Origin of the sequence: Bacillus sp. AG4(2022) (genome assembly GCF_031844465.1) — a bacterium.
Lineage (GTDB): Bacteria > Bacillota > Bacilli > Bacillales > Cytobacillaceae > Bacillus_AB > Bacillus_AB infantis.
The window spans coordinates 1-111,406 of record NZ_JAUZVH010000010.1 but is presented as its reverse complement, the minus strand read 5'-3'; the positions used below and the strand labels follow the sequence as shown (position 1 = coordinate 111,406).

General features: G+C 45.7%; 123 protein-coding genes and 6 riboswitches (1 of these 129 cut by a window edge). Of the genes, 79 read left to right on the top strand and 44 right to left on the bottom strand.

Annotation, left to right across the window (positions count from 1 at the left end; translation table 11 throughout):
* Window positions 1-328 carry the beginning of a DUF1646 family protein gene (locus Q9R36_RS22835; RefSeq protein WP_311225964.1) on the bottom strand. It extends 698 nt beyond the left edge of the window, so only the first 328 of its 1,026 coding nucleotides appear in the window; it begins with the start codon at window positions 326-328; its stop codon lies off the left edge, out of view.
* A 125-nt stretch (window positions 329-453) separates the two neighbouring features.
* The gene (locus tag Q9R36_RS22830; RefSeq protein ID WP_257991182.1) at window positions 454-1,044 is read right to left on the bottom strand and encodes a TetR/AcrR family transcriptional regulator; all 591 of its coding nucleotides are present in this window, start codon (window positions 1,042-1,044) and stop codon (window positions 454-456) included.
* A 164-nt stretch (window positions 1,045-1,208) separates the two neighbouring features.
* On the opposite strand from Q9R36_RS22830, the gene Q9R36_RS22825 reads away from it, so the two are divergent.
* Both Q9R36_RS22825 and Q9R36_RS22820 read left to right on the top strand, forming a co-directional pair.
* Entirely contained in the window at window positions 1,209-2,108 is a 900-nt protein-coding gene (locus Q9R36_RS22825; RefSeq protein ID WP_311225922.1) for an ABC transporter ATP-binding protein, read from the top strand.
* Window positions 2,109-3,710 (top strand): ABC transporter permease, encoded by a 1,602-nt coding sequence (locus Q9R36_RS22820; protein WP_311225921.1) that lies wholly within the window; start codon window positions 2,109-2,111, stop codon window positions 3,708-3,710.
* 325 nt (window positions 3,711-4,035) lie between these two features.
* Here Q9R36_RS22820 and Q9R36_RS22815 read toward each other — a convergent pair whose 3' ends face one another.
* The 4 genes from Q9R36_RS22815 to Q9R36_RS22800 form a co-directional block, all read right to left on the bottom strand.
* On the bottom strand, window positions 4,036-4,218 hold the full coding sequence (locus Q9R36_RS22815) for a hypothetical protein (RefSeq protein WP_094767556.1): 183 nt from the start codon (window positions 4,216-4,218) through the stop codon (window positions 4,036-4,038).
* Window positions 4,219-4,310: 92 nt separating this feature from the next.
* A complete protein-coding gene (locus tag Q9R36_RS22810) occupies window positions 4,311-4,823 on the bottom strand; it encodes a CBO0543 family protein (RefSeq protein WP_311225920.1) in 513 nt (170 codons plus the stop codon).
* 211 nt (window positions 4,824-5,034) lie between these two features.
* Window positions 5,035-5,358, bottom strand: coding sequence for a hypothetical protein (locus Q9R36_RS22805; protein ID WP_311225919.1), 324 nt, complete (start codon window positions 5,356-5,358; stop codon window positions 5,035-5,037).
* Window positions 5,359-5,439: 81 nt separating this feature from the next.
* The gene (locus Q9R36_RS22800) at window positions 5,440-6,663 is read right to left on the bottom strand and encodes an ATP-binding protein (RefSeq protein ID WP_483861651.1); all 1,224 of its coding nucleotides are present in this window, start codon (window positions 6,661-6,663) and stop codon (window positions 5,440-5,442) included.
* A gap of 203 nt (window positions 6,664-6,866) precedes the next feature.
* Here Q9R36_RS22800 and Q9R36_RS22795 point away from each other — a divergent pair, with 203 nt between their 5' ends.
* Both Q9R36_RS22795 and Q9R36_RS22790 read left to right on the top strand, forming a co-directional pair.
* A complete protein-coding gene (locus tag Q9R36_RS22795; protein WP_311225917.1) occupies window positions 6,867-7,439 on the top strand; it encodes a phosphotransferase in 573 nt (190 codons plus the stop codon).
* Window positions 7,408-7,773: a phosphotransferase gene (locus Q9R36_RS22790; protein ID WP_311225916.1), complete on the top strand. Its 366-nt coding sequence runs from the start codon at window positions 7,408-7,410 to the stop codon at window positions 7,771-7,773. Before Q9R36_RS22795 ends, Q9R36_RS22790 begins: the two co-directional genes overlap by 32 nt.
* A 162-nt stretch (window positions 7,774-7,935) precedes the next feature.
* On the opposite strand, the gene Q9R36_RS22785 is transcribed toward Q9R36_RS22790, so the two are convergent.
* Window positions 7,936-8,061, bottom strand: a complete 126-nt coding sequence (locus tag Q9R36_RS22785) for a DUF6254 family protein (protein WP_311225915.1) — start codon at window positions 8,059-8,061, stop codon at window positions 7,936-7,938.
* A gap of 220 nt (window positions 8,062-8,281) precedes the next feature.
* On the bottom strand, window positions 8,282-9,295 hold the full coding sequence (locus Q9R36_RS22780; protein ID WP_311225914.1) for a DUF3231 family protein: 1,014 nt from the start codon (window positions 9,293-9,295) through the stop codon (window positions 8,282-8,284).
* 200 nt (window positions 9,296-9,495) lie between these two features.
* Window positions 9,496-9,599: riboswitch (SAM riboswitch) on the top strand.
* Window positions 9,600-9,676: 77 nt separating this feature from the next.
* A riboswitch (SAM riboswitch) is annotated at window positions 9,677-9,775 on the top strand.
* A 171-nt stretch (window positions 9,776-9,946) separates the two neighbouring features.
* Here Q9R36_RS22780 and Q9R36_RS22775 point away from each other — a divergent pair.
* Window positions 9,947-11,566 (top strand): peptide ABC transporter substrate-binding protein, encoded by a 1,620-nt coding sequence (locus Q9R36_RS22775; protein ID WP_311225913.1) that lies wholly within the window; start codon window positions 9,947-9,949, stop codon window positions 11,564-11,566.
* Between the two features lie 87 nt (window positions 11,567-11,653).
* Here the strand turns inward: Q9R36_RS22775 and Q9R36_RS22770 are convergent, their stop codons facing one another.
* Together Q9R36_RS22770 and Q9R36_RS22765 are read right to left on the bottom strand one after the other, a co-directional pair.
* Window positions 11,654-11,809 carry a hypothetical protein gene (locus Q9R36_RS22770; RefSeq protein ID WP_009793575.1) on the bottom strand — a complete coding sequence of 52 codons (156 nt, stop codon included), beginning with the start codon at window positions 11,807-11,809 and terminating at the stop codon, window positions 11,654-11,656.
* 168 nt (window positions 11,810-11,977) lie between these two features.
* Window positions 11,978-12,154: a YkvS family protein gene (locus Q9R36_RS22765; RefSeq protein WP_257991173.1), complete on the bottom strand. Its 177-nt coding sequence runs from the start codon at window positions 12,152-12,154 to the stop codon at window positions 11,978-11,980.
* Between the two features lie 201 nt (window positions 12,155-12,355).
* Between Q9R36_RS22765 and Q9R36_RS22760 the strand changes: the two genes are divergently transcribed.
* Window positions 12,356-13,015 carry a TetR/AcrR family transcriptional regulator gene (locus Q9R36_RS22760; RefSeq protein WP_311225912.1) on the top strand — a complete coding sequence of 220 codons (660 nt, stop codon included), beginning with the start codon at window positions 12,356-12,358 and terminating at the stop codon, window positions 13,013-13,015.
* 124 nt (window positions 13,016-13,139) lie between these two features.
* Here Q9R36_RS22760 and Q9R36_RS22755 read toward each other — a convergent pair whose 3' ends face one another.
* Window positions 13,140-13,340: a hypothetical protein gene (locus tag Q9R36_RS22755; protein WP_311225911.1), complete on the bottom strand. Its 201-nt coding sequence runs from the start codon at window positions 13,338-13,340 to the stop codon at window positions 13,140-13,142.
* A 188-nt stretch (window positions 13,341-13,528) separates the two neighbouring features.
* On the opposite strand from Q9R36_RS22755, the gene Q9R36_RS22750 reads away from it, so the two are divergent.
* The 14 genes from Q9R36_RS22750 to Q9R36_RS22685 all read left to right on the top strand — a co-directional run bounded on the left by Q9R36_RS22750 (window position 13,529) and on the right by Q9R36_RS22685 (window position 28,482).
* Entirely contained in the window at window positions 13,529-14,383 is an 855-nt protein-coding gene (locus Q9R36_RS22750; RefSeq protein ID WP_311225910.1) for a GRP family sugar transporter, read from the top strand.
* Between the two features lie 16 nt (window positions 14,384-14,399).
* Window positions 14,400-15,185, top strand: a complete 786-nt coding sequence (locus Q9R36_RS22745) for a glucose-1-dehydrogenase (protein WP_224897476.1) — start codon at window positions 14,400-14,402, stop codon at window positions 15,183-15,185.
* A 409-nt stretch (window positions 15,186-15,594) separates the two neighbouring features.
* The gene (gene desA, locus Q9R36_RS22740; protein WP_224897474.1) at window positions 15,595-16,629 is read left to right on the top strand and encodes a Delta(5) desaturase DesA; all 1,035 of its coding nucleotides are present in this window, start codon (window positions 15,595-15,597) and stop codon (window positions 16,627-16,629) included.
* A gap of 290 nt (window positions 16,630-16,919) precedes the next feature.
* Complete coding sequence (locus Q9R36_RS22735; RefSeq protein ID WP_224897471.1) at window positions 16,920-18,056, top strand: sensor histidine kinase; 1,137 nt, start codon at window positions 16,920-16,922, stop codon at window positions 18,054-18,056.
* Window positions 18,053-18,649 carry a response regulator transcription factor gene (locus tag Q9R36_RS22730; RefSeq protein ID WP_224897469.1) on the top strand — a complete coding sequence of 199 codons (597 nt, stop codon included), beginning with the start codon at window positions 18,053-18,055 and terminating at the stop codon, window positions 18,647-18,649. The genes Q9R36_RS22735 and Q9R36_RS22730 overlap by 4 nt, the downstream gene beginning before the upstream one ends.
* A gap of 358 nt (window positions 18,650-19,007) precedes the next feature.
* Entirely contained in the window at window positions 19,008-19,562 is a 555-nt protein-coding gene (locus Q9R36_RS22725) for a sigma-70 family RNA polymerase sigma factor (protein WP_101547856.1), read from the top strand.
* Window positions 19,546-20,649, top strand: coding sequence for a hypothetical protein (locus Q9R36_RS22720; RefSeq protein ID WP_224897467.1), 1,104 nt, complete (start codon window positions 19,546-19,548; stop codon window positions 20,647-20,649). The genes Q9R36_RS22725 and Q9R36_RS22720 overlap by 17 nt, the downstream gene beginning before the upstream one ends.
* A 16-nt stretch (window positions 20,650-20,665) precedes the next feature.
* Window positions 20,666-22,750: a peptidoglycan D,D-transpeptidase FtsI family protein gene (locus Q9R36_RS22715; protein ID WP_311225909.1), complete on the top strand. Its 2,085-nt coding sequence runs from the start codon at window positions 20,666-20,668 to the stop codon at window positions 22,748-22,750.
* 99 nt (window positions 22,751-22,849) lie between these two features.
* Window positions 22,850-23,350, top strand: coding sequence for a GNAT family N-acetyltransferase (locus Q9R36_RS22710; RefSeq protein ID WP_311225908.1), 501 nt, complete (start codon window positions 22,850-22,852; stop codon window positions 23,348-23,350).
* A 166-nt stretch (window positions 23,351-23,516) separates the two neighbouring features.
* The gene (locus Q9R36_RS22705) at window positions 23,517-24,443 is read left to right on the top strand and encodes a hypothetical protein (protein WP_224897461.1); all 927 of its coding nucleotides are present in this window, start codon (window positions 23,517-23,519) and stop codon (window positions 24,441-24,443) included.
* A 36-nt stretch (window positions 24,444-24,479) separates the two neighbouring features.
* A complete protein-coding gene (locus tag Q9R36_RS22700; RefSeq protein ID WP_311225907.1) occupies window positions 24,480-25,139 on the top strand; it encodes a DUF4129 domain-containing protein in 660 nt (219 codons plus the stop codon).
* A complete protein-coding gene (locus Q9R36_RS22695) occupies window positions 25,120-26,247 on the top strand; it encodes a DUF4350 domain-containing protein (RefSeq protein WP_311225906.1) in 1,128 nt (375 codons plus the stop codon). Before Q9R36_RS22700 ends, Q9R36_RS22695 begins: the two co-directional genes overlap by 20 nt.
* Complete coding sequence (locus Q9R36_RS22690; protein ID WP_311225905.1) at window positions 26,244-27,173, top strand: AAA family ATPase; 930 nt, start codon at window positions 26,244-26,246, stop codon at window positions 27,171-27,173. The genes Q9R36_RS22695 and Q9R36_RS22690 overlap by 4 nt, the downstream gene beginning before the upstream one ends.
* A gap of 34 nt (window positions 27,174-27,207) precedes the next feature.
* Window positions 27,208-28,482, top strand: a complete 1,275-nt coding sequence (locus tag Q9R36_RS22685) for a DUF58 domain-containing protein (RefSeq protein WP_396137135.1) — start codon at window positions 27,208-27,210, stop codon at window positions 28,480-28,482.
* Between the two features lie 22 nt (window positions 28,483-28,504).
* Here Q9R36_RS22685 and Q9R36_RS22680 read toward each other — a convergent pair whose 3' ends face one another.
* On the bottom strand, window positions 28,505-29,485 hold the full coding sequence (locus Q9R36_RS22680; protein WP_311225903.1) for a stage II sporulation protein M: 981 nt from the start codon (window positions 29,483-29,485) through the stop codon (window positions 28,505-28,507).
* 96 nt (window positions 29,486-29,581) lie between these two features.
* Here Q9R36_RS22680 and Q9R36_RS22675 point away from each other — a divergent pair, with 96 nt between their 5' ends.
* The 11 genes from Q9R36_RS22675 (at window position 29,582) to Q9R36_RS22625 (ending at window position 38,561) form a co-directional block, all read left to right on the top strand.
* A complete protein-coding gene (locus tag Q9R36_RS22675; RefSeq protein WP_311225902.1) occupies window positions 29,582-30,394 on the top strand; it encodes an RDD family protein in 813 nt (270 codons plus the stop codon).
* 120 nt (window positions 30,395-30,514) lie between these two features.
* A riboswitch (SAM riboswitch) is annotated at window positions 30,515-30,618 on the top strand.
* 119 nt (window positions 30,619-30,737) lie between these two features.
* Window positions 30,738-30,869, top strand: coding sequence for a YezD family protein (locus Q9R36_RS22670; RefSeq protein WP_009793599.1), 132 nt, complete (start codon window positions 30,738-30,740; stop codon window positions 30,867-30,869).
* 107 nt (window positions 30,870-30,976) lie between these two features.
* Window positions 30,977-31,687, top strand: a complete 711-nt coding sequence (locus Q9R36_RS22665; RefSeq protein ID WP_224897447.1) for a phosphoadenylyl-sulfate reductase — start codon at window positions 30,977-30,979, stop codon at window positions 31,685-31,687.
* Between the two features lie 15 nt (window positions 31,688-31,702).
* Window positions 31,703-32,782 carry a sulfate permease gene (locus Q9R36_RS22660; protein ID WP_311225901.1) on the top strand — a complete coding sequence of 360 codons (1,080 nt, stop codon included), beginning with the start codon at window positions 31,703-31,705 and terminating at the stop codon, window positions 32,780-32,782.
* 5 nt (window positions 32,783-32,787) lie between these two features.
* Window positions 32,788-33,933 (top strand): sulfate adenylyltransferase, encoded by a 1,146-nt coding sequence (gene sat / locus Q9R36_RS22655; RefSeq protein ID WP_224897443.1) that lies wholly within the window; start codon window positions 32,788-32,790, stop codon window positions 33,931-33,933.
* A 13-nt stretch (window positions 33,934-33,946) separates the two neighbouring features.
* A complete protein-coding gene (gene cysC / locus Q9R36_RS22650; RefSeq protein ID WP_311225900.1) occupies window positions 33,947-34,549 on the top strand; it encodes an adenylyl-sulfate kinase in 603 nt (200 codons plus the stop codon).
* A gap of 12 nt (window positions 34,550-34,561) precedes the next feature.
* Complete coding sequence (locus tag Q9R36_RS22645; RefSeq protein ID WP_311225899.1) at window positions 34,562-36,193, top strand: nitrite/sulfite reductase; 1,632 nt, start codon at window positions 34,562-34,564, stop codon at window positions 36,191-36,193.
* On the top strand, window positions 36,177-36,395 hold the full coding sequence (locus Q9R36_RS22640) for a DUF3906 family protein (RefSeq protein ID WP_101547842.1): 219 nt from the start codon (window positions 36,177-36,179) through the stop codon (window positions 36,393-36,395). Before Q9R36_RS22645 ends, Q9R36_RS22640 begins: the two co-directional genes overlap by 17 nt.
* Window positions 36,396-36,397: 2 nt before the next feature.
* Complete coding sequence (cobA, locus tag Q9R36_RS22635) at window positions 36,398-37,177, top strand: uroporphyrinogen-III C-methyltransferase (protein ID WP_257991154.1); 780 nt, start codon at window positions 36,398-36,400, stop codon at window positions 37,175-37,177.
* Between the two features lie 12 nt (window positions 37,178-37,189).
* Window positions 37,190-37,939, top strand: a complete 750-nt coding sequence (locus Q9R36_RS22630) for a sirohydrochlorin chelatase (RefSeq protein ID WP_311225898.1) — start codon at window positions 37,190-37,192, stop codon at window positions 37,937-37,939.
* Window positions 37,920-38,561 carry a precorrin-2 dehydrogenase/sirohydrochlorin ferrochelatase family protein gene (locus Q9R36_RS22625; RefSeq protein WP_311225897.1) on the top strand — a complete coding sequence of 214 codons (642 nt, stop codon included), beginning with the start codon at window positions 37,920-37,922 and terminating at the stop codon, window positions 38,559-38,561. Before Q9R36_RS22630 ends, Q9R36_RS22625 begins: the two co-directional genes overlap by 20 nt.
* A 442-nt stretch (window positions 38,562-39,003) precedes the next feature.
* On the opposite strand, the gene hmpA is transcribed toward Q9R36_RS22625, so the two are convergent.
* The gene (gene hmpA, locus Q9R36_RS22620) at window positions 39,004-40,218 is read right to left on the bottom strand and encodes an NO-inducible flavohemoprotein (RefSeq protein WP_311225896.1); all 1,215 of its coding nucleotides are present in this window, start codon (window positions 40,216-40,218) and stop codon (window positions 39,004-39,006) included.
* 171 nt (window positions 40,219-40,389) lie between these two features.
* On the opposite strand from hmpA, the gene Q9R36_RS22615 reads away from it, so the two are divergent.
* A complete protein-coding gene (locus tag Q9R36_RS22615) occupies window positions 40,390-40,866 on the top strand; it encodes an RrF2 family transcriptional regulator (protein ID WP_224897427.1) in 477 nt (158 codons plus the stop codon).
* A gap of 13 nt (window positions 40,867-40,879) precedes the next feature.
* Here Q9R36_RS22615 and Q9R36_RS22610 read toward each other — a convergent pair whose 3' ends face one another.
* Genes Q9R36_RS22610 through Q9R36_RS22600 form a run of 3 tightly spaced genes read right to left on the bottom strand, consistent with a single transcriptional unit; the run spans window position 40,880 to window position 43,491 of the window.
* Window positions 40,880-41,449, bottom strand: a complete 570-nt coding sequence (locus Q9R36_RS22610; RefSeq protein ID WP_311225895.1) for a hypothetical protein — start codon at window positions 41,447-41,449, stop codon at window positions 40,880-40,882.
* A gap of 39 nt (window positions 41,450-41,488) precedes the next feature.
* Window positions 41,489-42,040, bottom strand: a complete 552-nt coding sequence (locus tag Q9R36_RS22605) for a hypothetical protein (RefSeq protein ID WP_311225894.1) — start codon at window positions 42,038-42,040, stop codon at window positions 41,489-41,491.
* A gap of 14 nt (window positions 42,041-42,054) precedes the next feature.
* Window positions 42,055-43,491 (bottom strand): PQQ-dependent sugar dehydrogenase, encoded by a 1,437-nt coding sequence (locus Q9R36_RS22600; protein WP_311225893.1) that lies wholly within the window; start codon window positions 43,489-43,491, stop codon window positions 42,055-42,057.
* Between the two features lie 157 nt (window positions 43,492-43,648).
* Here Q9R36_RS22600 and Q9R36_RS22595 point away from each other — a divergent pair, with 157 nt between their 5' ends.
* Window positions 43,649-44,431, top strand: a complete 783-nt coding sequence (locus Q9R36_RS22595; protein ID WP_311225892.1) for a YqcI/YcgG family protein — start codon at window positions 43,649-43,651, stop codon at window positions 44,429-44,431.
* Between the two features lie 21 nt (window positions 44,432-44,452).
* Here the strand turns inward: Q9R36_RS22595 and Q9R36_RS22590 are convergent, their stop codons facing one another.
* The 6 genes from Q9R36_RS22590 to trhA form a co-directional block, all read right to left on the bottom strand.
* Window positions 44,453-45,424, bottom strand: coding sequence for a DMT family transporter (locus tag Q9R36_RS22590; RefSeq protein ID WP_311225891.1), 972 nt, complete (start codon window positions 45,422-45,424; stop codon window positions 44,453-44,455).
* Between the two features lie 126 nt (window positions 45,425-45,550).
* Window positions 45,551-45,793, bottom strand: coding sequence for a spore germination protein (locus tag Q9R36_RS22585; RefSeq protein WP_224897415.1), 243 nt, complete (start codon window positions 45,791-45,793; stop codon window positions 45,551-45,553).
* Between the two features lie 17 nt (window positions 45,794-45,810).
* Entirely contained in the window at window positions 45,811-46,059 is a 249-nt protein-coding gene (locus tag Q9R36_RS22580; protein WP_224897413.1) for a spore germination protein, read from the bottom strand.
* A gap of 194 nt (window positions 46,060-46,253) precedes the next feature.
* On the bottom strand, window positions 46,254-46,709 hold the full coding sequence (locus Q9R36_RS22575; protein ID WP_311225890.1) for an Hsp20/alpha crystallin family protein: 456 nt from the start codon (window positions 46,707-46,709) through the stop codon (window positions 46,254-46,256).
* A 42-nt stretch (window positions 46,710-46,751) separates the two neighbouring features.
* Window positions 46,752-47,021 (bottom strand): spore germination protein, encoded by a 270-nt coding sequence (locus Q9R36_RS22570; protein ID WP_224897409.1) that lies wholly within the window; start codon window positions 47,019-47,021, stop codon window positions 46,752-46,754.
* Window positions 47,022-47,141: 120 nt separating this feature from the next.
* Window positions 47,142-47,789 carry a PAQR family membrane homeostasis protein TrhA gene (gene trhA / locus Q9R36_RS22565; RefSeq protein WP_224897408.1) on the bottom strand — a complete coding sequence of 216 codons (648 nt, stop codon included), beginning with the start codon at window positions 47,787-47,789 and terminating at the stop codon, window positions 47,142-47,144.
* A 144-nt stretch (window positions 47,790-47,933) separates the two neighbouring features.
* Here trhA and Q9R36_RS22560 point away from each other — a divergent pair, with 144 nt between their 5' ends.
* Genes Q9R36_RS22560 through Q9R36_RS22545 form a run of 4 tightly spaced genes read left to right on the top strand, consistent with a single transcriptional unit; the run spans window position 47,934 to window position 50,524 of the window.
* Window positions 47,934-48,524, top strand: a complete 591-nt coding sequence (locus Q9R36_RS22560) for a DUF1836 domain-containing protein (RefSeq protein WP_224897406.1) — start codon at window positions 47,934-47,936, stop codon at window positions 48,522-48,524.
* Window positions 48,525-48,570: 46 nt separating this feature from the next.
* On the top strand, window positions 48,571-49,539 hold the full coding sequence (locus Q9R36_RS22555; protein ID WP_311225889.1) for a bile acid:sodium symporter family protein: 969 nt from the start codon (window positions 48,571-48,573) through the stop codon (window positions 49,537-49,539).
* A gap of 20 nt (window positions 49,540-49,559) precedes the next feature.
* A complete protein-coding gene (locus Q9R36_RS22550) occupies window positions 49,560-49,754 on the top strand; it encodes a hypothetical protein (RefSeq protein ID WP_101547829.1) in 195 nt (64 codons plus the stop codon).
* Window positions 49,755-49,771: 17 nt separating this feature from the next.
* A complete protein-coding gene (locus tag Q9R36_RS22545) occupies window positions 49,772-50,524 on the top strand; it encodes a DUF2161 domain-containing phosphodiesterase (protein WP_311225888.1) in 753 nt (250 codons plus the stop codon).
* 466 nt (window positions 50,525-50,990) lie between these two features.
* Here Q9R36_RS22545 and Q9R36_RS22540 read toward each other — a convergent pair whose 3' ends face one another.
* Window positions 50,991-51,140 carry a hypothetical protein gene (locus Q9R36_RS22540; protein ID WP_224897400.1) on the bottom strand — a complete coding sequence of 50 codons (150 nt, stop codon included), beginning with the start codon at window positions 51,138-51,140 and terminating at the stop codon, window positions 50,991-50,993.
* 127 nt (window positions 51,141-51,267) lie between these two features.
* On the opposite strand from Q9R36_RS22540, the gene Q9R36_RS22535 reads away from it, so the two are divergent.
* From Q9R36_RS22535 to Q9R36_RS22485, 11 genes are all read left to right on the top strand, one after another.
* Window positions 51,268-52,647 (top strand): amino acid permease, encoded by a 1,380-nt coding sequence (locus Q9R36_RS22535; RefSeq protein WP_224897398.1) that lies wholly within the window; start codon window positions 51,268-51,270, stop codon window positions 52,645-52,647.
* 74 nt (window positions 52,648-52,721) lie between these two features.
* Window positions 52,722-53,159, top strand: a complete 438-nt coding sequence (locus tag Q9R36_RS22530; RefSeq protein ID WP_311225887.1) for a GNAT family N-acetyltransferase — start codon at window positions 52,722-52,724, stop codon at window positions 53,157-53,159.
* A gap of 352 nt (window positions 53,160-53,511) precedes the next feature.
* A complete protein-coding gene (locus Q9R36_RS22525) occupies window positions 53,512-54,327 on the top strand; it encodes a lipid II flippase Amj family protein (protein ID WP_311225886.1) in 816 nt (271 codons plus the stop codon).
* 42 nt (window positions 54,328-54,369) lie between these two features.
* A complete protein-coding gene (locus Q9R36_RS22520) occupies window positions 54,370-54,843 on the top strand; it encodes an NUDIX hydrolase (RefSeq protein ID WP_311225885.1) in 474 nt (157 codons plus the stop codon).
* A gap of 101 nt (window positions 54,844-54,944) precedes the next feature.
* A complete protein-coding gene (locus Q9R36_RS22515) occupies window positions 54,945-56,519 on the top strand; it encodes a DEAD/DEAH box helicase (RefSeq protein ID WP_311225963.1) in 1,575 nt (524 codons plus the stop codon).
* Window positions 56,520-56,806: 287 nt separating this feature from the next.
* Window positions 56,807-57,331: a sigma-70 family RNA polymerase sigma factor gene (locus Q9R36_RS22510; RefSeq protein ID WP_022543903.1), complete on the top strand. Its 525-nt coding sequence runs from the start codon at window positions 56,807-56,809 to the stop codon at window positions 57,329-57,331.
* Window positions 57,324-57,644 (top strand): hypothetical protein, encoded by a 321-nt coding sequence (locus Q9R36_RS22505; protein ID WP_311225884.1) that lies wholly within the window; start codon window positions 57,324-57,326, stop codon window positions 57,642-57,644. Before Q9R36_RS22510 ends, Q9R36_RS22505 begins: the two co-directional genes overlap by 8 nt.
* Window positions 57,645-57,679: 35 nt before the next feature.
* Window positions 57,680-57,940, top strand: a complete 261-nt coding sequence (locus Q9R36_RS22500) for a hypothetical protein (protein WP_094769524.1) — start codon at window positions 57,680-57,682, stop codon at window positions 57,938-57,940.
* Between the two features lie 39 nt (window positions 57,941-57,979).
* A complete protein-coding gene (locus tag Q9R36_RS22495; RefSeq protein WP_009793635.1) occupies window positions 57,980-58,147 on the top strand; it encodes a hypothetical protein in 168 nt (55 codons plus the stop codon).
* A gap of 66 nt (window positions 58,148-58,213) precedes the next feature.
* Window positions 58,214-58,774, top strand: a complete 561-nt coding sequence (locus Q9R36_RS22490) for a nucleotidyltransferase domain-containing protein (RefSeq protein ID WP_311225883.1) — start codon at window positions 58,214-58,216, stop codon at window positions 58,772-58,774.
* A gap of 61 nt (window positions 58,775-58,835) precedes the next feature.
* Window positions 58,836-59,378, top strand: a complete 543-nt coding sequence (locus Q9R36_RS22485; protein ID WP_148949414.1) for an isochorismatase family protein — start codon at window positions 58,836-58,838, stop codon at window positions 59,376-59,378.
* A 39-nt stretch (window positions 59,379-59,417) separates the two neighbouring features.
* Here the strand turns inward: Q9R36_RS22485 and Q9R36_RS22480 are convergent, their stop codons facing one another.
* Both Q9R36_RS22480 and Q9R36_RS22475 read right to left on the bottom strand, forming a co-directional pair.
* Window positions 59,418-60,626, bottom strand: a complete 1,209-nt coding sequence (locus Q9R36_RS22480) for a cytochrome P450 family protein (protein WP_129612768.1) — start codon at window positions 60,624-60,626, stop codon at window positions 59,418-59,420.
* A gap of 132 nt (window positions 60,627-60,758) precedes the next feature.
* The gene (locus Q9R36_RS22475; RefSeq protein ID WP_022543902.1) at window positions 60,759-61,682 is read right to left on the bottom strand and encodes a MerR family transcriptional regulator; all 924 of its coding nucleotides are present in this window, start codon (window positions 61,680-61,682) and stop codon (window positions 60,759-60,761) included.
* Window positions 61,683-62,043: 361 nt separating this feature from the next.
* On the opposite strand from Q9R36_RS22475, the gene Q9R36_RS22470 reads away from it, so the two are divergent.
* Window positions 62,044-62,790: a C39 family peptidase gene (locus tag Q9R36_RS22470; RefSeq protein WP_311225882.1), complete on the top strand. Its 747-nt coding sequence runs from the start codon at window positions 62,044-62,046 to the stop codon at window positions 62,788-62,790.
* 695 nt (window positions 62,791-63,485) lie between these two features.
* Here Q9R36_RS22470 and Q9R36_RS22465 read toward each other — a convergent pair.
* Window positions 63,486-64,574 carry an AbrB family transcriptional regulator gene (locus Q9R36_RS22465; protein ID WP_009793641.1) on the bottom strand — a complete coding sequence of 363 codons (1,089 nt, stop codon included), beginning with the start codon at window positions 64,572-64,574 and terminating at the stop codon, window positions 63,486-63,488.
* Window positions 64,575-65,044: 470 nt separating this feature from the next.
* Between Q9R36_RS22465 and Q9R36_RS22460 the strand changes: the two genes are divergently transcribed.
* The gene (locus tag Q9R36_RS22460; protein WP_009793643.1) at window positions 65,045-65,749 is read left to right on the top strand and encodes a response regulator transcription factor; all 705 of its coding nucleotides are present in this window, start codon (window positions 65,045-65,047) and stop codon (window positions 65,747-65,749) included.
* On the opposite strand, the gene Q9R36_RS22455 is transcribed toward Q9R36_RS22460, so the two are convergent.
* A complete protein-coding gene (locus Q9R36_RS22455) occupies window positions 65,736-65,879 on the bottom strand; it encodes an anti-repressor SinI family protein (RefSeq protein WP_009793644.1) in 144 nt (47 codons plus the stop codon). The two genes, Q9R36_RS22460 and Q9R36_RS22455, sit on opposite strands and share 14 nt — an antisense overlap.
* Before the next feature lie 105 nt (window positions 65,880-65,984).
* On the opposite strand from Q9R36_RS22455, the gene Q9R36_RS22450 reads away from it, so the two are divergent.
* From Q9R36_RS22450 to thiE, 4 genes are all read left to right on the top strand, one after another.
* Window positions 65,985-71,153: an ATP-binding sensor histidine kinase gene (locus tag Q9R36_RS22450; protein WP_148949417.1), complete on the top strand. Its 5,169-nt coding sequence runs from the start codon at window positions 65,985-65,987 to the stop codon at window positions 71,151-71,153.
* A 61-nt stretch (window positions 71,154-71,214) separates the two neighbouring features.
* Window positions 71,215-71,328: riboswitch (TPP riboswitch) on the top strand.
* Between the two features lie 77 nt (window positions 71,329-71,405).
* A complete protein-coding gene (gene thiM / locus Q9R36_RS22445) occupies window positions 71,406-72,221 on the top strand; it encodes a hydroxyethylthiazole kinase (RefSeq protein ID WP_050767298.1) in 816 nt (271 codons plus the stop codon).
* Window positions 72,222-73,055, top strand: a complete 834-nt coding sequence (thiD, locus tag Q9R36_RS22440) for a bifunctional hydroxymethylpyrimidine kinase/phosphomethylpyrimidine kinase (protein WP_311225881.1) — start codon at window positions 72,222-72,224, stop codon at window positions 73,053-73,055. It begins immediately after the preceding gene.
* Window positions 73,042-73,695, top strand: coding sequence for a thiamine phosphate synthase (gene thiE, locus Q9R36_RS22435; protein WP_094769516.1), 654 nt, complete (start codon window positions 73,042-73,044; stop codon window positions 73,693-73,695). The genes thiD and thiE overlap by 14 nt, the downstream gene beginning before the upstream one ends.
* 39 nt (window positions 73,696-73,734) lie before the next feature.
* On the opposite strand, the gene Q9R36_RS22430 is transcribed toward thiE, so the two are convergent.
* A complete protein-coding gene (locus Q9R36_RS22430) occupies window positions 73,735-74,712 on the bottom strand; it encodes a quinone oxidoreductase family protein (protein ID WP_129612772.1) in 978 nt (325 codons plus the stop codon).
* A 531-nt stretch (window positions 74,713-75,243) separates the two neighbouring features.
* Here Q9R36_RS22430 and Q9R36_RS22425 point away from each other — a divergent pair.
* The 5 genes from Q9R36_RS22425 to Q9R36_RS22405 all read left to right on the top strand — a co-directional run bounded on the left by Q9R36_RS22425 (window position 75,244) and on the right by Q9R36_RS22405 (window position 78,539).
* The gene (locus tag Q9R36_RS22425; RefSeq protein WP_148949419.1) at window positions 75,244-75,927 is read left to right on the top strand and encodes a M50 family metallopeptidase; all 684 of its coding nucleotides are present in this window, start codon (window positions 75,244-75,246) and stop codon (window positions 75,925-75,927) included.
* A gap of 109 nt (window positions 75,928-76,036) precedes the next feature.
* Window positions 76,037-76,312 (top strand): hypothetical protein, encoded by a 276-nt coding sequence (locus Q9R36_RS22420; RefSeq protein ID WP_094769513.1) that lies wholly within the window; start codon window positions 76,037-76,039, stop codon window positions 76,310-76,312.
* A gap of 25 nt (window positions 76,313-76,337) precedes the next feature.
* Entirely contained in the window at window positions 76,338-76,670 is a 333-nt protein-coding gene (locus Q9R36_RS22415; protein ID WP_022543897.1) for an aminoacyl-tRNA hydrolase, read from the top strand.
* Between the two features lie 22 nt (window positions 76,671-76,692).
* Window positions 76,693-77,283 (top strand): hypothetical protein, encoded by a 591-nt coding sequence (locus Q9R36_RS22410; protein WP_129612773.1) that lies wholly within the window; start codon window positions 76,693-76,695, stop codon window positions 77,281-77,283.
* 248 nt (window positions 77,284-77,531) lie between these two features.
* The gene (locus Q9R36_RS22405; RefSeq protein ID WP_009793655.1) at window positions 77,532-78,539 is read left to right on the top strand and encodes a DUF3231 family protein; all 1,008 of its coding nucleotides are present in this window, start codon (window positions 77,532-77,534) and stop codon (window positions 78,537-78,539) included.
* Between the two features lie 819 nt (window positions 78,540-79,358).
* Here the strand turns inward: Q9R36_RS22405 and katA are convergent.
* Window positions 79,359-80,810, bottom strand: coding sequence for a catalase KatA (gene katA, locus Q9R36_RS22400; RefSeq protein ID WP_009793657.1), 1,452 nt, complete (start codon window positions 80,808-80,810; stop codon window positions 79,359-79,361).
* 394 nt (window positions 80,811-81,204) lie between these two features.
* Here katA and Q9R36_RS22395 point away from each other — a divergent pair, with 394 nt between their 5' ends.
* Both Q9R36_RS22395 and Q9R36_RS22390 read left to right on the top strand, forming a co-directional pair.
* Window positions 81,205-82,023, top strand: coding sequence for a squalene/phytoene synthase family protein (locus tag Q9R36_RS22395; RefSeq protein WP_035402531.1), 819 nt, complete (start codon window positions 81,205-81,207; stop codon window positions 82,021-82,023).
* A gap of 83 nt (window positions 82,024-82,106) precedes the next feature.
* On the top strand, window positions 82,107-82,958 hold the full coding sequence (locus tag Q9R36_RS22390) for an SDR family oxidoreductase (protein ID WP_009793659.1): 852 nt from the start codon (window positions 82,107-82,109) through the stop codon (window positions 82,956-82,958).
* Between the two features lie 50 nt (window positions 82,959-83,008).
* On the opposite strand, the gene Q9R36_RS22385 is transcribed toward Q9R36_RS22390, so the two are convergent.
* Together Q9R36_RS22385 and Q9R36_RS22380 are read right to left on the bottom strand one after the other, a co-directional pair.
* Entirely contained in the window at window positions 83,009-83,425 is a 417-nt protein-coding gene (locus Q9R36_RS22385; protein ID WP_009793660.1) for a VOC family protein, read from the bottom strand.
* Between the two features lie 84 nt (window positions 83,426-83,509).
* The gene (locus tag Q9R36_RS22380) at window positions 83,510-84,361 is read right to left on the bottom strand and encodes a VOC family protein (RefSeq protein ID WP_101547816.1); all 852 of its coding nucleotides are present in this window, start codon (window positions 84,359-84,361) and stop codon (window positions 83,510-83,512) included.
* A 146-nt stretch (window positions 84,362-84,507) separates the two neighbouring features.
* Here Q9R36_RS22380 and Q9R36_RS22375 point away from each other — a divergent pair, with 146 nt between their 5' ends.
* Window positions 84,508-84,831, top strand: a complete 324-nt coding sequence (locus Q9R36_RS22375) for a winged helix-turn-helix transcriptional regulator (protein ID WP_009793662.1) — start codon at window positions 84,508-84,510, stop codon at window positions 84,829-84,831.
* 144 nt (window positions 84,832-84,975) lie between these two features.
* On the opposite strand, the gene Q9R36_RS22370 is transcribed toward Q9R36_RS22375, so the two are convergent.
* On the bottom strand, window positions 84,976-85,191 hold the full coding sequence (locus Q9R36_RS22370; RefSeq protein WP_311225880.1) for a methionine aminopeptidase: 216 nt from the start codon (window positions 85,189-85,191) through the stop codon (window positions 84,976-84,978).
* A 469-nt stretch (window positions 85,192-85,660) separates the two neighbouring features.
* On the opposite strand from Q9R36_RS22370, the gene map reads away from it, so the two are divergent.
* Window positions 85,661-86,407 (top strand): type I methionyl aminopeptidase, encoded by a 747-nt coding sequence (map, locus tag Q9R36_RS22365; RefSeq protein WP_009793665.1) that lies wholly within the window; start codon window positions 85,661-85,663, stop codon window positions 86,405-86,407.
* A gap of 44 nt (window positions 86,408-86,451) precedes the next feature.
* On the opposite strand, the gene Q9R36_RS22360 is transcribed toward map, so the two are convergent.
* Both Q9R36_RS22360 and Q9R36_RS22355 read right to left on the bottom strand, forming a co-directional pair.
* On the bottom strand, window positions 86,452-86,874 hold the full coding sequence (locus tag Q9R36_RS22360; protein ID WP_009793666.1) for an organic hydroperoxide resistance protein: 423 nt from the start codon (window positions 86,872-86,874) through the stop codon (window positions 86,452-86,454).
* A gap of 79 nt (window positions 86,875-86,953) precedes the next feature.
* Window positions 86,954-87,403, bottom strand: coding sequence for a GNAT family N-acetyltransferase (locus Q9R36_RS22355; protein WP_129612775.1), 450 nt, complete (start codon window positions 87,401-87,403; stop codon window positions 86,954-86,956).
* A gap of 100 nt (window positions 87,404-87,503) precedes the next feature.
* On the opposite strand from Q9R36_RS22355, the gene Q9R36_RS22350 reads away from it, so the two are divergent.
* Window positions 87,504-87,758 (top strand): hypothetical protein, encoded by a 255-nt coding sequence (locus tag Q9R36_RS22350; RefSeq protein WP_311225879.1) that lies wholly within the window; start codon window positions 87,504-87,506, stop codon window positions 87,756-87,758.
* 57 nt (window positions 87,759-87,815) lie between these two features.
* Here Q9R36_RS22350 and Q9R36_RS22345 read toward each other — a convergent pair whose 3' ends face one another.
* A complete protein-coding gene (locus Q9R36_RS22345) occupies window positions 87,816-88,583 on the bottom strand; it encodes a CPBP family intramembrane glutamic endopeptidase (protein WP_311225878.1) in 768 nt (255 codons plus the stop codon).
* A 110-nt stretch (window positions 88,584-88,693) separates the two neighbouring features.
* Window positions 88,694-89,539, bottom strand: coding sequence for a YitT family protein (locus Q9R36_RS22340; RefSeq protein WP_396137134.1), 846 nt, complete (start codon window positions 89,537-89,539; stop codon window positions 88,694-88,696).
* 601 nt (window positions 89,540-90,140) lie between these two features.
* Between Q9R36_RS22340 and Q9R36_RS22335 the strand changes: the two genes are divergently transcribed.
* The 6 genes from Q9R36_RS22335 to Q9R36_RS22310 all read left to right on the top strand — a co-directional run bounded on the left by Q9R36_RS22335 (window position 90,141) and on the right by Q9R36_RS22310 (window position 95,582).
* A complete protein-coding gene (locus tag Q9R36_RS22335) occupies window positions 90,141-90,701 on the top strand; it encodes an RNA polymerase sigma factor (protein ID WP_009793671.1) in 561 nt (186 codons plus the stop codon).
* Window positions 90,698-91,429, top strand: a complete 732-nt coding sequence (locus tag Q9R36_RS22330; RefSeq protein ID WP_009793672.1) for an anti-sigma factor — start codon at window positions 90,698-90,700, stop codon at window positions 91,427-91,429. The genes Q9R36_RS22335 and Q9R36_RS22330 overlap by 4 nt, the downstream gene beginning before the upstream one ends.
* A 237-nt stretch (window positions 91,430-91,666) precedes the next feature.
* Window positions 91,667-93,010: a copper amine oxidase gene (locus Q9R36_RS22325; protein WP_205651820.1), complete on the top strand. Its 1,344-nt coding sequence runs from the start codon at window positions 91,667-91,669 to the stop codon at window positions 93,008-93,010.
* A gap of 72 nt (window positions 93,011-93,082) precedes the next feature.
* Window positions 93,083-94,006 (top strand): class F sortase, encoded by a 924-nt coding sequence (locus tag Q9R36_RS22320; RefSeq protein WP_022543895.1) that lies wholly within the window; start codon window positions 93,083-93,085, stop codon window positions 94,004-94,006.
* Window positions 94,007-94,132: 126 nt separating this feature from the next.
* Window positions 94,133-94,855: a CBS domain-containing protein gene (locus Q9R36_RS22315; RefSeq protein WP_022543894.1), complete on the top strand. Its 723-nt coding sequence runs from the start codon at window positions 94,133-94,135 to the stop codon at window positions 94,853-94,855.
* A 115-nt stretch (window positions 94,856-94,970) separates the two neighbouring features.
* Window positions 94,971-95,582 (top strand): lysophospholipid acyltransferase family protein, encoded by a 612-nt coding sequence (locus Q9R36_RS22310; protein ID WP_035402537.1) that lies wholly within the window; start codon window positions 94,971-94,973, stop codon window positions 95,580-95,582.
* Window positions 95,583-95,596: 14 nt separating this feature from the next.
* On the opposite strand, the gene Q9R36_RS22305 is transcribed toward Q9R36_RS22310, so the two are convergent.
* Window positions 95,597-96,382 carry an HAD family hydrolase gene (locus Q9R36_RS22305; protein ID WP_101547811.1) on the bottom strand — a complete coding sequence of 262 codons (786 nt, stop codon included), beginning with the start codon at window positions 96,380-96,382 and terminating at the stop codon, window positions 95,597-95,599.
* Between the two features lie 686 nt (window positions 96,383-97,068).
* Window positions 97,069-97,111: riboswitch (PreQ1 riboswitch) on the top strand.
* Between the two features lie 50 nt (window positions 97,112-97,161).
* On the opposite strand from Q9R36_RS22305, the gene queC reads away from it, so the two are divergent.
* From queC to queE, 3 genes are read left to right on the top strand one after another with little or no spacing between them, the layout of a single operon-like run.
* Window positions 97,162-97,818: a 7-cyano-7-deazaguanine synthase QueC gene (gene queC, locus Q9R36_RS22300; RefSeq protein ID WP_094769500.1), complete on the top strand. Its 657-nt coding sequence runs from the start codon at window positions 97,162-97,164 to the stop codon at window positions 97,816-97,818.
* 1 nt (window position 97,819) lies between these two features.
* Window positions 97,820-98,293: a 6-carboxytetrahydropterin synthase QueD gene (queD, locus tag Q9R36_RS22295; RefSeq protein ID WP_009793681.1), complete on the top strand. Its 474-nt coding sequence runs from the start codon at window positions 97,820-97,822 to the stop codon at window positions 98,291-98,293.
* Window positions 98,286-99,011: a 7-carboxy-7-deazaguanine synthase QueE gene (gene queE, locus Q9R36_RS22290; RefSeq protein ID WP_009793682.1), complete on the top strand. Its 726-nt coding sequence runs from the start codon at window positions 98,286-98,288 to the stop codon at window positions 99,009-99,011. The genes queD and queE overlap by 8 nt, the downstream gene beginning before the upstream one ends.
* 377 nt (window positions 99,012-99,388) lie before the next feature.
* Here queE and Q9R36_RS22285 read toward each other — a convergent pair whose 3' ends face one another.
* Window positions 99,389-100,033, bottom strand: a complete 645-nt coding sequence (locus Q9R36_RS22285) for an SDR family oxidoreductase (RefSeq protein ID WP_009793683.1) — start codon at window positions 100,031-100,033, stop codon at window positions 99,389-99,391.
* Window positions 100,034-100,318: 285 nt separating this feature from the next.
* Here Q9R36_RS22285 and Q9R36_RS22280 point away from each other — a divergent pair, with 285 nt between their 5' ends.
* Window positions 100,319-100,729 (top strand): hypothetical protein, encoded by a 411-nt coding sequence (locus Q9R36_RS22280; protein ID WP_022543891.1) that lies wholly within the window; start codon window positions 100,319-100,321, stop codon window positions 100,727-100,729.
* A gap of 36 nt (window positions 100,730-100,765) precedes the next feature.
* Here the strand turns inward: Q9R36_RS22280 and Q9R36_RS22275 are convergent, their stop codons facing one another.
* On the bottom strand, window positions 100,766-102,037 hold the full coding sequence (locus tag Q9R36_RS22275) for an ATP-binding protein (protein ID WP_311225876.1): 1,272 nt from the start codon (window positions 102,035-102,037) through the stop codon (window positions 100,766-100,768).
* 122 nt (window positions 102,038-102,159) lie between these two features.
* On the opposite strand from Q9R36_RS22275, the gene def reads away from it, so the two are divergent.
* The gene (gene def, locus Q9R36_RS22270; protein ID WP_009793686.1) at window positions 102,160-102,738 is read left to right on the top strand and encodes a peptide deformylase; all 579 of its coding nucleotides are present in this window, start codon (window positions 102,160-102,162) and stop codon (window positions 102,736-102,738) included.
* 44 nt (window positions 102,739-102,782) lie between these two features.
* Here the strand turns inward: def and Q9R36_RS22265 are convergent, their stop codons facing one another.
* From Q9R36_RS22265 to Q9R36_RS22255, 3 genes are all read right to left on the bottom strand, one after another.
* Entirely contained in the window at window positions 102,783-103,073 is a 291-nt protein-coding gene (locus Q9R36_RS22265) for a hypothetical protein (RefSeq protein WP_311225875.1), read from the bottom strand.
* Between the two features lie 235 nt (window positions 103,074-103,308).
* Entirely contained in the window at window positions 103,309-105,048 is a 1,740-nt protein-coding gene (locus Q9R36_RS22260; RefSeq protein WP_009793688.1) for an AAA family ATPase, read from the bottom strand.
* A gap of 108 nt (window positions 105,049-105,156) precedes the next feature.
* Window positions 105,157-106,083 (bottom strand): DMT family transporter, encoded by a 927-nt coding sequence (locus Q9R36_RS22255; protein WP_094769495.1) that lies wholly within the window; start codon window positions 106,081-106,083, stop codon window positions 105,157-105,159.
* Window positions 106,084-106,450: 367 nt separating this feature from the next.
* Window positions 106,451-106,555, top strand: a riboswitch (SAM riboswitch).
* Between the two features lie 67 nt (window positions 106,556-106,622).
* Between Q9R36_RS22255 and Q9R36_RS22250 the strand changes: the two genes are divergently transcribed.
* Both Q9R36_RS22250 and Q9R36_RS22245 read left to right on the top strand, forming a co-directional pair.
* A complete protein-coding gene (locus Q9R36_RS22250) occupies window positions 106,623-106,790 on the top strand; it encodes a Fur-regulated basic protein FbpA (protein WP_084520832.1) in 168 nt (55 codons plus the stop codon).
* A gap of 16 nt (window positions 106,791-106,806) precedes the next feature.
* Window positions 106,807-107,613, top strand: a complete 807-nt coding sequence (locus Q9R36_RS22245; protein WP_257964156.1) for an alpha/beta hydrolase — start codon at window positions 106,807-106,809, stop codon at window positions 107,611-107,613.
* A 52-nt stretch (window positions 107,614-107,665) separates the two neighbouring features.
* On the opposite strand, the gene Q9R36_RS22240 is transcribed toward Q9R36_RS22245, so the two are convergent.
* Window positions 107,666-108,247, bottom strand: a complete 582-nt coding sequence (locus Q9R36_RS22240; RefSeq protein WP_009793694.1) for a TetR/AcrR family transcriptional regulator — start codon at window positions 108,245-108,247, stop codon at window positions 107,666-107,668.
* 114 nt (window positions 108,248-108,361) lie between these two features.
* Between Q9R36_RS22240 and Q9R36_RS22235 the strand changes: the two genes are divergently transcribed.
* The gene (locus tag Q9R36_RS22235; RefSeq protein WP_009793695.1) at window positions 108,362-108,919 is read left to right on the top strand and encodes a hypothetical protein; all 558 of its coding nucleotides are present in this window, start codon (window positions 108,362-108,364) and stop codon (window positions 108,917-108,919) included.
* A gap of 40 nt (window positions 108,920-108,959) precedes the next feature.
* Here Q9R36_RS22235 and Q9R36_RS22230 read toward each other — a convergent pair whose 3' ends face one another.
* Window positions 108,960-109,499 (bottom strand): STM3941 family protein, encoded by a 540-nt coding sequence (locus Q9R36_RS22230; protein ID WP_311225874.1) that lies wholly within the window; start codon window positions 109,497-109,499, stop codon window positions 108,960-108,962.
* Between the two features lie 176 nt (window positions 109,500-109,675).
* Here Q9R36_RS22230 and Q9R36_RS22225 point away from each other — a divergent pair, with 176 nt between their 5' ends.
* The gene (locus tag Q9R36_RS22225; protein ID WP_311225873.1) at window positions 109,676-111,016 is read left to right on the top strand and encodes an MATE family efflux transporter; all 1,341 of its coding nucleotides are present in this window, start codon (window positions 109,676-109,678) and stop codon (window positions 111,014-111,016) included.
* Window positions 111,017-111,406: the final 390 nt, after the last annotated feature.

Sequence of the window (111,406 nt, the reverse complement as noted above, 5' to 3'; positions counted from 1 at the left end):
CAGTGATAATGCTGGAAACGAGTCCCAGCACGACAACCGTCATAGCGGAAAAAAGCCTGAATGGCATTCTTCTGCTTATCCCCATGATGATCCTTTCTAGCGGCCGCTTCAGCCATTTGAACAGCAGACCAGCCGCCAGCACAGCCGCAGTGATTTTAACCGGGTCGCCGGCAGCCTTCAAAAATAACTCCCCATTGAATATCCCGCTTATAAAAGCCGCAAGAATTCCCATCGCAAAGAGGAAAATCTCCAGATTGTGCTCCACAGCTTTCAGCGTAAATGGCAGCAGCAGAACAAGAAAAAAGATTAAAATTAAACCGGTCATGATCATCTGCCCATTCTTGTTTAGATTGTCCCTTAAAAGAAGGAACAGCCTATATATATGCAGCCGGAAGGACAAACTTTCATGATAAAGGCAAATCAGCCGGAACCAATTGAAAAAGGAAGACAGCTTTAGCGGCCTTCCTTTTTCCCTATGATCCCATAGAAAAAAATATTTGTAATATCCTCAGTCAGCGGCAAAGCCTTGCTGTATACATCCTCACGCTGAAAATAGTCCTTCATCATCTGTACATAGAACAGCATGCTTTCAAACGAAAGATCAGGATTGATATATCCTTGTTCACGCCCTTGCTTGAACAGCTCATTGAAAAGGGGGATGGCTTTTTCCTCGTAGATTTTTTCTATATAATTGCCTTCCTCGGAATACTCCTTCATTAAGTAATGATAAAACTCTTCATGGATACCATTGGCATTTTCCTTTTTATTGAAAATGATTTTTTTCACTTTCTCAGGGAATGCTGCTGCACTGCCGATTAGCTGCTCAAATTCACTGGTAGCTTTGTCAACATAATAGAGGAATACCTCATGGATAAGCTGATGCTTGCTTTCAAAATAATTATAAATGGTCACTTGTGATACATGCGCTTCCTTCGCAATTTCTGATATGGAGACCTTATGAATTCCTGAGGCCATAAACAGTTTAAGGGCTGCCTCAAGTATGTGGCGCTGTTTTTGTTCTTTTCTGCGCTGAAAACCGTCCAATTTCTTCACCTCATTATTATTGTAATGAAATTTATGTAATATAACAAATAAAATAGTTCATAAACTCTTGTAAGAAGTAAAAATTATATGTATTATGAACTCAATCGATAAAAATAATTCATATCTTCATGTGGCAATAAGAACAGAAGCAGGGGGGAATGGAAATGGCAATTATAGAAACAAACAGCCTTGTAAAAAGGTTTGGGAAGTTTACAGCCTTGAATGAGATCAATATTGATGTGAATGAGGGGGAAGTTTACGGCTTCATTGGACCGAACGGAGCCGGGAAGTCCACCACGATTAAAATATTGCTTGGTATCCTGAAGGCAACCTCTGGGGAAGCAAGACTGTTTGGAAGGGATGCCTGGAAAGATGCTGTCGATATTCATAAAAAGATTGCCTATGTACCTGGAGATGTCAATTTATGGCCAAATCTTACAGGGGGAGAGGTAATAGACTTATTTGCCAGGCTAAGGGGAGCTCGCGATAAAAAGCGGACAAAGGAATTGCTGGAAAAATTCAACCTGGATCCTTCCAAAAAAAGCAGGACCTATTCAAAAGGCAATCGCCAAAAAGTCGCTCTTGTGTCAGCCTTTTCTTCAGACGCAGAGCTGTTTATCCTGGATGAACCGACTTCAGGACTTGACCCATTGATGGAAATCGTCTTTCAGGAATGCGTTATTGAAGCAAAAAATCAGGGGAAAAGCATCCTTTTATCAAGCCATATTCTTTCTGAGGTGGAAAAGCTGTGCGACCGGGTCGGCATCATAAGACAGGGAGAAATCATTGAAACGGGTTCACTTGCCAAGCTCCGCCACCTGACCCGCACACATTTGATTTTTCAAACCAGCAATGTCGTACCCGGTCTTGACAGCCTGAAAGGGGTTCATGAACTTAAGGCCGATGGAGGAAGTATTTCACTGAAGGCAGATGCTGAAGAACTCGGTGCAATTCTTCAATATATCAGCCAGTTTGGCATTTCTAAGCTTGAAAGCATGCCGCCGACATTAGAGGAATTGTTCATGCGCCATTATAAAGCTGCACCGAAGCAGGAGGGGAACTGAATGGTAAAGGGACTATTCAGCAGGACCGGGCTTTTAATCAAATTCCTGCTCAGGAGGGACAGGGTTAGGGCAGCCGTCTGGGTTTTAGCGCTTGCAGGGCTGACCGTAGCGACTGCTTCAGCTTTTACTGATTTATACAAGACAGATGCAGAACGCAAGGCCATTGCAGAAACGATGAAGAATCCGGCTATGACTGCGATGGTAGGACCGGGCTTTGGGCTGGAGAACTATACTGCCGGCCCGATGATGGCCCATCAGATGCTCCTGTTCACAAGCATCGCTGCAGCCATTATGAGCATCCTCCTGATGGCGAGGCATACACGCAATGATGAAGAAGAGGGAAGGATTGAGCTGATCCGTTCATTGCCTGTCGGCAGAATGGCCAATCTTACAGCAGCAGTCCTTGTTTTATTTGCTGTGAATATTGTTTTGGCCATTGTCACCGGTTTAGGACTTTACAGCCTGCAAATCGAGGGGATGGGGCTTGAAGGTTCAATGCTATATGGAGCTGCAATCGGTGCAGCAGGCATCTTTTTTGCAGGAGTCACTGCTTTGTTCGCCCAGCTTTCAGATAATACAAGGGGAACAGCCGGCTTGTCCCTTGCTGTTCTGGGCTTCGCCTACTTGATCCGCGCTATAGGGGATATAAGCGGAGGCAGCCTTTCCTGGTTTTCGCCGCTCGGGTGGGTAGTGTTCACTGAAGTATACGTAAATGACTTTTGGTTCCCTGTCATCCTTACAGTCATAGCGGGCGTCCTGATAACAGCAGCTGCGTTTTATTTCAATTTGAAACGCTATATTGATTCCGGGCTTCTGCCATCAAGACCGGGGAAGAAAAATGCCTCTCCGCTGCTATCCAGCCCATTTGCATTGGCTTTCCGGCTGCAGCGGACTGCCATAATTTCATGGGCAGCAGGTATGTTTATCCTTGGGGTTTCCTATGGATCTGTATTTGGAGATCTGGAGTCTTTTTTCACCCAAAATGAATTGCTCAAGAAAATGATTGACCCTTCCAGCGGTATATCACTGACAGAACAATTCATGTCAATGCTGATGTCCGTCATTTCTATGATCACTTGTATCCCGCCGCTGATCTTCTTTTTAAGGCTTAAGAGCGAGGAGAAAAACGGCAGAATTGATATTCTGCTGTCAAAACCGATTTCACGGCTCAGGCTGGTTGGAAGCTATTTCTGCCTATCCCTCATTTCTAGCGTTATCATGCAGATTCTTGCTATTTTTGGACTTTGGCTGGCGGCTGTGTCCGTTATGGAGGATCCGGTTGCATATGGAAGGATGCTGGGTGCCGGAATTGTATATTTGCCTGCTGTCTGGCTGATGGCAGGCGCGGCAGTCCTTTTGCTGGGATACCTCCCAAGGCTGACAGGGCTTATATGGATCATACTTGGCTATTCTTTTGTTATCGTATATTTAGGAAGCTTGCTTCAATTTCCCGAGTGGCTTGAAAAGCTGTCTCCATTTGGGTATGTTCCGTCCCTGCCCGCAGAAGAATTTAATTTGGGAGCTCTGCTTTTGCTGATAGGTGCAGCAGCTGTTTCGGCTCTTGCCGGCTTTACCGGCTATCGAAACAGAGACCTTGGCTAAAATAGAGTGAAGAAACGGATGGCTGGATACCGGCCCTCCGTTTTGTTTGTAAAATAGAATACCTCTAACAGCCGTACTAGCCGCACAAAGCTGCACCACAAATAAAATTCTTAAAAGGATGCCATATCAGGCAAAGACGCTGACAGCCTTCCCAAGTCCCTGCGCGGCCAGATGAAAGAAATTCTCCGCAATGCATACAGCCAAGGTTTTTATCAGTAATCAGGAGAGATAGGCAGCGACTTGTTCTTTATTGCCTGCATTTTTCTCTATAGAAGAATTTCAAAAAAAAAAAGCCTTCTTAGAAGGCTGGGGGAGAAATAGTATATTAGCGGTATTCATTCAATCCTGTCCCGAAAATATCAAATTCGGGAGCTGTTCCTTTTGTAGAAGGAGGGACGACAGAACTGCTTCCTGTTAGGCTGATAACCATTTTTTTGGGCTCAACTTCACCTGACCGAATGGCGGCTGCATCAGTTTCTGCCTTGAATGGGTTTTCGATCATTGACATCGCTGATTCAACTCCTCCTAAGATTTTCAATACACTTCCATAATACCCGCCTGGACAAGTATGAAACCCTTCTAAGGAAGAAATTTGGAAATTTATTGCCTGATTCTATTCGTTAACTCTTTCTGCTGATTATTGTCGATTTTTCGAATAACTTCTACGATATACCTGTTCAAGAGCGACTTAATCGTAAGCGAGGCAAATGAATGATATCCTGTCCATCCTTTCTGCCATTTAACAAGTCTTGTTCTGCGCTCAGCCCAAGATTCTATCCGGAACATGATAAAAGTAATGACCATCATTTTACAGAAAAGTAGCGTCCCTTTGTCTCTGCTTGTCATCTGGTTGGCAAGCAGGGAGGCGGTCGGATAAAAAAGGTAGTCAAATAGTATATTGATATCACTCAGCTTTGGCAAAAATCGGACAGGATAGGAAACTAACTTCTTGCTGACAACATATTTATCAATAATTCCATTTGTGTACGCATTGAATAGGAATGCCAGAAGCCAATCTTTGATGGGCGGTTTCCTCAGGGTGATAAAGAGGATGCTGATTGAAATAAGAGAAATGAACGATAATATTTTTCTGTCTGAGGCACTTCGTCTCATCGCTCTTCAATCCCTTCTTTTAATCAAGGCTCTGTTATTTTTCATATGGATATTGTACTAAATGGTCCCAAAATTCAACGGCAATGTTTAACACACCATAAATAAAAAATAAAAAAGGCTTGTTTATAGCATGTTCAGAAGCAGCTTTTTTATGAAGCCGGGTTGAGAGAAAGTGGGAAAATGCAAAAAACAGCCTCTGATAAGGCTGTTTCTATTTATTAAGTATTGTTCTTATATCCACTGACGTCATATCGCGTGCAGCTGCAAAGGAGCGGACACGCTTTGTCGCCCAGTAATCATACAGCCGCGCCAGGCTGTTCCTGTCGTATACCTGATGGGCATATGAGTCATAAAAATAAACAAGCAGGACATTGACAACTTCCTTTGGCAGCTGTCTCCGGCTGTTCAGGGACCTGAGTGCCAGGTTTTCCAGTCCGCGCACTTTTCCTCCTGTAAGCCTTGTGACCATTTCTATAGGGGTGGCTGTTTGACAAAAAGAGATGAAATCCGGTTCGTATAAATTATTTAGCATCATAAATCTCCCAATTCTGGCTTCTCTTTACTATACACGTTATTTTACAGCAGCATATGTAGCTTATTCGACACACTGTGCAGCTTATTCTGGAATCAATTGCAGCGGCAGTGTGATAGTGACAGTAGTGCCCTTGTCCACTTCGCTTTCATATTCGATCCTTCCATCCATTTCCCTGATGATCTTATTCGTCACCATACTCCCAAGCCCTGTTCCTTTAGATTTTGTTGTGTAAAAAGGAAGGCCTATCTTTCTCAGCTGTTCGTCTGTCATCCCGATTCCATTGTCAGAAACCTTAAGGGACACTATATTTGCGAGCTGATTAGCCTGGATGGTGATTTTAATCAGTCCGTCCTTCTCTGTAGATTCAATAGCATTTTTTATTACATTCATGATTGCCTGCTTAAGATGGTGCTCATCACCGCGGACAAAATGATGTCCATCTTCCTCAAATAGTATAGCTGTATTTATATAATTCGCCAGCGGACGGAGCAGGTCTACACTATCCCTGATCACTTTTTCCAAATTAATGACAGTCAGATTGAATTGTTCAGGTTTGGCGATTTTTAAATAATCGGTAATAATTTTGTTGGTTCTGTCCAATTCCTCTAATATGAGAGGGGAAAAGGATTTAACCTGATCATCCGTAGTTTTTTCGCTTAAATACTGGATGAACCCCCTGACGGTGGTAAGCGGATTACGTATCTCATGGGCAATGGCAGCGGCCATCTGTCCAACCATCGTCAGCTTGTCCAGATATACAACCTCTTCTATCTGCTTATTTGTTTTAATGAGTCTTTCGATAATCAATATCATACTGCCAAAAGTAATATAAAAGGCTGAAAAATACATGAGATAAAACGATGCATCCAAGAACCTGATATTAAAATAAATGACCAGGATGTATAGGAACGCATAAACAGCAAAAGCTGCAGAACTTACAATCAATTTATACGAAGTTTCGATGTACTTCTTTCGAAAGGCGAGTCCGATCAGCATGGCTAGGAGAGAAACCACAATGCCGGTCAGCACAAAGGGTCCGCCAATCGCCATTCTGATCAGCGAGACGACAAGCACAACGATGAGGCCGGGTATAGGACCGGCATAGAGTGAAATAATCAGTATAGCGATCATCCGGAAATCAAAGTGTGTTTCACCAAGCGTCTCAATAGGATACAGCATGCAAAAGACTGCACCCAGAGAGCCAATCAGCCCGTATGTTAGCTTATGCTTAAAGGAAAGAAGCTCCTTCAGCTGGAATGGGAAAAATAAATTTGCATTAAAGGTAAATGAGAATAGTATCGTCATATTTATTAAAAGCGTTTTTAGCAAAGTAATCAAATGTGATCCCCCAAAAATGACCTATATAAGACATTCTGCAAACTGCCACCCTTATTATACTCGCATATCCTTGCCTGCGGGGGAATTGTACAAAATTCCTGTTTTTTTTGCAGGAAAAGCCTGAGCTTTATTTGTATATTATTCAGAAAACGCTTAGGGAAGTGGAATCAATGAACAGATTTTCTGCTGTTGAAAGCCAGTTTAGGTTAAAAATAGGCAAGGAAGAGGAGCTGACTGACCGGGTTGCACTTTTGCATTCAGAAGATGGGAAACGCTATATTCTCAAAAAGACAAACGGACTATGTTTGGAGAAAGAATCTGAGCTGCTTCGGATCTTAGAAGGTAAGGGCATACCCACCCAGCAGCTGATGCCTGCTTTAGATGGCTCCAGCTCCTTTATTTATAGCGAAGAGCAATACAGCCTCTACACCTATTGCAAAGGGAAAAACCTTAAGGCTGATGAAGTGCTTATATCTGAAAAAGCGCCACAGCTGCTGGCATCCGCCATTGCGGCTGTTCATATTGAAATGGATAAGATACAAATTGGCTATCCGGAGAAGGACCTCTATAAAACCGTTTATGGTTTTGCTGTCCCTGAGGTGGTGAAAAGCCCATTAGCGAGGGGGGATTCTATCAGAGAGATTATTGCTGCTATAGAGCCGGCTGTCAGAAATATGTCTGACACGCTTCCCAGGCAGCTGATTCATCGCGATGCATGCATATCTTTTCAATCTGCTTTTTGATAACGGCAAGTTCTCAGGCATCATCGATTTTGAAATTGCTGAAGTAAGCCATCGGATCTTCGACATTTGCTATTGTGCGACTAGTGTGTTATCCGAAATATTTGGTAAAGAAGCAAAAAGGGGACGGTGGGTGCTTTTTTCAAAAACACTTTTCAGTCACTATGATGAATCAATAGGACTGTTGGCCTGTGAAAAGGAACATTTGAGGGATATGATGCTTTGCATCCAGCTGATTTTTATGGCTTATTTTTCAAAAAACAAGGATTTGTTCACCATTAATGCAGAAATGCTTGTCTGGATATTTGAAAGGCGGGAGGCATGGAAGCAGATTTAGAATTGGTTTGCGCTTTCAGTACATGTGCTATTAGGAGTACAGGCCTTATTAGCAACCTTTTGGATATATTAGCAGCTTTCTGATCTTATTAGCAACTTCCCCACCCGAGAGGAGATTGAAATTCGCAATAAAGGCCCGGGACTATGTCCCGGACCCTTTTAATCAGGAGCGTCCGTTTTTGCCGGCTTCATCAGCCAGCTGATCAAATGATTTAACTTTGCCATGCGGATGCTGAGTTTCTTTTCTTTGCCGCCACTGTCTTTCTTCCTGCTTTTTAGACTGTGTCATGAGAAGCCCTCCTCTTAGTGGTGTCCTTTTTAGATTTGCCGGATGTCCCTTTTTCAGTCTTAAAACTTTCTCCCAGCTGGATCCTTAAGGATTTTTTGCTTAGATTCCTTATTCCCGATCCTCGCTTATCTGCTGTAATTATACGTTTGTGTTAAATTATGGAAGGAAGCAGCCGAAAAGGTAAAACAAGACAGCACAAACGCCCGCTTATATAGAGGGGTCAAGGTGTTCCTTTTTTGGCCAATGCATCACGGTCTGTCGTTCCGGGAGGCTGCTCCAGCCAGCCGTGCTTGATCATTATGTCAGCCCCGCTTTTAGCATATAATGCAATCTCAACGGCAAGCCGCTGGTAGCTGGCAGCTACATCAGTACGCTGGCTTGCAACACCTGCTGTAGCATAATTTCCGGATCCGGTTGCACTTAACAGAGACATATGAAACATCATAAGCTTATCGGAAAATACCTGCATGGTTGTATCATACACCGCTATATTAGGTGAACCCACGGCCTGTATATTGCTTTCCAGGAGAATCTTCGTAAAAATGCCGACATGCTTTTGGGAAATTTCTTTTCCTCTCAGCATAAATTCCTGTACTTCTTTCAGCCGCGCTGTTTGTGCAAAAGCTGCGGCAATCTGGAGTCCGATGGAATTTGTCTGTATATTCACGGTCAAATGAGAAATTTCCACCGCGTTCAAAGGCCTTTTAGTCACAAAGGGGTTGAGGCCGCTTAAATATTTCTTTGTATCCACATAATCCGTTTCATGCGGATAAGATATATATGGAGCTCTTATGTAAATTCCTTTTTCCAGCATCAGAGTTGTAGTCTTATTGTAGAGCGAGGCTGTTTCTGCCAATCCTTCGGTAAAGAATTTCCTTATATCATTTCTGGCAGACATAGCAAGCATGCCGCTGTAAGCAAGCATTCCTGCTTTTGCCATATGGTTTATATATGCAAGGCAGAAGGTATCTGAAAACAGCTTAGGAGCATCAAGATTGACATCGCCGCCGCCGAAGCCATTCGGGACAGCCATTTTTTCCTCTTTGAAAAGAGGTTCCAGGTACTGCAGGTGGCTGTTCGAAAGATCAATGGCAAACTGGAGGGCTGCGCCAATTTCAGCTTCTGAGGCATGTGTAATCATGTAGCCAAGAACACATTTTGACATGCTATCATTCATATAAGTAGTCCAGAGCATCGCGATTTCTGCCGATGTAAGGGGTGTTTTCTTTTCCATGGGAAGACTCCTTCAATCAGTATGGAGTTAGTGTTTGCAATTAAGTTAGGAATTATCAGGAAAGAACTGATATCCCAGTTATGACTATGATCTTTCAACTGTTTAAAAAGATAGAAAAGTTAGAATTTTATCTTTTGTGTTGACGAAATTTTCTAAATTGGTTATTCTTAGTGCACCGAAAAAAATTATATATCTATAATTTCTTATCCAGAGAGACGGAGGGGTATGGCCCGAAGAAGTCTCGGCAGCAGGTTCTTTCGAACACTGTGCCAATTCCATCAGGCAGAAGCCTGGCAGATAAGAAGGGATCTTGTTCATACATACTGTCCTCTTCTATCTGCAGAAGGGGATTTTTTATTTCAGCCAGCTAAAATCTTATATCACTTATCCAGAGAGGCGGAGGGACTGGCCCAATGAAGCCTCGGCAGCAGGTCTGTGGACACTGTGCCAATTCCACCGGATATACCGGAAAGATAAGCGGAGAACAAATTCCTCTCAGCGTGTCTTTGCTGGGAGGGTTTTTAGTTGGTTAAAGAAGTAAAGAACATTTTCGGAATAAGCATGAGAGGGCGGGGGGATTGCAAATATAATTCTTAGTATTTTAATAAGTTAAATCGCTTTAAATCATTGAATTGAAGGGGGAATCATGAAATGAAAAAATTATCACTTGTAACGCTTGCCATCCTGCTGTTCGCCCTGGCTGCGCTGACAGGATGCAGCAATGGCGAAGGATCATCATCCGGAGAAAATGATGTTGAGCAGGTACTAAATGCCAATCTTGGAGGGGAGCCCTATACTCTTGATCCTGCTTTTGCATCTGATACAACTTCCTTCTGGGTGATCGATAATCTTTATGAGGGCTTGTACCGCTACGATAAAGACGGAAATGCTGTGGAAGGGGCAGCAAGCAAGATTGATGTTTCTGAAGACGGTAAAGTATACACCTTTACAATCAGGGACGGGCAGAAATGGTCCAATGGAGATCCGCTGACAGCAAAGGATTTTGAGTTTGCATGGAAAAGGGTTTTGAATCCCGAAACTGGCGCCTACGACCCATCCAGCTTTTATTACATAAAAGGGGCTGAAGAATATAACAGGGAAAATGGTGCTGTGGAAGATGTAGGAATTACCGCAGTGGACGACAGTACCCTGAAGGTCGAGCTGAACACACCGATCAAGTTTTTCCCGAAAGTTCTTATGGGCCAGGGCTTCATGCCGGTGAATCAGAAAACAGTCGAAGCAAATGAAAACTGGGCGGCAGGTCCGGAAACAATCGTTACCAATGGCGCTTATACACTCGGGGAGTGGGAACACAATAATCTTCTTACCCTGAAAAAGAACAGCAATTACTGGAACAGCGAAGACATTACGATGGACGCAGTAAACTTTAAAATGGTGGCTGATGCCAACACCGAGTATCAGATGTATAAATCCGGCGATATTGATTTGATCAAGAATCTTGCAGCCGATGCGATAGATATGGAAAAGGGAGGCAAGGAGTTTATCAACTCGCCGCAATTCAGTGTCTATACCTATACATTCAATGTAAATGAAGAGCCTTTCAATAACAGTAATATCCGGAAAGCATTCAGCATGGCAGTTGACCGTGAGGCAATCACAAAAAACATTTCGAAAGGCGGAGAAGAGCCCGCATACGGCTATGTAGGATTTGGCGTAGAAGGGCCGTCTGGAAAGGATTTCCGGGATGAAAAGGACCCTTACTACTCTTTTGATGCTGACGAAGCGAAAAAATTGCTGGCAGAGGGAATGAAGGAAGAAGGCTGGAAGGAGCTTCCTGCTGTCACCCTTAAATATAATTCAGAAGGCAACCATAAAAAGATTGCTGAAGCTCTGCAGGAAATGTTCAAGGTTAACCTTGGTGTGGAAGTGAAGCTTGAGAACCAGGAATGGAAAACATTCATAGATACTTTCAAGCAGAAAAACTTCCAGGCTGCACGTATGGGCTGGGTAGGGGACTTCCTGGATCCGTACCCTGTTCTGGATCTATACAGCTCAGGCAGTTCCAGCAACTTTACAAACTGGTCCAATCCTGAATTTGATGAGCTGCTCGACCAGTCGCTGATTGAGCAGGATGAATCAAAGAGATTTGAGCTGCTGCATCAGGCTGAAGCTGTCCTGATGGATGAAATGCCGATCATCCCAATCTACTTTTCTTCTCAAAATGCTGTCGTGAAAGAGTATATTAAAGGAATCCGGTTCAGCCCTCTCAACAATCCGGATTTCCGCTATGCTGAAAAAACTTCTGAATAAGTGTATCCGAAAGGAGCCGGCATTCCGGCTCCTTTTACAAGGTAAAAGAGGCATATGCACAAAAAACAGCCTTCTTCAGGCTGCAGGTTAAGAGGAAGCGGCGGGCATATTGGAAGCCGGCAGAGCAATGATCTTGCCGCCGATCTGGATATGGACGGTATCTTTGTATATAGCCTTAACAATGCCTTTTAGCAAAACAGGTGAATCTACCGCTAATTTCTTTGAGTCTTTGCTGATTTCCATGCCAGAATCCTCCCAGGTATAAATTTTGATAAATCGGCAGAATGAATAAACATATAAATCAATTCTACCTTTATCGCTGAAATCCTGCGTATTTTTCACACAAAAGCAATTAAACTCAGCAGCTTTCTTCTATTAATATCTTAAGCCGCCATTATACATATGGTGTATTCAGACAATCTTATAATTTTTATGCGATACGACCGTGATTGGAGTATCAATTTTTAACAGCAGTGCATCCTCATCGCTGATCTGGACAAGAACGCTTTCTTCTTTGACCTTCACGACTGTTCCGGTAATGGAAAGATCATGTCTTTTAAATCTGATTGTATCTCCCTCTTTTGCCATCTTCGCGACCCCTTATCGTTAAATTTTTCAAACAGTAAAAACTATGACGTAAGGACTACCCTAGTGAAATTAAATTCATTATTGCACCATAAGAAACCACTGTCAAACAATAAGGTGAACTTCAGTTCAGGTTTTTTTATCTCCCGATTTTAGCTCTCTATGATGTTCTTTATATGATATGATGAGTTAGGAGGTGAGCGTATGGCGGATAAAAATGCCGGCGCGTTTCCAGGAGAATTCCCATCCCTGCCTAAACAGGAAAGAGCGCTGCAGAAGCGGAAGGCGCTGCTGGAAAGCGGGCGGCGGCTATTCATAGAAAAAGGCTACGAAATGACAACAGCAAAGGAAATAGCAGCCGCAGCCGATGTGGCCACAGGCACCTTTTACCGCTATTTCTCTGATAAACGCCAGCTGCTTATGGCACTGCTGCAGGATAAAATCGACTTTCTGATGATTCCGGAGCCAGACTGGCTCAGTGAAGACCCGGTTCACCTGCTTGCCCGTCTGCTGGATGAGCACTATAAAAGGCTTGAGGCTGTCGGCATCCATCGTGTGCTGCCTGAACTGCTGCCCAAGGATTCTGAATTGGCCGGAATTTTGCAGGAGGCTCGGAGAAATATACATATGCAGATTGTGCAGGGTTTAGAACTGGCGAGGCAAAAAGGATTGACCTGGAAGGATATAGATCTTGACACTGCTGCATGGTCAGCCCTTATTTTGGCAGAAAATGGCCCCGAGAAAGAGGAGCAGAGCTCTTCGCCCCTCAATACACTGGAAGCAGCCCGAATCATCTGCAGGATGATTTTCCCCCCTGAGGCAATCAGCCGCAATGTGAAGAGTGATGCTGAAAATATGGAATAGAAGGCCCTGGCAATGTGCCGGGCCTTATTTTATTGATGCTGAAGTTATGACAGGCTGAATCATTTCAAAATATTCTAAACACCTGCAAATTATTAACCATTCCACGCTTCTACTGTATTATTTTTTATTTCCTCTCAAGCTGCTTCAGCCCTTTTTTCAGTGCCTCCACAGCCAAAATGCTGGTACATACTGATGTAATCTCATTGGCGAAGATGACCTTCGCCCCATAATAGAAGGCCGTACCAAAACCCATCTCCAAAGCAAGGAATTTTCTGATGGAAGACGCTTCTATAATAAAGAAAATAAACCGGCTATCTGCTCTCATTTCGTTCACCTTCCCAGACTGATCTTTTATCATATGTCTGCAAAGATTAGTCCAATTCCTGGTACTTCCTGACTGCAATAAACTTCCTGTTCATGTGCTTTTTAACTCAATGTTTCATTTCCTGCTCATTCAGGGAAAAGCTAATATCAGCATCTTGATTTTTTTCAGCGAGAAAGGGGACCGCATACATGTCAGGAATTTTACTGGCTGTCATAACAGCAGCATGCTGGGGCAGCATCATCTTGGTCAGCAATAAACTCGGAGGGGATGACAATAGCCAGACCTTTGGGACGACCATCGGCGCACTTATTTTTGCAGGTGCGGTATTTCTCTTCGTCAGGCCAGAACTTTCGCCGCTGGTATGGGGAGCCGGGCTTGCTTCCGGGGCGCTTTGGTCCCTGGGACAAAAAAATCAGTTTGGGGCCGTGAAATATCTTGGAGTCGCAAAGACTACTCCGCTATCGACCGGCCTTCAGCTTATCGGGACAAGCTTTTTCGGGATTGTTGTTTTCAATGAATGGTCAACAGGGCTTCAGATTACACTCGGCATCATCGCCCTTGTCCTTATCATCGGCGGAGCAGTCATGACTTCCTGGGGACAGAAGGAAGGGAATGACGAATCAAAGAGTTTAAAAAAAGGGCTTGTCACCCTGCTAATATCGACTGTCGGTTTTGTCGGATATGTTGTCATCATCAACTGGCTGGAAATCGACGGATGGTCTGCCCTCCTTCCGCAGGCGCTCGGTATGGTCATTGGCGGAACGGCCTTGACCATTAAAAATAAGCCGTTCAATAAATATGCCCTTCGTAATCTAGTGACGGGGCTGATCTGGGCAACCGGAAATCTGACGCTGCTGCTGTCGCTTCCGAAAATCGGGGTGGCGACAAGCTTCTCGCTTTCCCAGACCGGAATTGTCATCTCTACCCTCGGAGGAATTTTCCTTCTCGGCGAGAAAACGTCCAAAAAGCAAACCATCCTTATCATCACAGGGTGCCTGCTCATCATTGCAGGCGGCGTGCTGATTGGGTTTACAAAAGGATAAGCAAAGGAGAATGGATATGTATAAAGACCTTGAAGGAAAAACAGTTGTGATAACAGGAGGAAACTCAGGACTTGGCCGGGCGATGGCCGAAAGATTCGGAGCAGAAAAATCGAATGTCGTCATCAATTACCACAGCAGTGATGATAATATTGATGAAATCATTGAAAAGATTGAAAATGCGGGAGGAAAGGCTACCAGCATCCAGGGTGATGTCGGCAGTGAAGAAGATATTAAGCGGATCATTGAACATGCAGTGCATACCTTTGGTTCTCTTGATGTTATGGTCAATAATGCAGGGATTGAAAATGAAGTCCCATCACAGGAACTTTCATTGGACGATTGGAATAAAGTCATCAACACAAACCTGACGGGTCAGTTCCTTGGCTCCAGAGAGGCGATTAATTATATGCTGGAGAACGAAATAAAAGGTTCTATCATCAATATGTCATCCGTGCACCAGCGTATTCCCTGGCCGCATTTCGTCCACTATGCTGCCAGCAAGGGCGGCGTAAAGCTGATGACCGAGACACTCGCGCTTGAATTCGCCCCTAAAGGAATACGGGTCAACTGCATTGCACCCGGGGCCATCGATACACCGATCAATGCAGAAAAATTCTCGGATCCTGAACTGGAAAAAGGCGTTCTGGAGCTCATTCCGATGGGGTATATCGGAAAGCCTGAAGAAATCGCGGCCTGTGCCGTCTGGCTGGCATCAAAAGAAGCAAGCTACGTTACCGGGCTCACACTCTTCGCTGACGGAGGAATGACGCAATATCCGGGGTTCCAGGCAGGGAAGGGCTAAATTGGGGTTTTAATACATGTGAAAAGAGGGTTCGGAGAAAAATATTCCGTGCTCTTTTTTTGGGCTTTATCTAAGAAATTTACTTAATGTGGTCTGATTTTGTAAAAAATTATGTAAACCCTGATGACCATCGTTTCAGACCCGCTCATTGCAGGAAATTGCTTATGCCCGGCAGTGGCCTGCATTGTGGAGGTTCAGCTTTGCCCCGGGTAAAGCGAAATGTTAGGAATGCAAATCATCAGCCAGTAGCTGTATAACCAGGTCGAAGATCTTTTTGTATTTTGGAGAATAATTAAGATTCTAAACCCAACCATGACGTTTATCATGTCCATCATATGACATGTATGTCTTACATCACCTCTCTCTATATTACATAATGGAATTAGCAAGTACGAGGAGGATTAACTGTATGGATAAAAAAACGTCAAAACCTGGCAAATTATCGAGGAAAAATATCTCTCCTTATGAAAAAGCAGATACAAAGAGCAGTATTGTCCAACTAATAAACACGCTGGTGCCATTCTTTCTCATTTGGTATCTGGCCTATGAAACCATGCAAATATCCTATCTGATCACCTTGATTCTGACTGTTGTTAATGCAGGATTCCTGGTGCGGATCTTCATCATTTTCCATGACTGCTGCCATAATTCTTTTTTCAAAAGCAAGAAGGCGAATGAAGTGCTTGGCATGATCACCGGAGTAATGACACTCTTTCCTTTCCATCAGTGGAGGCACAGCCATTCTGTCCACCATGCAACCAGCGGTAACCTTAATAAAAGGGGCACGGGGGACATATGGGTCATGACGGTTGATGAATACATGGACGCCAGCTTATGGCAGCGCGTGCAGTATCGGGCTTACCGCAATCCGCTTGTGATGTTCGGCCTCGGACCGATTTATGAGTTCCTCATTGCCCAGCGCTTCAACCGAAAGGGAGCACGGCCTAAGGAAAAAATGAACACTTATGTCACAAACATTCTGATTGTCCTGGTAATTGGGCTTATGTGCTGGCTGGTAGGCTGGAAGGCCTTCCTTCTGATCCAGGGACCGATTTTCTATATTTCCGGTGCGCTTGGCATCTGGCTGTTTTATGTGCAGCACCAATTCGAGGATACTTATTTCGAATACGATAAAGAATGGGAATTTGTCAGGGCAGCTGTTGATGGAAGCTCCTTTTATAAGCTTCCGAAACTCCTGCAGTGGCTGACCGGCAATATCGGCTTCCACCATGTCCATCATCTCAGCCCAAGGGTTCCGAACTATTATCTGGAAGATGCCCATAATAAAGAGCCGTTGCTCAAAAATGTCCAGACGATCACACTATCAACTAGTTTGAAGTCGCTGAAATACCGATTATGGGATGAACAGAGCCGCAGCTTTGTTACTTTCAGGGATATCCATCACCTGCTGAAAGCACAGAAGAAGAAAAGTGTTTCAGTTTAAAAAGCCTATTCAAAGGACGGAGCCCGGAAATCATGGCTCTGTCCTTTTTTGAAAGACTGTTCTCGTATAGATTGTTGCTTTCGAAAAAATCCCAAGAGCCGGATTTTTCCCTTCATACAAAAACTTTCTCTTTGAAAAAAGAGAGCAGCTCTTTTCCTATCATGATATTTCATGGTAAGCAGGGTGATATCTGTAAATTTTTTTTTAGAAAACAACAAAGTTTAAGAAAAGAGCCTTTTGAAAAGACATTTTTATGTAAAATAAGGATACAAAGATATTGGAGTTGTATAATGAAGAAAAAATTGCTTGTCTTTAACAGCAGCACCGGGATATCCCCATATATTTGGGCGATTTTGACGATACTGCCTTTCTATTTCATTTTCCAGTCTTCATCAACAGCGGAAATCGTTGCCGGCATCATTTTAACTGTCATCTTTTATTTATGCTTCCGGCTGGCATTCCTTTCGAGGGGATGGACAGTCTATATCTGGGCAGTCGTGCTGATCGGGATTTCATCTGCAATGACCACACTATTCGGCTATGTGTATTTTTCGTTTTTCATTGCTTATTTTATCGGCAATATTACTGGAAAGGCCGCTTTTGCCGTTCTTTATATCCTTCACCTGGTCGGCGCTTCTGCAGCGATTAACTATCAGTTTGTATTGCAGGATCCTTTATTTCTGAAGCAGATTCCATTCATTATTATCAGCTGGCTCAGTGTCATCCTCCTGCCATTCAGCATCAAGAACCGCAACATGCGGGGCAGGCTGGAGTCGCAGCTGGAAGATGCCAATAAACGGATCTCAGAGCTCGTAAAAATGGAGGAGAGGCAGCGGATAGCCAGGGATCTGCATGATACGCTAGGCCAGAAGCTTTCACTCATCGGCCTTAAGAGTGATCTGGCGGGTAAACTCGTCTATAAAGATCCTGAGCAGGCCCGTTCTGAGCTGAAGGATGTGCAGCAGACAGCCAGGACCGCCCTGAATGAGGTCAGGAAGATGGTCTCCCAGATGAGGGGGATCCGGCTGAAGGAAGAGGTAGTCCTGATAGAACAAATACTAGACGCGGCAGGGATTTCATTTGTGCTTAAGCAGGAGCGGCAGCTTGTCAATGTCTCACTATTTGTGGAAAATATCCTCAGCATGTGCCTGAAGGAGGCAGTGAATAATGTGGTGAAGCACTCCAATGCCAGTGAAGTCATCGTGGAAATCATGCAGGCCAATGACGAAACCGCAGTCACAGTGAGGGATAATGGCGCAGGCATAGACCCTGACCGGGACATTGGCAAAGGAAGCGGCCTGCTCGGAATCAGGGAGCGTGCTGAATTTGTCAATGGCACTATGGAGGTGTACCAGGACGAGGGAACCACACTGATTGTCCGGGTGCCGAATGTTGTGAAGATCAGACAAAAGGAGGAGCTGCAATGATTCGGATTGTCATAGCAGAAGATCAGCGTATGATGCTCGGTGCACTTGGTTCGCTGCTGAGCCTTGAAGATGATATGGAGGTTGTCGGCAAGGCTGGAAACGGCGCCGAGGCTGTATCCCTGGTCCATAAACATAAGCCGGATGTCTGCATCATGGATATTGAGATGCCGCTGAAGACCGGCCTTGAGGCAGCGGAAGAGCTGAAGGGCATGTGCAAGGTCATTATTCTGACGACCTTCGCCAGAACAGGTTATTTCCAGTCAGCTATCAAAGCCGGCGTCAGCGGCTACCTTCTTAAAGACAGCCCGAGCGAAGAACTGGCAGGCAGCATCCGCAGTGTCATGGCAGGCCGCCGCATTTACGCCCCGGAGCTGATGGACGATATGTACGCCGAAGAAAATCCCCTGACCGAAAGGGAAAAGGCAGTACTTGAACTGGTCGCAGACGGCAAGAACACAAACGAAATTGCAGCAGAGCTGTCCATTAAAACCGGGACAGTGCGGAATTATGTGTCCGCAATCATGGAAAAGCTTGAAGTACAGAATCGAATTGAAGCCATCACGCGCTCGCGTGAAAAGGGCTGGTTTAAATAGTGGGAAGAGCTGGAGGGATTCCGGCTCTTTTCTTTGTGTATTGGCAATATTTTCTAAATAGAAAAATTATCTCTGATTCTGGGTTGAATAAAAGTAATTCTAGGTAGAATCCTTCACATTTCAGGTATAAAAACTAAAAATTCAGGCATAAAAACTAAATTTCTATGTAGAATCCCTCCTTCACCACAATAAGGATATGCCTCATCACATCCAAATTAAGGCAGTCAATCCCCAATTCGGCAGAGTCCAGCCAGAAATTATATGATCATCAGAAAAATTTCCCTGTTTTTTGACCCTTTTTACATCTGTGTTGCGTCTATATTACAAACGGCTTTTTGAGCAGCTAGGAGGGGGGCGATTGAACCCTGACAGAGACAAAGATTGGCAGAAGCTTGCAAAGGAAGAAGCCATAGAATATGCCATGGATTTGTATGGCGAGAAATTGAAGCGGTTTATTTATACATATACGAAAAGCTGGTCACAGACTGAAGATGTGCTTCAGGAGGTGTTCCTGAGTGTTTATATGAATCTGGAAAACTTTAAAGGTGAATCGTCTTTTAAAACATGGATTTACAGGATTGCCGCAAATAAATGCAAAGATCATCTAAGAAGCTGGCATTACCTCCATCTCCAGCTTACTGACAAACTATTCTGGTTTGACAGAAGGGAGAAATCGGCTGAGGATGAGCTGGTTGAAAAAGATGGACAGGAACGCCTGATGGAAAATATTTTGGGGTTGCCGGTCAAATACAGGGAGAGCATCCTCCTTTACTATGTGAAGGAATTTTCAATGCCTGAGATTGCCGAGATTCTGGATCTTCATATTGAAACGGTTAAAACGAGGATCAGAAGGGGCCGGGATAAGTTGAAAGTCTTTTATTCTGAAGAAGAAGGGAATGAATTCAGTGGATGACAGGCTGGAAGATTTGAAGCGGCAATTTGATTCCTATATTTCTAAGGACCCGGTTTTTACAGAGAAAGATAAAAGGCTGATCAGGCAAAAGATTGCGGCAGCGAAGGAAAAGAAAGCGGCACGTTACTCAACCTTTATCCCCAGGGCTGCCGCATGGCTCACAGCAGGTGTATTTTTTCTGTCTGCGGGCGGTTTTGCCGGATATCAGCTGGGCCTCCTGCAGACAGAAGGACAGAGTTTAAAACAGCAGGAAACAGTTAAAGAAATCGTCCCAATCGACGATGGCCGAAACATTTTTGACCCTGAGAAAGCAGTGGCGGGCGATATGGTAGCGGGAATGGGTTTATCCCAGCTTGATAGTGAAGGCAGGCATGGAGCATTCCAGACAGTGTATGCAGAATTCAAGGGAGAAAAGCTTTTAAGCGGCACAGTCCAAAGTTTCGGCGGCTCCACCGGTTTCCTAGAAGGCCAATTCTACTTTAAGCCTGATGCAGATTCTGCAGCTCTCCTGCCGCGTTTTAAGGGAGACACAAGGGAAAGCTGGATTATTTTTGAAAATCAAGAAGACTTCTCAGAAAAAATAAAAACGGCTGCAGAAGAAGGCGGAAAGATGCAAGTCGTCATAGACACCTATACCATCCGCTTTGCCCCATCGGATTCAAACAATACTGCGAGGATAAAATCAATTGTAAAAAATTCACCGGTAATCTCCATAAAAAAGGAAGGGAAAACAGCTGTTCCTATGGAAAAAGGTAAAGGGAAGGCTTCCATTTCAATCGACAGCACACAGAGGTTCATCTGCGGAATTTCGCTTGAAAATCTCAATCCCGGCCGCCGGTATACGATTACACTGAAGTCTTCCGCAAGTGCTGGCGTTGTGTTCGGACCGGCTGAAAATATAGAAATAGCTGAAGGGTCGATTGAGGATGAAATTTATTTCATCCCTTCTGCTGACGGCAGGCTTGAGGTGTCGATGGCTAACCCAGTCCGCATCCTTGAAGGCGGGAGTGAGTTCTTTTTGATTGTACAGGCAGAGGGCGATATGGCGGACATGTCTGTATCCAGGCCTTTTCAATTCAGAAAATAAAAGGGGGGTCTTAAAAGTGGAAGTGGAAAAAGAGAAAAAAAAGTCAAAAAATAAGCTGCCATTCCGGCTCAACCTGCTTTTTTTCTTTGTTTTCGTATGCTTCAGCCTGCTGATTGTGCGGCTGGGCGTGGTCCAGATTGTCAAAGGTGAGGATTTCGTGAACGAGCTGAACCGGACCGAAAACCTCGTCATCAAAGAATCTGTTCCAAGGGGGAAAATTTTTGACAGGGATGGCCGGCTTATTGTCGACAATATCGGGCAGAATGCCATTTCCTATATAAAGGACCAGAACACGAAGCAAGAGGAAATCAAGGATGTTGCTGCAGAGCTTGCCAAATATATTGAAATGAGCACAGATAAGCTGACAGAAAGAGATCTGAAGGATTTCTGGATCCTGACCCATGAAGAAGAGGCAAAGGCACTGCTGACTGAGGAAGAGCTGGAAAATGAAAAGCTGACATTTAAAGACCTTTATAAGCTTCAGCTAAAAAGAATTAATCCGGAAAAGCACCTTGCGGAAATGACGCCTCAGGATAAAAAGGTGGCCGCTATCTTCAGGGAAATGGCAAAAGGCTATGCGCTCACACCGCAGATCGTCAAAAATGAAAATGTAACCAGTAAAGAAGCCGCTCTCGTTAGTGAGCATCTTCAGGACATGCCAGGTGTCGATGTTTTCACGGACTGGAAGCGTGAATATCCGAACGGCGATACGTTCCGCTCGATCCTTGGGAATATCAGTTCAAGCGATGAAGGCCTTCCTCAGGATCGGCTGGAATATTTCACTTCACGCGGCTACAGTCTGAATGACCGGGTCGGGAAAAGCCAGATTGAATATCAGTATGAAGATGTGCTCGCTGGTGAAAAGACGAAAACAGAATACAAAGTGGACAAAAGCGGAAAAGTGAAGGAAGCAGAGGTAATATCTCCCGGAAAAAGCGGCAAGGATCTGATCCTGACCATTGATCTTGAGCTGCAGGAGAAGGTGGAGGAAGTCATCGAACGCGAGCTGAAAGCTGCTAAAGCAAGCGGCGGCAGGTTTCTCGACAGTGCATTCGTTGTCATGACCAATCCAAGGACAGGTGAAGTCCTGGCTATATCAGGCAAGAAACTTAAATACGATAATGGCGGCTATAAGGTGGATGACTATGCACTTGGGGCTTTCACTTCATCGTATGAAGTCGGGTCCGCCGTCAAGGGGGCGACTGTACTTGCCGGCTATGAGATGGGCGTCCTGCAGCTCGGAACCAGATTTAAGGATGAGCCTCTTAATCTGTATGAAACTCCAGTGAAAAAATCATACAGCCTATCGCTCGGTTCGCCGAATGATATTGAGGCACTGAAGAAATCATCGAACGTTTATATGTTTAAAACGGCGATCCGGGCGCTAGGCAAGGAATATACCCCCGGGATGAAGCTGCCGTATGATCCAGGCGCATTTGAAAAGTTCCGCTATTATTTCAATCAGTTCGGCCTTGGTGTCAAGACGGGGATCGACCTTCCGAACGAATCCAGCGGCCTGCCGGGCACCGATTACAGGCCCGGGCTTCTGCTCGACTTGTCAATCGGACAGTATGATACGTATACAGCCCTTCAGCTCGCACAATATATATCGACGATTGCCAATGACGGCAACCGCATGAAGCTCCAGCTTGTCAGGGAAATCAGGGAACCATCACCGGCAAAAGAGCTGGGCCCTGTCTATAAGGGCTTCGAGCCGGTTACACTGAACCGCATCGATATGAGCGAGCGGGAAATCCAGCAGGTTCAGGCCGGCTTCAAGAAGGTATTCCAGGAACAGGGCGGGACTGCAGCAAGCTATTTCAGCGGGAGCCCTTACCGGGAGTATGACCTGGCAGGAAAGACCGGCACAGCACAGTCGTTTTATTATAGTATGGAAGAGAAAAAGCTATACAAAGACACACCAACCTATAATCTCACACTGGCGGGATATTCGCCTTCACGTGATCCCGAGGTTGCCTTCTCGATTGTTGTGCCTTATGTGTCTTCTGATAAAAACACCATCAATAAAAAAATCGGCCAGGGCATTATGAAGGCTTATTATGACTTAAAAAAAGGAAAAATAGCTGAGGACACCGAATAAGATGGAAAAGGCGAAAGTAAGGGGCCATGAATGGGCCCCTTTTTCCATGGCTGAAATGATCACCTGTAATCTAAAACTAACTTAAAGGGGGATTTTTAAATGATAATCAGAGCGCTTAAGAGCTTGGGGGAAAAAGAACTGAAACAGCTGTCCGTGCTGCTGGCTGATGCAGTCAACAGCGGAGCGTCGATTGGATTTCTGCCGCCGATGGATGAAGCAGCCGCATATTCCTACTGGAAGGAACTGCAGCTGAATGATACTGCCCTATTGATAGCAGAAGAAAAAGGAACTATAGCAGGGGCTGTCCAGCTTCAATTTTGCACAAAAGAAAACGGCAGCCACCGTGCTGAAATAGGCAAGCTGATGACACATACAAACTTCCGCCGCAAAGGGATTGGCCGCCGGCTGATGGTGTCCGCCGAGAAACGGGCAGTGGAAGGCGGAATTTCCCTGATTGTGCTCGATACAAGGGAGGGAGATCCTTCCAACCTGCTTTATCGTTCCCTGGGTTATACAGTATCAGGCATGATTCCCTGCTATGCCCGCTCGGAAGACGGCACCCTCCACACAACTGTCTTCTATCACAAACTCCTATCTTAATATCCTGCTATATTGGGAAACTGCCAGGGTTTACGCTTTTACTCCCCGCTTCTGGAAGAAAAATGTTAAAATACAATAGATTGACAAATTTTTCATCCGGGAGACGCATCACTGAAATTCGGATAATTATCCGGGAGCGCTCTCCATTCATTTAGGAGGCAGAAATATGAATTCACTATTAAACAAGCCAAAAGGCATCGGCCAGATTCTTGACCTTACCTTCAGTCTGGCCAGGAACAGATTTGGTTCTTTTACTGCTATCTTTCTCATTCTGGTAGGGCCGGTTTATCTTCTCCAGGCACTGTTCAGCCTGGCTGCGGGACAAAGCTTTTTCAGGGACATTAATGCCGGGGGGAGCTGGTTTGAACAAATTGCTTCAAGCTTTGAAACAGACACCACGGGAGCAGGTATTTACGCACCGGGTTCGCTTTTTGCCGATCTGGGCCTGGTATTTGCCGGCCTTCTGTCAGCTTTAATGATCCCTGTGGCGGGGGCGGCTGTCCTTATAGCGGTAGACCAGGTGAGAAAAGGAAAGGAGTTTACCCCGGGAATGGTGATCAAGAAGGCTTTCAGGCGGTTCTGGCCGATCCTGGGAACAAGTATACTTTTTAGCTTAATCACCTTCGCCATCGTTATCCTGCCGATTGTATTCGTATCAATCACTGGTATATTCGGGTCCATGGTCCATCCTGTGATCGGCTTCATTTTTGCCGGGCTGTTTTTACTCGCTTTTGCCGTTGGAGTAGGCTACCTCCTGACGAGGTGGAGCTTTTACTTTGGATATACCGTTCTGGAAAAGAAAGCTCCGGGTTTCTCAGAAAGCTGGACATTGACCCAGGGGCGCTCCTGGCATATGCTCCTTATTTATGCCCTGCTGTTTTTGATCATCGGGATAGTATCTTTTGCGATCGAGATGACGGCCGGCCTGCTCCTTGGAGGCAGTGTACTGTTTGATATCATCCTGAACCTGGCAACCCTTGTCACAACATGTTTGTATTATGTCGGGTTTTCTGTGATGTATTTTGATCTGAAAGGAAGGCAGGGCGGCGATGACCTTAACAGCATGATAGAGGACTACAGCCGGGTGCAGTAGAATGAGTGTTGAGAATATTGGCAAGAGGTGGAGACGTTGAAGAATGCAAAGCAAGCAAGAAAAGAACTATCTGAGATATTGGAAGACAGGGAATATACCGTCTACCAGGATCAGGGGGAGAGCTTTCTTGAGAAGCTGAGGGAAAAATTCTTCACGTGGCTTGAAGGGCTGTTCCCGCAGATAGAATTTTCCAGCGGATCTTCAGGCTCCTTTCCGTTCATCATGGTCCTGGCGGGAGTCCTATTCATTGGAATAGTCGTGTTTGCGGCATCAAGGGCTGCCAAAAGGCAGAAGATCCTGCAGGAGCATCAGCCACTCGACAGGGCCTCTGAGATCAGCTGGTCCTATAAGAAGCATCTTGAGGAAGCCGGAAAGCATGAGGAAGCAGGGGATCTGACAAAGGGAGCGCGGCATATATTCCTTGCCCTTTTATTATGGTTCGATGAACACGGGTGGCTGAAGGCAAAAATATGGAAAACAAACTGGGATTATTATGAGGAGCTCAAAAAAACAGACAGCAAAACCGCTGAGATTTTCTTTTCTCTGTCAGCGCTTTTCGACAGGGCTGCCTATGGGGGGCAAAGCATAAAGCCCGGTGAGTTCCAGCAATACAAGAAAGAAACATTAAGACTTATGGACAATAGTGCAAACCCGAAGGAAGGGAGGGAACCGGCAATTGCGGACTCAGCTGATTAAGAAGGCTTTTTACTGGATAGTTCCGCTTCTGCTGTTTATTATGGCCAGTTATTTCCTGGCCGGAGACGCGCCTGCCGGCTATCCTCCTTATCTGTCCAAATCCCCTTCGCCGACAGGCATCAAGGGACTTTATACATATTTGGAGCAAAGCGGCTCCAGCATCAGAAAATGGAGCAGGGACCCCGGTCTGCTTCCAAACCCTGAAGAGCCCATCCTTCTGGTCATGGCAGAGCCGAGTTCTGTCCCTGACAGAGAGGAGATGGCCGCTTATACGAGATTTTTGGAGAATGGCCATACAATTTTGCTATTCAAGGAAAATCCGGCACCTATGTTTGGAATAGAAACAGAGCAATTTGCCTCTGAAGCGGAAAGCGCCGTCATGGTTGCCGATAAGGAAGGGGGAAAGCACAGTGCTGCCGTATTCTCTCCGTTCAGGATTACAGAAGAGCCTGAAGATGAAATTTTGCTTTCCGATGAACTGGGAGCGGTGGCAGTCAAAAGGGCGATTGGCAAAGGCAGCCTGATTGCCGTCAATTCCCCTTCCTGGCTCACAAATGGAATGATATTGGATGAGAACCATTTTGAGCTCATCCTGGCGTTAATGGACGCAGCAGCTGCCCGGGATATTTTTATAGATGAATTTTTGCATGGGCAGGAATCATCTTCAGGCGTGGGCGCATATCCCCAATGGTTCCTCGTTATTCTTATCCAGGGTGCCCTGCTCGCCTTATTATGGATATTCTATAAAGGCAAAAGGTTTGGCCCTGTCGACTGGCCGAGGGAGGAAACTGTCCGTTTTACCGATGAAAAGATTGCTGCTTTGTCTGCCTGGCACATAAGGGGAAGACGCTACCAGGACTCGCTCAGGATCCAGGCTGATTATACGAAAGAGCTGCTGCAGGAAAAATGGGGCATCCCATACAGCCGCGGCTGGGAAGAAGCTGGGGAATCCATACTGGCAAAAGCATCATCTTTGACTGAAAAAGAGGTGGATTCGCTTACTGAAGGGACATCTTCTATATTAAAAGAAGAGAATTTGCATAAAAAAGATTATTTGCGCTGGTCTGCAAAACTGGATGATTTAAGGAAAGAGGTGGAGAAAAATTGAATCAAGATACATCAGCACTTCTGCAGCAGTATGAGGGACGGATAAAAGGACAGGGGCTGAACCTGCGGCTTCTGCTAGCCGCTATCCTCTCCGGGGGGCATGTACTGATCGAAGGGGTGCCGGGCACTGGGAAAACACAGATGGTCAAGACGCTGGCCGGGCTTCTCGGCGGCGATTTCAGCCGGATCCAGTTCACACCTGACCTGCTCCCGAGCGATATAACCGGAAGCATGATCTATAACATGAAGGAAGGCTCTTTCCAGACGCTGAAAGGGCCGATTTTTACTAATGTCCTGCTCGCCGACGAAATCAACAGGACACCTGCGAAGACACAGGCTGCTCTTTTGGAAGCGATGGAAGAGAAGCAAGTGACTATACAGGGGGAGACCTATCAGCTCCCGGAAGCATTTTTTGTTGCGGCAACCCAGAATCCGATAGAATTTGAAGGGACTTATCCTTTGCCTGAGGCCCAGCAGGACCGTTTCCTTTTTAAACTGATCATCGCTTTTCCTGAATTTGATGAAGAAAAGCTTGTCCTTCAGTCTGTGCTGGAAGGACGGATGGAAACCGGGTCGATCATGCAGGCACTTTCACTTGTTGACTTTTTGTCCATACGAAAGGATATTGAGAGGGTCGCTTTAAGCAATGACATTCTGGATTATATCATGAAGATTGTCAGGAAAACGCGTGAAGCGGAGTCCATCAGGTTCGGTGCCAGTACAAGGGCGGCCATCTCTATCGGAAAGGCCGGAAGGGCATGGGCCTATCTGGCTGGCCGCGATTATGTGACCCCTGATGACATCAAGATGGTTTCCAAGCCGGCTTTAAGGCATAGGATCCAATTATCACCAAATGCAGAATTGGAGGGAAGGACTGTTGACCAGACCATCGATGAGCTTGTGGGATCGGTTCCTGTTCCGAGATAGAGGCATACTGCCTGGAAAACGGCTCCTTATCGGCATGCTTATTCTTTCACTGGTCCTGGCGGCGGCAGCATTCTGGGGAGTGCCATGGAAGCTGGCAGCAGGGCTCAATATCGGTTTTTTGCTGCTTTCCTTCACGGATCTGGCTCTATTGCCTAAAAGTTCGAAGATCATGGTGAAGCGGAGTGTACCGGAAGAAATGGAAAGAGGGCTTCCATTTGAAATTGGCATTGAAATAGAAAACCATTCACGGCAGCCTTTAACGTTAAGGATCATTGATGATCTTTCCGACTCCTTTGCCAGGCCTTTTCCGCTTAAGCGCAAGATTGCAGGATTCACGAGGGGAGCTGTGCAATATGAAACTAAGGCTGGTACAAGGGGGCATTATAAGCTGAACAGGATTTATATCCGCTGCAGCAGTATCCTTGGCCTATGGGAGAAACAGATGGTGAAAGAGGCGGAAAGCCAAGTAAAGGTGATTCCTGATTTGACCGAAACCCGGCGTTATCTTGAAAATGCTCAATCCTATTTGCTGTATGAAGGAGAAAAGATCCGGAGGCAGCAGAGCGGAGCGGGGGAATTTTCAAAGATCCGGGCATACGCGGCAGGCGATGATCCCCGGAAAATCAATTGGAGGCAGACTGCCAAGCTTCAGGAGGTCATGGCCAATGTCCATGAGCCTGAGCACGGAAAATATGTCACTATTATGATTGACTGCGGCAGGATCATGGGTGCGGAGCTGGAAACCGGCAACCGGCTTGAAAAGGCTTTGGAGGCGGCGATGACTACGGCAGCGGCTGCTCTCAAAAACGGTGATTATGTTTCCATGCTCGCTTTTTCAAAAGACATTAAATCTTATATACCGCCTGCAAAAGGGATGCAGCACTTAAACTTCATCCTGAAAGCCTTATATGCGATCCAGGCGGATGCTGCAGAATCCAACTATAGCGGTGCCTTTCAATATTTGCAGACTGTCCAGAATAAAAGGAGCTTATTGCTTCTCTTTTCTGACGTAAAGACTTTCATCCTGGAGGAAAGTGCGCTTGTTTACCTGAAAAGGATCCGGCAGAGGCACCTGTTCTTTATGCTGGGAATAGAAGACAATATCCTGGCAGCACATGCCAAAGCGCGGCCGGAGGATATAAAAAGCGCTATGCTGAAAAGCATGGCGCAGCAGCAGATCCTTATGGTTAAGCGGGAAAAGCTGAAGTGGGAAAAGCAGGGCCTGCAAATGGCGGAAGCTCCTGAAGGAAGGCTCGCCGCAGCTGCTGTGTCCCATTATATCAGTGTGTTGAACCGGGGTCTTCTTTAAAGAAGCATCCTCCTGCAAGGTCTCATCGAGCTTGCAGGGGATGTTCGAGGCGTTTTCGTTTTTGATCCAGTAGCCAGCCTGACCATGCATAAAACAAAAGTCCAAGTACCGTCAGGAAGGCGGCCGCATACTTCATTTCGAGCGGAAGAGGAGAAGGTGTGATAAACCCTTCGATCAACCCGGCGAAGATAAAGAGCGGAATAGTTCCCAACAGCAGCTGCACCGACCTTTTCGCCTGGGTTTTCAGCTGGTAGCCACGGGAGTATCTGCCGGGGACAAGAAGCTTGTAGCCCATCAGCAGGCCGGCGCCTCCCGCTATGAATATAGCGGTAAGCTCTATCATTCCATGAGGGACAATATAGGCCCAGAATTCATAAGATTTGCCATGCGACCAGAACAGGCCGGCAATGGCGCCTACAATGATGCCATTATAAATCATAAGATAGACGGTCAAAATGCCGAAGGTGATGCCGCCGGCGAATGCCAGGATCGCGACACGGATATTATTGGTCATGATGCTTGCTGACATGACGGCAGAATCTACCGCACCTTCATTCTCGCCGAGCCTCTGGGGGTCTATCGCCCCTGACATCTCGGCGGGGAGAATCGAATGGATCGAAAGGGGATCATTGATGACAGCGAAGAAGCTGCCCAGACCGCCTAAAGTGAAAAGAAGCATGCTGGCAACTACAAATTTCCATTGCTCGAACAGCAGCCTTACAAACTTGATCTGGAAGAAATCTTTCAGCTGAGCCATGCTGGAGGATTGGCTTTTATATAAAAGATTATGCGTCTTTGCGACAAGATCATTTAAATAAAAAGTCACTTCTTCGTCAGGAAAGAAAGTCCGGGAGAATGAAAGATTTTGTGCTGCTTTCTGATACAGCCTGTCAAACCGGGCCAGATCAGTTCCTGCAGCTTTCCTTCTTTGCATCCTGGCGAGCAGCTCCTCCAGCTCCTGCCAGTTTTCCCGATGCTGCTTGATGAACTGTTTACTATTCAAACTAATCACCTGCCTGTAACCATAAAAGTTGTATCTCCATTATAAGTCATAGGGAGAGAGAGATACAGGCAAAACTTCCAGGAAATGGGGTGCATCATGCAAACAGAAACAATCCTTGTCAAAACACCTGAATATGTACCGCTTCAATTCCAGCCTGCCGGACTTGGCAGCAGGGCTGGAGCCATCATCATCGATCAGCTGATTCTCATGGTCTTCAATCTGGCCAGCATTCTGTTATTTATTTTTTATGCTTCCAGTGCTGCTGCGTTCTTTCTAGATGATACTTTCCTTTCATGGCCATTCGCCATTATGCTTATATGCCTTTTTCTGGTCAACTGGGGCTATTTTTTTGTATTTGAATTTTTTTGGGCGGGAAGGACACCGGGGAAAAAAATCATGGGCATCCGGGTCATCCAGGATAACGGGCAGAGCATCACTTTGCTTTCAAGCTTTATCCGCAATCTCCTGCGAATCATCGACTCCCTGCCGGTGTACTATCTGCTTGGCATCCTGATGGTGTTTTTTCATTCCAGGCATAAACGGGTCGGCGATCTGGCTGCAGGTACTGTGGTCGTGCATGAAAGGAAAAAGAAGAAGCCGGGTAAAGTGACCGGGATTGAAAAAGAAATCCGGGAAAGAGGCCTGAAAAAGGAAGATTTATATATGGACGAATGGACTGTCAGGAAAATTGGCGCCGAGGAATGGAAGCTTTTAAAAACCTATAGTGAAAGACTGCTCCAGCTCCCTATAGGCAAAAGAGAAGAGCTCACAAAGAAACTATCTTATACGCTCCTGCCAAAGCTCGATATCGATCCAGAACGGAAATCATTCAGGCAGCTGGAAGACATCCTGCTGGTTCTTTATTTAATCGGCAAAGAAGAGTGGGAGTTTGAGAATCAGATAAAATGAGCAGATTTTCCTAATTGAAAAAATAATTAGAAAACTTCCTGCTAACTCGTTGACAAATCATATGGGTATGGTAGGATTAATTTCAACAAAATAAATCAGAGCAAACGCTCCTGATTATATCACTTATCTAGAGTGGCTGAGGGACTGGCCCATCGAAGCCCGGCAACCTGCTAAAAGCAAGGTGCCAATTCCAGCAAAATGTCCAGCATTTTGGGAGATAAGGTGCAAGTATGTGAAATGCGCCTTTTCCTGTTGGAAAAGGCGTTTTCTTATTCCTCCTTGTGCCCATCCCAGCCATTCAAAAAGGAGGCGAGCCGATCTGAAGCATGCTGATTGGGAGGAAGTGGCAGCACATCTGCAAAGGATGCTGCAGTCTGTTAAGTTTGGAAGCATCACACTTGTAGTGCAGGATGGCAAGGTCATTCAAATCGAGAAGAATGAAAAGGTTCGCCTTCAATCTAATAAAGCGCGCTGACTAGACAAACTAGAGGCGGTCTTTCTCCCGAAGCGGGAGGAAGGCTGCCTTTTTTTCTTGTTAAAAAGCAGGCAAAAAGCAGAAGGCATCATGAAAGGAGCACTGAAATGAGCACCACCTTAACGTACACACACTGGGAACCGCCGTCATTCCCTGAAGATGATGGATTCAAAGGGGCAAAAAATGTGCTGGAATGGGCGTTCAGCCATTACAGCCCGCAGGAAATAAGTTATGCATCAAGCTTCGGGGCAGAGGCGATTGTGCTGATTGATCTGATCCAGGCAATAAAGCCTGATGCCCATATAATTTTCCTGGATACCGGGCTTCATTTTCCGGAAACTTATGCAGTCATCGAAAGGGTGCAGGAGCGTTTTCCTGAGCTGAATATTGAAAGGAAGCTGCCGGCCCTTACTTTGGATGATCAGCGGGTAGCCTATGGACCGGCACTGTGGAAAAAAGAGCCGGACCGCTGCTGCAGCATCCGGAAGATCATCCCGCTCCAGGAGGCCATGAAAGGCAAAATGGCCTGGATTTCCGGGCTGAGGAGGGAACAGTCTGCCTCCAGGGCAGGGGCGGAATTTTTAAACAAGGACAGCAAATTCCATAATGTGAAAATCTGTCCGCTAATCCACTGGACTTGGGAGGATGTGTGGGAGCATATCCGAAAAAAAGATCTCCCCTATAATAGCCTCCATGACAATGGGTATCCAAGCATTGGCTGCTTTCCCTGTACAAGGGCTGCAGGAGATGGCGGGGACAGCAGGGCAGGCAGGTGGGCCGGGACCGGCAAGACGGAATGCGGCCTGCATTCCGGGTGAAAGGGGGGCACGACCATGCTTGCAGCAATAGCAATGACTGTTGGACTATTCTTTGCCATGAATATAGGAGCAAGCGGGGCAGCAGCCTCGATGGGGATCGCCTACGGATCCGGGTCGATTAAAAACAGAAAAACTGCCCTGCTGCTTTGCGGGGCAGCCGTATTCCTTGGCGCCTGGCTCGGAGGGGGCGAGGTTGTCAAAACGATGGGAAGCGGTATTGTGCCGAAAAGCACTTTCACGGTGAGCATTGCCCTGATAGTCCTTGCTTCGGCAGCACTGTCGCTATTCCTGGCCAATATTTTCGGCATCCCGCTTTCGACGAGTGAGGTGACGGTCGGATCGGTTGTCGGAGCAGGGATTGCTTATCAATCCTTATTTGCTTCCAAGCTCTTGTGGATCATTTCCTTTTGGCTTCTAACGCCGCTGGCAGCCTTTATCATTGCTGTCATTGCCGCGAAGCTGCTCAGGATGTTCCGCTTGTCCAAGCAAGCCAAAAAGCCGGGCACCATCCGCTTCCTTGGCATTCTGGTCGCTCTCATGGGATTGTTTGAAGCCTTTTCGGCCGGCATGAACAATGTTGCCAATGCGGTCGGCCCCCTTGTTGGCGCTGACATTCTCTCTTCAGGGGCAGGAATCTTCTGGGGCGGCATATTCGTTGCTGCCGGGGCAATTTTTCTTGGGAGCAAAGTGCTGGAGACAAACGGAAAGAAAATAACTGATATCCGGCTTGAGGAAGGATGCATTATCTCTGGTACCGGGGCAGGCATTGTCACTGCAGCATCCTTGTTCGGGATTCCCGTCCCTTTGACCCAGATCACGACAAGCTCCATCATCGGAATCGGCTTTGCCGGCCAGGGGCGCTCTGTTTTCCAGAAAGAAATCGTCGTCAGGCTGCTCGGTGTATGGCTTGTGTCGCCAGTCCTATCGATGGTCCTGAGCTATACCTTGATCCAGATCATGATCAAGCACGACTTTTATCCGATTGTTGCCATGGCTGGGGTCCTCATTTCTGTATTCGGTGTCCGTTTCCTGATGGGAAGGCAGACCGCGGCCCTGCCGGAAAATGAAACTTACAAATTAGCAAGGAAAGGCTGATGAAAATGTCACTACCTATGCCTCATGGAGGCAAACTCATTGAAGCATTTAATCCAAATTATCCCGTCCAGAACACGAATAAGGAAATAGAAATAGACTCAGTTGCATTAAGCGACCTGGAGCTGATCGCCTGCGGCCTTTTCAGCCCGCTGGCAGGTTTTCTGGGAAAAGAAGACTATGAATCTGTTGTTGGAAGGATGCGCCTTGCAGACGGGACAGTATGGCCGATACCGGTCACACTGCCAGTCACCCCGGATAAAGCAGAAGAGCTTCAAAGAGGCGATACCTGCAGGCTGAATCATAAAGGAGAAACCTATGGGATTCTTGAACTTTCAGAGCTTTATCAGCCTGATCTTGAAAAAGAGGCACTATCTGTCTACCGGACAACTGACCGGGCGCACCCCGGGGTTAAAAAGCTTTTTGAAAGAGGCGGCACCTATGCTGCAGGAAAAATTACATTGATTAAAAATCCTGATAAAGGAGAGTTCGCAGATGTCTGGCTGACACCAAAAGAAACACGGTCATTATTTGCCGAAAAAGGCTGGAAAACGGTTGTGGGCTTCCAGACGCGCAACCCGGTGCACCGGGCCCATGAATATATCCAGAAAGCTGCCCTGGAAACAGTCGACGGCCTTTTCCTCAACCCTCTCGTCGGATATACGAAGGAGGATGATATACCGGCAGATGTCCGTCTGAAAAGCTATCGGGTGCTGCTGGAGCATTATTATCCTGAATCCCGTGTTCAGCTGGCAGTCTATCCAGCAGCCATGAGGTATGCGGGGCCGAGGGAGGCTATATTTCACAGCATCGCCAGAAAGAACTTCGGCTGCACCCATTTTATTGTCGGGCGCGATCATGCCGGAGTAGGAAATTATTACGGAACCTATGATGCCCAGCATATATTCAGCGAATTTACCGAAGAGGAGCTGGGAATCAAGCCGTTATTTTTTGAACATAGCTTCTATTGCAATGTGTGCGAAGGCATGGCTTCCGACAAGACCTGCCCGCACACAGCAGATGACAGGGTGGTTCTTTCAGGCACAAAGGTCAGGGAAATGCTCCGTGCAGGAGAGATCCCGCCTTCCTCTTTCAGCAGGAAAGAAGTGATAGAGGTACTGATTGAAGGCCTTCGGGAAAAAGAAACGGTTTAAGGGGGACGCTAACATGGCACAATCACTGAATCTGACCTGGCATGAAACTGCAGTCACAAAGGAAGGACGGAGAGCGCAGAACGGCCATGCCAGCTGTGTACTCTGGTTTACCGGCCTGTCCGGATCAGGAAAATCAACGATCGCAAATATCGTCAGCCACCGGCTTTTCAAGGATGGCATCGCTGAATATGTCCTGGATGGCGATAATATCCGCCATGGACTCAATCGCGACCTCGGATTCTCAGAGCAGGACAGAAATGAAAATATCCGCCGCATCGGTGAGGTGGCAAAGCTGTTTACAGACAGCGGCCAGATTGTCTGTACAGCATTCATTTCACCTTATCGGAAGGACAGGGAGCTGGTGCGGAGCCTTTTTCCTGAAAAAGGGGAATTCATTGAAGTCTTCATTGACTGCCCTTTGGAAGAATGTGAAAAGCGGGATCCCAAGCGGCTGTACCAAAAAGCACGGCGCGGAGAAATCAAGGGATTTACAGGAATCGACGCTCCTTACGAAGAACCGGAAGAACCGGAGATTATCATTCGGACTGACCAGCTTTCTCCAGAAGAGGCGGCTGAAAAGATATTAATCTATTTAAAAGAGCAGGGTATCATTTAAGGAGGGGCAAGAATGGCATATGTAAAGCATTGGGCTGATAATGAAAAGCTGAACAAAACGGAAAAAGCAAAGCTGGAAAAAGACGGACTCGAAATTCTTAATGATATTCCCTATTATGCAGCAAACGGCTTTGAATCCATTCCAAAGGATCAATGGGACCTGTTCAAATGGGCAGGCTTGTATCTGCAGCGCCCGAAGGAGGATGGCTATTTCATGATGAGGGTGAACGTCCCCTCCGGCATCCTGACGAAGCCGCAGGTTGAGGCACTGGCAGGAATTGCCCGGGACTACGGGCGCGGCGTCTTTGATATTACAACAAGGCAGGCAATCCAATTCCACTGGCTTGAAATCGGGCAGATCCCTGATATTTTCAACAGGCTGGAGGCTGTCGGCCTTTCGAGTGCAGGGGCATGCGGTGACATCACAAGAACAATTGTCGGCAACCCTATTGCCGGGCTTGATCCGCATGAACTGTTTGATACCACTGAAATTGTCAAGGGTGTATATACCTATTTTCAGAAGAATGAAGATTTCTCCAATCTGCCGAGAAAATATAAAATGTCAATTTCAGCCAATCTGCATAATGCTTCTAATGCGGAAATCAACTGTGTATCCTTTACCCCGGCGGTCAAGGTGATTGATGGCGAGCAGAGAAAAGGGTTCCACCTCAAGGTTGGCGGCGGACTTTCTTCACGACCGTATCTTGCAGAAACACTGGATGTATTTATCGAGCCTGAGCGCACACTGGAAACAGCAATTGCCGTAACAACGATTTTCAGGGACTACGGCTACCGGGAAAAAAGGCATCTTGCCAGACTAAAATTCCTTATGGCAGACTGGGGTCCAGAGAAATTCAAGGAAAAGCTGCTGGAGTTCACAGGCCCTCTTCCTGAAAAAGGAACAGAGCCTGCAGCAGGCTGGAATGCCGGCTATTTTTACGGTGTCCATGACCAGAAACAGCCCGGCCTGAAGTTCCTTGGATTCAATGTGCCGGTGGGGCGCCTGTCGTCTGATGAAGTGTTCGAGCTTTCACGCATTTCTGCCCAATATGGGAACGGAGAAATAAGGACGTGCAATTCGCAGAATCTGATCATTCCCAATATAGCTGAGGAAAACGTTGAAGCACTGCTACAAGAGCCGATTTTCAGCCGCATCACCATCAATCCCAATTCTTTTATCGGGCACGCGGTTTCCTGCACCGGGATTGAATATTGCAATCTGGCACTTGTTGAAACAAAAGAAAGGATGCGCGTGATAGCTGAAGAGCTGGATAACCGGATCGCCCTCGATGTGCCGGTCAGGATCCATATGGTAGGCTGTCCGAACTCCTGCGGTCAAAGGCAGATTGCCGATATTGGCCTGCAGGGGATGAAGGTGCGGAATGAAAAAAAAGAAATGGTGGAAGCTTACGAGATTTATGTAGGAGGAACCCTGAATGCCGGCGGCAAATTCAATGAAAAGCTAAAGGGAAAAGTAGAAGCGGAAAAGCTGGCAGATGTACTCGAGGAATTGCTGCAATTTTTCAAAAAAGAAAAGGCGGCCGGGGAATCCTTCTTCGATTTCGTCAGCAGGGCCGGCCTGGAGCTTTTCCAGCAGCAGCTTGACATCATATTGGGAAAAGAAGCCCATGGCCTATCTTTATAGATTCAGTGTGCAGCTGGAGGAGAAGGAGATTGCCGCTGTCATCCTCGCTGAAAATGACGAGGCGGCTTTCCGTCAATTGGATGTTGAGCTTGAGAAATTTTATCTGAAAGAACCCGGTGTACAGGAAGTGGCCTTAAGAGAGAAGAAACGCGCTGCAAAAAATGCAGGATATATATTTGATGAAGATGAGAAAGGGTGGTAGTGATGCCAGGAAAAGTATATTTGGTCGGGGCAGGTCCGGGGGAAGCCGAGCTGATTACCGTTAAGGGTCTTCGCTGCATCCAGGGAGCGGATGTCATCCTTTATGACCGGCTGGTGAATCCGGAGCTGCTTGAGCACGCGAAAGAAGGCGCCCAGCTGATTTACTGCGGCAAGCTCCCCCATTATCATACAATGAAACAGGAAACAATCAGCCGGTTCCTTGTGAAATTTGCCAAAAAGGGACTGAATGTTGTCAGATTGAAAGGCGGAGATCCCTTCGTGTTCGGCCGTGGAGGGGAAGAGGCGGAGGAATGCGCCAATAATGACATCCCCTTTGAAATAGTTCCCGGGATAACGGCTGGCATCGGGGCCGCCGCCTACGCAGGGATCCCTGTCACGCACCGCACCCTCAGCAAAAGCTTCGCCTTTGTGACAGGCCATCAGGCTGGAGACATGGAAGCAGAGCATCAATGGGCCCATCTCGCCAGGGCAGTAGACACCATCTGTGTGTATATGGGAGTATCACATCTTTCTAATATCGTTGCCAAGCTCCTCGAAAACGGAAAGGAAAAGGATACGCCCATTGCCCTCGTGCACTGGGGCACGCTTTCTGGCCAGCAGACTGTAGCTGGGACACTTGAGACAATTGTGCCGCTTGTTGAACGGTCCGGCATCAGCAACCCAAGCATGATTGTTATCGGGGAAGTCGTCAAGCTGCACAAAAAGCTTCATTGGTTTGAAGAAGAAATTGCACCCCAGCTCCCGGTCATCCAGGGAATATAAAGGAGGAGGAACATGGAAGCGATCCTATATATAGGGCATGGCACCCGCTCGAAAAAGGGGGCACAGGAGGCAAGGGACTTTTTGAATAGGATTATCAGCAAATCTTCTTCACGGATCCAGGAAATCAGCTTTTTGGAGCTTGCAGAACCGTCGATTGGCGAAGCTTACGAAAAATGTATTCGCCGGGGGGCCTCCTCCATCAGGGTGGTTCCGATCTTTCTTTTATCAGCGGGGCATATAAAAAAAGATATCCCGGATATTCTGAAAGAGTTAAAAAATAATTTCCCTGAAATACCTGTTGAAGTGGCCGATCCCTTTGGTGTCCAGCAGACGATTATTGATGCAGTATGTGATTTGATATTTCAGGAAGCAATGGTGCTTTCCAAAGAGGATTCTGTTTTGCTTGTTGGGAGGGGGAGCAGTGATCCTTCTATCATTGAAGCGTTTGAAGAGATAAGAAGTGGCGTCGCTGATAAAACTGGTGCCATGGTGAAGGTTTGTTTTCTGGCTGCGGCTTCTCCAACTATCGATGAAGGGCTTGAGGGTGTTTGTGCCGATAGCCGGGGAAGAATCATAGCAGTTCCTTATTTATTATTCGGCGGGCTCCTTCTTAGTGAAATTGAGAACGCGGTAAGGAAAAGGAAAAAGCAGGGCATGCAGATCATACATACCGGCTCATTGAGCAGGCATTCTGCAATAGAGGAAATCGTCATTGCCCGTGCAGCAGGGAAGGAGGAGCGAGATGCAGCCCCTGTTCATTGATCTAAGAGGGAAAAAAGTCGTCATTGCCGGAGGCGGCAGGATTGCGGCCAGGAAAGCTCGTGTCCTTGACGGGGAGGGGGCTGACATCACTTTCATTGCCCCTTCATTTTCGGGGGAAGCTTTATTGATGGCTGATAGTAAAGGGTATGCTCTTATTGAACGTAAGGCGGAGGCTGCAGATTTCGCTGATGCCTTTCTTGCAATACTGGCCACAAATGACCGGAGTGCCAATGATGAGCTGCAGAAGGGTCTTCCGGCCAATCAGCTCGTCTGTGTAGTTGACGAATTTGAAACCGGCAATGTCACTTTCCCTGCAAGAGTCCGGAGGGGCGGTCTTCAGATCGCTGTGACTTCAGGCGGCACCAGCCCCAAGCTGACACGGAAGCTGAAAAAAGAATTAGAGGTCCTCTTTGACGAGACATGGTCGGTGTATACAGAATTCCTTGGGAAATGCCGGTTGGCAATAAAGAGTCTGGATCTTCCCGCCGAAGAAAAAGACCGGCTGCTTTGGAGCCTGCTGGAGGATGAATACAGATCGAGCGAGAGCAAGCAGGAGGAAAAGGCGGCGGAAATAAGGAGGATGGCGGAAAGTGTGAGGGAAGATAGTGAAGTGGTATGGTGATGCTGTACTAAGGTCGGCGAGATCGTTTTAGGCATCAGGGTTTGTGCAAGGTATTTATCGGAACCGCCTTATGCACCTGTTTTTGTTGAAATGGTAGAATAATTGGCAGTTTGATTAAATTATCGGGCGAATTGATTAAAATAATCCCGCATATGATTGAAATAACCAGCAATTTGATAAAAAAACAGAAATAGGCCGCTGCTCCTAAGGGCCAGCCATGCCAGGCAGCCAGCATTCCCGGCTGAAAACTCAATAAAATTCCTGCATTGCTTTAACTGCCGACGATAACGGCCTTAATTCACCTGAAAATCACCAAAACAGCCGCACATTAACATTTTCACCCGGAGATCAACCAAGCCACACCACACCTGTTCCCAAACACTACAAAAAAGAAGCTGACGAACCCATAAAGGACCGCCAGCTTCTTTTTTGTCATAAATTCCTATTCTTCCAGATTCAAAGCCGGTCCGAAGAATTCAAAGTGAATCTGGGATTCTTCTACATTAAGTTCTTTTAATCCTTTGACAATGGCACGAAGGAACGGAACTGGCCCGCATACATAATAGTGTGCACCATCCATCAGGATTTCGCGGAGGAAGTCCGCATCTATATAGCCTTCTTTAGCAAAGCGGGCATCCTGGCGGTCAGTGTCCTGAGCTTTTTCGTATACATACAGAAGCGTGCTGTTTTCAAGTTTAGCTTCAACTGAGGACAGTTCCTCTTTGAACGGCTGGTGGCTGCTGCTTCTGGAGGCATGGATAAAATCTACCTTGCGTCGCGGGTTTCGCTCAGCAATAGAATTGATCATGCTCATGAAAGGAGTGATTCCGACACCGCCGCTAAGGAACACAACCGGTTCATCAGCATCAGCTGCAAGTACAAAGTCACCGGCTGGGGCCGTCACTTCTATAATGCTGCCTGTTTCAACAGCATCATGAAGATAATTGGAGACCTTGCCTTCAGGTGTATTTCTTTCTGCTTCCCGTTTGACAGAAATCCGGAAATAATCTTTGCCAGGTGCTGCTGAAAGACTGTACTGCCTGTTCATCAGATATTCTTCACCAGGAATGCCAATGCGTAAGGTGATATACTGTCCAGGCAAGAAGGACGGTACAGTTGAACCGTCTGACGGCTTTAAGTAGAAGCTGGTAATAACATCGCTTTCTTTCACTTTATCAGTGACTGTAAACTCCTTGAAATCAATCCACCCTGCAGGCTGGCTGGCTGCTTCTTCATACATTTCCTTCTCGATTCCGATAAAGGCATCGGCAATTACGCCATAGGCATCTGCCCATGCTCCGATGATCTCATCAGTTGCCGCATCGCCTAGCACTTCTTTGATTGCTCCCAAAAGATGTTCTCCTACAATAGGATAATGTTCAGGCTTGACCCCAAGGCTTCTGTGCTTGTGGGCTATTTGCTTCACTGCAGGGATAATGACTTCAAGCTTATCGATATAAACCGCTGCTGCCAGAATGGTATTGGCAAGTGCAGTCTGTTGTCTGCCCCTTTGCTGGTTGGCATGATTAAAGATATTCAATAATTCCGGATGACTTGAGAATAAGTTTCGGTAGAAGACGGTTGTTATTTCCGTTCCTTTTACTTCCAATACAGGAACGGTTGATACGATAGTGTCAATGGTCTTTTGAGATAGCATTGCTGAATCCCTTCTTTGCTTAAGTAGTATTTTAAATACATCTTTATTTTAGTAGCCGGATAACTAAAAAGCAATATTTCAAATACATCTTTTAAAGAGCAGAACAGCAAAGTTTAAGATTTGTTCACAATTGTGATAAGATGGGGAAAGAACAGAATGTGAGGGAAAATCATGAGGCTGACAACCTATTCGGATTATTCAATAAGAGTATTAATATATCTCGCTTCACATCAAAATGACAAGCTCGTCAACATAAAGGAAATAGCTGAAGCTTACGATATTTCAAAAAACCATTTAATGAAAATCATTTATAATCTTGGGAAAATGGGCTATATCCAAACTGTCCGAGGTCGCAACGGGGGTTTCAGGCTCGCAAAAAGCCCGGCCGATATAAATATCGGGGAAATAGTCCGGAAGACAGAGGAAGATTTTTATCTTGTTGAATGCTTTGACCATAACAATAATTGTGTGATTACACCTGTCTGTTCCTTGAAGCATATTTTAAATCACGCGCTTGAAAGTTTTTTAAAGGTGCTGGATCAGTATACACTTGAAGATATTGTTGAAAACAAAGCCATGCTGAAAGAATATTTTGCCCGCAAAACTGAAGAAGGACAAGATGAAGTCCATGTTCAAAGGCTGCCTTAAACGGCAGCCTTTTTCATGTCATCTCCGGTGATTTCTTCCGAACTGTCCGGTTGAGCGCCTTCATTGTGGCGAGGGATAGCCAGAGCCATATGCTGCTGTAGGCAAGGCCAAACAGGAATATGGGTCCGCCCGTCAGCAATGCGGAGTATCCTGAAAGGGAAGGGCCAAGTATCGGAAAACCAATCACATACAAAAGGAATAAGATGCCGGCTGTCAGGGATGCACCCCCAAATAAGATGGCAGCCAGAGGCCGTTTCAGCCTATTAAGGGCAATGCCGATGCTGATGCCAAGCAAGCCGGTGGTAAATGGGAATACGAAAAGTTCAGAAGGCTGGAGGACAGCAAGCATCATAATTGTGAGCAAATATGTAAGCAGGCCGATCCGCACTGATAGAAAGCAGGCTATAATGATTGGCCATGTGGTCAGGATGCTGAGCGCATAGCCTGCACCGCCAAAAAGCCCGGCTGATTGAAATATTGCCGTCAAGCCTCCCAGGATCGCACCCATCACCATTTTGACCGTATTAGAATGACGGGACATCTCCTCTGCCGCTGATAATCCCAAAAACCATTTTCTGATCATTTTTCCACCCCCTTATAGGCAATGCGCTACTGTGCGGGATTATACCTGTTCTTTATATAAAATTGAGATGGGAGCCATTTCCAGCATATATTCCTGCAGCAGCAGCTGGTGCATCGTTTTATCATGGACAATCAGGAAACAGGCGTCAGCAACTTCCCTGCTCCCGACTGAAAGGCCGAGCTGTTCGCCAACGGCAAAAGCGCCCATTGCCTGCTGGTTTAACAGGAGGAGGTGATGCAAGGATTGCCATGATCCTTTTGCACCAGCGAGGAAGTCCTGAAAAGACAGTAAAGCTTCCTCCACTTTGCCGATCACCGTGCCGAGAATCCGGTCTTTACGGTCATCGGCTGTGCGGCCGATAAAGCGAAAAAGATTTTCCGCATTTTCTGCATGATGCAGCTGCGACCTGTGTATTTTTTCAATGGCTTCCCTGATATGTGGCTCCCGGATAGAGGGCACTGCTTTTGCCAGCATAACCTCAAGAGCGGTTTGGGCTGTGAGGATATGTTCAAACCATTTTTCCATTTCATTCTTCTGCATTTCAATATAATCTTCACCCAGCTCAATAAGAATGGCTTTATGTTCCCGCATATCGTTCCCTCCGTTCATTCCTTTGTAATTTTCCATAAAACTCCCGTATGGCCATATGCCTGGATGTATCCTTTTGTCACAGGGGAGTAGCCGAAATCAAGTACATACAAGCTTTTTCCGTCCGGGTGAAATTTGCAGTCAACCGGCCTTTCAATTCCGCCTGTGCCTGAATAGGAAGCAGCTCCCGGGGCCCGGTTGCGGAGGAATACCTCAGAAGTTCCTGTTTTAACATCAACCATCGCCACCCTGAATCCGTTATTCAGGTCTTTCTCGTGCGGGGTGTTGAGGGGAGCATAGGTACCCCATTCTGTTACAAACAGCTTCCCGCGGTGACCGAAGAAATCGGAAGTGCAAAACTCCAATTTTGTCATAGCCGAATGAGGCTTCTCCAGGTAAACCGGAGGGCCGGCCCATTCAGGTGGATTCTCAATCAGCTGCTCAGCTGCTTTCCCTTTTGCCGGCTTGCAGCGTTCATCCCATACAGGCACGCCATCTGCCCGGCAGTCTGGAAAACCGTACCAGTCCGGCGTTTTTACTGATCCATGCTTTGTTTTGGCATTGCGGATGTGCCAGATTCTATCAGGGTCTCCGGCGATCGACCGTTCGCCTTTTTCCTCCAGGCAGTTATCTGAAGCATATAATTCGCCATCTTCACTGAAAGCCAGTCCATATGGGTTTCTGAGTCCCCAGGCCAGCAATTCTGGTTCACTTCCATCCGGTTTGGATCTCCAGAGGCCCGTTGAGCACCATAATTCCCCTTTGACTTTTTCTCCTTTCTGCGCTGGTGTTCCGAATGGCTTGAAAGCGCCTGTCTCTGTTAAGAAAGGGAAGGGCATGAGAGGGTTTCGGGATGTGACATTATGCCCTGTCAAGGTAATATCCGCTCCGGGAACATCATGGGCTTCAGGATGTTTTGCCAGATCGACCGTAAAGCCTGCAGGGAGGCAGACGCCGTTTTGGGAAACTGATCCATTGGCAAAATACAATAACCCGTCATGCGGCCCAAAAACGGGTCCCCCAGGTTCATGCCAGCCGCCGCTCGGTATTTTTTCATGAAGGACAGTGCGCTCCTTCGTTTTTCTGTCATATGCCACTATCCGGGCGAGATAGCCGCCTTTACAGGAAACATAAAGTTTGCCGTCCCTGCAGACGACTCCGCGCGGTCCGCCCAATGTCTCAATCGCAAAAACCTCGAGCATCCCATCAGGATCCAGGCTTAAAATCCTTGGCGGGAGGGCAGGCCTTGTCGGCCAGGTGCTTCCTCCTTCTAATATGTAAAGGGTGCCGTCCTCCGCAAATCCCATCCCGGTCGGAAAGGACAGGCCGGCAGCGGCCACTTCCACTTTGTACCCTTCAGGGACCCAGACATCATCGGGATTCACCAGTGGCCGTGCAGTTATAGGGAGCTTCAAAACTTTTTCGGTAGAGTGGGTGTAAGCGATATGTTCCATTATGATCTCCTTGATTTTAGTTAGTAAAAAACCTTATCAGTATAGTCCTACAGGAAAAAGGGTATTCAATTTGCCGGCGTATGAGCCCGGTTTTTTGCTGTACAAACCCATTTACAGACCATCCTGAATATGATGAAAGAGCAAACAGGAGGCAGGGATGATCATGCATTTAATCAGCGACATATCCGGCTTGAAAAAAACTGACTGCTGGGAAGAAGATGCACTAAGGGCATTCCAGTCAAAGCTGGGCAATAAAAAACATCGATTCCCATGTATCCCGGCGACCCAGGGATATGCCCTTCAGCAGCTTCGCTATGGATTTGCCGGAGATCCGCGGAGTATTTCTTCAGCAGGCGAATTGGCAGAAATGATGAGGGAGTATACAGCAGTTTCAAGGAGCTTTGGCAGCTATACTTCGCTCATTGTCTTTTTTGAAACAAATGAACAGCTGGCGGAGCATGGAACGGTGGAGGAGTTTGAAGAACTTTTCTGGCAGCAGTTGAATCTTTTAGCCGGGAGGGACAGGGAAAAATGGCCAGCGCATATACCAGAGGACCCGCACGATCCGCTTTGGGAGTTCTGCAGCCATGGTGAACAGTATTTCATGTATTGCGCCACACCTGCGCACGTAAACAGGCAAAGCAGATATTTTCCTTATTTCATGCTGGCAATCACACCGCGCTGGGTGCTGGAAGAGTTCAATTCGGCCCCCGAACGTGCTGCAAAGGTAAAAAGCAAAATACGCGACCGGCTGGAAGCTTACGACAGTATCGGGGCCCATCCCCATTTAAACAGTTATGGAAGCGAGAATAATTATGAGTGGCAGCAATATTTCCTGAGGGACGATGACAGTGCACTTAGCAAATGTCCTTTCCACCGGATGCTTGCAGAGAATAAAAGCAAAGAATTTTTGGGCATGGAAAAAGGACGAGACAATTGAAATGTCTCGTCCTTTGTAATTTCAAGCCTGTTTATTAACAGGTGCAGCCGGAATTGCCATTGAGGGTTTAGCTTTGGATTGCGAGAACCGGCTGTGCAGCACCATTCCGATTACAATTACCAGCAGTCCTGCAGAAGAAAGGGTGTCAGGTGCCTGAACCGAAAATAGGAGAACTTCACCTGCCATCACAAACAGCACCTGTGTCGACTGTGTCGCCTCCACTGCGGCGAGCCTTGACTGGTCATGGCGCGCGCGGTCAGTTGCAATGAAAAACAAGGTTGTCGCTATGACACCGGATGAAATGGCGACAATGAAGATCTGCAAGAGCTGGCTTGAGGAAGGAAGGCCGGCATTTGCGTAGCCTGCAGCTGCGATAATGAGCCAGAAAGGGAGGCTGGCGATTGTCATCCCCAGCACTCTTTGGAAGGTATCAAGCCTGCCACCGCAAAGCTCCATCATTTTCCGGTTTCCGAGCGGATAAGCAAAGGCAGCCACCACTACAGGCAGGATCCCTGCAGCCATTTCAGCGGGAGACAAAGCGTCTGCTTTTTGAAGCTGGATAAGGATGACTCCTGCCAGAATGATAAGCGAAAAGCAAAGGGCCCTAAAGGGAATTTTATTTCTTTTTCCATCAATGCCTCCAGAAGTAAACAAAGGGGCAAGAAGGGTGCCGGCCACTATCGTCAGCTGCCAGGAGCCGGCAACAAGCCAGCCGGGTCCATAGCTAGCCGCGTATGTGATCGGGGCATAAAAAAGGACGAATCCAAAAAAGCTCCACAACAGCCACCAGAAAGGATGTTTTTTCATTTCTGCCAATAGCTGCTTCCCATTTCCACGCAAAGCTACAATGACGACAAGAAAAGGAACCATGAAAATAAATCTTAAGGAAGAGCTCCAAAGCCAGCTTCCCCCTGCAAGCTCCATTGTTCTGTTGAGGATGAAGGTGACCGCAAAAAATAAGGATGCGAGAATGCCTATCATAATTTCTTTCATTGACGTCGAACACTTCCTGTTTTCTGAATATTTTAACCAATTATAAGTCAAATGGGTAGAAGTGTAAATCGGTTCATCCTGTCACACAAAAAAAAGCCCCTTGATTACAAAGAAGCTTCAGAAATTCTATAATTGATTTGATATTGGTGCTGATGGGTTTGCAATCTGATCCTGGTCGCTTACATCCGGATCAATATAATTGCTTACCCCAAGGGAATTGGCGCAAGAGATATCACCAAGGGTAAAGCAGACTCCTACCATTTTCGAATTGGCGGTATGGGAGTTATGGACCGTGGGGCCAATATCCAGGTTTCCGTTTTGTGTGACTCCATTTGTCTTTATATTAAAGATATTGATTGCATAAGGCATATTGAACGGCTCCTTTCCTATTTTGAAATGGACACTGCCTGAGGATCAGAAGGATTATCAATCTGGCCCTGGTCAGAAATATCCGGGTCTTGCACCGCATTAATTCCCGATCCATTTACAGTCGTACAATCTCCGATGGCAAAGCAGGCACCAACATATTTGGAGTTAGCAGTATGACTGTTCTGAAGGTTATTGCCAATATCAATATTCCCATTTTGAATGACTCCATTTACAACAACTTGACCGAAAACATAATTATTTGCCAACTCAATTCTCCTTTATCACTTTTATTGCTATCTATATGCAATAGTTCCATATAGGTGAGTTAAGGCTGCAGCGGCGCAACAGGATTGGATAGCCATCTTTATATAAATAAATGTACAGAGATCCCTGGTAGAAATGACGGCAACTGGACCTGATTTACGGACAGGCTCCTAAACACTTTTTCTTATAGGGCGTATTAATGGCCGCTTTCATCATAGATAACAATCGATTCTGCCACTCTAGGGTAAAAAACATAAATGAGGCCATCAGAAAATTTCACCTGTATATCTTTGGCTTCAGCCGGCTCAGGGAGCGGAATCTCCCTCAGGAATTCACCGTAATGCCTTTCTTTGCTTAAAAGCATTTCTGAAGGGTAGGGGGGATGGATATAGCCCTTCAGGCAGAGTTTTGACCGTGATTGGAGCGAGATCTTAATATCTTTTTTGCTGACGCCTGGAGCTTCGACCAGAACACAGATGTGGCTCTCATTTTGGTAAATATCGTGCAGCGGGACAAATGCCTGCTCTGTTTCAATATCATCATCTACTGCTTCGGCCAATGGCTTTTCCTGATCAAAAATATTTTGCCAGAAATCATTTTTTTGATATTTATTGGTCAGTTCAAGCCATTTCGTCATTTTATCAATGTTCATGGGAAACCTCCTTCAATCCATTAAATCCAGTGGATCATGCAACTAATAGAGGGAAGGCGGCGGCCCGCCTGCACGTGCCCCAACATAGGCGTTATCAGAAGTGCCGATATCTGTCTGGTCATTTACATCCGGATCAATATATATATTTTCCATAAAGGCTTCTACAGGGGACGTATCGCCATAGGATGACGTAATTCCCTGGGACTTCGATTTGCTTGAGTGGCTGTTGTGAGTGGCTTCTCCAACGGTGACAGAGCCATTGCCCGAGATGCTATTCACCTTCATGCAGTACATATTAATAATTAAAGGCATAGAACCTCTCCTCGGTTATTGTTTCCTTTACTATATGCGTAACAGCTTTATGGGTTCCTATCACGCACCAAGGGCCTTTTGCCCACAAAAAAAGCTGACGGGTAATCCGTTCAGCTTCGGTTACAGCACATAAAGATAAACACTGAGGAAGTGGGCCATGCTGCCCATCATGATGAATACATGGAAGATTTCGTGGAAGCCCATATGTTTGAACTCCAGGAATCTGGGTTTGACTGCATAGATGATGCCGCCGACCGTGTAGAAGATTCCACCAAGCAACAGAAGGAACACTCCGTGGAAGGACATTGCATCTGAAAGCGGTGAGAAAGCCAATACAATGATCCAGCCCATCGCAATATACAGGACAGTTGAAAGCCATCTTGGGCAATTGAACCACACCATTTTGAAAATGACGCCGCAGACGGCTACAAGGGTGACAATGGAAAAAATGACCCAGCCTGTAGTGCCATTCAGGCTCACAAGGCAGAAGGGAGTATAAGATCCGGCAATCAAAACGAAAATCATTGAGTGGTCAAGCCTGCGCAGGAAAGCGATTACCCTATCCTTTGCAATCACCATATGATACGTGGCAGAAGCAGAATACAGAAGGATCATGCTGACGCCGAAAGCAATTGATGATGCGATTGCGACGGCAGATGAAGTTACCATCGAGGCTTTGATGACCATTGCCAGCAGGCCGATGAACGACAGGATGGCGCCAGCAAGATGTGTGAGCCCGTTGATTGGCTCGCGGATATAAGAATTCAAGACAATTCCCCCTTACATAACGGTACGTAGTATTGATAACTACTTATCATAATATAACGATTATCCCTTCCCGTCAACAAATAGTTCGCACTTATGGTAAAATAAAGGAAGCGCACTACATAGAAAGCTAGAGGGTAAAACACTATGGATAAAAACAATATGACAGAACTGATCGAATCCCTTGGCTTTGAAAGGCAGCTTTTGCCTGAAGAGCTTCCAGGCATCGATTTGTATATGGATCAGGTGATCCAGCTTTTTGAGAACACATTTGGTTCAGCCACCCGCAATGAAGGGGAAAAGGTCCTCACCAAAACGATGATCAACAATTATGCCAAAGGAAAGCTGTTCACCCCGGTTAAAAATAAAAAATATTCCCGTGAACAGCTCATGATGATCAGCCTCATCTATCAGCTTAAAGGGTCCCTGTCCATCCAGGATATCAAACTGACCCTGGATGGGGCGAATAATAAGGCATTGAAAGGCAATCTCCGGATCGAGGAGTTTTACAGCAGCTATCTCCAGCTGGCAGAACAGAATCTGGCCGGCTTTAAAGAAGATGTCCCGCTCCGCGGCCGCCTGGCACGCGAACAGGCAGAAGAGCTGGAAGCAGGCAGCAGCGAGCTTGAACAGATCCTCCTGATCCTCTCGCTCGTCCATATGGGCAATATGTATAGAAGGACAGCTGAAAGGCTGATCGATGAACTAGGCGGAAATCCTCCAGCCCCAAAAGGGTAATACCCGTTCACCTTCTTTTTAAACCACAAAGGCCGGAGGAGAAACAATGCTGGATAATCTAAACCGATTTTTACAGAAATTTATGCCGTTCATGACACCGCTGGCTGTTCTTCTCGGCATCACATTTGCAGATCAGCTTCATAATCTCGTCTTTATCGTGCCATGGCTATTTGCTTTCATGACTTTTTCCGGAAGCCTCGGCTCAAGCTTCAGCGATTTGAAGAAGGTCATTTTGCACCCGCTTCCGATCATCATCTGCCTGGTGCTCCTTCATCTGGTGATGCCCGCTGCGGCATATGGCACAGGCAGGCTTTTTTTTCCGGAAGATGCCTATACGAGGACAGGGCTGATCCTTTCCTTTGTTATTCCAACCGGCATCACCAGCCTTGTCTGGGTGGCGCTTAATAAAGGCAAGACCTTCTTGACTTTATGCATCATCCTTGTCGACACTATGATCGCCCCGTTTGCAGTGCCATTCATTCTGCATCTCTTTGCAGGGGCATCGGTAGAGATGAATGCAGCCGATATGATGGGAGGGCTGATTTGGATGATTGTGGTGCCGTCCATTGCGGGAATGGCAGCCAATCAGCTGTCGAAAGGCGCAGCACCTAAAAAATTGAATCCGTACTTATCACCTTTTTCTAAAATTGGCATCGGTGTGGTGGTCGCCATCAACAGTTCAGCCATTGCCCCCTATCTTAAGACACTTTCGAGCAAGCTATGGGGAATAGCAGCTGCTGTACTTATCCTGTCTATCACTGCTTACCTTCTAGGTTTTCTCGCAGGGAGGGTCATGAAAGAAGAAACAGCTGGCATCATTTCGCTCACCTACAACAGCGGGATGAGAAATATCAGTGCAGGTGCCGTGCTGGCCATCGCCTATTTTCCGGCCCCGGTCGCAGTCCCGGTCATCATGGGCATGCTGTTTCAGCAAATTCTGGCTGCTTCGGCCGGCAGCCTCCTTAACCGCATGAATCACCAACAGAGGGAGATGCCGGTTACCAAAGCCGTTTAATATAAAGGAGGCAAATAATAATGATCAACCGCCTTTCGAAAACAGGCAAGACACTATATTTCCTGGGTATGGCCCTTTTTGCAGCTGGTTTTGCCGTCAATCCGCTTCTTGATATCGGGGATGTGCCAGCCGCTGTAAGCAATCTGTCCATACCTGTTATTATAGGAGGAATCCTCCTTATAGCGGCCTCGAACTTCTTTAAAAGAAACAATTAGTCAGAAAGGCAGCAGCAATGAAAAACTCAAATGTAAAAAGATATGAAGCAGATTTATACAGGCCAATACAAAAGCATTTTTCCGCGCTCGGCTATGAAGTTTATGGAGAGGTTCATGATTGTGATGTTGTGCTTGTGAAAGAAGAAGAGCTCATCATTGTTGAGCTGAAGCTTAATCTGACAGTCGAGCTGCTGGTACAGGCGGCCAAAAGGCAAAAGCTCTCCGACCAGGTCTATATTGCTATCCCAAAGCCAAAATACAGGCTTCGGTCGAAAAAGTGGAATGATATCAGCCATCTCATCCGGCGGCTTGAGCTCGGCCTTATCATAGTTTCTTTCCAGGCGGGTTCCGCCAGAATGGAAATCCTGATTGAACCTGGAACATTCGACCGCAAAAAAAGCATCCGTCTAAACAAGAAAAGGAAAGATAAAATGCTGTCCGAGATCAGCGGGCGGAATGGAGACTATAATGTGGGCGGAGTCACCCAGACAAAGATCATGACAGCCTACAAAGAAAATTGCATCCACATCGCCTGCTGCCTGAAGCGCTTTGGGCCCTTGTCGCCAAAGAAGCTCCGCGAAATGGGCACCGGTGATAAAACCCAATCAATCCTCCATAAAAACTACTACAGCTGGTTTGAAAGAATCAGCCGCGGAACCTATTCCCTCACATCAAAAGGGAGGGAAGAGCTTGAAAATCATTCCGATGTAGCAGGGTATTATTCTGAAGGGCTCAGTTTAGTAAGTGAGGAAAGACCTGATTTGCCATAGCCGGGAGCTGTGGCTTTTTTTGTTTGGATCAATAGCTATTAATGGACTTGACGGTGGTATGAGAAGGGAGGGGCAATCAGGATGCTTGTCCATGACTTGCCATTCAAACGGGGGGACCATGTATTATAGCGGGCTGCTGAGGTACATGACTTGCCTTCAGATACGGAAGTCATGTATTCCATGGGGCTCCTGGTATACACGACCCGGCTGCCAAAAGGGGAGTCATGTACTCCAGCGAGCACCTGGTATGCACGACCTGGCTGCCAAAAGGGGAGTCATGTACCCCGTGGGACACCTGGTATACACGACCCGGCTGCCAAGAGGGAAGTCATGTACCCCATGGGGCACCTGGTATACATGACCCGGCTGCCAAGAGGGAAGTCATGTACCCCATTCAGCCCTAATTCCAGACTTCCCCCATATACGTCACCCCTCCTCCAGCCACACTAAAAAGAAAAACATGCCTTTATTTCAACTTTTGCCCGTTCTGAATCCTCATAATCAATTCCTCAATCCGCAGATGATGATAAATGGTCATTCCGATGATGACCAGGCTGAAAAAGCTTGAAAGAATGGCTCCTGCACTTATCATTTTTCTGTTTTTATTACCGAACACAAACTTCACCTCCCTGATTCCATTTATTTCACTGGATTTTCTGGCCGCCGATTAGAAACGATAATCTTGTATAGTGTTTGTCGGATATAAGACAGTGATTCATTTTTCTCTAAGAGGGAGGCAGAAAATGAGCAGTGCTAGCTGTGATCCAAGCAGTTCAGGAAAGGGAAGCAAAGGAGGAAAGGAAGGAAATCTGAAATGGTGGCAGCTGTCCTTGACAGGGGTGGGCTGTACGATCGGGACCGGGTATTTCCTGGCCTCTGCCATCGGCATCAAGATTACTGGCCCATCTATCGTCTTTTCGTTCATTCTGGCTGCACTTGGAACTTATATTGTTTTTAACCTGCTTGCAAAGATGACGGCAAAAGACCCGCAGGAAGGTTCATTCTGCTATTATGCCGGAAAGGCTTATGGAAAATGGGCCGGCTTCAGCTGCGGCTGGAATTATTGGACCTCGAATATCCTGATCATGGGCAGCCAGCTGACTGCTTTGTCCATTTTGTCGCGATTCTGGTTCCCGGATGTGCCTTTATGGGTATTTGCTGCCGGTTATGCCATTTTGTCCATCCTTGTTGTACTGACCGGTACAAAGGGCTTTGATAAGATAGAAGACATCCTGGCAGTCGTCAAAACGGCAGCCATCGTCATGTTTATTATTTTGGCGGCAGCAGCCATGTTCGGCTGGCTGCACAGCCATGCAGACCGGCCGGGCATTCCAGACTCTGCTGGTGCTTTTTTCGAAGATGGCTTTAAAGGCTTCTGGTCTTCCCTTATTTATGCTTTCTATGCGTATGGCGGGATTGAAGTCATCGGGCTGATGGCCATGCAGCTGAAAAAGAAGGAGGATGCACCAAAGGCTGGGAGTGTGATGCTGATCCTCCTGGCATCCATTTATGTAATCTCCCTGGGGCTTGCTGTTGCAATGGTGCCGATTGATGCTTTCCATGAGAAAGAAAGCCCGTTCATTACGGCCTTGTCGAAAAATAATCTGCCATTCTTTCCGCATGTATTTAACGGGGCAATCATCATTGCCGGCTTTTCAACCATGACCGCTTCGCTCTTCGGAGTGACCAATCTTCTTGTGACACTGGCTAAGGATGGGGATGCACCGGCTTTCTTCGGAAAAAAAATCAAGAAAATGAAGGATTTGCCCCTGCCATCCCTGGGACTTGCATCTGTTGGGCTGCTGTTATCCATTATCACCGCCCTGATTTTGCCGGGTAAGATTTATGAGTATATCACCACAGCTGCCGGGATTCTTCTCCTTTATAACTGGTTTTTTATCGTCATTTCATCGTTTAAGCTTCTAGAAGCAAAGTTTTGGAGCAAATTGATGGGTTCGGCGGCACTGCTGCTGATACTCGCAGCCGTCAGCGGCACTCTCCTTGAAAAGAATATCCGTCCCGGATTTTTCGTTAGCCTGGGCATCATCGCTATAATCGCCATTGCGGTGTTTATAATGAAGAAAAAGGTCTGGGATGCCAATCCGAGCGAAAATACAGGCTGATATAAGATGGGCGGCACCATGGGCATTTGTCCGGCATATATTATGCTGAAAGCAAATGAACGGGGTGCTGCCTTTTGTTTATACGTAAAGCAAATCGGGCTGAAACACAACAGCTGCTTTATACAACCGTGCATGTGATGGAGGAAAGCTCAATGGGGCATCTCCAGAATGATCCTCAAAAAGGATTAAGTGCATTTATTCCGGCGTTGCAGAGTGGGGCATTCTTTTATGTAGCAGTCCATGATTATAAAATCCTCGGCTGGCTGATGGCAGGAAGGGACACGAATCCTGTAAATGGAAACAATGCTGCATTTTTGTATTCACTTTATGTGTTCCCGCCCTACAGGAAGTTAGGGGTTGGAAGGATGCTGATGTCCCATGCGGTGGAAGTGTTCAGGCAGGAGGGATATGAAAAAGTGCAGCTGAATGTTTTTCAGGGAAATCCCGCCAAGAAGATGTACGAGGATCTCGGCTTCCATGATATATCCACAGTGATGGAAATTAAGTTTTAGGCTTTGTTAAAGTCTGTTGTTGACAAGATTAAACGGATCCTTATTTAGATTGACCAGCAAGCCTTAAAATAAGCGGGAGTTTCTCCGCTTATTTTTGTGCCTGTCACAGATTCCCTCATTCAGGTCCGCGTAGGTCCGCTCCTTTTATAGGTATGCGCGGATTGTTTTTACATAGACTTTACCGATCTGGTCCGTCAGTTTAGCAAGCAAATATTGCAAACTTCCGCTGGTGATGAAGTTCCATAGTTTATCAGTAATTTCAACATTGAACTTTAACAGAGCTAACTTTTAAAGATAATATTTCCCATCATCTTCCTTTTGGTTTAAAATATAACAAAAAGGAGGGTGGAGTATGGCGGCTTTCATTTCAGGAAAACTCCTTATCATAGCCCTGCTTCTGCTGGTCATCACGGCTGTAGAAACACTGGCTTATTCGGCAAGGCTGTCAGGGGCAAGGGTCGGCCTTATTGCCACTGCATTGTCCCTTTTCAGCTCGATTGTCCTTATATCCAGATTTTCCACTCTTTTTCAGCAGCCGATGACAGCAAAATTGGCCGATTTAGCTCCTGAAGGGGACAAGCTTGGCTTTCTGGAGGACCAATACCGATTCCTTTTATTTGTATCATCTGCCGGGGTCGTGCTCGGCATATTGCTGTTCCCGACCTTCATCGGCATTTTTTCGCGGACCATTTTACAGCTGTCGGAAGAAAAAGGATCTTATTTCAAAGTGCTGAAAAAAGGGTTTACGATAGCAAGCCTCAAAAATGCAGCTGCCTGCTTTCGTTTTCCGAGGCTTTCTTATCTGGACGGCATCACTTATCAGACGGTGCCTAAACGCTTGTTTGCCGTCAATGTACTGATTTCCGGGATTTATACAGTAGGCATCCTTGCGGCACTGTATGCTTCGGCGCTGGCTCCTGAATACCAGGGGGCAGCCATGATGTCATCAGGCATCATCAATGGCTTCGCCACCATCCTTCTGACCCTTTTTGTTGATCCGAAAGCCTCTATACTCGCCGACAGGGTCGCCAATAAGGAGGCCGGTTATGTGTATTTAAAGAGCTATTCACTGACCATGGTGACAAGTAAATTCGCCGGGACGCTGTTTGCACAGGCACTATTCTTGCCCGCTGCTTATTATGTTGCCTGGTTTTCTAAATGGATTTAGCAGGATGTTCATAGCTTGCCAAACTAATATAGGGGGAAAATCATGGGGTATATAATGGATTTAAGAAAGATGGTAGGGACACGGCCGCTTATTGCTGCAGGAAGCAGTGTCCTGCTATTGGATGGAATGGACAGGCTGCTGCTGCAGCTGCGAAAGGATAACGGCTGCTGGGGCCTTCCAGGCGGATCGCTTGAGCCGGGAGAATCACTCGAAAGCACAGCACTCAGGGAGCTGAAGGAAGAGACAGGCTTTCATGCAGATGACCTTTCATTTTTCAAAGTATATTCCGGCGAGGAACTATATTATAAGTATCCTCACGGCGACGAGGTCTATAATGTCATTGCCGCTTATATTTGCACGGAATATCATGGAACAGCTGAACCTGATGCTGAGGAAGCGGAAAAGGTCGAGTTTTTCCCGCTGGAGCAGCTGCCAGAAAATATCAGCCCCCCAGACAAGATTGTCATAAAAGACTTACTGGAAACAAAGCGTGCTATGCATTCTTCTGTCCTATAGAGGCCTTCCGGGTCTCTTTTTTCATGGGCACAGTCCGATAAAGGTTGCTATTTGTTGAAGCTATCGCAGATAATAGGAGTATTGTCCAAAAGAAAGCAGGGATTAGATTGAATTTTAAACATCTTGGGATTTCAGATCCTCTTATACATAAACTTGCCGCCCAGGGAATCGATGAACCGACAGCTGTCCAGGAAAAAGCGATTCCAATCGTATTGGAAGGCAGGGATATCATCGCCCAGGCACAGACAGGCACAGGAAAAACGCTGGCGTTCATTCTTCCCATCCTGGAAAAAATTGATCCTTCTAATGGAAGCACGCAGGCATTGATTGTCACGCCGACAAGAGAGCTCGCCCTGCAAATCACATCTGAAGTGAAAAAGCTGATCGAAGGGATGCCTGACATGAATGTGCTGGCCGTGTACGGGGGCCAGGATGTCGAGAAGCAGCTGCACAAGCTGCAAAAACAGACACAGATTGTAGTGGCCACGCCTGGCCGCCTTCTTGATCATCTCAGGAGGGGGACTGTCCAGCTTGATGAGGTATCATTCCTTGTCCTTGATGAAGCAGACCAGATGCTGCATATCGGTTTTCTGAATGAGATGGAACTGATCATCAGCCAGACGCCTGCTTCAAGGCAGACGATGCTGTTTTCAGCCACTATGCCTGACGATATCAGGAAATTGTCCAAAAAGCATCTGAAGGAGCCGGAGAGCATCCGCATTGAAAAAACATTTGTTCCCGAAAAAGCGATCGAGCAGCTGGCTATTTTTACGACAGACCGGGCCAAGCAGAATGCCCTTATCAGCAGGATCAGGGAAGACAGGCCATTCATGGCGATCATTTTCTGCCGGACGATCCGCAGGGCCACAAAATTATACGATGCCTTGAAGTCACAGCGGTTCTCATGCGAAGAACTTCATGGGGATCTTACCCAGGCGAAACGTGAAAAAGTCATGAAGAAGTTTCGTGATGCTGAAATCCAGTTTCTGATTGCAACCGATGTAGCGGCAAGGGGCCTTGATGTGGAGGGCGTGACACATGTATACAATTATGACATCCCCCAGGACAGCGAAAGCTATGTCCACCGCATCGGCCGAACAGGGCGGGCAGGCAAAGACGGCCTTGCTGTCACCTTCTACGCTGAAAAAGACGAAGCGGCTTTAAAAGCGATCGAGCAGGAGCTGAATATAAGACTGCCTAAAGAAGAAAGCGCTGCGACTGCCAATTCAACAGCTGATGGGGAAAAAAGCAGCAGTGGAGATAAACCTAAAAATCGTTCTGACAGGGACCGCAGGGCTGGCGGCGCTGAATCACGAAGAAGGACTGGCGGCCGGACGGAAGGGCGGGGTAGCCGGGAAGTCCGCAGCACCCGATCAGGGGAGAGGCGCAACCGTTCGAGTGAAGGACGCAGAGCCGATGGCGAAATCCGCAGCTATACACATGACGAGCGGAGAGAGAATGGCCGCCGATCAGGGGACAGGCGCTCTCTTAGTGATGGCCGGAGATCGTCAGGTGGGCGATCTGCTGAAAGAAACCCAAGGCCTGATGGCATACGCTCAAGCGGGGAGCGGAGCCGTGACAGCCAGCGCTCCAGAAGTTCAGATGGAACAGGCGGTCGCAGAGACCGGGGTCCAGCTTCAAATGGAAGCCGGGGACCTGGCCGCGGCAGGAGGTAATGAGAGAAGGCCGAAATTGGGCCTTCTTTTTTTATGAACATTTTTTTGCACCATTCTCACCTTTCATTTAATATATTGCTCAAAATACTTGCATCGGATATCTTTTCTCCTAAACGGCTGAAGCTCAGGCCTGCCTAGGCCTGGGACTGATTAGAAACCGGGAATACCATTTGCCCAAAAAGCTCCTTTTTTCTCCAATTTCCATAAGTAATTAAGCCCAATTTAGATAAAAAATGGAACCTTTGCATTCGAAAAAATGTCTAATGTGCAAAGGGAGGAAGATAAATGTGTTTTCAGAAAAAGACATTATTCTTGCCAAAAAAGGAAATGAGGAATCTTTCGTCAGACTGATCGAATCTTGCGAACTATCGCTTTACCGGGTGGCGCGAGGCCTGCTGTCCAATGATAATGATTGTGCAGATGCCATTCAGGAAACGATCCTGAAGAGCTTCCGCAGCATCCGCAAACTGAAGCAGCCCAAATATTTTAAAACCTGGATCACGCGCATCCTCATCAATGAGTGCCATAACATCCTGAGAAAAAAACAAACAGTCGTGCCTGTGGAGGATATTGAATATTATCTATCAGACCGGTTTCTCGGCGATCCGGCCCAAAGCATTAGCGAAGCAATCGGTGAGCTGGATGAAAAACACCGTGCACCAGTCATCCTTTACTATTATGAGGATTTCTCCGTCAAGGAAATTGCAGAGCTGCTGGAAATCAGCACAGGAACAGTAAAATCAAGGCTGAACCGGGCAAGGGCCAAATTGTCTGTCTATCTTTCTGAGGAGAGGGGGATCGGCAATGCATGATAAATGCAAGGATGAACAGCTGAAAAGAATTCTGCAAAATGAGCCGTCATATCTGCCGCACTCTATCAAGCAACAAATACACTTCACTTTATACCGCCTTCCCAAACAAAACAGGACCCTATCCATTGTGATGCATTATCTAATGTACGGAGCAATTTTTGTCCTGGCCGCACTTATATTACTATTCTTTTTCCTTTGGAACGCTGAAAAAACTAAACAAACAGCCTATGAAGAGAGCTATAACAGAATTTTGGATGCAGAAACCTATTTCTTTTGCCAAAAAGGAGGGAATGACATGCACCAGCCCGAATAAAGAGACAAACTGCCTTAAAAAAGGGAGTGCTGTAAATGAAAGCTGTCCTGCTAATCTTCTTGACTATTTTAGGCTTAGCATTGTCCTGTAAAGGCATAGAGCTTATGCACCTAGGGACAGATATTGATGGTGACGGGATCGGCATACAATTCCTGGGCTTTGAAATGGCTGACAGCCTTTCCGAACAAAACATTCCAAAAGCTGCCGCAGCCTTTCTTGCAGCTGGAGTCCTGCTGGTGCTGTATGGCATTATTTCAGCATTATGTTTAAAAAGGCCGTCTGAGCGGAAAAAATGACAACAAAGAGTTACTGAACAACGAAAGGCAGGTAATTCTATGACAAAGGAAGGTCTGATGGATCTCAGCCTGATCATTTTTTTCAGTGCCCTGGCTATATGTTTGATTTTTCAAGGTTCCTGGCTTGCCGGCACTGCGTTTTTCTTCATGCTGGTTTCCAGCATAACCACTTTGGGAAGCTTCTTTCTCAAAGAAAAAAGCCGCTAGTCCAGAAATCTGCCGGATGCCATCCATCCGGTTTTTTTCTTTGAAAGAAAGAGGAGGAATGGGCCAATGTTCCCGGAGTGTAAAAAAGCAGCTGGATGGATGGACGGATTTGAGAAGCCTTGGTTTGTTGCGGGCGGCTGGGCGATTGATCTTTTTATAGGGAAACAGACCAGGCCGCATGCAGATCTGGAAATCGGCATATTCCGGGAAGACCAGAAAGCTTTGAGGGACCAACTCGCAGATTGGGAGTTTCGCAAGGCTGTCAATGGGTCTCTCATCACCTGGAATGGAGAATACCTCAATCTTCCGGTACATGAAATTCACGCAGTAGATAGAGTACATAATCAACAGGCGGAAATTCTCCTGAGCGAGCGTGAAGAAGGAAGGTGGATCTTCCGCCGCAACTTTGGGATTTCCTGCCCGGCTGCCGAAGCCATCCTGTTCACAGAAGATGATATGCCCTATCTAAACCCGCAAGTTGTCCTTCTCTTCAAGCTGAAAGCCCGTCCCAAAGATCAAGCAGATTTTCATAGTGCGAGGGATTTTCTCAGCAAAGAACAAAGGTATTGGCTGAAGCAAGGCATCCGGCAAATGGACATTCATCACCCCTGGATTTCTTATTTATAGAAGGAGATTACGAATCTAATGAAGAATTGGTAGAGGATTGCCAATTAGGGGGGGAGATAAAATGGAAGCATTGCTGGTGATAGATGTGCAGAATGGTATTGTTACGACAGGGGATTTTTCAGATGAACTGCAAAAAATGGAAAAAGTTATAATGGATTTTAAAGACAGGGGCAGACCGGTCATATTCCTTAAACATCTGGATGGAGTTGAAGAAAGCCCGCTGTATGAAAAAGGTGAAGGAGCTGAAATCATCGGGGAATTTGCCGATTATCCAGATTATGTGATTGACAAAAGGACCCCGAGTTCCTTTTTTGAGACGAATCTGGCAGAGCTGCTGCAGAAAATGGATGTCGAAAAGCTGGTGATCACCGGATTCAATACAGAATTCTGCTGTCTCTTTACAAGCATCAGCGCTTATGACAGGGGATACAAAGTAACTTTCATTGAAGATGCCACAGGGACTGTAAATAAAGATGAGACATATGAAATGCCCGGCCTTGATATCAAGGATTTTATCGGGACGGTCCTTCATTGGTCTGACGTTATCGAGGTGCTGGATTTTGAGGAATATGAAGAGATTTATTTGAAAGTGACAGAATCTTAAAGTGAAGCAGCACCCTGACAGGGGTGCTGCTTTTAATTTTTATCTGACCCTCAAAGGAAGCTCTTTAACGCCTCTGACAATCATGCCAGGGCGCCACTCTAGCTCATCCGGTGAAGCATTCAGACCGATTTCCGGGAACCTTTCCAGCAGGGCTAGGATGGCTATCTCGCCTTCTAAACGAGCCAGTGGTGCACCGAGGCACAGGTGGATGCCCTTGCCAAAAGCAAGATGGGGGCTCTTCTCCCGCGTAATATCCAGTACGTCCGGATCCGCAAATTTCTCATCATCGCGATTGGCAGAATTCAGTGCAGCAATGACCAGCTCGCCTTTTCTGATCGTCTGCCCCTGGAATTCGACATCCTCTATTGCCCAGCGGGACGTGCTGTATTCTACAGGCCCATTGTAGCGCAGAAGTTCTTCTACGGCATTATGGATGAGTTCCGGTTTCTCCCTCAGAAGCTTTAGCTGATCTGGATTTTCAAGCAGGGACAAGATCCCGTTTCCGATCAGGTTGACGGTGGTTTCATGGCCCGCAATAATCAGCAGGGAGACGACGCCATACAATTCTTTTTCTGTCAGCTTATCCCCGCCTTCTTCAGCATTGATAAGCTGGCTGATCAAGTCATCACGCGGATTATCGCGCAAAAATGCAAACCATTCGCCCAGGTACTGGACAAATTCATTCATATGCTGCTGGATTTCATTCCAATTCTCGCCATTTGACCCTTCAATCAAAGAGTTGGACCAGATCCTGAACTTGTCCTGGTCTTCTGTTGGGACACCAAGGATTTCCGAAATGACGATGATCGGAAGGGGGAAAGCATAATCATCGATCAGGCTGATTTCTTCCTTGTTTTCCATCCTGTCCAGAAGCTGGTCTGCTATTTCCTTGATCCTGCCGCGCATGTTTTCAATCATCCTCGGAGTGAATGCTTTCTGGACCAGACCGCGAAGCCGTTTGTGGTCAGGAGGATCAGAGAAGAGCATATTCTCTGTAAAGATGCTCTCATGATCCATCTGGCCGCCGTAAAGTTTGGAAAAGTCCTTAATGAAGCGCTTGTCCTTCAATGCTGCAACTGCGTCTTCATATTTCGTAATGACCCAGCCTGTCTGTCCATCAGGCATGACGGTTTTATAGACTGGCTGTTCTTCTCTGAGCTTACGATAGCCGGGATAAGGGTTTTGGATAAACTCTTTTGAAAAAATCCTGTATGCTTCCGGGTTGTCTTGATGGTTTCCATTAAACACGCTAATCGCTCCTTTGCTAGTACTAATGCATAAAATAAGCGTAGCATAAAGAGGATGTTAAAATATAACAATAACCATCAGGCTGCAGAAATTTCGTGCCAATGTCTCAGATGATCAATCAGGAATATAGGCTTATTTCCAGAATTTCCAGCCTTTTTTTGCCTTTTCCTCTGCAGCAGCTGCCTGGCGGAAGCCGACGACAAAATCCTGGAAGATATCTTCTCGCTGTTTGATATCCACCCGATATTGCTCTCTCTCTTCATTCATGGCATGAAGATAGGCATCACGGTCCTTATTCAGTGTATCAATGAGGCTGGTAATCTCGTGATTCGTTATTTCCGCAGATTTTGAAATATAGTGGATCATCGTTTTGAATTCTTCAGAAGCCGCTTCCGAGGAATCCGACACACGTGCCGTCAATTGGCGGATCTGCTCAGAAGTGCCTTCCGAAGCCCTCGCAACCTCTTCTGAAAAGGCTCCGAATGTTTCGGAGGTATCTTCTGAAACCTGTTCGATTTTGTGAGACAGGCTTTTAAGCTGGGATTTCGTGCCTTCAGCTGTTTTATAAATAGAATCGGATATTGTTTTGACTGTGTGCACCGATCCCCTGGAAATCTCTTTTTTTACTTCTTCAAGCACTTCCTTTCGGATGCCATTCCTGATTTCAGCACGGATATCAGCAAGAAAGCTTTCTTTGTAGCTATCAAGGGCTTCCATAAAGAGTTCCATATCATTTACAGGATTCGCCTCAAGGCTTCTTGTAACGGCTGGAGGAGATGCCGGCAATGGGGCGGCATCTTCTTCGCCGCGCCCGTCCAGGTGGATTTGCATAAGATGGCGGATCATTTCCTTGCTGAGATTTTTCTCGCGCATCTCTTTAATTTTTCCCAATAGCTCAATTTCTGTATCAGTAAAAAAGCGCACCCCCTGCTTGGACCGGGGAATTACAAGAAGGCCATTCAAATCTTTTTCCCATTGCCGGAGTGTACCGGAAGGAACACCTATTTTCTTTGATACCTCTTTAATCGTGTAAGCTTTCATAAATTGAGTTTCCATAAAAGACATCCTTTCAATTATATTGAATATAAAACATGATTTTACCTAACGTATTAGAGCCGCTTTTTATCATTGCCTGTTATATTCCGCAGTGCTGTCTTTTTTCCTGCCGTCTGACAAAAGCTCACAAAACTAGACGGAATCTATCATAGAAAGAGAAATTGCACGAAACTGGCAGAAAAAAGGGGAGGATGGCAGTATCAGCCGAGGCGCCCTTATCTATACTTAACTGGAAAAGAAGGGAGGGATTGTGTCGAAAGGGTTAAGTTAACTTTAAAATTGAGGCAAATTTCTTGAAAGTCCCCTCTCCAGACTTAATAATAAAACTACTAGAATGTATGCAGCTAAGGAGAATTTGCAGATGAACAAAGCTTGGGGAATCGCTATTGCCGCCACAGTGGGTCTTTCTATTACTCTGGGAGGCTACCATTGGATGGATGCAGAAAACGAGCAGCCGGGAAAGGCCCTGGCAGCAGAATTACATAGTAAAGCAAAGAATGCGCCGATAACGAAGAATGAAATTACAAAGGAGGAAGTGATGCTGGATGTCCCATTGTTCAACCAAATGGCCGCCCCCCGGCTTTATAACGGCTGTGAGGTGACAAGCCTAGCCATGCTTATGAATTATAAAGGATATAAGGTTACGAAAAATGAATTGGCGGACAATATAGATACCGTCCCGCTCCGCTATAGTAACGGCAGCTATGGCAGCCCAAACACAGGGTTTGTGGGTGACATGGCCAACGGGCCTGGACTTGGCGTCTACAGCGGACCCATTCTCAAGCTGGCTCAGTCTTATGCCGGCGATAAGGCGGAAAACCTGACAGGCCGGGACTTTGAAGAAATCCTTAAAAAGGTTAGTGAGGGCTCGCCCGTATGGATTATAACAACGGCCAGTTTAACGCCGGCTGCTTCCTTTGAAAAATGGGACACGCCCGAGGGAGCGGTAGAGGTGACATTCAACATGCACAGTGTCGTGATCACTGGCTATGATGAGGATCATATCTATGTTAATGATCCTTATGGAACGAAAGACAGAAAGGCTGAAAAAGAAGCTTTCGCCGAAGCATGGAAGATGATGGGCAGCCACGCTGTAACTATAAATTAAAGCCCTGATCAGAGCGTTCTTGTAGAAATACTGTAAATGGCATATGTGTCAGCATACATTTCAGTGCATAAAACATATGGTTGTTTGATAAGACAGCACAACTAAAATGGCAAAGAAACAAGCACCCAAAATAGCACATTGGCAATGAAAATTGTATCGTGCCATTTAGGGTGTTATTTAACTTTCTTGAGAATTTGATCTGCTCATACAACTACGATCGATCTTAACAGATACAACAGCTGGGAAATTACAAAGTGAGTAACAAGTGACAGGGAATAAGGGGAGTTTTTACTGTTAATTGCAGATCAGAAGTCGTTTTTGGGTAAAATAAGAGGAGTTTTTCCCTCTATGCAAATAAAAGCAATCTATTTTTCGCGTTTTCGATTACATAAAAGGAATTTCTCCCTCTATATTAGGTGTTTTCAGTATAATTAGCAAAATAAGGGGAGTTTTTCCCTCTATAACACTCTATTGCAGAAAACCTGATTTCATTGTTTAAAAATCAAAAAGTTTAACGCAAATCACAGTTCAACCATTCAGCGATTGAGAGCGTTTACTGAATAAAGTCAAAAAAATAAAAAGCCTGGGGACATTCCAGGCTTTTTTGGTGTGTTAATTATCCTGCTATTTACATTACGAAAACGCATGTTTATTGGGCTGTAATTTTTACATTATCTGAACTGCTATGGTCATAGTCAGGCCCTCTTTGCCGTTCTCTTGCGTGTCCGAAGGCGGAAATACCAGCGCAGTGCAGGGGGGACGGCGAAAAAGATAAAAAAGATCCGGAAAAGCTGATAGCCGGTGACAGTGGCCAGATCTGCATGAACCTCGTGTGCCAGGATTCCCATTTGGTCCATTCCTCCTGGAGCAAGGCTGAGAAAGCTGGTGGCAGATGAAAGATCGTACTCGAATGCCAGCAGGATACTTAATAAAAGGGATAAACCGATAAGCAGAGCGCCGCTTAAAAGGGCAAGTGAGATGGTTTTAGTTTTGTGATGGAGCTTTTCCGGCCTCATAAGGAGGCCGATATGGCCGCCGATGAAAAACTGGGACAGATCCAGCAGGGAAGGAGGAAGCGCAGGTCCTCTCGTAAAATATATCCCCATCAAAGCGGTTGCGACAATGGGGCCGAGCAGATAAGGTGTCGGCAGCCTTAACTTTTTCCCCAGATAAGCACCTGCCAGTGAAGCGAAGATAAAGGGTATGACAGCCGGAAACAAGGCACTCCATTGCGGTATTTCTTCCTGAAGGATAGCAGCAGGCCCCGCTTCTCCTGATAAAAGCGGACCTAATACTAAAAAAGGGACAAAGAAGACGATCATCAGCAGCCTTGCAACCTGCAGAAACGTAACTGTCGTCAAGTCAATCCCTTCTGATTCTTCTGCAAAAACAAGCATTTGCGAAAGCCCGCCAGGAATGCTTCCTGTAAGGACCGTCGGAAAATCAATTCCGGATATGCGGGAAACGATGACGGCAAGGAGGACCGAGAATGCAATGGTAAGCAGGGTCATGGCAAGCATGCTAGGCAGTTTTCCTGACATCTGGCTGACTGCATCCTTTGTGAATGTCAGACCGATGCTGTATCCGACCATGAGGATCCCTGCGTCCCTCAGCTTTCTTGGCCATTCCAGCTTGAAGGGGATGAACCGGCTGGCAGCAAGAATGGCCGTCAGACTGCCCAGCAGCCAGGGAATCGGCAGGTGAAGGAGAGTAAAAATTATACCGCCGGCAAGAGCGATGAAAAAAGCAGCCAGGAACCCCTTATTATTTGAAATGATTTGCATGTTGCAACCTTCTTTGTTTGTTTAGTTTTCCTAAATATATCTTACCATTTTTTTGCTGATACCCCAAGAAGTGCGGTTTCCTGCTGCAATCTTCAATAGAAAAAGCGCAAGCCATATGGCCTGCGCTTTCTGCTGCATAAGCAGCTAAGTTTCCCCTAGAGGGGCACGGAAGGTTCAGCTTTGGGGCCGAATCGGTTCTAAGTCCACCGATTAAGCACCAGGGTTCCTTGTGAACGGAAAACAAAAGAACCTTCCATTAAGATGCCAAAACCAGAAGTCGCTGCTAATCGATTCATCGTTTATCAGTCCCTTCGATAGATTGGCTTTCCTTCCTTTTTTACCCCGGGACCAGCTCATCAAACATATAAATCCTGCTGTCAGAAGATTTATACAATAAAACCTCTAATGAGTGCTATAATATATCAGTAGTGTTAATTTTTTCCTTGTGCTTAAAAAGGGGGAAGCGTGCTATGACTGGTGAATTAATTCTGCTGGTTGATGATGATCCTGACATTCAGAATATTCAAAAGGCTTATTTATCTAAGGAAGGCTTTAGGCTTGCCTTTGCAGCAACAGGTGCAGAGGCGGTGCAACTGGCAGGAAGCCTGGAGCCGGACTTGATCATCCTGGATGTGGCGCTGCCGGACATGGATGGATTTGAGGTTTGCCGCATCATCAGAACAAAGACAAAGGTTCCGATCCTTTTCCTTAGTGGAAGGGAAGATGATATAGATCAGATAATAGGTCACAGGATAGGCGGCGATGACTATATAACGAAACCGTTCAGCCCGCCAGTGCTCGTTGCAAAGGTAAAGAGCCATATTAGAAGATATAAAGAGCTGTCAGGAAGCCCAAAGGCTGCTAGTAATGGACGGGCATTAATATTTGGAGAGCTGGCTATTGACAGGGACTGCTGTGAAGTGACGAGGGAGGGAAAGCCCATCTCTCTGGCTGCAAAGGAATTTCAGCTGCTCTGCTGCCTCGCTGAAAATGCCGGCCGTGTCTTCAGTGCAGAGCATTTATTCGATTCCATTTGGGGAAAAGACAGCTTTGGGGATATCAGGACTGTTATGGTCCATATCAGCAATCTCCGCAAGAAAATCGAACAGGACCCGGCCCGGCCGGAATATATTATCACAGTCAGGGGCATGGGCTATAAATTCAATGGAGGTTGAGGTTTTTGGCGGATTTGAAGAATTCCCTGACTTCCTCAGCCGTCATGCCAAGCTTTCTTGCTTCTGCCATCAAACATATCCATTCATACAAATCCTGTTCATAAGAGAGCGTTTTCTCTTCCTTCTTCATACTTTACCTCCAGACCATTCTTCTCGTTGGCTATATTATAAAATGGAAAGTTAAAGTTTTATTAAAGCCGTATTAAAGTTTCGCTTAAATAAGAGGGTGACCATTATGATTGAGAACATTAATATACCTGGATACCAGCTGATTGCCGCAGAAACTGCAAATGAAGAATTTATCTTCCTGAAAGGCTACTCGGTCAAAAGCAGGGAGCAGGTGCTGATAAAGACATATAAAAACGATGTGCTGTCAGATATGGAGATTGCTGCTCTTGTTCACGAATACCAGCTTACAAAGGAAATGGAAGAAGACAGCATCCTAAAAGCAGAAGAGTTAATCATACACTTAAAAAAGCCATATCTGGTCTGCAAATACTTTCCTTGTATAACACTAAGTGAACTCAGCATCAAGAATGCCGATCTTACAGAGATGCTGGACATTTCAGCAAAACTGGCCGGGGCAATCCTGCAGGTACACCAGCAGCATATTATCCATAAATCGGTCAATCCGGGAAATATCCTTTTTAACCCCGTTGATGGCAGGATTAAAATTACTGGTTTCGGCCAGTCGACGCTATTAAAAGAAGAACATCCTTCCTTGAACGCTGCCAGCCTGGCCAATTTGGCTCATTTGCCTTACATATCCCCTGAACAGACTGGAAGATTGAACAGGCTAGTTGATTATCGTTCAGATTTCTACTCAGCAGGAATAGTATTTTACGAATTATTTACCGGTGAATTGCCTTTCAAGGCGAAGGAACCGCTTGAGCTTGTGTACGAGCATCTGGCAAAAAGTATGAAGAATCCCTGTGATTCAAATCCTGATCTTCCACCTGTAATTGCGTCAATCATCATGAAACTGCTTGAAAAAATGCCTGAAAATCGATACGGCAGCGCTTTCGGGATACGCGCCGATCTTCTCCGTGCCCTCGAAAATCTAAAGTCCGGGAAGCGGCAAGAAGTTTATCCACTTGGGAAAGACGATGATAGTATGCTGTTTGAACCCGGAAGGAAGCTGTATGGACGTGACAATGAAAAAGCACAAATCCTTCATGTTTTTGAGGAGGTCAGCCGGGGGGGTACAGGCGCCGTGTTCCTGCCAGGTTCACCGGGGATGGGAAAGACGGCTCTTGTACACGAGATCCAAAAGCCGCTCATCCGGGAAAAAGGCTATTTTGTTTCCGGAAAATATGACATGCTGCAAAGGCAGATGCCTTATGCCCCGATCATTGCAGCATTCCGTTCTCTCGTTCTCCAGGTAATGCTTGAGAGCGAAAGCCGCAGAGCGATGTGGGCATCTAAATTGAAGGACGGCTTTACCGGAAATTATGCGGTCCTTTTCTCAGTCCTTCCAGAGCTGGGCTTGCTTATGGGAGAGCAGGTTGAAGAAGGGCCAAATGGAGCCGACGCCCATCAGCAATTTTTGTTTCATATCCACCAGTTTATATGCCTGTTTGCAGATGAACAGCATCCGCTTGTTCTCTTTCTTGATGATCTTCAGTGGGCGGATATTGCTTCGCTTGAGCTGATCGAATATCTCCTGCTGAAGGGCATGATTCCCCATTTTATGCTTATTTGTGCATACAGGGACAATGAAACAGGGTCCAGGCATCCAGTAAGAAGGACACTTGCCAGGCTGGAAGAAGGAGCAGCAGAGATTCATCATATCCCGGTTCGCACGCTCAGTCAAAAGGAGATTTATGCATGGGTAGGAAATGCCCTGAGAGATGATGGGAAAACGGTTTTGGAACTCGGAGGGCTCTTACACAGGATAACCGGGGGCAACCCGCTGTTCATCAGCCAGCTTTTATTTTCATATTTTGAGGATGGCTTCATTACCAGGGATCCAGCAGAAAGAAAATGGAAAGCTGATATCGGAAAAATAATGGAAAGGCCAGTGGATGACGGAATATCCGGTTTTATGCTGGAGCGTTTCCAGAAGCTGCCTGAAAAAGCAAAAGAGGTTTTAAAGGCTGCCTCCTGCTTTGGCAACAGATTTGATTTCAAAACGCTTTCCCTCCTGTTCAAAGACCGTCCAGGGTGGCTCGCTGAATCTCTTTGGCTGGCCCTTGAATCTGGCTTTATTCTCCCTAGAGATCCTTTATATAAATATATTCATTCCAGCGGCTATGTGAATGCTATGCCAACAGAGTACAGCTTCCTTCACGATACCGTCCAGCAGGCAGTCTATCAGTCTATGAACCTGGAAGAACAGAATGCCTCCCATTTGAAAATCGGCAGGCTGCTTGTCGGCATGAAGGAGAATACACCGTCACGCCTTTTCCAGATTGTCCACCATTTGAATATCTGCAGTGAACAGCTTGAAATGAAAGAAAGGGCTCCGCTGGCAGAATGGAATGCCGCTGCAGGAGAACTTGCCAAGGATGCTGCTGCCTTTCGGGAAGCGCTCTCTTATTTCCAGGCTGCACTTAAGCTCGCCGGGGAAGATTGGAACGGGAAATATGAACTGACTTTCCGCATATTCAAAGGTCTTGGTGAATGCTTTTATTTGACAGGAAAATTGGTTGAAGCTGAAAGAACCTTCGCTATAGTGCTTGAAAATGCAAAAACTGATTATGAGAAGTTATCAATTTATAATCTGCAAATCACTTTATTCACTCATATGCACAGGGTGAAAGAGGCGGTCAGCTCAGGAATAGAAGGCCTTAAGCTTTACGGAATCACTTTTGCACCAAGCATCGGCAAACATGCTATTGTGATGGAGTTTCTCCGTGCAAAATTTGCTTTAAGCGGTAAATCACAAGAAGACATAATGTCCCTTCCTGAAATGGTGGACCGGGACAAAAGGCAAATCCTCCAGACGCTCATCAACCTGAACGCTCCATCCTACCATGCAGACCAGAATCTTGCCACCATGCTGATGCTGAAGGCACTGAACTATACGCTCAACAACGGATTAACCGACTTAAGTGCCCTTGTATTCAATAATTACAGCCTGATATTAAGCGCGGGATTCAGCGATTTCAAGGGCAGCTACGACTATGGCAGGCTGGCGATCAAACTGTCTCAGCATTTTGGTGTCACAGGCATTAAAGGCCGTGTGCAGTTTGTCTTTGGAAGCTTTGTCAGCCACTGGAGACACCCGATTTCAGAAAACCTCCACCACCTCACGGATTCACAGAGATACTGCCTGGATGCAGGAAATATCCATCTTGCCGGTGCTAATAGTTCATTCATCGTCATCACATTATTTATGAAAGGATCGCCGCTTGAAGAGGCGCTGGATGGGATCCGGAATCAGATCATGTTCGTCAATAGGATTCAATATCCTATTTCAATCGGTTTTTTGACGGAGATGGAGGAATGGGTCCTCTATTTGAAGAAGGAAAAAGAGAGTCATGACTGGACCTTTACTCCTGTGCTCGATGATGACTCTGCAAAAATCATCCATTATACGATCCGGCTGCAGATGAGCTATCTTTTTCAGAAAACTGAATATGCCGATGAACTGATTCAGAAACTGGCACCGCTTATCAGCAAAAGGCTGACGCTTGTCATTGTCCCTGAATACCATTTCTATCATGGTTTATGGCTTGTCCGTTTTTATGAACATGAAAAGCAGAAAAAGAAAAAAGCTCTTCATTTGGCTAAACTGAAGGACTCTATATCAAAAATGAAACGCTGGGCAGCTCTTTCCCCGTCGAATTTCCGTCATAAATACTTGCTTTTAAAAGCAGAATACCGAAGGATTGCCAAGAGGGATTCCAATCTTTTTAATATTTATGATGAAAGCATTCAGGAAGCCGAAAAGAACGGCTTCCTGCAGGATGCTGCCCTTGCAAATGAATGTGCAGGCCGATACTTTTCTGCGCAGGGATATAGCAGGATGGCAAGTTCCTTTTTCTCAGAAGCTTTTAAATGCTATCGCCTTTGGGGTGCAGAAGCCAAGGCTGATGATCTTCGGAAGAAGGTTAAAATTTCCTTACCGAAGGAACCGGAAACCAGTCATTCCATTCAGTTTGATGAGTATGCCCTTGTTTCCGCCGCCCAGAGCATATCCAGGGAAGTAGTGCTTGAAAATCTGCTGGCCCGGCTAATGGAGGTTACCATGCATTACAGCGGAGCAGACAGGGGGATTCTGCTCTTTAAACGGGATGGAATTTGGACGATCGGGGAGTATGCCGGTGGGGGTGAACGGCCAAAACGCTTCGAGCCGGTCCAAGGAAGAGAAATGCTGTCCGAACAGGCAATAGAACTTGCAGAGCTGAGCAGAGAAGGAATCATTCTTGATTATGCCTGTGAAAACAGTCTGATTTCAGGGGATCCTTATGTCAAAAGGATGCTGTTGAAGTCGCTCATTTGCCTGCCGATCCTGAATAAGGGTGAAGTAAAGGGTATGATGTACCTGGAAAACAACCAGATTTCGCATGCATTCACAAAAGAAAATCTCCGGGTTCTTGAATTGATTGCCTCTCAGGCAGCCATATCTTTGGAAAATGCAGATCTGTATGAGAGGATGGAAGCAAGGGTTGCCCGGCGGACCGAAGAGCTGAATGAAGCAAATATCCGCCTGGAGAGGGCCAATAAAGAACTCGACCGCTCAAGGCAGGCAAAGAACACTATATTATCAGACATCTCTCATGATTTAAGGTCTCCGCTTGCTGCCGTTAAGGGCTATATAGAAGCTGTGCAGGAGGGTATTGCCGAATCAGAAGAGCAAAAAAGAGAATTTCTTCAGCGAAGTATCAGCCGCCTGAATGAACTGAATGTCCTGATCCGCGACTTGTTTGATCTTTCCCGTATGGAGGCTGGCCAAATACGGTTTGAGATGGATTATTTGCCCCTTGGCCAGATGCTGGTCAATATTAGGAAGCAATTTAAATTTGAAGCCGAAAAGAAAGGACTTTATTTTGTCCTGGATCTGGAAAACACGAATGTTGAGAATGTTCCGTTGGTGGAGGCAGATCCCGCCCGTCTTCTGCAGGCCTTCTCCAATCTGGTCTCAAACAGCATCAGGCATACAGAGACTGGCGGTTTGATCCTTAGCGCCAGGCTGGCATCCCAGGGCGGAAGTGTCAGGATATGCCTGTCAGATACCGGCAGCGGCATCCCGGCTGCAAGGCTTCCATTTATTTTTGACAGGAACTATACCAAGGCAAGCAGTAACAGCAGGATGGCCGGAAATGGCATCGGACTTTCGATTACAAGGGAAATCATCGCAAGGCATAATGGTAAAGTTTGGGCCGAGAGCAATGAAGGAGAAGGGACTTCCGTTTTCATTGAACTGCCAATCTATCATTTTGCCGCAGAAATGGTTTAGTAAATGATTATCGCTTTACGCCGGGGACAAAAAAAGATACTATGTAATTGTCAATCTAATAAGCAACTACTGGGGGTGCCTGCGGAAAGCAGGCTGAGAGAAAAACTGGCCCGTTTTTTAACCCTTTGGACCTGATCTGGATGATGCCAGCGTAGGAAAGTAGCGAAGTGGAACTATTTGCTATATTTTTATGCACAATTGCCAGGTCCTTTTCAGGGCCTGGCTTTTTTGCTGCTGAAAGGAGAAAAGGGAATGAATACAATAGAGATAGCAGTGATGCTGGAAAAGCTTAGGGCTGAAAAGCCGCTTGTACATAATATCACCAATATGGTTGTCACCAATTTTACCGCTAACGGCCTGCTGGCGCTGGGGGCATCGCCTGTCATGGCTCATGCTGCAGAAGAAGCTGCCGATATGGCCGGCATTGCAGGGGCGCTGGTCCTGAACATCGGCACTCTTACTTCCCCTGTGGTAAAATCTATGAAACTTGCGGGAGAATCAGCGGGCAGAAACTCAGTGCCGATCATCCTTGACCCGGTCGGGGCAGGTGCAACAGCTTACAGGACTGAAACAGGCAGAAACCTTCTCGAAGAGCTGCCGATCTCCATTTTGCGCGGCAATGCAGCCGAAATATCTCACCTTGCCGGAAAAGGAGGAGAAATTAAAGGTGTTGACGGCGGGGAAGCCGGCAACCCGGAAGAGACAGCCCTTCTTGCTGCAAAACTGTTCAACACCGTAACTGTTATTACAGGGAAGGAGGACATCATTTCTGATGGAATAACAGTTGTCCGGATCAGTGGCGGAAGCAGCCTCCTTACGAAAGTTACAGGAACGGGCTGCCTGCTGTCATCGGTGATAGGCGCTTTCCATGCAATTGAATCAGACTCACTGAAAGCCGCGGCGGCTGCGCTGGCTGTATACTCTGCAGCGGCAGAAATGGCTGCAGAAGCAGCGGGAAACAAAGGACCTGGAACCTTTCAAATAGAGCTGCTTAACAGCCTTGCCCTGCTTAAGGGTGAGGATCTTGAAAACAGGACGGACATTACTGTCCTCAAAGGAGAAATATAAATGAATATTAACAAAGCATTGACAATAGCGGGTTCGGACAGTGGAGGCGGAGCCGGAATCCAGGCTGACCTTAAGACCTTCCAGGAACTTGGTGTCTATGGCATGTCAGCACTGACAGCAATCACCGCTCAGAATACCACTGGCGTGCAGGCGGTCTTCCCGATGACGGCCGAAGCTGTAGGTAAACAGATAGAGAGCATTGGAAGCGACATGGGGACGGATGCTTTAAAAACGGGCATGCTTTTTGATGCAGACATCATTAAAGCTGTTTCTGCTGTTATCAGCCATTATCAATGGACAAAGGTGGTCGTCGATCCTGTGATGATTGCCAAGGGAGGGGCTAGCCTCCTGCAGGAAAGCGCCATGGCAGCCCTGAAGGAACATTTACTCCCGCTCGCACTAATCATCACCCCTAATATTCCTGAAGCAGAAGCAATAACCGGCATGAAAATCTCTTCTTTAGCCGAACGGAAAGAAGCAGCCAGGAGATTATGTGCGCTCGGCGCTCACAATGTAGTCATTAAAGGGGGGCATGAAACAGGAAATCAAGAAGCTGCTGATGATTTGCTTTTTGATGGAAGCAGCTTTGATGTGTTTGAAGGCAGGAGGGTGGATACAGTCAATACCCATGGGACCGGCTGCACCTTTTCAGCAGCAATCACGGCAGGACTGGCGAAGGGGCTTTCTGTAAAGGAGAGTGTCCGGCTTGGAAAAGACTTCATCCAGGCAGCCATCGAAGATGATCTTCTCCTTGGGAGCGGCCACGGCCCGACAAACCACTGGGCATATAACAATAGACAGAAAGCAGAGGGCTTGGCATATGGCGCGAATTGACAGTCAAAGAATGAAAGAGCTGTTAAAGGTCTATTTTATCATGGGAAGTACGAACTGCACTAAGAATCCGGATATGGTTATGAAAGAGGCGATTAAAGGCGGGATCTCCCTTTTTCAGTACAGGGAGAAAGGGGCAGGATGTCTTGGCAGGCAAGAAAAATACGTGCTTGCAGAGCAGCTTCAGCGGATGTGCAGGACAGGGGGCATTCCTTTTATCATCAACGATGACATAGAACTGGCATGTGAAATCGGCGCAGACGGCGTCCATATTGGGCAGGAGGACGAGCCGGCCGAAGCAGTACGGGAGAAAATCGGGGATAAGATTTTGGGGGTATCTGCCCATACACTTGTGGAAGCGAACGAAGCTGTCAGGGCTGGCGCAGATTATCTGGGTCTTGGCCCCATCTATCCGACGTCAACAAAAGCAGATGCCAAGGCGGTTCAGGGAATGGCTCTCATACAGGAATTGAGAGAGTCTGCTATCACAATACCAGTTGTAGGAATAGGCGGAATCACACCGCACAATGCACGTGCTGTTATTCTGGCCGGGGCAGACGGCGTTTCTGTCATAACAAGCATCAGCCAGGCTGCAGATATAAAGGAAGCTGCTGCAAGCCTTAAAAGAAGTGTGACGATATAGAAGATTCATAGCCTGCAAATAGGTGCAGGCTATGAATCTTTAGTCTATTATCAGGACAGTTTTCCCCAGGCTCTGCCTGCTCTCTATCCTGGTATGGGCCTCCGCTGCCTCAGACAAGCTGAAAGTTTCTCCAATTTTCATGCTGAGCCGGCCGGTTTCCAGCAAACCGATAATTTTTCCAGCTGAAGCCCTTACAAGATGCGGCCTCTTTTTGCGCACCGTCCCAAAGCTGAAGCCAAGGAGGGAGCGGCAGCTGCTGTGAAGATCATTTGTCTCTACAGTTCCGGCATTTCCCGAAGCATTGCCGAAATTGACAAGCCTTCCAAAAGGTGCAAGGCAATCCAGACTTTTTTCTGTCACTGTACCGGCAACAGAATCAAGGATCACATCAGCCCCTTTACCTTCTGTCCATTCCATTACTTTTGCAGGAAAATCTTCGATTGTATAACACACTCCGTAATCGGCTCCTGCTTCCAAGGCATATGCTGTTTTTTCAGGGGAACCAGCCGTTGTGATTACTTTTCCAGCGCCAAGTATCCTGGCAAGCTGAATGGCTGTAGTCCCGACTCCGCCAGCGCCGGCATGCACTAGTACGGTTTCTCCTTGCTGGATTCGTGCTATATCTTCAAGCAGCTTAAGTGACGTTATTCCGGCAATCGGGCATGCTGCAGCCTGTATATCTGAAATGCTTTTCGGGATGGGGAAGGTCAGCATGGCTGGGGCAAGGGCATATTCGGCATAAGATCCTTTAGAAGGAAACGCAATTACCCGCTGACCTGGAATAAGACCTTCCACACCGTTCCCTAAAGCTTCTATCGTGCCGGTACAGTCTATACCCGGGATATAAGGGAGTGGACCGCCTCCTTTTTTTCCGTATCTCGTCTTGATATCGGCAAAATTCACACTGGCCGCCTTCACTTTTATCAGAACTTCCCCTGCAGCAGGCACCGGCCTTTCAGCTTCTGCCAGAATCATATTCTCTGGGCCGCCATACGCTGTAACATGTATCGCCTTCATAATAAACCTCCTTATGTATCTGCTATTATCTATTTTAACTTTTGAAAAGAAAGTGAGGAATGATCAGAATATTATAGTTAATCATAAGAAAAACTTATGTAACTAGATGACAAAATGAAGGGATTTCGGGGGAAAGTTATTTATTTCCTTATAGAAGTAAGTGAAATATTTTTAGTACAGCCAATCCAGCCGTGGAGGAACTACCCAGTTTATCACTGAAAACTAGCCAACAAAATTATTAAACCCTGTTGATTGCAGTGGAGGCACGCAGACTCCTGCGGGAGATAGCGGCAAGGCTGAGACCCCGCAAGAGCTTGCTCTGAGGAGGCTCAGCGTCGCCCCGCGGAAAGCGAAGTGCCTGGAACGGAAATCAGCAGCCTGCATGGAAAAGCTAACTTAAAATAAGGCTGCAGGCAAAGTGGTTTATATAGTTAGCATTTTTAGAGACTTAAAAAGTAATAGCCACAAAAGCTTTTTAAAGTTATATCCGGTATAATTTTCTCTAAGAATACCAGGAAAAGAGGACTAAGGATGAATTTTATTCGCAGCAAATTCAGCTGGCGGTTTTTTATATTTTTAATACTGGCCGTCCTTATTACAAGAATGCCGGTCATCGGCGACTATTCAGGCATCATCAATACGCTCATCCACGAATCCGGCCATGCGCTTGTAGCCCTGTTCGGGGGAGAAGTCCATCATATCTCCCTTTTTGCCAATACAGAAGGTGTCACATACACAAGACATTCTAATTGGTTCGGGGGAGTGTTTACTGGAGCTGCCGGATATGTTTTTTCATCTTTTATGGCTTTTATCGCCTTTTGGCTGCTGGGGAAGAAAAAGGACAAAGTGCTGATTCTGATTCTGCTCGGCTTTATCATTCTTAACCTGGTTTTCTGGGTGCGGAATGCTTACGGGATCTTCTGGCTGATTTCTTTTGGTGCCGGCTTTGCTTTTCTTTTAAAGAAAGGAAGCCCTTCGCTCATACAAAATGTCCTGCTCCTGATCGCATCGATCATGCTCGTTGAATCCGTCACAAGTGCCTTTGAGATCATGCTGCTGAGCTTGATGTCTCCTCAGGCAGCAGGGGATGCAACCAATCTTTCTGCTTCTCTTTTGCTTCCTGCACAAGTATTTGGGACCTTGTTCTTCCTGCAGGCGATTTGGTTCTTTTATTTGTCCATAAAAAAAGGCATATTTAAATTAAGCCGCTATTAAAAAAGAATTTCTTATCTGGACAGAATTTCACATATGCATTACTATGAGAAAACAAGGGAACTTACAAAATCAACCAGTTAAAAACCATCTGAAAAAAAGTGGAGGACCTATGAAACTGACGACTGTTATTAATCCAGCTATCCTTGTCTCGTCAGGGCTGGCTGCTGCTTTTGCTTATGAAAATATCCAGCCGCATTCCCTGAAGACCTTATCCATCTTCGTCACCATCGGGTTCATCCTGCTATTAACCGACTTTGCTATGAAAAAGCTGTCTTTGGATAAAAAGGAAATACGCATGGAAACTGGTGTCTGGCTGATCATTGCCATTTTCGTTGGCCCGCTGGCAGTCTCTTTAATCATGGATGTATTCGGAGCTGGAATATAACTAAACGAAATAAATGAGGGTCAATATGAAACAAATTGTGCAATATTATGTGATTAACTCTGACTTGAAAATGTCTGCCGGGAAAGCTGCTGCCCAGGCTGCCCATGCAGCAGCCATAAGTGTGCTCACTTATATGGAAGAACCACTTTTCAAAGAATGGCTGATGAGCGGACAAACAAAAATTATGCTCTCCGGCCGTGAAGCAGAGCTCAAGAAACTTGAAGAGAAAGGCTATGTAACAATCAAAGATGCCGGAAGGACAGAGGTTGCTCCCGGAAGCCTCACTGCATCAGCCCTGCCGCCGATGGATAAAGAAGAAGCCAAAATGATCGTCGGGCATCTTCGGCTGTATAAATAAGCTTATATATAGGGAGGTTCTCATGAAAACCATCTTCAGGGCCTTAACTGTTCTTCTTGCTCTATTCATTTTAAACGAAGGAGAAGAGGCTCTCGCTGCACCCGATCCAGCTGAAGTGGAAGAAATGAAGCTTCAGGCTCCATTGCATATCGTTGGCAAGGTGGAAAAAGATGCGTTCTTTCAGGATTTGCCAAACGAAAAATTTCTCCAGATCAGGAAAATGACCCTTTTACCCTCAGAAGTAATAAAAGCGCCCGGCAGCTTTGACCAGGACGTAGCCTTAGAGGTTTATTATCATTATATTCCTTCCTGGATGGCTGACCAATTCACCGGTCCTGCACCGATGGATATCGCAAAGGGGGATATAATAGAAATTTGGCTCGAAGAAGGCAAGAATGGATGGGAGCCTGTCATGTCCGGCTCGACTGTCAAACATGTTCAATATAGGGATGAACGTGAGGAAGCAGTAAAAGAGCCTCTCATTCACAAAATAAAAAGGCTTGCTGAAAATGTTTTCAGAGAAAGCAGTTTTTTAACGGCACTGTTGTTTATTATTCTGCTGCTCGCCATCACTTTTTTATCCAGAAAGGTTCCAGCAGGTAAATTTAAATAATACAGTGGAACAAGCTGGTCAGAATTTAAATTTCAGAGAAAACATCTGATTAAATCATTAAATATAATCCCAAAGGCAGCGCCCGGAATCTTCCCGGGCGTTTTTTATATGCAAACTTGAGCAAAATTCAATGGTAAAAGATTTCTGCTGACTCAATTTAAATATAATGATTCCCAATTTAATTCCATATTACTGTAATTTCTTTAAACCATTCGCACATACTACAATTATCAAAGGAGGATCGGAAGATGGAATTACATCATGACCCAAGGCTGACCAGTGCTGAAATAGCTTACTTGTGGAACACTTATATGGACGACAGCGCAACCATCTGTTTGATATATCATTTTTTCCAGCGAGTGGACGACCAGGATATCAAGGCTTGCCTGGAGCATACCATCCAATTGGCGGAAAGCCATATGGAAAGAGTGGCACAGCTGTTTGCCAAGGAAAATATTCCGGTGCCCCGTGCCTTTCCGGCTGACCAGCATGTTAACCTGAATGCTGCCCGCCTATATACCGATATGTTTTATTGTGATGTCATGCTTAATGCAGCAAGGTTTGCAGTCCTTTCCCATACCATGGGCCTGAACATTTCTTCCAGAGAAGATGTTTTCATACTCTATTCTGAATTCTATGAGGAAGCTAACCATGTGCTGAAAGAGATTCTTGATACCATGAAAGGGAAGGGGATATTTGTGCGGCCTCCTTATATCCCATATCCAGACAAGCTTGATATCGTAGAAAAACATAGCTTTGTCAAGGGGTGGATGGGAAAAAGAAGGCCGCTTCTTGCCATCGAAGCCGCCCAGCTGTTTGATAACGGCATCACCAACCAGATGGGCAAGGAGCTGCTTACAGGGTTCATCCAAACCGTAAGAGACCCGCAAATAAAAGAATATTTCATAAGGGGCAGGGAACTTGCTTCAGAATTTGTTTCTAAAGTACAGAGCCTGCTTGAAGAGGACCTGGTGCCAAATGGGATGACCTGGGACTCGAAAGTAACAAAATCTACTGATGCTCCGTATTCAGATCAATTGATGCTTTTCCTGGTTTCTACTCTCAATGCCTTGGGGGTGGCACGCTACGGGCAGGCACTGTCCATGACACTGAGGAGGGATGTTGCGTCTTATTATATGAGATGCTTTGCAGATACAACAGCCTATTCAGAGGACGGACTTGACCTGCTTATCCAAAACAAATGGTTCGAACAGCCGCCGCCATGTCCAGAAAGAGATGAACTTGCCGGGAAATGATCTGCTGGTCTTGATTACATCTTTTAAAGTTTCGGCGGTGCCCTGCATAAAATTAGCCAGCCAATAAAAGAGCACTATTTATCGTGCTTCTATTGGCTGGCCCGGCATTCAGGAAATTCTATGATCATCATATTAAAACACCATTCTTCGTATTAATTCTTCGCCCTCAGCCGGCTGCCGCACTTGCAGATTATGCTGTGCTTCAATTGTTTTTCAGCTGTCTGGCATTTAGGGCATATCTTCTTAATCATTAATTTCACCTTCTCATTCAGCATTGATTATTCTGAGACAAGTGCATCTTCACATTCCTTGCATGTTCCGAAGAAGGGGCGGTTCCATAAGGAAGTTCGTCCAAATCTGCAGTTCCACATACAATTCAAGATCATGATAGATTGTCGCCAGAGGCTCATTTCGTGGATTTACTCTCCTGTGGATGGTTATATTGCTTCAGCAGCTTGTACGAATGACCATTCTTTAAGAAGCAATTCACAATCCGGTCTTTTGACCAGCAAGCCTTAAAATAAGCGTAGATTCTCCGGTTAGGCTGCTGACTATAACTCTGGCGGGTGTAAAAAGCGGAGGATTTCCGATAAAGCAGAGCGAAGTTGCCCATTTTCAAGTTTTTCAGCTGATAGCCGGAATGACTCCACTTATTTTCAACCTGTGGATTTCCTTATTCAGTTATGAATGGCAAAATAACAGCCATTCATGCGATGAGCCTTTTCATAAAATAATTACAGGCACCGGCCGAAGCAGGTGCCTGTAATTGAGAATATTGTCGATTATTGAGAATAGAGAAGGGCAGATTCAGACAAGGATTTATGCTTTTACAGGCACCTGCAGGCCCAGTCCTTCTGCTACTTTAGTTCCATATTCAGGATCTGCTTTAAAGAAATGCTCAATTTGGCGAAGTTTGATTTCATCGCTCTCAACAGGCTTCATGGCACCGACGATATTTTCCACAAGACGGGAACGCTCTTCTTCACTCATAAGCCGGTAAAGATCTCCAGCTTGTGTGTAATGATCATTATGGTCGTAAGAAACGCTGTCCGCAGCACCTGTTACGGCAAAAGGAGCGGGCTTATTTTCCGGTGTTTCTTTAGGGCCTCCGAAGCTGTTTGGCTCATAGTAGACTGATCCGCCGCCATTTGAGTCAAAACGCATCTGGCCGTCGCGCTGATAATTATTCACTTCATTCCGGGCACGGTTGATCGGCAGTGCCTGATGATTCGCACCTACACGGTAGCGGTGTGCATCATGGTAAGCGAACAGGCGCCCCTGCAGCATTTTATCAGGAGAAACATCAACACCCGGGACAAGAGTGCCAGGAGAGAAGGTTGCCTGCTCTACTTCCGCAAAATAGTTTTCAGGATTTTTGTTCAATACCATCCGGCCTACCTCGATAAGAGGATAATCCTTCTGGGACCACACTTTCGTTACGTCAAACGGATCAAAACGGTATGTTTCAGCATCTTTTTCCGGCATGATCTGCACGCAAAGCTTCCATGAAGGATAATCACCATTTTCAATCGCATTGAAGAGATCCTCAGTATGGTAGTCGGGATTTTCCCCGGCTATTTTCGCAGCAGCTTCAGGCGCCAGGTTTTTAACACCCTGCTCAGTCTTGAAGTGGTATTTGATCCAGACACCTTCGCCTTTCTGGTTGACCCATTTGAAGGTATGGCTTCCGAAACCGTGCATATGCCTTAATGTAGCAGGGATGCCGCGGTCAGACATCAGGATGGTTACCTGATGAAGGCTTTCAGGTGAAAGGGACCAGAAATCCCAGACAGCATTCGGATTCTTCAGATGTGTCTGCGGATGACGCTTTTGCGTATGGATGAAATCAGGAAATTTAATCGCATCCCGGATAAAGAAAACAGGTGTGTTATTGCCGACGATGTCATAATTGCCTTCCTCTGTATAAAATTTCACAGCGAAACCGCGCGGGTCACGGACTGTATCTGCTGAACCGAGCTCCCCCGCTACAGTGGAGAAACGGATAAACAGCGGAGTGCGCTTGCCGACTTCAGAAAGGAATGAAGCCTTTGTATATGTAGTCAGGTCATTTGTGACTTCAAAATAGCCATGCGCACCTGCTCCTTTGGCGTGGACCACACGCTCAGGTACACGTTCACGGTTAAAATGGGCCAGTTTTTCAAGAAGATGTACATCCTGGATAAGGGTCGGCCCGCGGGATCCAGCCGTCATTGAATTTTGATTGTCGCCAACAGGGGCGCCCCAGCTTGTAGTCAGTTTATTATTTGTCATCAAAACATCACCTCTTAGTTTAATAGATTGCTTGTTCCATGTAATCAATGATATCACTTCTCAATAAAAAATCAATACTTTTTTATAATAATTATTAATAAGTAAGAGATTTAAAGAGATAGACATTTAAATGTTTTAACAAGATATCTATTTCGCTTAAAATATCTTTATGCCAAAATGGAAGAGCTCATTACTTTATGGGCTTTTTCCACCCGTTTCCTTCAATAGTACATGTGGGTTACTATCCTGCATAAAGGGGTATTAGCCAGGAATGTATGATAAAATTCCTGCCTTTCAGCCAATATTTTGATTGGGAAGTATTATTACATAACAAAAAGATGATTTTATGGTAGGATTTAAGATAGATATTTCTATTATGAAGGGAACATTGGATATGAATGACACTGCCAAGCTACATGAAGAAGCCTATGAAATGCTGAAAGAGACAAGCCGGACCTTTTTGATCCCGATCAGTTATCTGTCCCCGGGCCTGAAGGAAACCGTTTCATCCGCTTATTTATGCATGAGGGCTATAGATGAGATTGAAGACCATCCCGAACTTGAAGCGGAGTCAAAGGACCACCTTTTGCGTTCAATCAGTGAATTGCTGAAGAAGCCTGTAAATGCCGAGGATATGAAATCCCTTTTCAAGCCGTATAAATCCAAGCTGCCTGAAGTGACATTGCGCCTGTATGACTGGATCAGGCTTTGTCCAGCAAGCATCAAAGAAAAGGTTCTTGATTCTACCAGCACAATGGCAAAGGGCATGGCTGACTGGACGATGAAGGGCTGGAATATCAGGGACGAAAAAGATCTCGATGACTATACCTTTTATGTGGCGGGCCTTGTCGGCGTCATGCTTTCCGACATTTGGAAATGGCATGATAATACAGAAACGAAAAAGGACCTGGCGATTGCATTTGGCCGCGGTCTCCAATCTGTCAATATCCTCCGCAACAAAATCGAAGATAAAGAGCGGGGCGTTAGCTTTTATCCCGATGGCTGGGACAATGACCAGATGTTCAGTTACGCCCGCAGGAATCTTGCACTTGCAGATGCATATATAAAAGATATCAAGTCTGCCCCGATCCTGAATTTCTGCAGGATTCCGCTTGCACTTGCACATGGGACCCTTTCTGCCTTGTCAGAAGGCAAGGAAAAGATGAATCGCGAAAGTGTAAATGCAACGGTCAAACAAGTGGTCGCAGAATAGACAATAAAAAAATCCGGCCGGCCTGGCCGGATTTTTTTTGCTGTGCTCTAATCTAAGTGTACCGAAGGAAAGGATGAAAGAGAATGAACGGGAAAAAGAATGCCATTGTTACAGGGGCATCCAGGGGATTCGGGCTTCTAATTTCCATTGAGCTCGCAAAAATGGGCTATAGCGTGACAGCTGCAATGAGGGACAAGTCCAGCTCTGCAGAACTGCTGAAACAGGCTGAAAAGGCAGGGGCAGTGGATAATATAAACTTGCATGAGCTCGACGTAGCTTCAGATGAATCTATTCTCCGGTTCCGCACCTACCTGGAGGGTCTTGGCTCAGTTGATCTCCTGGTTAATAATGCTGGATTTGCCGGTGCAGGGTTTGCAGAGGAAGTTGAACTTGCTGAATATAGGAGCCAGTTTGAAACCAATGTATTTGGCGTTTTTGCTGTTACTCAGGCTGTCCTTCCTTATATGCGTGAACAAAAGAGGGGAAGGATCATCACCATCAGCAGCATCAGCGGAAAAATGGGTTTTCCGGGATTGTCTCCCTATGTCGCCTCCAAACATGCAGTCGAAGGGTGGGCTGAAAGCCTCCGACTTGAAATGAAGCCCTTTAATGTTGATGTTGTTCTCATTGAACCTGGTTCATACAATACAGGCATCTGGTCAACAGGTAAAAAGGTTTCTAGTCGGTCTCTTCAGCCAGATTCTCCTTATTATGCATACTATTCACAGCTTGAAAATTATTTAAATAAAAGCTCTGAAAAATACGGAGATCCCGCAGAAGTGGCCGAGCTGTGCGGGAAAATTGCCGGGAGAAAGAATACAAGGCTGAGGTACCCAGTAGGAAAGGGAACAGCTTTCACGCTGAAGCTGAAAGACAGGATAGGATGGCGGAATTGGGAAAGGCTGTTCTGGCGAATTCTGGCAAACAATAAATAAGTTGACTAGAAATGTATTATGTAAACTGCATATCCAGCCCAGCTTCACATCTAAGCTGGACCTGCAGCATTCCAATCATCCTGTATAGAAAAAATCACTTGGCTTTTGAGTTTTTCATTTAAATATTCATATAACCCAATTTTGTTCATCCAGGGATCATTAATGGTGCACCAGCGGGTTTGCATGCTTTGCTCGGTTTTGATCTGAAGATCGTCAACCTCAATGCCGATTTCTTTCTTCAGGCGTTTTAGCTCGGTTTCAAGATTGTATACCCCTAAACGGAGCAGGCTGTTCTTTGAATCAGGCTGTCCCTGGACCAGCCTGAAACCGCAGCCGGGAGCAACAGACCATTCTGCAAAGCCGCCATCCCGCAGCAGATCCGGTTTTCTATTGAAAAAAGGACTGTACCAAACGATTCCTTCATTAAGTTCGGGAATTTTAATCTCTGCTATCATTTCATAAATCATTCCAGCTTCCTCCTAATCTCTGGGATAAGAGCTGAGTGAAAAAGAAACGCAGGCTAACAATAATATTTCATTTTTTTAACCCAATTAGAGTGATAATATAATCCTATTCCCTGAAGGATCTGCAGTTAAAACCAACTCTCCTTGAATTTCAGCATTTTGGCCCAGCTTCCTGATCCTTTCTGCTGCTGCTCTGATTGATTTTGTATCGGGATAGAGCAATTTAAAATCTTTCATACCTGGTGCATTTTCTCTGGCCGGCGGTGCACCAATCCCATTCCATGTGTTAATGCCAATATGATGATGATAGTTCCCTGTGGAAAGAAAGAGAGCCTGCCCGCCGTATTCAGCTGCAATATTGAAGCCCAGCCCCTTTACATAAAACTCTTCAGCTGCTTTCAGATCCGACACATGCAGATGAATATGGCCCATGATGGTATCTCCCGGAATTCCTTTCCAAGGCATCTTTTCTTCCATGGCGAGGAGCTCCCCGGCATGCAGTGCAGCAGTGTCCATCCTGACCATTCCGCCTTCCCAGGTCCAGGATTCTGTGGGCCGGTCCGCGTATATCTCAATCCCATTTCCGTCAGGGTCGGCCAGATAAATCGCTTCACTGACAAGATGGTCGGAAGCACCCTGCAAAGGCCAGCCGGTCTGGATCAGATGTGCCAGTGCTGACGCGAGAGATGGGCGGTCCGGGAGCAGGAGGGCGAAATGGTAGAGGCCTGCAGACCTGGCTGACTTTTGTTCTATAGCTGGCGGCTGCACCAGTACAATCAGAACTGTTTTACCGTCAGCAGTAAGTTCAGCACTTCCTGTATCCTCCCGCAGCACTTTTAACCCGATTATTTCTTTATAAAAAAGAATCGATCTTTCAAGGTCACTGACCTTGAGTGTTATTTGGGAAGCATAAGTGAGTGGTGCTTCATGGAAATTCATAATAGTAGCTCCTTTGTAATCTACTTACTTTATGTAAGTTAGTGTATGAAAATAACTTCATTCAGTCAAGAAGAATGCCATACGAAAAGCAAAAATTTTATAATTGTTTTTTTTTATGTATACTGTAGCTATAGGAGTGAATTCAGATGAACGCTTCAAAGATTTGCCCCAGATTTGAAAAGGCTATGAGCATACTCAGCCAGAGGTGGACAGGGCTGATCATATATCAGCTTTCACAAGGGCCGCAAAGATTCTGCACTATAGAATCTTCTATTTCTATAAGCGGCAGAGTTTTGTCTGAGCGGCTGAAGGATTTGGAGAAGCAAGGTGTAGTCCATCGGCAGGTATTTCCGGAAAAACCCGTCAGGATAGAATACTCGCTGACCCAAAAAGGGGAGGCGCTTAAACCAGTACTCTATGAAATTGAACAATGGTCTCAGAATTGGATAGAGGAAACCGGGGGCGAATAAAAGCCATGCTTAACCGCATGGCTTTTATTAAATGGAGTATAGATCATAGTAAACTCAGCAATTGGCTGTTTTCTATTTTTCAGCAGAAGAGAGGAAAAGCATGGACCAAGCATATCGATGCCTGTCCCAAATTCAGCTAGACCGCTAAAACTGCCTGTTTTCCTCCCAGGCTGAATAAAGCCCGCTTCCGCTGCAGCCAGGGCATTCTAGTGAATTGGTATAATACACATATTCATTTGCATGGAACGCATTGAACCCGCGGCCAAAGCAGTCAGGGCATTTGTCGACCGCCCGCATCCCGGCAATCCGGTTTTCTTCCCTTGCAGCCAGCCAGTCCTGGATGGATTGTAGAAGACCCATGCTGTTCACCTCCTTTTCTTTACATATTGTTATAGCATCGGCATGTTTTTATACCTTATTTTTCTATATTATATTCAGAATATTTAGAAATGTTAAGGGATTTTTGTATTTAACATAAAAAATTACTTGTCAGCACATTCATTTTTGCCTCAATCCGAAAAAGGAGGTAGTATGCTGATAGGGATTGGATACCCAATCTTGATAATCCCTAATAGGAGGAGCTATATACCCAGCATGGCTCCTCTTTTTAGGATATCAGTTTCCTGAATGCGGTTACATGCGGCAGCCTGATACAGGTGCCGTTTTTCTTTGATCTTGGCTTTGCTGAAATACATATTAACCATAGTTTTACGATAATGAGTTCAAAACAATCTGATGCACTGATAGACCTTGTTCATAATGGTTTTTGATTAGAAAAAATTTGTGGTAATCTTATATAGAGATTTCAAAGAGAAGGGAAACACGAAAGATGATAGTGAAAACTGAAGAAGATATTAATGGAATTAAGGAGATCGGCAGCATTGTTGCAAAAATCCGAGATGAACTGATTGAGAAGACAGTGCCTGGCATTACTACAAAAGAGCTTGATGAGCATGCCGGCAGGCTTTTCGAACAATACGGGGCCATATCCGGTCCAAAGGGAGAATATGACTTTCCCGGCTACACATGCATCAGTGTAAATGAAGAGGTTGCTCACGGAATACCGGGCAGCCGCATCATCAAGGACGGTGATCTGGTCAATATAGATGTCTCGGGATCAAAGAATGGCTATTTTGCGGATACAGGCCTTTCTTTTGTGGCAGGAGACGAAGCTGATGACACCTTGAAAAAGCTTTGCAGGACAGCCCAGCTGGCATTTGATGCCGGCCTTAAAAAAATCAGGCCGGGAAAAAAGCTGAACGGAATAGGAAAAGCTGTTCATCAGACAGCTGTCAATGAAGGATTTACAGTTATCATGAACCTGACTGGCCATGGAATCGGCCGTTCACTGCATGAAAAACCTGACCATGTCCTTAATTATTTTGATTCATGGGATACAGGGCTTCTCAGGGAGGGGATGGTCATTGCGTTTGAGCCGTTCATTTCAACAGCAGCTGAGGAAGTAGTGGAGCTTGGTGATGGATGGACATACGTTACCGAAGAAAAAAGCTTTGTCGCTCAAATCGAGCATACCCTTATAGTGACCAAAGAAGGCCCGGTCATTGTTACATTATAGAAGAATAGGAAAATCCCCCGGATCATCCGGGGGATTCTTCGCGCTTAATAGGTTTCTGTGTTTACAGTAACTTCTATATTGCCTCTTGTAGCTCTGGAATAAGGGCAGACACCATGTGCCTTTTCTGTCAGCTCCTTCGCTTCCTCAAGGGATACGCCGCTGACTGCCGCATTCAAAACCACCGCAAGGGCAAGGCCGCCATCGTTTTCTTTCCCGATTGTCACTTCAGCTGTTACCTTTGATTCAATTTTCTTACGGTCCTGCCGGGCTACTAGATTAAGGGCACCATCAAAGCAGGAGGCATAGCCGGCTGCGAAAAGCTGCTCAGGATTCGTTCCATTTTCTGTTCCATTTCCGCCTAAAGACTTTGGCATGGATAGGTTAAAATCAAGATTGCCGTCATCAGTACGTACCTTCCCGCTGCGTCCGCCCTCAGCCGTTGCTTTTGCTGTGTACAATTTGTCCATGTTCCTCACTCCTGTCCATTTTCTTTCACTATATTGTTCCCTAATCACGAAAAGCGAAACCGGGGAAACATATTGAGGTTCAAAAGTGCAAGCTGAGCCTGATCATGTCCCGGCAGACTATTCCGTTTTCACAGATTTCATCAGGGTAACGTCTGGTGAAATAATCAAAATCGATTCCTGTAATCCGGAATCCATGCTTCTGATATAATCCAAGCTGCTGTACGCTTGAATTCCCTGTTCCGATTTCCAGGGTAAGGCATCCTGATGACTCTGTATGCTTAATCGCATGCTTCAATAGCTGTGTCCCAATTCCACGGCTCCGCGCGTGTTCATATACGGCCAAATTGATGATCTCTGCTGTTTTTGGCCTGGTAAGAAGAAGGATGCAGCTTCCTGCCAGATCTTCCCCCTCGTACGCTCCCCAGCAAATTCCTTTAGCTGCATAGTCCCTGACAGCTTCAGCAGAAGGATCTGCCAGCAGCAGCAAGTCCAGCGGAGGCTGTTCCAGCATTTTTATAATAGCAGCCATCTTATCACCTTTCTTTTCAGTTTATAAATGATTATAAATTCTGTTTAGCTTTCACGATTATTTGCCAAGATGATATCAGGCAGAAAGCAGGTGAGAAAGCATGGAAAAAACAGAAGTTTTTAAAATACTAATGTTAATAGAAAGCAGCTATCCATTATGCCGCTTTAGAAATGAAACGGTCGAACAGTGGTTCAGGCAATGTAATGCCCTTATATATGAAGATGTCTTCCAGCATGTTTGCGGGCATATTCGAAGCAGGCCGTACCCGCCAAGTTTTCGGGATGCGGCACGATTTACTGCAGAAGGAAAGTCTGCTGATTGGATGGAAGAGTACATACTGCCTAAAGAAATCTAAATACATCTTGCCGCTGTCATATCTAAAAATGTGTTCAGCTGCAGGAATCGCTGGTCCTTACTGCTTCCTTGAATTTGCGGCAAGCGGGGCTAGGATGACATGAAGGACGATATCTGCACAAAAATGGGACAGCATGGCCATTTCAATCCCATACTTCCAATATAAGTAGCCAAAAAGGATGCCGGGCACCATATTGAGGAGAATAGTCCGCAGCGTCACGATGAGTGATTTCCCGTATATCTGATAGCTTGCCGGAAGATGGCCTGCACCGAATAAGAAGGCAGCCAATATTATTCCAGTCCAGTAGATCCAGCCTCCACTGGACAGGAATGAAAGCATATAGACAACCAATGTCATCAGAAACAGCCTCATCAGCACTTCTTCCGATATTCCGCCGTAAAAGGAAGCAAGAAAAGCTTGTTTTCTTGTCGGTGTTTCCGCTTCCGCTTGAGGCATCTTTTTGCTGAATATCCGGTCCAGCAGCAGGATTGCCAAGGTGGATGCTGCACCGCCAAGGATACTAAGCAGCATAACAGGCCATATTGAAAAAGATATCCTCGTGCCATATAAATAATAGTCCAGCAGCGGCCATTGCAAATCTGTCTTTGGAGCCAGATAGGTGCCTGTAAATGAGGCTGCCCCCAGGAGGACTCCAGTCTGCACTGCACCAATCAGTGCAAGCACCGGGAGGGGAGGCAGCTTCTTTTTCGGCTGCTTTTCTGCCGCTTCCTGGATGCGGCCATGCAATATTTTGGTCTGATAAGGAATGACAAGTATGGCTCCAAATACCGAAGCCAGCCAAAAGATATAGAATTCTGTCATCATGAACACCTCTTAAAATTTATAAGTACAAAGATAAGACGGTTCAAAACTGAATTCGTTCATTTATTTTTAAAAATCCACAAAAAAATGAGGCTATCCTGTCCGGGACATCCTCAATGAATATCCTGCTTCTTGAATCTTCCTCCCCGAACCTCGGCAATGTCTCCGATGGCAAGGAAAACAGAAGGATCAAGCCCCTCAACTATTTCTTTCAGCTTGGCTTCTTCCAGTCTGTTAATGACACAAAATATCACTTTTTTATCATCCCCGGAATAGGCGCCTTCTCCAGAAAGATAAGTTACACCCCGCCCAAGGCGGCTGTTGATGGCATCCCCGATCTGCCTGTAGTTGTCGCTGATGACCCATACTGATTTGGATTCTTCCAGTCCTGTAATTGTAATATCAATGGTTTTGAAAGCAACAAAATAAGCAATGAGAGAATACATAGCCCGGTCCCATGTAAAGACAAACCCTGCACTTCCAAGTATGAACAGATTGATGAACATGATAATTTCCCCAACTGAAAATGGAAGTTTCTTATTGGCCAGTATGGCGAGAACCTCACTTCCATCAAGGGAGCCTCCGTACCGGATGACAATGCCGACCCCGATTCCAAGCACGATTCCCCCAAATACAGATGCCAAGAGGATATCCTGTGTGAAAGCAGGCACTGGATGAAGGAGGGCAGTTGTAATAGAAAGGATGAAAATACCGTAAAGTGTGGAAATCGCGAATGTTTTTCCGATTTGCTTGTAGCCGATAAAGAAAAAGGGGATATTGAGCAGGAAGATGATCAGTCCGAGCTTAACGCCTGTAAGATGGGACAGCATGATTGAAATGCCGACTATTCCTCCGTCAATGACCTGGTTGGGAACGAGGAAAATCTCCAGCCCGACTCCCATAAGGATTGCTCCTATCGTAATGAGGAGAGCACGTTTGAGAATTTTTCCTTTTGTCATTTTCCGGTGTGATTCTCTCAATAGAACTGCCTGCTGTCCTATTTCCAATTCCGTCACCCGCATCCCTCCTTTTCTTGCCTGGCAGCTGGCTGTACTGCCGGCAGCAGGATTATACACTCATATCTTAAACAGTATATTCAATTGTGTTCATCCTAAAACCTTTGAGCAGAATAATAAATAGTATTCTAATCGCCTGTATTTATTATATCCTCATTGGCGTAATATTCACACTATTTAACCTTTATGCTGATAACAAAAATGCCCGGCTTTTTGGCCGGGCGGGAAAATCCTTAACAGAAGGATAAGGGAGGTATTCATTTGCTTGCCCGCCTCTATATCCGTTAGCAAAGATAAAGAGGCAGGCCCATATTAAAAAGGGGAAAGCAGGCGGCCTGCAGCCACAAGATCATTGTATCGTTAAAGTATGAACAAAATATGACCCTTTTAAGACGAAGCCATGAATATGAAAAAAATATAATCTTAACTGATCCAAATTCATTTTCTTTTCGTTTTTTGCATAGAGCGGGCAGATTTGATTTACTTCCTGCACAGTACTTTCCGATATAATGATAGAGCTAACCTGAAAAGAAGGAGGAATACGATGAGCAGAAGCAATGACAGCTTGCTTTATGAAAAGATACTTCGTAAAGATAAGCAGGCACTAGAGGATTTGTATGACAAATACGAGAAAATCCTATTCTCTTTCTTATATAAAATGACAGAAGACAGAGATTTGTCAGAGGAAGCCCTTCAAGAAGTGTTCTTAAAAATCTGGCGAGGCAAGGGACATTATACCGAAGACAAAGGAAAATTCAGTTCATGGCTGTTTACAATGGCGCGCAATACAGCTATTGATATCATCCGGAAAAAGGAGAAGGGTCCTGTTCCTATTGACGAAATTCAGCCGGCCGCCAGCCTGGAAAGCTCGGCGGAAGAGCAGACAGAGTGGAAAGAAGAAAGAATGAAGGTACATAGTGCAGTCTCAAAACTGTCTGAAGACCAAAAAGGGATTATTGATCTTATTTATTTTAAAGGTTTCACACAGCAGAAAATTTCTGAATCCTGCAATATTCCACTTGGAACTGTCAAAAGCAGGGCAAGGCTGGCACTTAGGAATCTCCGAAAATTTCTTGATGCTGCGGAAGGGAGGGAGAAGGCATGAACAAAGATTATTGCGAACTATCAATTGACTACTTTAATGGCACACTCTCAGAGGAAGAAAAACAGGCATTCGAACAGCATCTGCTGACTTGCGAAGAATGCAGGGCAGAAATGGAGGATTTGAAAATGCTATCCGGCCATCTTCCCTTCCTTTCAGAGGAAGTCCAGCCTCCAAAGGGCATGAAAGACCGTATATTTAAAGAAATATTCCAAAATGAAGAAAAGCAGACAGCAGCTAAGGAAGACAAAGTTGATGAGCCGGCAGGACTGACTTCAAAACAGAAGAGAAAATGGCAGATGCCAGCATTAGCTGCGGCACTCCTTCTATCTGTCATTGGAAATGGCTATGCAGTAATAAAGCTCTCCGAGAAAGAGCCTGTACAAAGGGCGGAAGAAAAAATCTCTTCTATTGCCCTGCAGCCTGGGGAAAACTTCGACGGCAATGCTGAAGCCTATCTCATACAGGAGAGTAATGGCTTGAAAGTCATTGTTAATGCAGAAGGGCTAGAACAGACTGAAGGAGAACAGGTATACCAGGTGTGGCTGATTAATGGCGGCAATCCTGTTCCAGCAGGTTCATTTGTACCAGACAGCACCAGTAAAGGTACAGCCTTTTATCAAGCAGCAGACAGCAGCAGTGAAAACTGGGATACCATAGCAGTGACATTGGAGCCAAGAGCAGGCAACTCCCTGCCAGAGGGGCAGATCGTCTTAAGCTCTGAATTATAGCAATAAAAGGCCGGCTTTCCGAATAGGGAGCCGGCTTTCTTTATATGCCGGTGGGCAGGTTGAAGCATCCGGCTTCTTAGATAGAAATGAAGTGTAAATGGCTCTATAAAAACTTCCTGCATGTTTTCATATTGAGAAAATATTAAAAAATGTCTCTATAATGTGATCCAAAAGAAAATCCGCTGCGTTTAGTAGATGTAATCAAAAAAATAACTTATGAAAAGGAGAGTGCATCACATGAATTTGAAACAAAACCTGAAAAAAATGATTATTCCTGTACTGGGGCTTTCACTTTTATTCCCTTCTGCAGGATCTGCCGCAGAACAGACCCCAACGGTAAAAACACCAGCAGCCGATCTAAGGGCAGCACTTGATCAGCTTTTATCAGAGCATTATATCCTTGCCGTTTCGTCCATGACCAAATCCTTTGAAGGTGCCACGGATGCGGAAGCACTTACGAAAGCGCTGGACCAGAATGCACTCGACATGACACCGGCAATTGCCTCCATATACGGTGAGGAAGGAGCTGCTGAGTTTGAAAGGATTTTCCGGGGACATAACGGCTATGCAGACACCTTCGTGCAAGCAGCAAAGAATGATGATGAAGCTGCCAGACAGGAAGCAGAAAAGGAAGTGGAAGAATTTGTTGAGGAATTTTCCACCTTCCTAGGCAAGGCAACAGAAGGGAAGCTGCCGGCAGAAGCCGCTGCAAAAGCAGTCAGCCTCCACGAAGACCAAGTCATTCAAACCTTTGATCATTATGTTGAGGGTGAATACGAGGAAGCATACAAAAGCTTCCGTGAAGGGTACAAGCATATGTTCTCCATCAGCAAAGCACTTTCATCAGCCATCACAGCTCAAATGCCGGAAAAGTTTGCAAATTTGTCTTCTGACACGCCAGCGGCCGATTTGAGGTCAGCCCTTAATAGCCTCGCTTCCGAACACTTTGCATTGGCAGTCATGGGATTGGAAAAAGGATATACTCAGTCAGAGGATTATGATTTCATCACTTGGGCAGAAAATGCCAACACTGCAGACTTCAAGGCGGCCATAGGCAGCATTTACGGTGAAGCTGGTGCACAGCAGTTTGAAAAAGTTTGGCAGACTGACCACATTAATGCCCAGGGCAAAATTGCAGCAGCAGAGCTTGAAGGAGATAAAGAAGCTGCCGAAGCAGCCAGGGCACAGCTTGACCAATTTGCAAAAGATTTCGGCGGATTCCTCGGTGCGGCAACAGACGGCAATCTTCCTGCAGCTGACGCTGAAGCGGCTGTAAAAGCCCATGAAAACCAGGTCCTCATGGCTTTTGACCAATATAAAGCCGGCAATTATGAGGAGTCAGCAGGAACTTTCCGTGAAGGATTTGCTGCTATGTTCACGATCGGGGAAGTACTGGGAAATGCAATTGTTACACAAATGCCTGAAAAATTTGCTGAAGCAGCCATGCCGGAAACTATGCCCAAGACAGGCTTGGGCGGAGCAAGCAATCCTGCAGATGCAGCCACAATTTTATGGAGTGTACTCGGTGTGATGCTTGCAGCAGGAGGAGTATTTTCTCTTAGAAAAAAAGCAGTAAAATAATTGCAGCAAAATTGGGAAGTTCGCTGGCCTCTTCCCGGTTTTGATTTAACCGCGACGCTGGGAGGTGAAGCCATGAAAAAACCAGCCGTATTGCTTGCCGGCAGCCTGATCTGTTTTATCATCGGAGGCTTTAGCTATAAGGACAGCAATGAATTAGAGGATCCCCCCATAATTAAACAAAAGCAGGAGCTGGAACTAAAAAAGTCACAAATTAAAAACGAATTCCATTCAGTAGATATAAAGATTCAAACCAAGGAAGAAGAGAATTTGAAAGGGATAGAACCAGCAGCAATAAAAATCCCTTCTCTGGGAATCGAGGCCCCGGTCGGCAAGGTAGGCGTCCTGGAGAATGGCGCAATGGGGGTTCCTGATGACAACGAATCCGCCGGATGGTTCGAACCGGGAATAAAACCTGGAGAAAAAGGAAGCAGTGTCATAGCTGGGCATGTAGACAGTAAAGCAGGACCCGCAGTTTTTTTCTATTTAAAAGATCTTGTAAAAGGGGATGCAGTGATTGTAACAGCACAGGATGGACTAAGCTATACGTTTGAGGTTCAGCAATTAAAAAGCTATCCTTATGACCGCGCACCCATCAGCGAAGTGTTTGGTCCTTCAGACGAACGGAGGCTTAACCTTATAACGTGCACAGGTACTTACAATCGTAAAACAAACACGCATGAAGAAAGGCTTGTTGTTTACACAGTACTTAAGTCAGGACAGGAAGACAAAGCAGAAACCTTGGTAGTACCGCCACCGCCTGAACATGTAAAAATAAGCGGGGGCCTGCTTACCTGGCATGCAGTCAGAAGCGGTGAGATTTCAGGATACCGCATTTACAGCAGCACAGAAAATGGAGACTTCATCCATGCAGCCAGTATTTCATCTCATGAAAGAAAGAGCATGGTTATTGATAATGAAGAAGCAACATCCTTCTATATCACAGCAGTCAGCTCATCCGGCAATGAATCTAAACCATCTGAGATTGTCACAAAATAGTATCCATTCAGTATATTTGCTGAGATTATATTAATGAGGAAGATCAATACTTTCTTTTCCGATGTTAGTTTTTCAGCGAATCAGGGAATAAATGAACGAAAGATTTTATTCCTGGGAGAGATTATAATGGCAGAAACAGCAGAGAAAAACCTGTCTGAGCGCTTTGAAGCTGCGTTCAATCGTATTCACAAAGCATTGAAGCAATCAGTTAAAAACGCGCGCACTGACAAATTCCATAAGCTGGTCGATTTGGGGAAAAGCCATTCACTTGTAAGAAGTTACGAGGTTGATCTTTTCCAATTCGCCAAGCTGAGAAACGCAATCGTCCATGAAAAAATAGATCTTGGCTATTATATTGCAGAGCCCCATCTGGAAACAGTTGAAAAGATCGAAAAGATTGCCGATTATTTTGAAAAGCCTAAAACTGCAATCTCGGTAGCAGCCAAGCCGGTCTTTTATTTTTATGAAGAAGGGAAGCTTTCAGATGTGCTTTCGGTTATCAATAGTTTCTCGCATTCACAATTCCCAATTTATAACGAAAAAGAAGAATACAGCTGGCTCCTTACTTCAGCAGAAATCGTAAAATGGATGTCTGAGCATTTCTCTGAGGATACTGTCAGCCTTAAGGAAGTGAAAATCAAGGAACTCTATAACAAGAAATTCAAGCATCAAATCGCCTTTGCTCCAGCAGATTTAGATATCTTTGAAATTGAAAATATGTTCGAGGACCATCATGCAAAGAATGAAAAGCTGGAAGGGATCATTGTTACAGAGCATGGCGGATATAATGAAAAACCGCAAGGCTTCATTACTTCCTGGGACCTCCTTGAAGTGGATTCATTTGAATGAGGAAAGAACGGGCTCCTAAATAGCCCGTTCTTTATTTTCGTAAAATTTAGTACCAGATACTAATAATTGGTGTTAAAATAATGATAAATCTTGTCAACAAGGGAGGGTCAGCATGATGTATAATTTTTTTGCCCGGCTGGCTAATGCAGTTTTTAAATCAAGAGGGAAGTTCATTATAGAAGGGAAGGAAAATCTGCCGGATGAAAAAGGGTATGTAATTGCCTGTACACACAGGAGCTGGGTCGATGTAGTTGCACTTGGTGCAGGAGTTTTCCCGGAGCAGATTCACTTCATGGCAAAAAAAGAACTGTTTGAAAAGAGTTTGGCAGGCAAGTTCTTGACAAGCATCAATGCTTTTCCTGTTAATAGGGAAAACCCTGGCACAAGCACACTGAAGATTCCTCTCCAGCTTCTGAGAAAGGGGAAGACAGTCGGGATTTTTCCATCAGGCACAAGGTCGAGCGAGGAGGCATCCCTGAAAAGGGGGGCTGTCACAATTGCAAGCATGGCAAAGACGGTGATCGTGCCTGCTGCCTTTTATGGACCTGAAAGCGTCAAAGCACTGCTGTCAGGCAAGCCTATCCTGCTTAAAATCGGACAGCCTATCGACCTGAGCAGCGGCAAAAAAGATAAAGATGAACTGTCGCAAATTACGATGCAGCTCTCTGAAACGATGCTGGCTTTGGAAGAAGAGCTGAAATCCAATAAAATAAGCAGCCGGAAATAGTTTCCGGCTGCAATTCAATTTACTATTCCAAGCTCTTTCAGCCCATTAAAAATGCCGGAATCTGACACTGTGGTCGTCTTTTTGTCTGCATACTCCAACAGGTCAGGATGTGAATTGCCCATTGCGATTCCTACACCGGCATATTTCAGCATTTCTTTATCATTCATTCCGTCGCCAAAAGCAATCGAGGCCTCCCGGGGGATGCCAAGCTCTTTCATGACGACCTCCAGGGCATAACCTTTATTGACTGTATCGCGGATCACGTCATAACAGTCGCGCATTCCATCTACATTAACCTGGGAAAGGTGAATTCCATTCCTTTCATAAAGATGCTGTTCTCCTTCTTTAAGAGAGAGGACTGTCATTCCAAGAATCTGATCGAAGTGCTCAGGCTTGATCAGTGCGTTTTTGTTAAGATGGAACTTGGCAAGGAAGTCTTTCATTTTACCGGCATCTTTGTCGGTCAATAAGTTTTGTTCACTCGAATAAAGCACTGCTTGATGATTATACTCTATTGCCGTCTGCAAATACTCTTCAATCACTGGCCGGTCCATCGGCTTATCCAGGACCGTTTTGCCTTTGTGGACGGCAAAGGCCCCATTATATCCGATAAAAGAGGAAATGTTCAGCTCTTTTCCGATTTCTGCTATTTCATGCAATGGCCTGCCGGTGGCAAGGAACACTTCGATGCCTTTTTCTTTTGCCTGTGCGACTGCATGCCTGGTCGATTCCTGTATGGTATCATCAGGACGAAGAATGGTGCCGTCAATATCCAAAAAAATAATTTGATAAGCTGTCATGTCAATACTCCTTGCGGCTGGTTATTTAAAGGGGATTCTAGCACAAAAAAGGGGAGAAATCCATTTTTCCGGCATAAAACAAAAAGCGCCGGATTCTGCCGGCGCTTTCTGCTCCTTACCGTATTATCATATAGCGGCCATAGAACTGCGGACCCTTTGACCGGTAAGCAAAATTGATCTTTCTCTCAATGCCAAACGATAAACGAGAAGTCGCTGTTAACCGAATCATCGATACCAGTCCCTCCTGATTAGTTTTGGCCTTGCCTCGATGTCACGGAGGATGGGGATTAAAAGGCAAAGACAGCTTCGTAATAGCCATTAACGAGAAAAAGCGCCAATTCCCTGAATAGGCGCTTTTTCTCAATCCTCCAAAAGGATCATGGAAACCAGACATCAAAGCCGAATCGATGTTTACGTATATCGATTCAGGACAAGTGTCCCAATTGACCTGTCTGTAAAAGTTTCCTCTTGTGCAGCGCCAAATACCAATTTTGAAGTCGCTGTTCTGCGATCCATCGCTTCCAGTCCCTCCTTTAATATTTTGGCTTGCATCATTTATATACCACGTGTCTCATGCATCAAACATTTTTATTAAGAAAAAGAGAATCAATCTTTTATAGACTCATATATTTATGGTAGAATAAAACCTGTCATTTTCGACAACTGCATAAAAATCCGTTCTTGAAACGGTAGAGGTTCTAGCTACCCTCTCAAAAAAACTAAGGAAAACAGCACCGCTTTCTTAGTGGTGCTGTTTTTCTGTTAAAGGAGATCAAACCATGAAAAACGAAAAAGCAATCGTCGTCTTCAGCGGCGGCCAGGACAGCACGACCTGCCTTTTTTGGGCTAAGAAGAACTTCAAAGAGGTGGAGGCAGTCACCTTTGATTACGGCCAAAGGCATATTGCCGAGCTCGAATGCGCCAGAAAAATTGCCGCTGACCTAGCTATCCAGCATCATGTCCTTGACATGAGCCTTTTAAATCAGCTGGCTCCTAATGCTTTGACAAGGAAGGATATCAAGGTAGAGGAGAAGGAGGGGGAGCTTCCTTCAACCTTCGTCCCAGGCCGGAACCTGCTGTTTTTATCTTTTGCAGGGGTGCTTGCCAGCCAGGTTGCAGCGAAGCATATCATTACAGGCGTATGCGAAACAGATTTCAGCGGCTATCCCGACTGCCGCGACCAGTTTGTTAAATCGCTTAATGTCACATTGAATCTTTCAATGGATAGCCAATTTGTCATTCACACACCGCTCATGTGGCTGAATAAGGCGGAAACATGGAAGCTGGCTGACGAGCTGGGGGCGCTTGAATATGTAAGAAAGCAGACTCTGACTTGCTATGAGGGTGTTATCGCTGACGGCTGCGGGGAATGTCCTGCCTGCAGGCTGCGCAAGCGCGGATTGGAAGACTATCTTGCTGAAAGGCAGGGAGTCTGATATGTATGGCTTCCGGATCGTCGACAAGCTTCAGAAGATAAATGAAGATATAAAGCAAAACCAGCTAAAATATCATAGAAAAAGAGTATTAGTAAGCAAGGAATTCACTTTTGATGCTGCCCATCATCTCCATTGCTATGAAGGCAAATGTAAAAACCTTCACGGGCATACCTACAAGGTCATCTTCGGAATCAGCGGGTATGTGGATGAAATTGGCCTTTTGATAGACTTTGGAGATATTAAAGAAATATGGAAAAAACAAATTGAAGTCCACCTTGACCATAAATATCTGAATGAAACACTTCCTCCGATGAACACCACAGCTGAAAATATGGTTGTCTGGATTTATGAGCAAATGTCTGCCTGCCTAAAGGATTACTCGCCGCAGCAGGATGCAAAGGTCGAATTCGTGAGATTGTTTGAAACTCCGACCAGTTATGCAGAGGCGAGGAGGGAGTGGATGGAGAATGAGTAAGATTCCAGTCATGGAGATTTTCGGGCCTACCATCCAGGGTGAGGGGATGGTCATCGGCCAGAAGACAATGTTCGTCAGGACCGCCGGGTGCGACTATTCATGCTCGTGGTGTGATTCTTCCTTCACTTGGGATGGAACAGGCAAGGAGCTGATCAGACAGATGGATGCAGAAGAAATCTGGAATGAACTTAAGGCAATCGGCGGGGAAGGCTTCTCATTCGTCACGATCTCCGGCGGCAATCCTGCCCTCCTTAAAAATCTCGACAAACTGATTAGCCTGTTAAAAAAAGAAAATATTCAACTCTGTCTGGAAACACAGGGCAGCCGCTGGCAGGACTGGTTCTATTCCATAGATCAGCTGACAATCTCGCCAAAGCCGCCAAGCTCTGGCATGATAACAGACTTCGAAATTCTTGATGATATTTTTGAAAGACTGGCAGATCGCTTTACACACCAGGTGAGCTTGAAGGTGGTTATTTTTGACGAGAATGATTTTGAATACAGCAAAAAGGTAATGAAGCGATATCCAGGAATTCCACTTTACCTGCAGGCAGGCAACGAACATTTGTCTGCTGCAAATAATGACGAATTCCTGAGCCAGCAGCTGAAGAAATACAGCTGGCTGATCGAAAAAGCAATGCTTGAAGAAGAAATGAAAGAAGTCAGGGTTCTGCCCCAGCTGCATACATTTGTGTGGGGGAATATGAGAGGGGTATGATTGGTGCGGTTATAGTACAGCCGTAATCGGCTAGAAGTATTGAGAAAAAATAACAGAGAACAGTTGATGGCAGTGCAAGGCACGTAGACTCCAGCGGGAGATAGCGGCAAGGCTGAGACCCCGCATGAGCGGAGCGAAGAGGGCTCAGCGCCGCCCCGCGGAAAGCGAAGTGCCTGGAACGGAAATCAACACCCCTATTACTGGTAAACCAAAATAGAAGCAGACTACACTGGCTTTTTTTACCAGGTATCTTATCTTCAACGACCTATATCATTCCAATGTGGAGTATTGATAAAGTCTAAAGATTCTTTTTCTAAATCCTATCTCACACAAATATAAAAAGCCAAAAGCAGCAACCCTGCTTTTGGCTTTCTTCCTTATACCTGCTTCAATGCTTCCTTAATCGGTGTTTCCCCGTTCAGGATTTCAAATGTTTTCTTATAGGTATTCTCAAGGTCAACCGCTTCTGCCAGGACCGCAGCGACATCTTCACGGGTGATCTCCCTTGAGCTGAATTCCTTGATCTTTTCTTCCAGCAGAATTTTCCCCGTCGCAGGCTCATTAAGAAGTCCGCCCGGACGTACGATTGTATAATCCAGCCCTGATGAACGCAGGTGATCGTCAGCAAGTTTCTTAGCCACAAAATAATGCTTCATGGATTCTATCCCTGTATCAGGAGTGTCCGCATTCATGCTGCTGACAAGAAGAAAGCGGCTGATATTATGCTCTTTCGCCTGATCAATCGTCTTGATTGCACCCCAAAGGTCTATGAGTATGGTCTTATCCGCACCTGTGTGCCCGCCGGAACCCGCAGTGAATATAACACTGTCCACTCCTTCGAAAGCGTGCGAGAAGTCTTTTTCCAAGTCACCAATGACCACTTCATCGGCACCGAGTTCTCTCAATTCGCTTTCCTGCTCTTCTTTACGAACCATGGCAACTGACTTATGTTCAGTTTCTGCCAGTTTCTCAATCAGATGTCTGCCTATTTGCCCATTTGCTCCAACAATCAGGATTTTCATGTTACATTCTCCTTTCCAAGTACACATTTGTATAATAACAATCTACCCTGATAGACCCAAAACATTCCGCCTGCAGCATATCCCCTAACAGGAAATAAGAAATATTTCTTGGGAAAGCGCATAATCTGACACGCCTGCCCTTTTTCTTACCGAAAAAATAAGCATGCTGGCGTTTTATGGCGCATCAGCTCGAAAGACGACTTATTGGGTGCGATTTGTTATAATAGAACCCAGACGAAACCTCATGTACTATTGGATGGTTTCGGTTTTGGAGGTGTAATATTCATGCTGCAAACAGCCAAAACACTTATAAATGCAGATGAAATAGAGGATATGCTGAAAAAGATGGTGGAAAAAGCGTATTTGGACATCAAGGACGACCCGATGCTGCTCTGCATAGACTGCAGCGATGTAGACCTGTATGTAGCTTCTTCAGGCAATCTGGAATTTGAAGAGCTGATAAAGGCCAATTTTAAGCTGGATGAATACGGAGACCCCTTAGACAATAAAGAATACCAGACATTAATGTGTGAGCTTCATGACTGTTTTATAGAGCTTCATAAATCGAGCGGAATGTTCGATTATTTCCCTGAAGGTGAATATGAGGTAAAAGGAGAAAAAAGAGATTCAGAAACAGATATGCTGGGGCCAAAAGGAGTCTTTTTTGCTCCGTTTGAGGACGCACTGCTTATATAAAAAGGAACGCTGCCTTATTGGGCAGTATTCCTTCGGTTACAATGGCTGATTTGGATGCTGTCCGCTGGATTCTCTTTCAGCTGCAGGGAAAATCAGTATAAATTCAGTCCCTTTATTCTTTTCGCTGATGATTTCGTAATGCCCGTCAAGCCGTTTGATGATATCAAATGAAATAAGCAGCCCCAGGCCAGTGCCTTTCGTTTTAGTTGAATAATAGGGGCTGCCCAGCTGTTTGAGCTGTCCAGGTGAAAGACCTGAGCCCTCATCTTTTATTTTTACGGAAACTTCCTTCTGATCCTGCTCTGCGGTCACAATGATAGAACCTCCGTCAGGCATTGATTCTACCCCATTTTTTATAAGATTGATCATCAGCTGCTTAAATTCATTTGCATTGCCATATATATATAAATCATCCTCGGTACGACATCTGATTTCTGCTTGGGATAAAAGGGCAAAAGGCCTGATGAATTCGGAAATTTCCCTCACTAGATCTGTTACCGGCAGCTTTTCCTTTGAGGATATCGAAGGTTTTGCGAGCGAAAGGAAATCTGAAATAATATGATTCGCCCTGTCAAGCTCTTCAAGTGAAGTTGCTACATATGACCGCTGGCCGTCCGTCAGGTTTTGCTCTTCCTTCATAAGCTGCAGAAATCCTCTGATTGTCGTCATGGGATTTCTGATTTCATGGGCAACAGAGGCTGCAAGCTGGCTGATCGCATTGGATTTGTCTGCTGTTTGTAGTTTCTCAGCCATTTCTGAGTGCAATCTGTACATTTCCATAATATAAATGGCAGCACAAAGGCTTATAAATGATAAAAGAAAGAAAAGGGCAAGGTTCACTGCATGCTGAATATGGCCAGTCTGCAGGAAATATATCAGCCTGGTAAACGTGATTAAAAAGTAAAAAGCAAAAGAAACCAAGGTTTTACCAAGGATGTTGATCTTCTGATATTTTTTCCGGATAAACAGCATCGGTATTGATATAATAAAATAATTTATGAGAGTTACATAAAGATTATCTATATTAAAAAGGGCCATGAGAATCAGAAGGGCCGCGATTGACAAATACCCTCCGACAGGTCCAAGATAGAAAAAACAAAAAAATACAGGTATGAACTTCATATCAAATTCAAGGCCATTGGACATTCTCACAGGAAATGCCAGTGTCAGCACCAGGGAGGCAGCAGCAGCAAAAAACATGACCCATGCTCTTTTTTCATGCTTTATGCTAACATTGTGCATAAGCGGGATGATCATCATGATAAAAAAATGAAGAAATAGATTTTCAGCAAACTCCCGCAACTTCATCAGCCTCCACACTTAAAGTCCTGTCAAAAACATTATAGCAAATATTTCGAAAATGGATAGACGGCATTTTAAAGAGCCTGCAAAGGACTTTACACATTACAAAAAACAAAGGAATGGTAGTTATGGACAGCCAGGACAGAAAAATGATTAGAATGAAAGACATTGTCAGAGAAGGAGATCCTATACTTCGGCAAAAAACAGCTGAAGTGGCGGTCCCTCTCAATCAGGAAGATCATGTTATCATGGAGATGATGATGGAATATCTAAAAAACAGCCAGGATCCTGAATTGGCCTACAAATATCAGCTCAGGCCCGGAGTCGGCCTTTCAGCCAACCAGATAGGGGAGGATAAGAGAATGTTTGCTGCCTTCTTCAGGGATGAAAAAGGGGAAGTAAAAGAGCTGAGGGTCTTTAACCCTAAAATCATCAGCCACTCTGCTGCAATGGTTTATCTTCCGGAGGGTGAGGGCTGCCTCTCTGTTGACAGGGAGGTTAAAGGCTATGTTCCCCGCTATGAAAGAATCAAGATCAAATATTCCGATGAAAAAGGGGAGCAGGTAGAGATGCGCCTAAAAGGGATTGCGTCTGTCATCGTCCAGCATGAAATTGACCATCTGAACGGCATCATGTTTTATGACCGCATCAACAAAGAAAATCCATTCGAGCTGCCTGCAGGTGCATCAGCTGCTGAATTGTTTTAAGATGGAGAAAAACAGCAAAAAAGGAGCGGAAACGCTCCTTTTTTTTAATATGGGTCGTTATCTGTGAAAGAAACCGAAGAAATGGCCTGTTCAATTGCCCGGTACGCCTGGCCGAAGGCTGCTGATGAGGAAGGGGTCCCTTCATTCAGAAGCTCTTTACTGCTGTTTCGGGCATGGGTCAGACTGTTGATGAGATCCTGGATCATAATCTTTTTATTCCCGGCTGTTTCTTTTAGTGCTTCAAGTTCATGGATGCACGAATCCAGATCCAGTGACTCAGGATGATCAAAATTTTCCTCCAGCAGCTGTTTAATGTGCTCTAATTGTTCTTTCATATTGAATTCTCCTTTCAGACTCTAAATAGAAACAGCATCAACTTATTCTTCATCAATGAACGAATGAGGCATGGCTTATAGGGACTGACCCGGCAGGAGCCTCTATTTTTTCTGATAAACCTTTGCAATTCCTACACCGCTAGTATGGCTATTCTTCAATGCTTTATACTGGAATATAGGCAAAGCGTTTTTTATCAAAAAAAAGAAAGCAGCCGAGGGCTGCTTTCTGCTGATTCTATACTGTCACAAGTTCTGCCTCATGCTGCTTCGATGGTTCGCCAACAATTTCCTGAACCTCTGCACCTTCCAGTGTCTCTTTCTTCAGAAGGGCCGCAACCAGGCATTCAAATTCATATTCATTCGTTTTAATGAGCATTTCTGTTTTAGCTAGAGCCTGCTGGAACAGCTCTTGCATCTTGGCTTCCTTTTCCGCTTTGACAAAGGTCAGGTTGAAACCGTCCTGGAATAAGCCGATTTCCACCATTTGCTCAAGTATATGCTTGGCCTGCTGGACATCGCCGCTGACACCGATGCTATGCTCGCCGAGATACAGCCTTTCTGCAACTCCGCCAGCAAGAATCATGCTGACCTGGTCAAGCAGCTCACTGCTGGTGGACAGATGAAGCTCCTTTGGTATGGGTGCAACATATCCGAGCGCCTGTCCACGTGGTATGATTGTTGCTTTTCTTACTGAGCCAGGCTTGGTGATGGCGGCAATCAAGGCATGTCCGGCTTCATGGATGGCAACCCTCTTTTTAGTCTCGGGGTCCTGAAGCGGGCGTGTTGTGCTTCCAAGCACCGTCCGGTCAATGGCAAAATCAAGGTCTTCTTTATCTATTTTTTCTTTCCCGTTCCGGATGGCCCTTCTGCTGGCTGTCTCAAAGAGAGAGCTGATGTCAGCCCCTGAGAAGCCGGAAGTGCTTTCTGCTAGTGCAGGCAGGGAAGCTGCTACATCTTCTGCCAGAAGCTTGCCTTTTGTGTGAATGCTGATGATTTCCTGCCTTCCTTTTGTATCCGGAAGCGGAACTAGGAAAGAGAAGTCAATCCTGCCTGGACGGAGGAAAGCATCATCCAGCATATCCTTGCGGTTTGTAGCAGCGATGAACAGGATGCCGTCATTTGAATGGCCGCCGTCAAGCTGGACAAGCAGCTCAGTCAATGTTTTCTCGCTTTCGTCCCCGCCATGCTGCTTCCGCTTGCCTGCAAGGGCATCGACTTCATCAATGAAGACAACTGCAGGTGAGTGCTTTCTGGCGTTCTGGAATAAGCTTCGGACCCTTGAGGCGCCTACGCCGACGAACATTTCATTAAAAGAAGATCCGCTGGTTGAAAAGAATGAAGCGCCGATTTCCTTGGCAATCGCCTGGGCAAGCAGCGTCTTGCCTGTACCCGGAGGTCCATAAAGCAGGATTCCCTTTGGCGGCTTCACACCAAGCTGGATTGATGCTTCCCTGTCTTTAATGATGGAAAGTGTCTGGAGGATTTCCTCCTTCATTTCATCCTGAAGGCCGCCAATATCATCCATTGTGATGGAAGGAAGGGGCTTTGCCTTGCTGGCGCTGTTTTTCATCGAATTGGCGGTGGATATTCCTTTGCCGGATTTATGAAGGTAAAGGCCAATCCCTGCAAAAAGGATCAGTGTTCCACCCAAAATCCAGAAAGTAAATGGATTTGCGGAAGAATAGCTGTACTGGATATTGTAATTTTCAATCAGTTTAGCAACCATTTGGCTGTTTGGAGGCACCTGTGACACATACTCAGCTGTACCTGCGGTCAAATGGAGAGTGCCATTTTTCATTTCTTTTAATAGGACAGTTTCACTAGGATGATCCTGAATGATATTTTCTATGGAAGAAAAGGGAATGGTAACTTCTTTGCTGCCGGATAGGCTGAACCACAGCGCAGCAGCAGCAATTAGAATGGCCAATGAAATAAGGGGGACAGGTTTCGAAATTTTTTTGAAAGTGGATTTCAACAATTTCCCTCCTAAATGAATCTATCTCCATTATAGGAAAACTTGTTCGGACTGTATAGATTTATGCAAGGGAAAAAACATGTAATTTTTGGTAAAGGGTTTTAAATTCTATTTTACAGGGTATTTAAAAAGCTTTTTCATAAGGAAGCCGAGTACCGGCTTGTTAACAGCCGACACTCCCATGATGATCAGAACTCCGCCGATGCTGCTGTATAATGGGATTTTTTCCCCGAGAATAAGGATTGCTGCCAGCAGTGTAAACAGCGGTTCCAAATACATCATGACCGAAACCTGTGTCGCTTCGAGCACCTCAAGCGCCCTTCCCCAGTACCAGTAGCCCAGGGCCGATACAAAAATGCCTAGAAACAGCAGGTGCAGCCACCCGTCCAAAGGGAGGGTATACAGTAATTCATACCCCCGATTTCTCAAAAGGAATGGCAGAGTCGCCAAACAGCCTATCAGGCTTGTCCAAAAGGTGACAGCAAGAGAAGAATAGGGAAGTGCAAATTTCTTGGACAAAATCGAATAAACAGCCCAATTAAAGGTACTGAAAAGCAGGAGGAAATAACCAAGACCAGGGCTGAATTGAAGCGTACCCCCTGAATTTTCTGCAGAGATAACCAGAACCCCTGTAACGGCAATCATCATTCCCCCAATTTTAAGGAGCGAAAGCTTTTCAGATAAGAAAAGGAAGGAAAGCAAACTAGTAAAAACAGGTGTGAAAGAGATCATCCAGCCGGCAGCAGAGGCATCCAGGGTGAGCATGGCAGAAGCTTGTACCATTTGATGGATGAACACCCCAAGTACCGAAAGAATAAAAACATGGGCGAAATGCTCTTTTTTTATGTAAAAGGATTCTTTGAATATTGTGAGAAGGCAGCCCAGGAAGATGGCAGCAATCATAAATCTTAAGGAAACCAGGGCACCCGGTGCCAAATAATATACCAGCCATTTGACTGAAACAAATGAAACACCCCAGAACGCAATTGCCAGAAGGGCGTACCATAAAGATAGAATGCGATTGCCCTGCATCATTCCCACCTCCCATATACCTTCTATTATTCTTATTCAAGTAGAATAGAAAATAGACTGAAAGAAGTGATAGACTGTTGCTTTCGCTTCAAGAGATTTGCCTTTGAATATGATGACTTCATCCAAGGGTTTAGACTCCATATGGATGTAACTGAAAAAGAGTTCTCCTGGTTTCCGATGTTCCAGAGGGGGCATTATATATACACTCATGCCGTTAAAATCGGGACTTGTGATTTGCATTTCACTTTCAGACAGGAAACCTATTGGCTATATCAGCTGAATAAAAAGCTGAACAGGAAATTGCAGCAGTACATCTTGACAATCAAAAGAAAGTAGCGTATATTTAATTCCAACAAAACTTATAGGAATACTCTTATCCAGAGAGGCGGAGGGAATTGGCCCTATGAAGCCTCGGCAGCAGACTCCTTGCGAGAACTGTGCCAAATCCAACAAGCGGAAGCTTGGAAGATGAGAGAAGCGGCAGCCATACGCGCATAAAGCCTCTTCTGCTTCCGGGCCACCGGTCAGAAGGGGCTTTTTTAATGAAGGAAGAAACTATAATGATAAAAGAAGAAGAGAAAAAGGACCAGCTGATTTCAGAGCTGCTGTCCATGGGTATATACAAACAAGAAGGCCGCCAGCTATTTCAGGTGCCGTACGAAGAATTGTTAAAACTTTATCAGGAAAACAGATCACATATTAATGAATAGAGGGAAGGGACTATATATGTCAGAAAGTATTCTAATACCCTGGAAGGATAAGCACTTGTGCGGATCGCTGGATTTTCCTGCAGGATTCAGCAAGAACCGCCGCTATCCCCTGGTCATCATCTGCCATGGGTTTACAGGAAGCCGTATTGGTGTCGACAGGCTATTTGTTAAAACTTCCAACCGTCTTACTGCAGAGGGGTATCTTGTCCTCCGCTTTGATTATGAGGGCTGCGGGGAGAGTCCGGGTGAGTACGGAGAAACAGGTCTTCCCGATTTGCTGGAGCAGACTTTATCTGCTATCGATTTTGCAGTGAAGCTTGATTATGCAAATCCTCATTCAATTTCTCTCATCGGCCATAGCCTCGGCGGAGCCGTTGCCGTGCTGGCTGCTGCAAAAGATGTCCGCATCCGGAAGCTTATCATATGGTCGGCTTCTGCAAGACCATATCAGGATATCGTCTGCATTGTCGGCAGTGAAAAGGTAAAGGCACTGGACAAGGGAGCTTCACTTGATTATTTGGGCTATCAGCTAACGGACAATTACTTTTCTTCGCTGAAGAGATATGAACCTTTGGAAGAGCTTGCGGCATACAGGGGCGATGTCCTGATTGTACATGGAACAGCAGACCAGGATATTCCGGTATCCCACTCAGGAAGATATGCGGAAGAATTCAGGAAGCGGAAGGAAGGATCATGTTCCTTGCATTATGTTACAGGAGCCTGCCATACCTATTCAGCCGGCCGCTGCTTTGCGGAGCTGATCGAATGCACATCAGAATGGCTCAAAGCTTTCAGGGAGCAGCAGTCATATGCATCTTCATGAACTGAATCAATGCTGAAAATGACCGGATTTTAAAAGATCCGGTCATCTGTGGTCATTTTAGGATTCTATCCAGGTAGCGGCGGAGAGTTTTTTCTATTCTGTCCGGTTTCAGACGTTCAGGCTCGAGCATACTGTGCAGGGCCAGCCCGTCAATGAAACTGTATAACATTTCAGTCTCAAGATCATGATCCTGGCCATCCTTCAGCTCTCCATGGGACTTTAGAAAATCCATCATCTGAACAATCCCCGTATATATTCCCTGCTTCAGGATTCGAAATTCTTCCTTTTGCCTGCTGTATGCAACAAACGCAAACCACACCTCCATTTCTGCCATTTTCTCATCAGTGGTTGGAACAATTTCAAGCAGGACTTGATAAACCTTTTCCCTTGGGGGCAAATCCTTCAATGCAATCTCCGAAACCCTGTTTATCACATTTTCATTTACCAGTTTCATTGCATAGACAAGCAGTTCATCTTGTGTGGAGAAATAGTGGCGCAGGGCGCCAAGAGAAACACCGGCTTCCGCTGCAATATTGCGGACAGACGCACCTTCCACCCCTTTATCCAAAATAACCTGCCAGGTGGCCTGGACGATTCTTTTTTTCCTTTGTTCATGATCAACTATTTTAGGCATAGTCTCAGTGTAGCAGACCGTAAAACAGGTTTCAATTTTTAATAATACACTTGTATCACTAAAAGTGTGGTGTTATGATGAGTTTAAACAACAATAGTACTGGAAGGGGAAAGTATGAACTGGATATTGTGGGTTATCATAGGGTGTGAAGTCGGCTTTTGGGTTTTAATCCTGGCCGGTCTTTGTATGCGTTATCTTTTCGGAAAAAAGAAAACCGGTCTCATCCTGCTCGCGATGACTCCTGTTGTAGATCTGATCCTGCTGGCAGCAGCGGGTGCGGACTTATACAGAGGCTCAGAAGCAACACAGGCACATGCATTGGCTGCCGTATATATCGGTGTGTCGATAGCCTTTGGAAAAAGTATGATCCAGTGGGCGGATGAAAGATTTTTATATTACATCGCCAAAAAGGGGAAACGGCCGGAAAAAAGATATGGTATGGATCATGCAAGGCATAATATAAAAGGCTTTGCGAGGCATGGGGCCGCATATCTTATCGGAGCTGCCTTGCTGATGGGAACCGTGCTAATCATAGATGATCCTGGGAGAACGGAAGCACTATCCGGTGTCGTGAAAATATGGTCGATTGTTCTAGCAGCAGATTTGATTTATTGCATTAGTTATTTTATCTGGCCAAAGGCCCCTAAAAAAAGCAAAGAGATGAATATATGAAAAGAATATCCCGCCTCAATCAGAGAGGAGGGATATTCTTTTATATGTTTTCTTTTTCCAGTTCTTCCTCAACAACCAGAATCGGTATTTCCCTTTTCTCCAGCTCTTCAATGAATTCCTTCCGTTGTTTAAGGGAATTCATACTAATATTAAAAGGTGGAAAACCGGTTCCTTGATTGATCTTCACCAATCTTTTCTTTCTCGCTGGAAGCCTTTCAATGTATTTTTCTTCATCCTTCACGATAACCCCAAGGAAAGCATTGCCTTGAACCTCATATGGAAAGATACCCTCAAAATCTTCCCAGACGATGAGCCCGGGGCCGCCTGGACCATTGACTTCCAGACCTTCTGTGCTGAAAGAAACCAAGGGGGCTTTGTCATAAATCATTCCTGCAAAAAGCAGGGCACATCCAAACAATAAAACAGCAAACAGTGAATAGATAATCAGCATAAAAGTTTCCCTGTTTTCTTCATGTAAAACCATATCTGCAGCCAGCCAGGCAAAAAATACACCTGCAGCCAATACAACCAGCATAAACAGAAAGAATTTTCCTTTCGAGGCATAAAATTGTTTTTCCATCTTGTCCTCCTTATTGATTGTTTAGTAGATACCAAATGGAAAATTCCCCCTTATACTGAAATATAAACCAAAAAATTCCATGGTGAAGCAATAATCCGATATTCGAAACGTTTGAGTAGAATTTATACATAAAAAGAGAAATAATAGAAGCAATCATTATTGAAGGTGTGGTTTTTATGTCCCAGCTAGACTTTACACAAGGGAATATTCTGAAGCAGATGTTTATTTTTTCTACTCCCATCATGCTGACGAACTTGCTGCAGGTTTCTTACCAGTTTGTTGACAGCCTCTGGGTGGGGAATCTGCTTGGAGCCGCGTCACTCGGCAGCATTGCTGTTTCAAGCACCGTCATATTTACGGTGCTGTCATTTATTATCGGTATCAATAATGCAGCTTTGACAATCTTGTCGCAGCAAAAAGGAGGAGATGATGAGAAAGGTCTGAGGCAATATCTAAACAGTTTTGTGATTATCCTCACACTGCTTTCCCTTGCGCTGGGAGCGGCAGGCTATTTTGCTTCAAAGCCTATTCTCCAGTGGCTTGATACCCCAGAGGCGATGATTGCTGAAGCAGACTCGTATTTAAAGATTAATTTCCTCGGCATCCTTTTTTTGTTCGGCTACAATTTTATCGGGACGATTCTTCGTTCTCTGGGGGACAGCAGGACGCCGCTGATTTTTGTACTGGTCGCGGTGGTCCTAAACAGCATATTGGACCCTGTGTTCATTTCTATCCTGGGATGGGGGATCGATGGAGCTGCCTATGCCACTCTTGCCGCCCAGGGGATCGCATTCATATCTGGCATGTATATTGTTTTAAAAAGAAAACTCGCACCTTTTTCGATACCGTTCATGCCCGGTAAAGATGAAGTGTGGACGATACTAAAATTAGGCATACCATCAGGACTCCAGATGATGGTGATCTCAGCGGGTGTAATGGCCATTATGAGTGTGGTGAATTCCTTCGGGGCGGACACGGTTGCAGGCTTTGGGGCAGCCCAGAGGATTGACAGCCTGATCATGCTGCCGGCTTCGGCGCTCGGCACAGCCGTCAACAGCATGGCAGGACAGAATATTGGGGCAGGCCGGTGGAAAAGGGTCCATAAGATTGCGCTCTATGGTTCACTCTACAATTTAGGCATAATGCTCTTGATTGCCGGAGCGGCTGTGCTATTAGCAAAAGCGGGAATATCCCTGTTCATTACCGAGCCTGGAGCCGTTGAGTTTGGTACAGGCTATCTTGTATCAATTGCTTTCTTTTATCCGTTCCTCGGGCTTAATTTTGTATTAAATGGCATAGTAAGGGCTGCAGGTGCCATGTTCCAGGTGCTTGTGCTCAATATCATCTCCTTTTGGGTGCTGAGATACCCTTTGACCTGGCTGTTCTCACAATGGATGGGGGAAGAGGGGATCGCATACGGAATGGGAACAAGCTTTATGATCAGCAGCGTGATTGCTTTTTCGTACTATAAATACGGCAGATGGGACAAGAAAAAGCTGTTTTCAACTGAAAAATGACACGCCAAAAGACACTCCCTGTGCGGAGTGTCTTTTGGCGTGCGGAAAAAAGGAAAGCCATATATCGATCAGGCTCCTGGAATACATGAGTGGGGAGAAAAAAAGGAGAGTCATGTATCCCATCACGTTCCCGGAATACATGAGTAGGGAGAAAAAAGGATGGTCATGTATCCCATCAGGCTCCTGGGATACATGAGCAGGGAGAAAAAAGGATGGTCATGTATCCCATCATGCTCCTGAGATACATGAGTAGGGAGAAAAAAAGAAAGTCATGTATCCCATCAGGTTCCTGGAATACATGAGTAGGGAGAAAAAAGGATGGTCATGTATCCCATCAGGCTCCTGGGATACATGAGTGGGGAGAAAAAAGGATAGTCATGTATCCCATCC

Excerpts from the sequence above, each read along its gene's own strand:
- Q9R36_RS22825 (WP_311225922.1), top strand. The coding sequence starts at position 1,209 with ATGGCAATTATAGAAACAAACAGCCTTGTAAAAAGGTTTGGGAAGTTT.
- Q9R36_RS22820 (WP_311225921.1), top strand. The coding sequence starts at position 2,109 with ATGGTAAAGGGACTATTCAGCAGGACCGGGCTTTTAATCAAATTCCTG.
- Q9R36_RS22815 (WP_094767556.1), bottom strand. The coding sequence starts at position 4,218 with ATGTCAATGATCGAAAACCCATTCAAGGCAGAAACTGATGCAGCCGCC.
- Q9R36_RS22810 (WP_311225920.1), bottom strand. The coding sequence starts at position 4,823 with ATGAGACGAAGTGCCTCAGACAGAAAAATATTATCGTTCATTTCTCTT.
- Q9R36_RS22805 (WP_311225919.1), bottom strand. The coding sequence starts at position 5,358 with ATGATGCTAAATAATTTATACGAACCGGATTTCATCTCTTTTTGTCAA.
- Q9R36_RS22800 (WP_483861651.1), bottom strand. The coding sequence starts at position 6,663 with ATGACGATACTATTCTCATTTACCTTTAATGCAAATTTATTTTTCCCA.
- Q9R36_RS22795 (WP_311225917.1), top strand. The coding sequence starts at position 6,867 with ATGAACAGATTTTCTGCTGTTGAAAGCCAGTTTAGGTTAAAAATAGGC.
- Q9R36_RS22790 (WP_311225916.1), top strand. The coding sequence starts at position 7,408 with ATGCATGCATATCTTTTCAATCTGCTTTTTGATAACGGCAAGTTCTCA.
- Q9R36_RS22785 (WP_311225915.1), bottom strand. The coding sequence starts at position 8,061 with ATGACACAGTCTAAAAAGCAGGAAGAAAGACAGTGGCGGCAAAGAAAA.
- Q9R36_RS22780 (WP_311225914.1), bottom strand. The coding sequence starts at position 9,295 with ATGGAAAAGAAAACACCCCTTACATCGGCAGAAATCGCGATGCTCTGG.
- Q9R36_RS22775 (WP_311225913.1), top strand. The coding sequence starts at position 9,947 with ATGAAAAAATTATCACTTGTAACGCTTGCCATCCTGCTGTTCGCCCTG.
- Q9R36_RS22770 (WP_009793575.1), bottom strand. The coding sequence starts at position 11,809 with ATGGAAATCAGCAAAGACTCAAAGAAATTAGCGGTAGATTCACCTGTT.
- Q9R36_RS22765 (WP_257991173.1), bottom strand. The coding sequence starts at position 12,154 with ATGGCAAAAGAGGGAGATACAATCAGATTTAAAAGACATGATCTTTCC.
- Q9R36_RS22760 (WP_311225912.1), top strand. The coding sequence starts at position 12,356 with ATGGCGGATAAAAATGCCGGCGCGTTTCCAGGAGAATTCCCATCCCTG.
- Q9R36_RS22755 (WP_311225911.1), bottom strand. The coding sequence starts at position 13,340 with ATGAGAGCAGATAGCCGGTTTATTTTCTTTATTATAGAAGCGTCTTCC.
- Q9R36_RS22750 (WP_311225910.1), top strand. The coding sequence starts at position 13,529 with ATGTCAGGAATTTTACTGGCTGTCATAACAGCAGCATGCTGGGGCAGC.
- Q9R36_RS22745 (WP_224897476.1), top strand. The coding sequence starts at position 14,400 with ATGTATAAAGACCTTGAAGGAAAAACAGTTGTGATAACAGGAGGAAAC.
- desA (WP_224897474.1), top strand. The coding sequence starts at position 15,595 with ATGGATAAAAAAACGTCAAAACCTGGCAAATTATCGAGGAAAAATATC.
- Q9R36_RS22735 (WP_224897471.1), top strand. The coding sequence starts at position 16,920 with ATGAAGAAAAAATTGCTTGTCTTTAACAGCAGCACCGGGATATCCCCA.
- Q9R36_RS22730 (WP_224897469.1), top strand. The coding sequence starts at position 18,053 with ATGATTCGGATTGTCATAGCAGAAGATCAGCGTATGATGCTCGGTGCA.
- Q9R36_RS22720 (WP_224897467.1), top strand. The coding sequence starts at position 19,546 with ATGAATTCAGTGGATGACAGGCTGGAAGATTTGAAGCGGCAATTTGAT.
- Q9R36_RS22710 (WP_311225908.1), top strand. The coding sequence starts at position 22,850 with ATGATAATCAGAGCGCTTAAGAGCTTGGGGGAAAAAGAACTGAAACAG.
- Q9R36_RS22705 (WP_224897461.1), top strand. The coding sequence starts at position 23,517 with ATGAATTCACTATTAAACAAGCCAAAAGGCATCGGCCAGATTCTTGAC.
- Q9R36_RS22685 (WP_396137135.1), top strand. The coding sequence starts at position 27,208 with ATGCTTATTCTTTCACTGGTCCTGGCGGCGGCAGCATTCTGGGGAGTG.
- Q9R36_RS22675 (WP_311225902.1), top strand. The coding sequence starts at position 29,582 with ATGCAAACAGAAACAATCCTTGTCAAAACACCTGAATATGTACCGCTT.
- Q9R36_RS22665 (WP_224897447.1), top strand. The coding sequence starts at position 30,977 with ATGAGCACCACCTTAACGTACACACACTGGGAACCGCCGTCATTCCCT.
- Q9R36_RS22660 (WP_311225901.1), top strand. The coding sequence starts at position 31,703 with ATGCTTGCAGCAATAGCAATGACTGTTGGACTATTCTTTGCCATGAAT.
- sat (WP_224897443.1), top strand. The coding sequence starts at position 32,788 with ATGTCACTACCTATGCCTCATGGAGGCAAACTCATTGAAGCATTTAAT.
- cysC (WP_311225900.1), top strand. The coding sequence starts at position 33,947 with ATGGCACAATCACTGAATCTGACCTGGCATGAAACTGCAGTCACAAAG.
- Q9R36_RS22645 (WP_311225899.1), top strand. The coding sequence starts at position 34,562 with ATGGCATATGTAAAGCATTGGGCTGATAATGAAAAGCTGAACAAAACG.
- Q9R36_RS22640 (WP_101547842.1), top strand. The coding sequence starts at position 36,177 with ATGGCCTATCTTTATAGATTCAGTGTGCAGCTGGAGGAGAAGGAGATT.
- cobA (WP_257991154.1), top strand. The coding sequence starts at position 36,398 with ATGCCAGGAAAAGTATATTTGGTCGGGGCAGGTCCGGGGGAAGCCGAG.
- Q9R36_RS22630 (WP_311225898.1), top strand. The coding sequence starts at position 37,190 with ATGGAAGCGATCCTATATATAGGGCATGGCACCCGCTCGAAAAAGGGG.
- Q9R36_RS22625 (WP_311225897.1), top strand. The coding sequence starts at position 37,920 with ATGCAGCCCCTGTTCATTGATCTAAGAGGGAAAAAAGTCGTCATTGCC.
- hmpA (WP_311225896.1), bottom strand. The coding sequence starts at position 40,218 with ATGCTATCTCAAAAGACCATTGACACTATCGTATCAACCGTTCCTGTA.
- Q9R36_RS22615 (WP_224897427.1), top strand. The coding sequence starts at position 40,390 with ATGAGGCTGACAACCTATTCGGATTATTCAATAAGAGTATTAATATAT.
- Q9R36_RS22610 (WP_311225895.1), bottom strand. The coding sequence starts at position 41,449 with ATGATCAGAAAATGGTTTTTGGGATTATCAGCGGCAGAGGAGATGTCC.
- Q9R36_RS22605 (WP_311225894.1), bottom strand. The coding sequence starts at position 42,040 with ATGCGGGAACATAAAGCCATTCTTATTGAGCTGGGTGAAGATTATATT.
- Q9R36_RS22600 (WP_311225893.1), bottom strand. The coding sequence starts at position 43,491 with ATGGAACATATCGCTTACACCCACTCTACCGAAAAAGTTTTGAAGCTC.
- Q9R36_RS22595 (WP_311225892.1), top strand. The coding sequence starts at position 43,649 with ATGATCATGCATTTAATCAGCGACATATCCGGCTTGAAAAAAACTGAC.
- Q9R36_RS22590 (WP_311225891.1), bottom strand. The coding sequence starts at position 45,424 with ATGAAAGAAATTATGATAGGCATTCTCGCATCCTTATTTTTTGCGGTC.
- Q9R36_RS22585 (WP_224897415.1), bottom strand. The coding sequence starts at position 45,793 with ATGCCTTATGCAATCAATATCTTTAATATAAAGACAAATGGAGTCACA.
- Q9R36_RS22575 (WP_311225890.1), bottom strand. The coding sequence starts at position 46,709 with ATGAACATTGATAAAATGACGAAATGGCTTGAACTGACCAATAAATAT.
- Q9R36_RS22570 (WP_224897409.1), bottom strand. The coding sequence starts at position 47,021 with ATGCCTTTAATTATTAATATGTACTGCATGAAGGTGAATAGCATCTCG.
- Q9R36_RS22560 (WP_224897406.1), top strand. The coding sequence starts at position 47,934 with ATGGATAAAAACAATATGACAGAACTGATCGAATCCCTTGGCTTTGAA.
- Q9R36_RS22555 (WP_311225889.1), top strand. The coding sequence starts at position 48,571 with ATGCTGGATAATCTAAACCGATTTTTACAGAAATTTATGCCGTTCATG.
- Q9R36_RS22550 (WP_101547829.1), top strand. The coding sequence starts at position 49,560 with ATGATCAACCGCCTTTCGAAAACAGGCAAGACACTATATTTCCTGGGT.
- Q9R36_RS22545 (WP_311225888.1), top strand. The coding sequence starts at position 49,772 with ATGAAAAACTCAAATGTAAAAAGATATGAAGCAGATTTATACAGGCCA.
- Q9R36_RS22535 (WP_224897398.1), top strand. The coding sequence starts at position 51,268 with ATGAGCAGTGCTAGCTGTGATCCAAGCAGTTCAGGAAAGGGAAGCAAA.
- Q9R36_RS22525 (WP_311225886.1), top strand. The coding sequence starts at position 53,512 with ATGGCGGCTTTCATTTCAGGAAAACTCCTTATCATAGCCCTGCTTCTG.
- Q9R36_RS22520 (WP_311225885.1), top strand. The coding sequence starts at position 54,370 with ATGGGGTATATAATGGATTTAAGAAAGATGGTAGGGACACGGCCGCTT.
- Q9R36_RS22505 (WP_311225884.1), top strand. The coding sequence starts at position 57,324 with ATGCATGATAAATGCAAGGATGAACAGCTGAAAAGAATTCTGCAAAAT.
- Q9R36_RS22500 (WP_094769524.1), top strand. The coding sequence starts at position 57,680 with ATGAAAGCTGTCCTGCTAATCTTCTTGACTATTTTAGGCTTAGCATTG.
- Q9R36_RS22495 (WP_009793635.1), top strand. The coding sequence starts at position 57,980 with ATGACAAAGGAAGGTCTGATGGATCTCAGCCTGATCATTTTTTTCAGT.
- Q9R36_RS22490 (WP_311225883.1), top strand. The coding sequence starts at position 58,214 with ATGTTCCCGGAGTGTAAAAAAGCAGCTGGATGGATGGACGGATTTGAG.
- Q9R36_RS22485 (WP_148949414.1), top strand. The coding sequence starts at position 58,836 with ATGGAAGCATTGCTGGTGATAGATGTGCAGAATGGTATTGTTACGACA.
- Q9R36_RS22475 (WP_022543902.1), bottom strand. The coding sequence starts at position 61,682 with ATGGAAACTCAATTTATGAAAGCTTACACGATTAAAGAGGTATCAAAG.
- Q9R36_RS22470 (WP_311225882.1), top strand. The coding sequence starts at position 62,044 with ATGAACAAAGCTTGGGGAATCGCTATTGCCGCCACAGTGGGTCTTTCT.
- Q9R36_RS22465 (WP_009793641.1), bottom strand. The coding sequence starts at position 64,574 with ATGCAAATCATTTCAAATAATAAGGGGTTCCTGGCTGCTTTTTTCATC.
- Q9R36_RS22460 (WP_009793643.1), top strand. The coding sequence starts at position 65,045 with ATGACTGGTGAATTAATTCTGCTGGTTGATGATGATCCTGACATTCAG.
- Q9R36_RS22455 (WP_009793644.1), bottom strand. The coding sequence starts at position 65,879 with ATGAAGAAGGAAGAGAAAACGCTCTCTTATGAACAGGATTTGTATGAA.
- Q9R36_RS22450 (WP_148949417.1), top strand. The coding sequence starts at position 65,985 with ATGATTGAGAACATTAATATACCTGGATACCAGCTGATTGCCGCAGAA.
- thiM (WP_050767298.1), top strand. The coding sequence starts at position 71,406 with ATGAATACAATAGAGATAGCAGTGATGCTGGAAAAGCTTAGGGCTGAA.
- thiD (WP_311225881.1), top strand. The coding sequence starts at position 72,222 with ATGAATATTAACAAAGCATTGACAATAGCGGGTTCGGACAGTGGAGGC.
- thiE (WP_094769516.1), top strand. The coding sequence starts at position 73,042 with ATGGCGCGAATTGACAGTCAAAGAATGAAAGAGCTGTTAAAGGTCTAT.
- Q9R36_RS22430 (WP_129612772.1), bottom strand. The coding sequence starts at position 74,712 with ATGAAGGCGATACATGTTACAGCGTATGGCGGCCCAGAGAATATGATT.
- Q9R36_RS22425 (WP_148949419.1), top strand. The coding sequence starts at position 75,244 with ATGAATTTTATTCGCAGCAAATTCAGCTGGCGGTTTTTTATATTTTTA.
- Q9R36_RS22420 (WP_094769513.1), top strand. The coding sequence starts at position 76,037 with ATGAAACTGACGACTGTTATTAATCCAGCTATCCTTGTCTCGTCAGGG.
- Q9R36_RS22415 (WP_022543897.1), top strand. The coding sequence starts at position 76,338 with ATGAAACAAATTGTGCAATATTATGTGATTAACTCTGACTTGAAAATG.
- Q9R36_RS22410 (WP_129612773.1), top strand. The coding sequence starts at position 76,693 with ATGAAAACCATCTTCAGGGCCTTAACTGTTCTTCTTGCTCTATTCATT.
- Q9R36_RS22405 (WP_009793655.1), top strand. The coding sequence starts at position 77,532 with ATGGAATTACATCATGACCCAAGGCTGACCAGTGCTGAAATAGCTTAC.
- katA (WP_009793657.1), bottom strand. The coding sequence starts at position 80,810 with ATGACAAATAATAAACTGACTACAAGCTGGGGCGCCCCTGTTGGCGAC.
- Q9R36_RS22395 (WP_035402531.1), top strand. The coding sequence starts at position 81,205 with ATGAATGACACTGCCAAGCTACATGAAGAAGCCTATGAAATGCTGAAA.
- Q9R36_RS22390 (WP_009793659.1), top strand. The coding sequence starts at position 82,107 with ATGAACGGGAAAAAGAATGCCATTGTTACAGGGGCATCCAGGGGATTC.
- Q9R36_RS22385 (WP_009793660.1), bottom strand. The coding sequence starts at position 83,425 with ATGATTTATGAAATGATAGCAGAGATTAAAATTCCCGAACTTAATGAA.
- Q9R36_RS22380 (WP_101547816.1), bottom strand. The coding sequence starts at position 84,361 with ATGAATTTCCATGAAGCACCACTCACTTATGCTTCCCAAATAACACTC.
- Q9R36_RS22375 (WP_009793662.1), top strand. The coding sequence starts at position 84,508 with ATGAACGCTTCAAAGATTTGCCCCAGATTTGAAAAGGCTATGAGCATA.
- Q9R36_RS22370 (WP_311225880.1), bottom strand. The coding sequence starts at position 85,191 with ATGGGTCTTCTACAATCCATCCAGGACTGGCTGGCTGCAAGGGAAGAA.
- map (WP_009793665.1), top strand. The coding sequence starts at position 85,661 with ATGATAGTGAAAACTGAAGAAGATATTAATGGAATTAAGGAGATCGGC.
- Q9R36_RS22360 (WP_009793666.1), bottom strand. The coding sequence starts at position 86,874 with ATGGACAAATTGTACACAGCAAAAGCAACGGCTGAGGGCGGACGCAGC.
- Q9R36_RS22355 (WP_129612775.1), bottom strand. The coding sequence starts at position 87,403 with ATGGCTGCTATTATAAAAATGCTGGAACAGCCTCCGCTGGACTTGCTG.
- Q9R36_RS22350 (WP_311225879.1), top strand. The coding sequence starts at position 87,504 with ATGGAAAAAACAGAAGTTTTTAAAATACTAATGTTAATAGAAAGCAGC.
- Q9R36_RS22345 (WP_311225878.1), bottom strand. The coding sequence starts at position 88,583 with ATGATGACAGAATTCTATATCTTTTGGCTGGCTTCGGTATTTGGAGCC.
- Q9R36_RS22340 (WP_396137134.1), bottom strand. The coding sequence starts at position 89,539 with ATGACAAAAGGAAAAATTCTCAAACGTGCTCTCCTCATTACGATAGGA.
- Q9R36_RS22335 (WP_009793671.1), top strand. The coding sequence starts at position 90,141 with ATGAGCAGAAGCAATGACAGCTTGCTTTATGAAAAGATACTTCGTAAA.
- Q9R36_RS22330 (WP_009793672.1), top strand. The coding sequence starts at position 90,698 with ATGAACAAAGATTATTGCGAACTATCAATTGACTACTTTAATGGCACA.
- Q9R36_RS22325 (WP_205651820.1), top strand. The coding sequence starts at position 91,667 with ATGAATTTGAAACAAAACCTGAAAAAAATGATTATTCCTGTACTGGGG.
- Q9R36_RS22320 (WP_022543895.1), top strand. The coding sequence starts at position 93,083 with ATGAAAAAACCAGCCGTATTGCTTGCCGGCAGCCTGATCTGTTTTATC.
- Q9R36_RS22315 (WP_022543894.1), top strand. The coding sequence starts at position 94,133 with ATGGCAGAAACAGCAGAGAAAAACCTGTCTGAGCGCTTTGAAGCTGCG.
- Q9R36_RS22310 (WP_035402537.1), top strand. The coding sequence starts at position 94,971 with ATGTATAATTTTTTTGCCCGGCTGGCTAATGCAGTTTTTAAATCAAGA.
- Q9R36_RS22305 (WP_101547811.1), bottom strand. The coding sequence starts at position 96,382 with ATGACAGCTTATCAAATTATTTTTTTGGATATTGACGGCACCATTCTT.
- queC (WP_094769500.1), top strand. The coding sequence starts at position 97,162 with ATGAAAAACGAAAAAGCAATCGTCGTCTTCAGCGGCGGCCAGGACAGC.
- queD (WP_009793681.1), top strand. The coding sequence starts at position 97,820 with ATGTATGGCTTCCGGATCGTCGACAAGCTTCAGAAGATAAATGAAGAT.
- queE (WP_009793682.1), top strand. The coding sequence starts at position 98,286 with ATGAGTAAGATTCCAGTCATGGAGATTTTCGGGCCTACCATCCAGGGT.
- Q9R36_RS22285 (WP_009793683.1), bottom strand. The coding sequence starts at position 100,033 with ATGAAAATCCTGATTGTTGGAGCAAATGGGCAAATAGGCAGACATCTG.
- Q9R36_RS22280 (WP_022543891.1), top strand. The coding sequence starts at position 100,319 with ATGCTGCAAACAGCCAAAACACTTATAAATGCAGATGAAATAGAGGAT.
- Q9R36_RS22275 (WP_311225876.1), bottom strand. The coding sequence starts at position 102,037 with ATGAAGTTGCGGGAGTTTGCTGAAAATCTATTTCTTCATTTTTTTATC.
- def (WP_009793686.1), top strand. The coding sequence starts at position 102,160 with ATGGACAGCCAGGACAGAAAAATGATTAGAATGAAAGACATTGTCAGA.
- Q9R36_RS22265 (WP_311225875.1), bottom strand. The coding sequence starts at position 103,073 with ATGAAAGAACAATTAGAGCACATTAAACAGCTGCTGGAGGAAAATTTT.
- Q9R36_RS22255 (WP_094769495.1), bottom strand. The coding sequence starts at position 106,083 with ATGATGCAGGGCAATCGCATTCTATCTTTATGGTACGCCCTTCTGGCA.
- Q9R36_RS22250 (WP_084520832.1), top strand. The coding sequence starts at position 106,623 with ATGAAGGAAGAAACTATAATGATAAAAGAAGAAGAGAAAAAGGACCAG.
- Q9R36_RS22245 (WP_257964156.1), top strand. The coding sequence starts at position 106,807 with ATGTCAGAAAGTATTCTAATACCCTGGAAGGATAAGCACTTGTGCGGA.
- Q9R36_RS22240 (WP_009793694.1), bottom strand. The coding sequence starts at position 108,247 with ATGCCTAAAATAGTTGATCATGAACAAAGGAAAAAAAGAATCGTCCAG.
- Q9R36_RS22235 (WP_009793695.1), top strand. The coding sequence starts at position 108,362 with ATGAACTGGATATTGTGGGTTATCATAGGGTGTGAAGTCGGCTTTTGG.
- Q9R36_RS22230 (WP_311225874.1), bottom strand. The coding sequence starts at position 109,499 with ATGGAAAAACAATTTTATGCCTCGAAAGGAAAATTCTTTCTGTTTATG.
- Q9R36_RS22225 (WP_311225873.1), top strand. The coding sequence starts at position 109,676 with ATGTCCCAGCTAGACTTTACACAAGGGAATATTCTGAAGCAGATGTTT.